The organism is Variovorax davisae, assembly GCF_030316845.1.
Classification (GTDB): Bacteria; Pseudomonadota; Gammaproteobacteria; order Burkholderiales; family Burkholderiaceae_C; genus Variovorax; species Variovorax davisae.
Genome location: NZ_JASZYS010000009.1, coordinates 1 through 110693, shown reverse-complemented (window position 1 = coordinate 110693; position 110693 = coordinate 1). Strand labels below are relative to the sequence as shown.

The 110693-nt window shown below is 67.3% G+C and carries 106 protein-coding genes, 1 other RNA gene and 1 pseudogene (1 of these 108 running past the window's edge); 38 read left to right on the top strand and 70 right to left on the bottom strand.

All coding sequences use genetic code 11. The features are described from left to right. The 18 genes from QTI33_RS20960 to gyrA form a co-directional block, all read right to left on the bottom strand. Positions 1–1280, bottom strand: the 5' portion of a protein-coding gene (locus QTI33_RS20960) for a monovalent cation/H+ antiporter subunit D (RefSeq protein ID WP_286508198.1). The gene continues 421 nt to the left of window position 1, outside the view; the window shows 1280 of its 1701 coding nt (coding positions 1–1280); its start codon is at positions 1278–1280; the stop codon falls past the left edge of the window. Further along, the gene (locus QTI33_RS20955; protein WP_286508197.1) at positions 1277–1630 is read right to left on the bottom strand and encodes a Na+/H+ antiporter subunit C; all 354 of its coding nucleotides are present in this window, start codon (positions 1628–1630) and stop codon (positions 1277–1279) included. The genes QTI33_RS20960 and QTI33_RS20955 overlap by 4 nt, the downstream gene beginning before the upstream one ends. Beyond that, entirely contained in the window at positions 1630–4569 is a 2940-nt protein-coding gene (locus tag QTI33_RS20950) for a monovalent cation/H+ antiporter subunit A (RefSeq protein ID WP_286508196.1), read from the bottom strand. The genes QTI33_RS20955 and QTI33_RS20950 overlap by 1 nt, the downstream gene beginning before the upstream one ends. Positions 4570–4611: 42 nt before the next feature. Further along, complete coding sequence (gene crcB, locus QTI33_RS20945) at positions 4612–4989, bottom strand: fluoride efflux transporter CrcB (RefSeq protein WP_286508195.1); 378 nt, start codon at positions 4987–4989, stop codon at positions 4612–4614. Between the two features lie 24 nt (positions 4990–5013). Then, a complete protein-coding gene (locus tag QTI33_RS20940; protein ID WP_286508194.1) occupies positions 5014–6327 on the bottom strand; it encodes a TRAP transporter large permease in 1314 nt (437 codons plus the stop codon). A 7-nt stretch (positions 6328–6334) separates the two neighbouring features. Beyond that, positions 6335–6868 (bottom strand): TRAP transporter small permease, encoded by a 534-nt coding sequence (locus QTI33_RS20935; RefSeq protein WP_286508193.1) that lies wholly within the window; start codon positions 6866–6868, stop codon positions 6335–6337. Between the two features lie 3 nt (positions 6869–6871). After that, a complete protein-coding gene (locus QTI33_RS20930) occupies positions 6872–7840 on the bottom strand; it encodes a TRAP transporter substrate-binding protein (protein WP_286508192.1) in 969 nt (322 codons plus the stop codon). 172 nt (positions 7841–8012) lie between these two features. Beyond that, the gene (locus QTI33_RS20925; RefSeq protein WP_286508191.1) at positions 8013–8375 is read right to left on the bottom strand and encodes a ComEA family DNA-binding protein; all 363 of its coding nucleotides are present in this window, start codon (positions 8373–8375) and stop codon (positions 8013–8015) included. A gap of 106 nt (positions 8376–8481) precedes the next feature. Continuing rightward, positions 8482–9666 carry a lipopolysaccharide assembly protein LapB gene (gene lapB, locus QTI33_RS20920; protein ID WP_286508190.1) on the bottom strand — a complete coding sequence of 395 codons (1185 nt, stop codon included), beginning with the start codon at positions 9664–9666 and terminating at the stop codon, positions 8482–8484. Then, positions 9656–9973 carry a LapA family protein gene (locus QTI33_RS20915; RefSeq protein WP_286508189.1) on the bottom strand — a complete coding sequence of 106 codons (318 nt, stop codon included), beginning with the start codon at positions 9971–9973 and terminating at the stop codon, positions 9656–9658. Before QTI33_RS20915 ends, lapB begins: the two co-directional genes overlap by 11 nt. 32 nt (positions 9974–10005) lie before the next feature. After that, on the bottom strand, positions 10006–10323 hold the full coding sequence (locus QTI33_RS20910; RefSeq protein WP_286508188.1) for an integration host factor subunit beta: 318 nt from the start codon (positions 10321–10323) through the stop codon (positions 10006–10008). A gap of 68 nt (positions 10324–10391) precedes the next feature. Then, positions 10392–12077 carry a 30S ribosomal protein S1 gene (gene rpsA / locus QTI33_RS20905; RefSeq protein ID WP_286371265.1) on the bottom strand — a complete coding sequence of 562 codons (1686 nt, stop codon included), beginning with the start codon at positions 12075–12077 and terminating at the stop codon, positions 10392–10394. A gap of 162 nt (positions 12078–12239) precedes the next feature. Next, positions 12240–14234: a bifunctional 3-phosphoshikimate 1-carboxyvinyltransferase/cytidylate kinase gene (locus QTI33_RS20900; protein ID WP_286508187.1), complete on the bottom strand. Its 1995-nt coding sequence runs from the start codon at positions 14232–14234 to the stop codon at positions 12240–12242. 2 nt (positions 14235–14236) lie between these two features. After that, complete coding sequence (locus QTI33_RS20895; protein ID WP_286508186.1) at positions 14237–15115, bottom strand: prephenate dehydrogenase; 879 nt, start codon at positions 15113–15115, stop codon at positions 14237–14239. Between the two features lie 2 nt (positions 15116–15117). Next, the gene (gene pheA / locus QTI33_RS20890) at positions 15118–16236 is read right to left on the bottom strand and encodes a prephenate dehydratase (protein ID WP_286508185.1); all 1119 of its coding nucleotides are present in this window, start codon (positions 16234–16236) and stop codon (positions 15118–15120) included. Positions 16237–16258: 22 nt separating this feature from the next. Beyond that, the gene (gene serC, locus QTI33_RS20885; protein WP_286508366.1) at positions 16259–17326 is read right to left on the bottom strand and encodes a 3-phosphoserine/phosphohydroxythreonine transaminase; all 1068 of its coding nucleotides are present in this window, start codon (positions 17324–17326) and stop codon (positions 16259–16261) included. A gap of 50 nt (positions 17327–17376) precedes the next feature. Continuing rightward, on the bottom strand, positions 17377–17961 hold the full coding sequence (locus tag QTI33_RS20880; RefSeq protein ID WP_286508184.1) for a DUF2059 domain-containing protein: 585 nt from the start codon (positions 17959–17961) through the stop codon (positions 17377–17379). Next, on the bottom strand, positions 17958–20609 hold the full coding sequence (gene gyrA, locus QTI33_RS20875) for a DNA gyrase subunit A (protein ID WP_286508183.1): 2652 nt from the start codon (positions 20607–20609) through the stop codon (positions 17958–17960). The genes QTI33_RS20880 and gyrA overlap by 4 nt, the downstream gene beginning before the upstream one ends. A gap of 225 nt (positions 20610–20834) precedes the next feature. Between gyrA and ompA the strand changes: the two genes are divergently transcribed. The 16 genes from ompA to ntrC all read left to right on the top strand — a co-directional run bounded on the left by ompA (position 20835) and on the right by ntrC (position 36907). After that, the gene (ompA, locus tag QTI33_RS20870; RefSeq protein WP_286508182.1) at positions 20835–21482 is read left to right on the top strand and encodes an outer membrane protein OmpA; all 648 of its coding nucleotides are present in this window, start codon (positions 20835–20837) and stop codon (positions 21480–21482) included. Between the two features lie 97 nt (positions 21483–21579). After that, positions 21580–22299 (top strand): bifunctional 2-polyprenyl-6-hydroxyphenol methylase/3-demethylubiquinol 3-O-methyltransferase UbiG, encoded by a 720-nt coding sequence (gene ubiG, locus QTI33_RS20865; protein WP_286508181.1) that lies wholly within the window; start codon positions 21580–21582, stop codon positions 22297–22299. Continuing rightward, entirely contained in the window at positions 22296–22964 is a 669-nt protein-coding gene (gph, locus tag QTI33_RS20860) for a phosphoglycolate phosphatase (RefSeq protein ID WP_286508180.1), read from the top strand. Before ubiG ends, gph begins: the two co-directional genes overlap by 4 nt. 12 nt (positions 22965–22976) lie before the next feature. After that, positions 22977–23364: a transfer-messenger RNA gene (gene ssrA, locus QTI33_RS20855) on the top strand. A gap of 88 nt (positions 23365–23452) precedes the next feature. Next, complete coding sequence (locus QTI33_RS20850; protein WP_286508179.1) at positions 23453–25048, top strand: methyltransferase regulatory domain-containing protein; 1596 nt, start codon at positions 23453–23455, stop codon at positions 25046–25048. A 24-nt stretch (positions 25049–25072) separates the two neighbouring features. Next, a complete protein-coding gene (ggt, locus tag QTI33_RS20845; protein WP_286508178.1) occupies positions 25073–26809 on the top strand; it encodes a gamma-glutamyltransferase in 1737 nt (578 codons plus the stop codon). Further along, the gene (locus QTI33_RS20840) at positions 26810–27568 is read left to right on the top strand and encodes a pseudouridine synthase (RefSeq protein WP_286508177.1); all 759 of its coding nucleotides are present in this window, start codon (positions 26810–26812) and stop codon (positions 27566–27568) included. A gap of 48 nt (positions 27569–27616) precedes the next feature. Next, a complete protein-coding gene (locus tag QTI33_RS20835; RefSeq protein ID WP_444814870.1) occupies positions 27617–28588 on the top strand; it encodes a YncE family protein in 972 nt (323 codons plus the stop codon). Next, positions 28575–29363 carry a polysaccharide deacetylase family protein gene (locus tag QTI33_RS20830; protein ID WP_286508176.1) on the top strand — a complete coding sequence of 263 codons (789 nt, stop codon included), beginning with the start codon at positions 28575–28577 and terminating at the stop codon, positions 29361–29363. The genes QTI33_RS20835 and QTI33_RS20830 overlap by 14 nt, the downstream gene beginning before the upstream one ends. A 31-nt stretch (positions 29364–29394) precedes the next feature. Beyond that, a complete protein-coding gene (locus QTI33_RS20825; RefSeq protein WP_286508175.1) occupies positions 29395–30366 on the top strand; it encodes a sterol desaturase family protein in 972 nt (323 codons plus the stop codon). A gap of 39 nt (positions 30367–30405) precedes the next feature. Further along, complete coding sequence (locus QTI33_RS20820) at positions 30406–31278, top strand: EI24 domain-containing protein (protein ID WP_286508174.1); 873 nt, start codon at positions 30406–30408, stop codon at positions 31276–31278. Then, complete coding sequence (locus QTI33_RS20815; protein WP_286508173.1) at positions 31275–32075, top strand: competence/damage-inducible protein A; 801 nt, start codon at positions 31275–31277, stop codon at positions 32073–32075. Before QTI33_RS20820 ends, QTI33_RS20815 begins: the two co-directional genes overlap by 4 nt. Positions 32076–32223: 148 nt before the next feature. Then, a complete protein-coding gene (gene glnA / locus QTI33_RS20810) occupies positions 32224–33639 on the top strand; it encodes a type I glutamate--ammonia ligase (RefSeq protein WP_286508172.1) in 1416 nt (471 codons plus the stop codon). Positions 33640–33784: 145 nt separating this feature from the next. Continuing rightward, complete coding sequence (locus QTI33_RS20805) at positions 33785–34297, top strand: hypothetical protein (RefSeq protein WP_286508171.1); 513 nt, start codon at positions 33785–33787, stop codon at positions 34295–34297. A gap of 2 nt (positions 34298–34299) precedes the next feature. Then, positions 34300–35376 (top strand): nitrogen regulation protein NR(II), encoded by a 1077-nt coding sequence (gene glnL / locus QTI33_RS20800; protein ID WP_286508170.1) that lies wholly within the window; start codon positions 34300–34302, stop codon positions 35374–35376. Between the two features lie 22 nt (positions 35377–35398). After that, positions 35399–36907, top strand: a complete 1509-nt coding sequence (gene ntrC, locus QTI33_RS20795) for a nitrogen regulation protein NR(I) (protein WP_286508169.1) — start codon at positions 35399–35401, stop codon at positions 36905–36907. Positions 36908–37040: 133 nt separating this feature from the next. Here the strand turns inward: ntrC and QTI33_RS20790 are convergent, their stop codons facing one another. Together QTI33_RS20790 and xth are read right to left on the bottom strand one after the other, a co-directional pair. Continuing rightward, positions 37041–37541: a hypothetical protein gene (locus QTI33_RS20790; protein ID WP_286508168.1), complete on the bottom strand. Its 501-nt coding sequence runs from the start codon at positions 37539–37541 to the stop codon at positions 37041–37043. Further along, the gene (gene xth, locus QTI33_RS20785; RefSeq protein ID WP_286508167.1) at positions 37538–38317 is read right to left on the bottom strand and encodes an exodeoxyribonuclease III; all 780 of its coding nucleotides are present in this window, start codon (positions 38315–38317) and stop codon (positions 37538–37540) included. The genes QTI33_RS20790 and xth overlap by 4 nt, the downstream gene beginning before the upstream one ends. A gap of 613 nt (positions 38318–38930) precedes the next feature. Here xth and QTI33_RS20780 point away from each other — a divergent pair. From QTI33_RS20780 to QTI33_RS20750, 7 genes are all read left to right on the top strand, one after another. Next, entirely contained in the window at positions 38931–40685 is a 1755-nt protein-coding gene (locus QTI33_RS20780; protein WP_286508166.1) for a polysaccharide biosynthesis/export family protein, read from the top strand. 26 nt (positions 40686–40711) lie between these two features. Beyond that, positions 40712–42283, top strand: a complete 1572-nt coding sequence (locus QTI33_RS20775) for a CDP-glycerol glycerophosphotransferase family protein (protein ID WP_286508165.1) — start codon at positions 40712–40714, stop codon at positions 42281–42283. A gap of 19 nt (positions 42284–42302) precedes the next feature. Next, entirely contained in the window at positions 42303–43688 is a 1386-nt protein-coding gene (locus QTI33_RS20770; RefSeq protein WP_286508164.1) for a bifunctional cytidylyltransferase/SDR family oxidoreductase, read from the top strand. Positions 43689–43714: 26 nt separating this feature from the next. After that, complete coding sequence (locus QTI33_RS20765; RefSeq protein WP_286508163.1) at positions 43715–44854, top strand: hypothetical protein; 1140 nt, start codon at positions 43715–43717, stop codon at positions 44852–44854. A 1-nt stretch (position 44855) separates the two neighbouring features. After that, positions 44856–46451, top strand: a complete 1596-nt coding sequence (locus QTI33_RS20760; RefSeq protein ID WP_286508162.1) for an alkaline phosphatase D family protein — start codon at positions 44856–44858, stop codon at positions 46449–46451. Positions 46452–46489: 38 nt separating this feature from the next. Further along, the gene (locus tag QTI33_RS20755) at positions 46490–48469 is read left to right on the top strand and encodes a capsule polysaccharide biogenesis protein (RefSeq protein WP_286508161.1); all 1980 of its coding nucleotides are present in this window, start codon (positions 46490–46492) and stop codon (positions 48467–48469) included. An 89-nt stretch (positions 48470–48558) separates the two neighbouring features. Next, complete coding sequence (locus QTI33_RS20750; RefSeq protein WP_286508160.1) at positions 48559–48765, top strand: hypothetical protein; 207 nt, start codon at positions 48559–48561, stop codon at positions 48763–48765. A gap of 185 nt (positions 48766–48950) precedes the next feature. On the opposite strand, the gene QTI33_RS20745 is transcribed toward QTI33_RS20750, so the two are convergent. From QTI33_RS20745 to QTI33_RS20730, 4 genes are all read right to left on the bottom strand, one after another. Continuing rightward, on the bottom strand, positions 48951–49955 hold the full coding sequence (locus QTI33_RS20745) for a glycosyltransferase family 2 protein (RefSeq protein WP_286508159.1): 1005 nt from the start codon (positions 49953–49955) through the stop codon (positions 48951–48953). A gap of 141 nt (positions 49956–50096) precedes the next feature. Beyond that, the gene (locus QTI33_RS20740; protein ID WP_286508158.1) at positions 50097–51287 is read right to left on the bottom strand and encodes a KpsE/RkpR family capsule polysaccharide export protein; all 1191 of its coding nucleotides are present in this window, start codon (positions 51285–51287) and stop codon (positions 50097–50099) included. Further along, positions 51284–51949, bottom strand: a complete 666-nt coding sequence (locus QTI33_RS20735; protein WP_286508157.1) for an ABC transporter ATP-binding protein — start codon at positions 51947–51949, stop codon at positions 51284–51286. The genes QTI33_RS20740 and QTI33_RS20735 overlap by 4 nt, the downstream gene beginning before the upstream one ends. Beyond that, positions 51946–52761, bottom strand: coding sequence for an ABC transporter permease (locus QTI33_RS20730; protein WP_286508156.1), 816 nt, complete (start codon positions 52759–52761; stop codon positions 51946–51948). The genes QTI33_RS20735 and QTI33_RS20730 overlap by 4 nt, the downstream gene beginning before the upstream one ends. Before the next feature lie 470 nt (positions 52762–53231). Here QTI33_RS20730 and QTI33_RS20725 point away from each other — a divergent pair, with 470 nt between their 5' ends. After that, on the top strand, positions 53232–53399 hold the full coding sequence (locus tag QTI33_RS20725; protein WP_286508155.1) for a hypothetical protein: 168 nt from the start codon (positions 53232–53234) through the stop codon (positions 53397–53399). A 30-nt stretch (positions 53400–53429) separates the two neighbouring features. Here the strand turns inward: QTI33_RS20725 and dhaK are convergent, their stop codons facing one another. The 9 genes from dhaK to QTI33_RS20680 are packed head-to-tail and all read right to left on the bottom strand — an operon-like array spanning position 53430 to position 61819. Further along, positions 53430–54419: a dihydroxyacetone kinase subunit DhaK gene (dhaK, locus tag QTI33_RS20720; protein ID WP_286508154.1), complete on the bottom strand. Its 990-nt coding sequence runs from the start codon at positions 54417–54419 to the stop codon at positions 53430–53432. 9 nt (positions 54420–54428) lie between these two features. Further along, positions 54429–55049: a dihydroxyacetone kinase subunit DhaL gene (gene dhaL, locus QTI33_RS20715; protein ID WP_286508153.1), complete on the bottom strand. Its 621-nt coding sequence runs from the start codon at positions 55047–55049 to the stop codon at positions 54429–54431. Positions 55050–55076: 27 nt separating this feature from the next. After that, positions 55077–56117: an ABC transporter ATP-binding protein gene (locus tag QTI33_RS20710; RefSeq protein WP_286508152.1), complete on the bottom strand. Its 1041-nt coding sequence runs from the start codon at positions 56115–56117 to the stop codon at positions 55077–55079. Then, positions 56110–57231 (bottom strand): ABC transporter ATP-binding protein, encoded by a 1122-nt coding sequence (locus QTI33_RS20705; protein WP_286508151.1) that lies wholly within the window; start codon positions 57229–57231, stop codon positions 56110–56112. Before QTI33_RS20705 ends, QTI33_RS20710 begins: the two co-directional genes overlap by 8 nt. A 5-nt stretch (positions 57232–57236) precedes the next feature. Further along, positions 57237–57440, bottom strand: coding sequence for a hypothetical protein (locus QTI33_RS20700; RefSeq protein ID WP_286508150.1), 204 nt, complete (start codon positions 57438–57440; stop codon positions 57237–57239). Between the two features lie 11 nt (positions 57441–57451). Continuing rightward, complete coding sequence (locus tag QTI33_RS20695) at positions 57452–58408, bottom strand: carbohydrate ABC transporter permease (RefSeq protein ID WP_286508149.1); 957 nt, start codon at positions 58406–58408, stop codon at positions 57452–57454. Positions 58409–58416: 8 nt separating this feature from the next. Next, complete coding sequence (locus QTI33_RS20690) at positions 58417–59370, bottom strand: carbohydrate ABC transporter permease (RefSeq protein WP_286508148.1); 954 nt, start codon at positions 59368–59370, stop codon at positions 58417–58419. Positions 59371–59395: 25 nt separating this feature from the next. Then, complete coding sequence (locus tag QTI33_RS20685) at positions 59396–60727, bottom strand: ABC transporter substrate-binding protein (RefSeq protein ID WP_444814869.1); 1332 nt, start codon at positions 60725–60727, stop codon at positions 59396–59398. 60 nt (positions 60728–60787) lie between these two features. Beyond that, positions 60788–61819, bottom strand: a complete 1032-nt coding sequence (locus tag QTI33_RS20680; RefSeq protein WP_286508146.1) for a LacI family DNA-binding transcriptional regulator — start codon at positions 61817–61819, stop codon at positions 60788–60790. 148 nt (positions 61820–61967) lie between these two features. Here QTI33_RS20680 and QTI33_RS20675 point away from each other — a divergent pair, with 148 nt between their 5' ends. Then, positions 61968–63473: a serine/threonine protein kinase gene (locus QTI33_RS20675; RefSeq protein ID WP_286508145.1), complete on the top strand. Its 1506-nt coding sequence runs from the start codon at positions 61968–61970 to the stop codon at positions 63471–63473. Then, positions 63470–64666 carry an OmpA family protein gene (locus tag QTI33_RS20670; RefSeq protein ID WP_286508144.1) on the top strand — a complete coding sequence of 399 codons (1197 nt, stop codon included), beginning with the start codon at positions 63470–63472 and terminating at the stop codon, positions 64664–64666. Before QTI33_RS20675 ends, QTI33_RS20670 begins: the two co-directional genes overlap by 4 nt. 3 nt (positions 64667–64669) lie before the next feature. Here QTI33_RS20670 and QTI33_RS20665 read toward each other — a convergent pair whose 3' ends face one another. The 6 genes from QTI33_RS20665 to QTI33_RS20640 form a co-directional block, all read right to left on the bottom strand. Then, positions 64670–65161 carry a dihydrofolate reductase gene (locus tag QTI33_RS20665; protein ID WP_286508363.1) on the bottom strand — a complete coding sequence of 164 codons (492 nt, stop codon included), beginning with the start codon at positions 65159–65161 and terminating at the stop codon, positions 64670–64672. 5 nt (positions 65162–65166) lie between these two features. Next, positions 65167–66000, bottom strand: coding sequence for a thymidylate synthase (locus QTI33_RS20660; protein WP_286508143.1), 834 nt, complete (start codon positions 65998–66000; stop codon positions 65167–65169). 1 nt (position 66001) lies between these two features. Next, a complete protein-coding gene (locus QTI33_RS20655; protein WP_286508142.1) occupies positions 66002–66316 on the bottom strand; it encodes a CcdB family protein in 315 nt (104 codons plus the stop codon). A 4-nt stretch (positions 66317–66320) separates the two neighbouring features. After that, complete coding sequence (locus tag QTI33_RS20650; protein ID WP_286508141.1) at positions 66321–66563, bottom strand: type II toxin-antitoxin system CcdA family antitoxin; 243 nt, start codon at positions 66561–66563, stop codon at positions 66321–66323. A 50-nt stretch (positions 66564–66613) separates the two neighbouring features. Continuing rightward, positions 66614–68035 carry an FAD-binding oxidoreductase gene (locus tag QTI33_RS20645; protein WP_286508140.1) on the bottom strand — a complete coding sequence of 474 codons (1422 nt, stop codon included), beginning with the start codon at positions 68033–68035 and terminating at the stop codon, positions 66614–66616. A 62-nt stretch (positions 68036–68097) separates the two neighbouring features. Further along, the gene (locus tag QTI33_RS20640) at positions 68098–68502 is read right to left on the bottom strand and encodes a DUF2069 domain-containing protein (RefSeq protein ID WP_286508139.1); all 405 of its coding nucleotides are present in this window, start codon (positions 68500–68502) and stop codon (positions 68098–68100) included. Positions 68503–68553: 51 nt separating this feature from the next. On the opposite strand from QTI33_RS20640, the gene QTI33_RS20635 reads away from it, so the two are divergent. The 4 genes from QTI33_RS20635 to QTI33_RS20620 are packed head-to-tail and all read left to right on the top strand — an operon-like array spanning position 68554 to position 71788. Continuing rightward, complete coding sequence (locus QTI33_RS20635; protein ID WP_286508138.1) at positions 68554–69768, top strand: YihY family inner membrane protein; 1215 nt, start codon at positions 68554–68556, stop codon at positions 69766–69768. Positions 69769–69811: 43 nt separating this feature from the next. Next, on the top strand, positions 69812–70189 hold the full coding sequence (locus tag QTI33_RS20630) for a thioredoxin family protein (protein WP_286508137.1): 378 nt from the start codon (positions 69812–69814) through the stop codon (positions 70187–70189). Beyond that, positions 70186–70848 carry an NAD-dependent epimerase/dehydratase family protein gene (locus QTI33_RS20625; RefSeq protein ID WP_286508136.1) on the top strand — a complete coding sequence of 221 codons (663 nt, stop codon included), beginning with the start codon at positions 70186–70188 and terminating at the stop codon, positions 70846–70848. The genes QTI33_RS20630 and QTI33_RS20625 overlap by 4 nt, the downstream gene beginning before the upstream one ends. A 16-nt stretch (positions 70849–70864) precedes the next feature. Beyond that, on the top strand, positions 70865–71788 hold the full coding sequence (locus QTI33_RS20620) for a DNA-processing protein DprA (protein WP_286508135.1): 924 nt from the start codon (positions 70865–70867) through the stop codon (positions 71786–71788). A 10-nt stretch (positions 71789–71798) separates the two neighbouring features. Here QTI33_RS20620 and QTI33_RS20615 read toward each other — a convergent pair whose 3' ends face one another. Beyond that, entirely contained in the window at positions 71799–72593 is a 795-nt protein-coding gene (locus QTI33_RS20615; RefSeq protein WP_286508134.1) for an alpha/beta fold hydrolase, read from the bottom strand. Continuing rightward, positions 72593–73903, bottom strand: a complete 1311-nt coding sequence (locus QTI33_RS20610) for an O-acetylhomoserine aminocarboxypropyltransferase (RefSeq protein ID WP_286508133.1) — start codon at positions 73901–73903, stop codon at positions 72593–72595. The genes QTI33_RS20615 and QTI33_RS20610 overlap by 1 nt, the downstream gene beginning before the upstream one ends. Positions 73904–74041: 138 nt before the next feature. On the opposite strand from QTI33_RS20610, the gene QTI33_RS20605 reads away from it, so the two are divergent. Continuing rightward, a complete protein-coding gene (locus tag QTI33_RS20605; protein WP_286508132.1) occupies positions 74042–74497 on the top strand; it encodes a CBS domain-containing protein in 456 nt (151 codons plus the stop codon). Between the two features lie 9 nt (positions 74498–74506). Here the strand turns inward: QTI33_RS20605 and QTI33_RS20600 are convergent, their stop codons facing one another. Together QTI33_RS20600 and QTI33_RS20595 are read right to left on the bottom strand one after the other, a co-directional pair. Continuing rightward, positions 74507–75493, bottom strand: coding sequence for a Bug family tripartite tricarboxylate transporter substrate binding protein (locus QTI33_RS20600; RefSeq protein WP_286508131.1), 987 nt, complete (start codon positions 75491–75493; stop codon positions 74507–74509). Beyond that, positions 75490–76575, bottom strand: coding sequence for an adenosine deaminase family protein (locus QTI33_RS20595; protein WP_286508130.1), 1086 nt, complete (start codon positions 76573–76575; stop codon positions 75490–75492). The genes QTI33_RS20600 and QTI33_RS20595 overlap by 4 nt, the downstream gene beginning before the upstream one ends. Positions 76576–76658: 83 nt before the next feature. Between QTI33_RS20595 and QTI33_RS20590 the strand changes: the two genes are divergently transcribed. Next, positions 76659–77567, top strand: a complete 909-nt coding sequence (locus tag QTI33_RS20590) for a LysR family transcriptional regulator (protein WP_286508129.1) — start codon at positions 76659–76661, stop codon at positions 77565–77567. Here the strand turns inward: QTI33_RS20590 and QTI33_RS20585 are convergent. Then, entirely contained in the window at positions 77564–78781 is a 1218-nt protein-coding gene (locus QTI33_RS20585) for a polyhydroxyalkanoate depolymerase (protein ID WP_286508128.1), read from the bottom strand. The genes QTI33_RS20590 and QTI33_RS20585 overlap by 4 nt on opposite strands. 101 nt (positions 78782–78882) lie before the next feature. On the opposite strand from QTI33_RS20585, the gene QTI33_RS20580 reads away from it, so the two are divergent. After that, positions 78883–79539 (top strand): glutathione S-transferase, encoded by a 657-nt coding sequence (locus QTI33_RS20580; protein WP_286508127.1) that lies wholly within the window; start codon positions 78883–78885, stop codon positions 79537–79539. Between the two features lie 14 nt (positions 79540–79553). Here QTI33_RS20580 and QTI33_RS20575 read toward each other — a convergent pair whose 3' ends face one another. Together QTI33_RS20575 and QTI33_RS20570 are read right to left on the bottom strand one after the other, a co-directional pair. Beyond that, on the bottom strand, positions 79554–79910 hold the full coding sequence (locus QTI33_RS20575; protein WP_286508126.1) for a DOPA 4,5-dioxygenase family protein: 357 nt from the start codon (positions 79908–79910) through the stop codon (positions 79554–79556). Then, positions 79849–80679, bottom strand: a complete 831-nt coding sequence (locus QTI33_RS20570) for an AP2 domain-containing protein (protein ID WP_286508125.1) — start codon at positions 80677–80679, stop codon at positions 79849–79851. Before QTI33_RS20570 ends, QTI33_RS20575 begins: the two co-directional genes overlap by 62 nt. Before the next feature lie 173 nt (positions 80680–80852). On the opposite strand from QTI33_RS20570, the gene QTI33_RS20565 reads away from it, so the two are divergent. After that, complete coding sequence (locus tag QTI33_RS20565) at positions 80853–81947, top strand: PA0069 family radical SAM protein (RefSeq protein WP_286508124.1); 1095 nt, start codon at positions 80853–80855, stop codon at positions 81945–81947. On the opposite strand, the gene QTI33_RS20560 is transcribed toward QTI33_RS20565, so the two are convergent. From QTI33_RS20560 to QTI33_RS20550, 3 genes are read right to left on the bottom strand one after another with little or no spacing between them, the layout of a single operon-like run. After that, complete coding sequence (locus QTI33_RS20560) at positions 81898–83391, bottom strand: efflux transporter outer membrane subunit (RefSeq protein WP_286508123.1); 1494 nt, start codon at positions 83389–83391, stop codon at positions 81898–81900. The two genes, QTI33_RS20565 and QTI33_RS20560, sit on opposite strands and share 50 nt — an antisense overlap. Continuing rightward, positions 83388–84605 carry an efflux RND transporter periplasmic adaptor subunit gene (locus QTI33_RS20555; RefSeq protein ID WP_286508122.1) on the bottom strand — a complete coding sequence of 406 codons (1218 nt, stop codon included), beginning with the start codon at positions 84603–84605 and terminating at the stop codon, positions 83388–83390. The genes QTI33_RS20560 and QTI33_RS20555 overlap by 4 nt, the downstream gene beginning before the upstream one ends. Positions 84606–84609: 4 nt before the next feature. Continuing rightward, a complete protein-coding gene (locus tag QTI33_RS20550; RefSeq protein ID WP_286508121.1) occupies positions 84610–87819 on the bottom strand; it encodes an efflux RND transporter permease subunit in 3210 nt (1069 codons plus the stop codon). Positions 87820–87880: 61 nt separating this feature from the next. Between QTI33_RS20550 and QTI33_RS20545 the strand changes: the two genes are divergently transcribed. After that, positions 87881–88399, top strand: coding sequence for a gluconokinase (locus tag QTI33_RS20545; protein ID WP_286508120.1), 519 nt, complete (start codon positions 87881–87883; stop codon positions 88397–88399). A 1-nt stretch (position 88400) separates the two neighbouring features. On the opposite strand, the gene QTI33_RS20540 is transcribed toward QTI33_RS20545, so the two are convergent. From QTI33_RS20540 to QTI33_RS20510, 7 genes are read right to left on the bottom strand one after another with little or no spacing between them, the layout of a single operon-like run. Further along, the gene (locus QTI33_RS20540) at positions 88401–88997 is read right to left on the bottom strand and encodes a 3'-5' exonuclease (RefSeq protein ID WP_286508119.1); all 597 of its coding nucleotides are present in this window, start codon (positions 88995–88997) and stop codon (positions 88401–88403) included. A gap of 4 nt (positions 88998–89001) precedes the next feature. Next, positions 89002–89868, bottom strand: coding sequence for an S-formylglutathione hydrolase (gene fghA, locus QTI33_RS20535; RefSeq protein ID WP_286508118.1), 867 nt, complete (start codon positions 89866–89868; stop codon positions 89002–89004). After that, a complete protein-coding gene (locus tag QTI33_RS20530) occupies positions 89865–90776 on the bottom strand; it encodes an alpha/beta fold hydrolase (protein WP_286508117.1) in 912 nt (303 codons plus the stop codon). Before QTI33_RS20530 ends, fghA begins: the two co-directional genes overlap by 4 nt. A gap of 10 nt (positions 90777–90786) precedes the next feature. After that, positions 90787–91893 (bottom strand): S-(hydroxymethyl)glutathione dehydrogenase/class III alcohol dehydrogenase, encoded by a 1107-nt coding sequence (locus QTI33_RS20525; protein WP_286508116.1) that lies wholly within the window; start codon positions 91891–91893, stop codon positions 90787–90789. Between the two features lie 45 nt (positions 91894–91938). Further along, positions 91939–92775: an amidohydrolase family protein gene (locus QTI33_RS20520; protein ID WP_286508362.1), complete on the bottom strand. Its 837-nt coding sequence runs from the start codon at positions 92773–92775 to the stop codon at positions 91939–91941. 5 nt (positions 92776–92780) lie between these two features. Then, positions 92781–93788, bottom strand: coding sequence for an aldo/keto reductase (locus QTI33_RS20515; protein ID WP_444814868.1), 1008 nt, complete (start codon positions 93786–93788; stop codon positions 92781–92783). Then, entirely contained in the window at positions 93788–94237 is a 450-nt protein-coding gene (locus QTI33_RS20510) for an RbsD/FucU family protein (protein ID WP_286508114.1), read from the bottom strand. Before QTI33_RS20510 ends, QTI33_RS20515 begins: the two co-directional genes overlap by 1 nt. Positions 94238–94332: 95 nt before the next feature. Between QTI33_RS20510 and aroQ the strand changes: the two genes are divergently transcribed. The 3 genes from aroQ to QTI33_RS20495 are packed head-to-tail and all read left to right on the top strand — an operon-like array spanning position 94333 to position 96597. Further along, positions 94333–94788 carry a type II 3-dehydroquinate dehydratase gene (gene aroQ, locus QTI33_RS20505; RefSeq protein ID WP_286508113.1) on the top strand — a complete coding sequence of 152 codons (456 nt, stop codon included), beginning with the start codon at positions 94333–94335 and terminating at the stop codon, positions 94786–94788. Beyond that, positions 94785–95897, top strand: a complete 1113-nt coding sequence (locus QTI33_RS20500; RefSeq protein WP_286508112.1) for a mandelate racemase/muconate lactonizing enzyme family protein — start codon at positions 94785–94787, stop codon at positions 95895–95897. The genes aroQ and QTI33_RS20500 overlap by 4 nt, the downstream gene beginning before the upstream one ends. A 49-nt stretch (positions 95898–95946) precedes the next feature. Further along, positions 95947–96597, top strand: a complete 651-nt coding sequence (locus tag QTI33_RS20495; protein WP_286508111.1) for a DNA-3-methyladenine glycosylase I — start codon at positions 95947–95949, stop codon at positions 96595–96597. Here QTI33_RS20495 and QTI33_RS20490 read toward each other — a convergent pair whose 3' ends face one another. The 14 genes and pseudogenes from QTI33_RS20490 to QTI33_RS20425 all read right to left on the bottom strand — a co-directional run. Further along, complete coding sequence (locus QTI33_RS20490; protein ID WP_444814867.1) at positions 96598–98214, bottom strand: SpoVR family protein; 1617 nt, start codon at positions 98212–98214, stop codon at positions 96598–96600. It lies immediately after the preceding gene. Further along, positions 98118–99401 carry a YeaH/YhbH family protein gene (locus tag QTI33_RS20485; RefSeq protein ID WP_444814866.1) on the bottom strand — a complete coding sequence of 428 codons (1284 nt, stop codon included), beginning with the start codon at positions 99399–99401 and terminating at the stop codon, positions 98118–98120. The genes QTI33_RS20490 and QTI33_RS20485 overlap by 97 nt, the downstream gene beginning before the upstream one ends. A gap of 27 nt (positions 99402–99428) precedes the next feature. Continuing rightward, a complete protein-coding gene (locus tag QTI33_RS20480; protein WP_286508360.1) occupies positions 99429–101351 on the bottom strand; it encodes a PrkA family serine protein kinase in 1923 nt (640 codons plus the stop codon). 19 nt (positions 101352–101370) lie between these two features. Further along, positions 101371–101607: a hypothetical protein gene (locus QTI33_RS20475; protein ID WP_286508108.1), complete on the bottom strand. Its 237-nt coding sequence runs from the start codon at positions 101605–101607 to the stop codon at positions 101371–101373. Positions 101608–101826: 219 nt separating this feature from the next. Then, positions 101827–102966, bottom strand: a complete 1140-nt coding sequence (dnaJ, locus tag QTI33_RS20470; RefSeq protein ID WP_286508107.1) for a molecular chaperone DnaJ — start codon at positions 102964–102966, stop codon at positions 101827–101829. 91 nt (positions 102967–103057) lie between these two features. Beyond that, positions 103058–104995, bottom strand: a complete 1938-nt coding sequence (gene dnaK, locus QTI33_RS20465) for a molecular chaperone DnaK (RefSeq protein ID WP_286508106.1) — start codon at positions 104993–104995, stop codon at positions 103058–103060. A gap of 105 nt (positions 104996–105100) precedes the next feature. After that, positions 105101–105667 carry a nucleotide exchange factor GrpE gene (gene grpE / locus QTI33_RS20460; protein ID WP_286508105.1) on the bottom strand — a complete coding sequence of 189 codons (567 nt, stop codon included), beginning with the start codon at positions 105665–105667 and terminating at the stop codon, positions 105101–105103. Positions 105668–105805: 138 nt separating this feature from the next. Then, entirely contained in the window at positions 105806–106156 is a 351-nt protein-coding gene (locus QTI33_RS20455; protein ID WP_286508104.1) for an FKBP-type peptidyl-prolyl cis-trans isomerase, read from the bottom strand. A 65-nt stretch (positions 106157–106221) separates the two neighbouring features. Beyond that, positions 106222–106548 (bottom strand): winged helix-turn-helix transcriptional regulator, encoded by a 327-nt coding sequence (locus QTI33_RS20450; protein WP_286508103.1) that lies wholly within the window; start codon positions 106546–106548, stop codon positions 106222–106224. 144 nt (positions 106549–106692) lie between these two features. Continuing rightward, positions 106693–107544, bottom strand: a complete 852-nt coding sequence (gene asd / locus QTI33_RS20445) for an archaetidylserine decarboxylase (protein ID WP_286508102.1) — start codon at positions 107542–107544, stop codon at positions 106693–106695. A gap of 78 nt (positions 107545–107622) precedes the next feature. Then, the gene (locus QTI33_RS20440; RefSeq protein WP_286508101.1) at positions 107623–108615 is read right to left on the bottom strand and encodes a Bug family tripartite tricarboxylate transporter substrate binding protein; all 993 of its coding nucleotides are present in this window, start codon (positions 108613–108615) and stop codon (positions 107623–107625) included. A 25-nt stretch (positions 108616–108640) separates the two neighbouring features. Continuing rightward, on the bottom strand, positions 108641–109615 hold the full coding sequence (locus tag QTI33_RS20435) for a tripartite tricarboxylate transporter substrate binding protein (protein ID WP_286508100.1): 975 nt from the start codon (positions 109613–109615) through the stop codon (positions 108641–108643). A 55-nt stretch (positions 109616–109670) separates the two neighbouring features. After that, positions 109671–110435, bottom strand: coding sequence for an SDR family NAD(P)-dependent oxidoreductase (locus QTI33_RS20430; protein ID WP_286508099.1), 765 nt, complete (start codon positions 110433–110435; stop codon positions 109671–109673). Positions 110436–110481: 46 nt separating this feature from the next. Further along, positions 110482–110693 (bottom strand): annotated as a pseudogene (locus QTI33_RS20425) (UxaA family hydrolase); the annotation flags it as partial.

The following is a 110693-nucleotide window of genomic DNA, read 5'->3' as shown; positions in this document are numbered from 1 at the left end:
CCGAGGAAGGCGACGCCGGCCGGAATGGCGCGGCCGTAGAGCGCCTGCGCATCATCGTCGAGGTTGACGTCGTCGACCCGGCGCAGGTCCCTGGACAGAAAGGGTGCATCGCCCGCCGCCTCGTGCGGCGCGATGCTGCGGCCCTCGTTGCGCCAGCGCTCGATCATGTCGATCAGCATGAAGAAGGCGGCCACCGCCAGGGTCGAGGTCAGCAGGTAGTAGAGCGCGCCGGCCCACATCGCCGGCTGGCCGAAGCCGATCGCCGCCAGCAGCGTGCCGGCCGAAACCAGCACGCTGAAGCCGGCCAGGTTCGACAGCCGCTGGGTGCCGACGATACCGAAGGCGCCGACGAACAGCGTCGACAGTCCGATCGTGATGAGGATGCCCTGGCCGACCTGCGCCGAGGCGCCGGTGTCGGGCGCGAACAGCACGGTCCAGAGCCGCAGGATGGTGTAGATGCCCAGCTTGGTCAGCAGCGAGAACACGGCGCCCACCGGGGCCACCGCGGCGCTGTAGGCCGGCACCAGCCAGAAGTTGAGCGGCCAGGCGCCGGCCTTGGCGAAGAAGGCCGTCGCCAGGATGGCCGCGGCCGCGTGCACCAGCCCGCGGTCGGCGGGAGCCAGCTGCGCGATGCGCACGCCCAGGTCGGCCATGTTGAGCGTGCCGGTCACGCCGTAGAGCAGCGCGGCGCCGACCAGGAACAGCGACGAGGCCGCCAGGTTGATGGCCACGTAGTGCAGCCCGGCCTGCACGCGCAGCCGCCCCGAGCCGTGCAGCAGCAGCCCGTACGACGCGGCCAGCATCACCTCGAAGAAGACGAACAGGTTGAACAGGTCGCCGGTGAGGAAGGCGCCATTGAGCCCCATCAGCTGCAGCTGCAGCAGCGGATGGAAATGCACGCCCGCACGGTCCCAGCGCGAGGTCGAGTAGATCGAGGCGGCAAAGGCGACCACGCCGGTCAGCGCGACCATCATGGTCGACAGCCGGTCGGCCACCAGCACGATGCCGAAGGGCGCGCGCCAGTTGCCCGGCAGGTAGACGCCGATCGAGCCGGGGCCGCCGCCGGTGTCCGGCGCATTGACCCAGCGCAGCAGGGCCAGTGCAGTCAGCAGGCCGATCAGGCCCGAGACCACGCTGAGCGCCGACTTGCTGCGGCGATGTTCCTCGCCGAGCAGCAGCATCAGGGCGGCGGTCAGCATCGGCACCAGGATCGGCACCGCGATCAGGTGCGGCATGCTGAATTCGAGCAGCCGGTCGAGGAAGGCGAAGAGCTCGTTCATTCCTGCGGCTCCGTGCGTTCCCTGCCGTCCACATGGTCGGTGCCGGTGAGCCCGCGCGAGGCCAGCAGCACGACCAGGAACAGCGCCGTCATCGCGAACCCGATCACGATCGCGGTCAGCACCAGCGCCTGCGGCATCGGATCGGCGGTGTTGGCGAGCGTCGCCACCACGCCCGGTTCGAGCACCGGCTCGCTGTCGACCTTGAGCCGCCCCATGCTGAAGATGAACAGGTTGACCGCGTAGGAGATCAGGGTGAGGCCCATGATCACCTGGAAGGTGCGCGGACGCAGCAGCAGGTACACCCCCGAGCCGGTGAGGATGCCGATGGCGATGGCGAGCACGACTTCCATCAGGCGGGCGCTCCGGCTTCGGCCGCGGCGCGCGCGGCCTCCCGCTCGTCCTGCTCGTCGGACCAGCGATGGCTGCGCACCGACTGGTGGGCCAGCGCGGTGAGGATCAGCATGGTCGCGCCGAGCACCAGGGAGAACACGCCCATGTCGAAGAACAGCGCGCTCGGCACGTGCACTTCGCCGAGCACCGGCAGGTGCAGGTGCGCGGTATGGGTGGTGAGGAACGGGTAGCCGAGCACCACCGCGCCGCCGCCGGTGGCCAGCGCCAGCAGCAGGCCGACCGCGATCCAGCGGCGCGGATAGATCCGCAGGTGCTCCTCGACCCATTCGGTGCCCGAGACGATGAACTGCAGCAGCAGCGCCACCGACATCACCAGCCCGGCGACGAAGCCGCCGCCTGGCTGGTTGTGGCCGCGCATGAAGAAATAGACGGAGACCAGCACCGACAGCGGCAGCAGCAGCCGCACCAGCACCGCCGGCACCATCAGGTAGCCGACGGCCGTGTCGGTGGCCCGGCGCGGATTGAGCAGGTCGCTGCTGCCGTCGGCGGGCTGGAGCCGCTGCTGGATCGGCAGCGCCATCGACTCGATCGCCGGCCGGAAGCGGCGCAGCAGCGCATACACCGTCAGCGCGACCACGCCGAGCACCGTGATCTCGCCGAAGGTGTCGAAGCCGCGGAAGTCGACCAGCATCACGTTGACCACGTTGCTGCCGCCGCCCTGGAACAGCGCGTTGTCGAGGAAGAAAGGCGAGATGCTGAGCGGGAACGGCCGCGTCATGACGCTCCAGGCGATGGCCGACATGCCGGCGCCGGCGGCGATCGCGATGGCGAGGTCGCGTCCGCGCCGGGCCCAGTGGCGCAGCGGTGCGCCGACCGGGTCCGACTTGGCGCTGCGCATCGGCAGCCAGCGCAGCCCGAGCAGGATCAGCACCGTGGTGACGGCCTCGACCACCAACTGCGTCAGCGCCAGGTCGGGCGCCGAGAACCAGATGTAGGTGATGCAGCACACCAGCCCCGCGCCCGAGGCCAGCATCAGCGAGGCAAGGCGGTGGAACTTGGCCTGCCAGGCCGCGCTCACGGCGCAGGTGGCGCCGATCAGCCAGGTCATCGCGAACATCGGGGAGAAGGCGAGCGGCTCGCGCGAGCCGCGCGCGACCGGCGTGACCCACAGCGCCGCGCCGGCGCCGCCCAGCGCCACGGCGACCAGCAGCAGCAGCTGCATCTGCAGCCGGCGGGTGCCGAGCAGCCGGCGGCTGCGGCGGCCGGCTTCGCTCAGCCGCGCCATCACGTTCTCGAAGATCCGCTGGCCGTCGAAGCGGTGCAGCAGCGGCGTGGTCGAGAGCACGCCGCGTTCGCGGCCGCGGCGCTGCAGCAGGTAGAGCAGGGCGCCGCCCGCCAGCGCGATGAAGCTCATCATGAGTGGCAGGTTGAAGCCGTGCCACAGCGCCAGGCTGTAGGCCGGCAGCTCGCCGCCGACCACCGGCGCCGCCGCGGCGGCCAGGAAGGCGCCCACCGACCAGGCCGGCGCAATGCCGACCACCAGGCAGATCAGCACCAGCAGTTCGACCGGCACCCGCATCCAGTGCGGCGGCTCGTGCGGCGTCTTCGGAACGGCCGCACCGCAGGGCGGGCCGAAGAAGACGTCGAACACGAAACGCGCCGAGTAGGCGACGCTGAAGACGCCGGCGATCGTGGCGATCACCGGCAGGCCGCGGTCGACCCAGGCGTTCGACTGGATGAAGACCGTCTCGGCGAAGAACATCTCCTTCGACAGGAAGCCGTTGAGCAGCGGAACGCCGGCCATCGAGGCGCTGGCGATGATCGCCAGCGTGCCGGTGATCGGCATCAGCTTCATGAGGCCGCTGAGCTTGCTGATGTCGCGGGTGCCGCTCTCGTGGTCGATGATGCCGGCGGCCATGAACAGCGAGGCCTTGAAGGTCGCGTGGTTCATGATGTGGAACACCGCCGCGACCGCCGCCAGCGGGCTGTTGAGCCCGAGCAGCAGCGTGATCAGCCCGAGGTGCGAGATGGTCGAATAGGCCAGCAGCGCCTTCAGGTCGCGCTGGAACATGGCGATGTACCCGCCCAGCAGCAGCGTGATGGCGCCGGCGCCGCCGACCAGCCAGAACCAGGGCTCGGTGCCCGACAGCACCGGCCACAGCCGCGCCATCAGGAACACGCCGAGCTTCACCATGGTGGCCGAATGCAGGTAGGCCGAGACCGGCGTCGGTGCCGCCATCGCGCGCGGCAGCCAGAAGTGGAACGGGAACTGCGCGCTCTTGGTGAAGGCGCCCAGCAGCACCAGCACCAGCACGGCGGGATAGAGGGGGCTGGCGCGGATCAGGTCGCCCGAGACCAGCACCATGTCGAGGTCGTAGCTGCCGACGATGCGCCCGAGGATCAGCACCCCGGCCAGCAGGCAGAGCCCGCCGGCGGCGGTGACGGTGAGCGCCATGCTGGCGCCGCGCCGCGCATCGCGGCGGTGGTGCCAGTAGCCGATCAGCAGGAACGAGAACAGGCTGGTGAGCTCCCAGAACATCACCATCTGGATCAGGTTGCCCGACAGCACCACGCCCATCATCGCGCCCATGAAGGCGAGGAAGAACGAGAAGAAGCGCGGCACCGGGTCGGAGGCCGACATGTAGTAGCGCGCATAGAGCACCACCAGCGCGCCGATGCCCAGCACCAGCATGCAGAACAGCCAGGCGAAGCCGTCCATGCGGAAGCTGAGGTCGAGCCCGAGCACGGGCAGCCATTCGATCCGCTGGCGGATCACGTTGCCGTTGGCAAGGCTCGGAAAGAGCCAGGCGGCCTGGATCGCGCAGCCCAGCGCGACCAGCCCGGCCAGCGTCGATTCCCGGTTGCGCGCATCCGAAGGCAGCAGCGCGGCGAGCACGCTGGCGACGAAGGGAAGGGCAACGAGGAAGACAAGGGGCATTGCGGGCGATTCTATCGACCGGCCCCGCGGCTGATCCCCCGATCAGGCCATGAAATGCTGGACTGTTCGAAAGCCCAGCCAGGTGAGGAACAGCGAGCCGCCGAGGTGCAGCGCCACCGTGCCCAGCGCCAGGCCCGGACGGCCGCCGATCAGCATGCCGACGACCTCGGCGGAGAAGCTGGAGAACGTGGTGAGCGAGCCCAGGAAGCCGGTGACCACGACCAGGCGCCAGGCCGGGTCGATGTCGGGCAGCGCGGTGAAGCCCGCGATCGCCACGCCGACGATGTAGCCGCCGATCAGGTTCACGGCCAGCGTGCCCCAGGGCAGCAGGCCGCCCGGGTTGAGCCACAACTGGAAGCCCCAGCGCATCAAGGCGCCGATGCAGGCGGAGACGCAGATGACGACGACGTTCAACAGCATCGGGCGATGATATTCGCGGCCCGGCTACTTCTCGACGCCCATCACCACGTCGGGCAGGATCGTCACGATGCTCGGGAACACGGTGATCAGCACGATGCACAGCACCAGGCAGAAGAAGAAAGGAATCGCCGCCTTGGCGATCACGTTGCTGTCCTTGCCGGTCATGTTCTGCAGCACGAAGAGGTTGAAGCCCACCGGCGGCGTCACCTCGGCGATCTCCACCAGCAGCACGATGAAGATGCCGAACCAGACCAGGTCGAAGCCGGCCTTCTGGATCATCGGCAGCACCACCGCGCTGGTCAGCACGATCATCGAGATGCCGTCGAGCGCGGTGCCGAGCACCAGGTACACCAGCACCAGCGCGCCGATCAGCGCATAGGGCGACAGATGCATCGAGTCGACCCACTCGGCCAGCTCGCGCGGGATGCCCGTGAAGGCCATGGTCTTGGTCAGGAAGGCGGCGCCGGCCAGGATGAACATGATCATGCAGCTGGTGCGGGTGGCGCCCATGATCCCGTCCTTGAAGTTCTTCCAGCTGAGGCTCCGGCCCCAGGCGGCGATGGCCAGCGAGCCCAGCACGCCGAAGGCCGCGCATTCGGTGGCGGTGGCCCAGCCTGCGATCAGCACCCAGACGATGAAGACGATCAAGAGCGCGCACGGGATCAGGTTGCCCGACAGCCGGATCTTCTCCATGAAGGAGGTCGGGGGGTCGGCCGGCGGCACCTGCTCGGGGTGGCGCAGGCTCCACCAGCCGATATAGCCAGAGAACAGCACCATCAGCAGCAGCCCCGGCAGGAAGCCGGCCAGGAAGATCCGGATGATCGAGGCGTCGGCCGCCACCGCGTAGACCACCATCGTGATCGACGGCGGGATCAGGATGCCCAGCGTGCCCGCGGTGGCCAGCGAGCCGATGGCCAGCTTCTCGTTGTAGCCGCGGCGCACCAGTTCCGGCAGCGCCACCTTGGCGATGGTGGCACAGGTCGCGGCCGACGAGCCCGAGACCGAGCCGAACACGCCGCAGCCGAGGATGGTGGTGTGCATCAACCGGCCGGGCACGCGGTTGAGCCAGGGCCGCAGGCCCTCGAACATCTCCTCGCTGAGCTTGGTGCGAAACAGGATCTCGCCCATCCAGATGAACAGCGGCAGCGCCGCCAGCTCCCAGGAGGCGTTCGATTCCCAGAACGACGAGAACAGGTTCTTCGCCGGCAGCGTGTTGGTGAAGAAGGCCTGGCCGACCCAGCCGACGATCGCCAGCGTCATCGCGATCCAGACGCCGCCGGCCAGCAGCACCAGCATGATGGCGAGCAGCAGCGCGCCCATCAGAAGAGTTTCGAGCATGAGCGCCTCAGACGTCGGAAGAAAAGTCGCCGGCGGCGTGCCGCTCCTCGACGGCGCGCTGGTAGCTCGGCTTCTCGCCGCGCACCACGCCGACCAGCTCGTCGATCATGGCGATCAGCAGCAGCCAGCAGCCCAGCACGAAGGTCGATTGCGGAATCCAGATCGGGATCACGACCAGGCCGGTCGCCATCTCGGCGAACTCGTAGCTCTCCCAGGTGAAGCTGGTCGCCGACCAGGTGAGGTAGGCGACCGCGACCGCGGCGATCAGCAGGCAGCCGACGTCGAGCGCGCGCCGGACCTTCGGCGGCACGGCTTCGAGCAGCAGCGTGACGCGCACGAAGTCGCCGTGGCGAAAGGCGTGGGCCATGGCGAAGAAGGCCGCGGCGGCGCAAAGCCAGGCGACCACGTCGTTGAGCCCGCTCACGTGCCAGTTCAACTGCCGGCCGACGCCGGCCACGATCATCAGCACGAAGATCAGGAACACGCAGAACGCGCCCAGCGCGCCTGCACCGTCGTACAGGCGGTCCAGCCAGCGGCGCATCGGCTACTTCTTTTTGTAGGCGTCGACGATGGAAGCGCCATCGGGGCCGGCGGCCTTGAGCCAGTCGGCCTGCATGATGCCGCCCACCTGCCGCATGTCGGCATCGAGCTTCGGCGAGGGCTTGTGGATCTTCATGCCGCGTTCGGCCAGCAGGCGCTTGTACTCGTCGTTCTTCTCCTGCGCGACCTTCCAGCCACGCGCCTCGGCGTCGGCCGCCGCCTTGGTCACCGCGGCCTTGGTCGCCGGGTCGAGCGCCTCGAAGGCCTTCAGGTTCACCAGCACGGCGTTCTTCGGGATCCAGGCCTGGGTGTCGTAGAAGTTCTTGAGGTTCTCGTAGGTCTTGGTGTCGTAGCCGGTCGAGCCCGAGCTCATGTAGCTCTCGATCACGCCGGTGGCCATCGCGGCGCTGAGCTCGGCCTGCTGGATCTGCACCGGCTGGGCGCCGATCAGTTCGGCGATCTTGGCGGTGGCCGGGCTGTAGGCGCGCCACTTGATGCCGCGCAGGTCGGCCACCGAGCCGATCTCCTTCTTCGAGTAGATGCCCTGCGGCGCCCACGGCACCATGAACAGCACCTTGATGCCCTGGGCCGCGAGCAGCTTCTCCATGGCCGGCTTGGAGGCCTCGTACAGCTTCTTCGCCTCGGGGTAGGTGGTCGCCAGGAAGGGCACGCCGTCGAGCGCGTAGATCGGGTTCTCGTTGGCGAAGTTGGCCAGCAGGATCTCGCCGGCCTGGGCCTGGCCGCTCTGCACCGCGCGCTTGATCTCGGGCGCCTTGAACAAGGACGCGTTGGCGTGCACCGTGACCTTGAGCTTGCCGCCGGTCGCCGCATCCACATCCTTCGAGAACTGCGTGATGTTTTCGGTGTGGTAGTTGGTGGCGGGGTAGGCGGTGGGCAGGTCCCACTTGGTCTGCGCGAAGGCGGCGGCGCCGAGGGTCAGGCCAGCGAGGGCAATGCCGAACTTGTGATGCATGGGCTCTCCAGAACGTGCGGAAGTAGAAAAGGCGATCGGCAGCATACGTGCAAATATCGGGCCACCGCTCGGGCCTTTCCCTGCCACGACCGTGCTGATGGGAATCTGACTGGCGCACGAAAAAGCCGCCCGCAGGCGGCCTCGTGTCGTGTTCCGGCGTGGCCGGACGGGTTCAGGGCTTGGCGGCGGCCTTGACCGGCGCCGGCGCCGCTGCCGCCTTGCCCGTCGCCTTGGGATCGGCCTTCGCCGCCGCGACGGCAGGCGCCGGCGCGCCGAAGCCCTGGCCGTTGATCGTCAGCCCGTCGGCCGACAGCTTGGCCGCCGCCTTGTCCTTCACGCCTTTCACGCGGCTCATGAAGTCCGCCCAGTCCTTGAACGGCGCGTCCTTGCGGGCATCCACGATGCGCTTGGACATCGCCGGGCCCACGCCCTTGACGCCGAGCAACTCCGCCTCGGTGGCCTTGTTGGCATCGACTGCGGCCCAGGAGGCGACAGCAAACAGCATGGCCGCGATGGCCAGTATCTTCTTCATCATCTTTTTTCTCTCCCTGACATGGTGTGGGAGGTGCCGAAGCACCCCGCCGCGCGCCGAGTGCGCCCGGCGCGCAAGATGATAGCGGCGATGGGCCGCGGCGGGGAGGTCAGAGTTCCTCGACGCGCCGCGGGGGGTAGCTGTCCCAGGCCTGGCAGCCCGGACAGTGCCAGAAGTACTGGTGGGCCTCGAAACCGCAGGCCGCGCAGCGGTAGCGCATCAGCGGCCGGGTGGCCTGGTCGAGCGAGCGCTGCACCTGCGGGTGGAACTGCTCATGCTCGAAGCGCTCGCTGGCCAGCCAGCGCGAGGCCGCCACCAGCGAGGGGTGGTGCGCCAGGTGGGCGATGTAGCCGTCGCGCGGCTGCGCCGCGATCGCTGCGTCCGAGGGCGCGTCGTCGGGCAGGGCCGGCGTGCCCCCCAGCGCGATGATCGCCTCGAGCACATCGATCGATGGCGACGCCACGTAGCGGCGCTGCAGCAGCGCCAGCGCCTCGCCGGAGCGCTGCGAAGCCACCGCGGCCTGCTGCATCGCCGCCGCGTACAGGGGCAGGGCCAGCGGCGCGGTCTCGCTCAGGGCCGCCAGCGTGTCGAAGGCGGCCGCCGCATCGCCCTTGCGCAGTTGCAGGGTGGCGCTGTCGATGGCCGGGCGCGGCGCCTCGGGCGCCAGCGCGACCGCCTGCTGCAGCAGCCGGGCCGCGGCGCCGAGGTCGCCGGCGGCCACGCGTTCGGCCGCCTGCTCGCACAGATGGTGGGCCCGGCGGGTGCTGTAGCTGGCCTGGTCGGACTCGTCGAGCTTCTGCGCCACGTCCTCGGCCTGGGCCCATTCGCGCGAGCGTTCGTAGATCGCCAGCAGCGAGAGCCGGGCCTCGTTCTCGTAGCGCGTGCCCTCGAGCTTCTGCAGCGCGGCCTCGGCGCGGTCGAGCAGGCCGGCGCGCAGGAAATCCTGCGCCAGGGCGTGCTGCGCGCGGTCGCGATCGGCGCGGCTCAGGTCCCCCCTGCCCAGCAGGTGCTCGTGCACGCGGACCGCGCGCTGGTACTCGCCGCGGCGACGGAACAGGTTGCCGAGCGCGAAATGCAGCTCCTGCGTGTCGGGGTCGTTCTGAACCGCCTCGATGAAGGCGTCGATGGCCTGGTCCTGCTGCTCGTTGAGCAGGAAGTTCAGGCCGCGGAAATAGGCCTTGGGCGCCTGGCGGTTCTCGATCCTGAGCTGCCGCAGGTCGAAGCGCGATGCGAGCCAGCCGAGCACGAAGGCAATGGGCAGGCCGAGCAGCAGCCAGCTGAAATCAAAGTCCATGTTGGCGAACGGCGGGCAGGTCGGTGGTGGCAGGCGCAGGCGGCGCTGCGGGGGAGGCCGTCGCCGGGGCGACCGGGGCGGCGGGCCGCTGGGCGGCGGCGCTGCGGTGTTTCCACCAGCCCGGCAGCATGCCGAGCGCGCCGACCACCAGGCCGCCCGCAAAGGCCGCCAGCACCACCAGCACCAGCGGCGCGCGCCACGAGGTGCCGAAGAAGAAGTAGACGGTGGCGTCGTGCTGGTTGTTCAGCGCGAAGGCGAAGAGGGTAAAAAAAATGGCTGCCTTGAGCAGCCACAGGAGGTATTTCATGCGGGTCCCCGATGGCCGGGGAATTCTATGCCTCAGCGGGCCTTGTTCTTCTCGGCGTCGAGGATCGCGGTCTGGGCGTCGACCGCCTCGCGCAGGGCCTTGCCCGGCTTGAAGTGGGGCACGCGCTTCTCGGGGATCTGCACGCTTTCGCCGGACCGCGGATTGCGTCCGATGCGCGGCGGGCGCCGGTTGACCGTGAAGCTGCCGAAGCCGCGGATCTCGATGCGATGGCCGCGCACCAGCGCGTCGCCCATGGCGTCGAGGATGGTCTTGACGGCGTATTCGGCGTCGCGGTGCGTCAGTTGCGCAAAGCGGGCGGCGAGTTCTTCGACGAGATCGGAGCGGGTCATGGCAAGAAATGTAGGCGAAAAAAAAGACAGGGTGGCGCCCGGCGCCAACCCTGTCCCCGGGACCCGGATTACTTGTCCGAGTTGTCCAGCTTGGCGCGCAGCAGGGCGCCCAGGCTGGTCGTGCCCGCGTTCTCGCGTGCCGACTGCTGGCTCAGGCTGGCCATGGCGCCTTGCTCGTCGACCATGTCCTTCTGCTTGATCGACAGCTGGATGTTGCGGGTCTTGCGATCCACATTGACCACCACGGCCGTGACTTCGTCGCCTTCCTTGAGCACGTTGCGTGCATCTTCCACGCGATCGCGGGAGATTTCGCTGGCGCGCAGGTAGCCGATGATGTCTTCGCCGAGGTCGATTTCAGCGCCGCGGGCGTCCACGGTCTTGACTTTGCCGGTCACGATCTGGCCCTTGTCGTTCACGGTCGTGAACGTGGTGAACGGATCGCTGTCGAGCTGCTTGATGCCCAGCGAGATGCGCTCGCGGTCGACATCGACAGCCAGCACGATCGCTTCGACTTCCTGGCCCTTCTTGTAGTTGCGAACGGCGGTCTCGCCGGTTTCGTTCCACGAGAGGTCGGACAGGTGCACCAGACCGTCGATGCCGGCAGCCAGGCCCACGAACACGCCGAAGTCGGTGATCGACTTGATCGGGCCCTTGACGCGGTCGCCGCGCTTGGTGTTCTGCGCGAACTCCTGCCACGGGTTGGCCTTACACTGCTTCATGCCGAGGCTGATGCGGCGCTTGTCTTCGTCGATCTCGAGGACCATGACTTCGACTTCGTCGCCGAGCGAGACGATCTTGTTCGGCGCGATGTTCTTGTTGGTCCAGTCCATTTCGGAGACGTGCACCAGGCCTTCGATGCCGGGTTCGAGTTCGACGAACGCGCCGTAGTCGGCGATGTTCGTGACCTTGCCGAACAGGCGGGTCGATTGCGGGTAGCGGCGCGAAACGCCCATCCACGGGTCGTCGCCCATCTGCTTCAGACCCAGCGAGACACGGTTCTTCTCGGTGTCGAACTTGAGGATCTTGGCGGTGATTTCCTGGCCGGCCTGGACCACTTCGCTCGGATGGCGGACGCGGCGCCATGCCATGTCGGTGATGTGCAGCAGACCGTCGATGCCGCCGAGGTCGACGAACGCACCGTATTCGGTGATGTTCTTGACGACGCCGCGCACGACTGCGCCTTCCTTCAGGGTTTCCATCAGCTTGGCGCGTTCTTCGCCCATGCTGGCTTCGACCACGGCACGGCGCGACAGCACCACGTTGTTGCGCTTGCGGTCGAGCTTGATGACCTTGAATTCGAGGGTCTTGTTCTCGTACGGGGTCAGGTCCTTGATCGGACGGGTGTCGATCAGCGAACCCGGCAGGAAGGCGCGGATGCCGTTGACCAGCACCGTGAGGCCGCCCTTGACCTTGCCGCTCGTGGTGCCGGTGACGAAGTCGCCGGATTCGAGGGCCTTCTCCAGCGCGAGCCACGAAGCCAGACGCTTGGCGGTGTCGCGCGAGAGGATGGTGTCGCCGTAGCCGTTTTCGACGCTGCCGATGGCCACGGAAACGAAATCGCCGGCCTGGACTTCGAGCTCGCCCTTGTCGTTCTTGAACTCTTCGATCGGCACGTAGGCTTCGGACTTGAGGCCTGCGTTGACGACGACGTGGTTGTGTTCGACACGCACGACTTCGGCGGTGATGACCTCACCGGTGCGCATCTCCGAACGCTTCAGGGATTCTTCGAATAGGTCGGCAAAAGATTCAGACATGTGTTTTTCCTTCCGTCACGCAGGGTTTGCAGCTGCACCATTGCGGCTGGCTTGGGTCTGGCGGCGGCGGTTGTGTGGGCTTCGGGCCCGGTTAGGGTTGAACAACCAGCAAGGCCGATGCGCTGTCGCGCGGCGGGGACCCGGCTGGATCGAAAACACCGTTCAAGCGGACTCGAACGGCTGTACTTCCTGCCACCAGGCAAGCACCTGCACGACCGATTGCTCGATCGTCTGGTGCGAGTTGTCCAGGAGGCGGGCATCAGGCGCCGGCTTGAGTGGCGCGACGCTGCGGGACGAGTCCCGGAGATCACGCGCTTCCAGATCGGCGCGAAGACTGTCGATTGTAGTCGAAATTCCCTTTGAAATCAACTGCTTATAACGGCGCTCGGCGCGGTGGGCGGCGCTCGCCGTGAGGTACACCTTGAGGTCGGCGTCGGGGAAGATCACGGTGCCCATGTCGCGGCCGTCGGCCACCAGGCCCGGCAGGCGCCGGAAGCTGCGCTGCAGCGCCAGCAGGGCGGCCCGCACCGCCGGCAGGGCCGAGACGCGCGAGGCGTCCATGCCGGCGGCCTCGGTGCGCAAGTCTTCGCTCACATCCTCGCCCGCCAGCAGCACCTTGCCCTCGCTGAAGACCAGGGGCAGGGCCCGCGCGAGGTCGGCGATGCGGGCCTCGTGGGCGGGCTCGGCGTCGAGCCCGGCGCGGCGCATCACCAGCCCGGTCACCCGGTAGAGCGTGCCCGAATCCAGGTAGTGGTAGCCCAGCCGCCGCGCCACCTCGACCGTCAGCGTGCCCTTGCCCGAGGCGGTCGGGCCGTCGATGCAGATCACCGGCACCTCGGGGGCCTGGGCGACCGAGAACAGGGTCTCGAAGTAGTCCGGGAAGGTCTTGGCGACGCAGTGCGGATCGAGGATGCGCACCGCGACGCGGTCCGGATTGAAGGCCGCCAGCGAGAAGCACATCGCCACCCGGTGGTCGTCGTAGGTCTCGATGCTGGCCGGGCGCCAGCCGCCGGCCGCCAGCGGGTGGACGCGGATGAAGTCGGGGCCGTCCTCGACCGTGGCGCCGAGCTTGCGCAGCTCGTTGGCCATCGCGTCGATGCGGTCGGTTTCCTTGACCCGCCAGCTGGCGATGTTGCGCAAGGTGCTCGGGCCGTCGGCGTAGAGCGCCATCACGGCCAGCGTCATCGCGGCGTCGGGGATGTGGTTGGCGTCGAGGTCGATCGCCCGTAGCGGCCACGCGCTGCGCGAGATCGCCAGCCAGTTGGGCCCGCTGTCGACCACTGCGCCCATCTGCCGCGCGGCGTCGATGAAGCGGATGTCGCCCTGGATCGATTCGGCGCCCACGCCCTCGATCCGGATGCCCGTTCCTTCGGCGATGGCGCCGAGCGCGACGAAATAGCTGGCCGACGAGGCATCGGCCTCGACGTGGATGTCGCCCGGCGAGCGGTACTGGCTGCCGGCCGGGATGGTGAAGCGCTGCCAGCCCTCGCGCTGCACCGTGATGCCGAAGCGCGCCAGCAGGTTGAGCGTGATCTCGATGTAGGGCTTGGAGATCAGCTCGCCGACGACGTCGATCACGATGTCGCGCCGGGCCGCAAGGGGCAGCGCCAACAGGAGCGCAGTCAGGAACTGGCTGGAGACGTCGCCGCGCACGCGGATCGGCGTGTCGAGCTGCAGGGCGTCGAGCGCGACCGGATGGATCTGCAGCGGCGGATAGCCCGGATTGCCGAGGTAGTCGACGCGGCAGCCGAGCTGGGTCAGGGCGTCGACCAGGTCGCCGATCGGGCGCTCGTGCATGCGCGGCACGCCGCGCAGTTCGAACTCGCCGCCCAGCAGGGCCAGCGCGGCGGTCAGCGGCCGCATTGCGGTGCCGGCGTTGCCGAGGAACAGCGACGCCGAGGGTGTCTTCAAGCGACCGCCCAGGCCTTCGATGCGCAGGGTGTCGCCCGCGCGCTCGACCTTGCAGCCGAGCGCGGCCAGGGCATCGAGCATGACCCGGGTGTCGTCCGAGTCGAGCAGGTCGCGCACGGTCGTCGTGCCGCTGGCCAGTGCCGCCAGCAGCAGCACGCGGTTGGAAATGCTCTTGGAGCCCGGCAGGCGGACGGTGCCGGCGGCCGCCGCCAGGGGCGGGATGTCGAGAAAGGGGGTCGTGAACATGGTCAGTCCGGCGAGGCGGCCACGCCCGGCTGCCACAGGGAGCGAACGCCGCTCGCCGCCGCGATCGCGTCTTCGAGCTCCTGGGCGTTGCTGGTGCGCACCAGTGCCTCGAGGTGGGCCAGGGCCTCGCGGAAGCCCTGCGCCTGCAGCAGCACCTGGTCGCGGTTGGCCAGCAGGACGTCGCGCCACATGGTCGGGTCGCTGGCGGCGATGCGCGTGAAGTCGCGGAAGCCCGGGCCCGCCAGTTCGAGGAAGCGGCCGCCCTGGGGGTGCGCGGTCAGGGCGTTGATGAAGGCGAAGGCCAGCAGGTGCGGCAGGTGGCTGACCGCCGCGAAGGCGCTGTCATGGGCCTCCGGCGTCATCGTCACCACCTTGGCCCCGATGGCACTCCAGACCTTGGAGGCCCGCTGCACGTTCGAGCGCAGCGTGGCCTTGACCGGCGTCAGCACCACCTGGCGCCCGGCGTACAGGTCGGCATCCGCATGCTCGACCCCGGCGACCTCCTTGCCGGCGATCGGATGGGCGGGCACGAAAGCGCCGATCTGGTCCTGCAGCCCGCGCCGGGCGGCCTCGATGACGTCGCCCTTGGTCGAGCCGACGTCCATCACGAACATCTTGTCGTTGATGCCGTGGCGGATCGCCTTGAAGGTCTGCTCGGAGGCGCCCACCGGGACCGCGATCAGCACCAGGTCGGCGCCCGACATCGCCAGCAGCGCGGACGGCGCGGCGACGTCGATCACGCCGAGCTGGCGGGCGCGCTCGGTGGTCGAGGGCGACTTGCTGTAGCCGACCACCCGCTTGACCAGCTTCGCGCGCTTGAGCGCCAGCGCGAACGAGCCGCCCATCAAACCGCAGCCGATCAGGCCCAACTGTTCGATCATCGTCAGGCTTTGATCGGGTAGGCGCCCAGGACCTTGTAGAACGCGCACAGCTTGCGCAGTTCGACGAGCGCGGCGGCCACGTTGGGTTGCGAGGGATGGCCGTCGAGGTCGATGTAGAAGTAGTACTCCCACTGGCCGGTGCGCGCCGGCCGCGACTCGAAGCGGGTCATCGAGACGTTGTTGGCCTTGAGCGGCACCAGCAGGTCGTGCACCGCGCCGGGCTGGTTCGGCACCGACACCACCAGGCTGGTGCAGTCGCGCCCGGAGGCCGGCGGCATCGCCAGGGTCTGCGGCAGGCAGATGATGGCGAAGCGGGTGCGGTTGTAGGAGTCGTCCTGGATCGCATGGGCGACGATGTGCAGCCCGAAGCGGGTGGCGGCGCGTTCGCTCGCCAGGCCGGCCCAGGCCGGGTTGCCGGCCGCCAGCCGGGCGCCTTCGGCATTGCTCGACACCGCGCGCCGCTCGGCATTCGGCAGGTGCTTGGCGAGCCAGGTCTGGCACTGGGCCAGCGCCTGCGGATGGGCCAGCACCGCTTCGATGCCCTCGAGCGAATTGCTCGAGCGCAGCAGGTGGTGGCGCACCAGCAGGCTGACTTCGCCGACCACGTGGGTGGGCGAGTGCAGGAACAGGTCGAGCGAGCGGGTGACCACGCCCTCGGTGGAGTTCTCGACGCCGACCACGCCGTACTGGGCGCTGCCGGCGGCGGTGGCGTGGAAGACCTCGTCGAAACTGGCGCAATAGACCAGGTCGGCGGCGCCGCCGAAGTACTCGACCGCGGCCTGCTCGCAGAAGGTGCCTTCGGGCCCGAGCACGGCCACCCGCTGCGGCGATTCGAGCGCCAGGCAGGCCGACATGATCTCGCGCCAGATGGCGGCCACGTGCAGCGCCTTCAGCGGGCCGCCGTTGCTCTGCTGCATCTTTTCGATCACCTGGGCCACGCGGTCGGGCCGGAAGAAGGGCGTGCCCTCGCGCTTCTTCACCTCGCCGACCTGTTCGGCCACGCGGGCGCGCCGGTTCAGGAGGTCGAGGAGCTGCTGGTCGAGCGAGTCGATCTGCACGCGCAGATCGGCCAGGCCGGGGGACGTTTCGGGGGTGGAGGGCGGTGTGGCTGGTGCGGTCATTCGGTCGGGTCGCTCGTGCCTTCTACGCACGCGACCGTTCGAATTCTCGCATGTAGGCCACCAGCGCCTGCACGCCGGCCAGCGGCATGGCGTTGTAGATGCTGGCGCGCATGCCGCCGACCGACTTGTGGCCCTTGAGCTGCAGCAGCCCGGCCTCGCGGGCGCCGGCCAGGAAGGCCTCGTTGCGGCTTTCGTCGGCCAGGAAGAAGGGCACGTTCATGCGCGAGCGGCAGCCAGGGTCGACCTTGTTGGCGTAGAAGTCCGAGCCGTCGATGAAGTCGTACAGCAGCCGCGCCTTGGCGATGTTGCGCGCCTCCATGGCGGCGACGCCGCGCAAGTCGCCCTCTTGCTGCTCGCGCAGCCACTGGAAGGTCAGGCCGGCGATGTAGATGCCCCAGGTCGGGGGCGTGTTGTACATCGACTGGTTGTCGGCCACCGTCTTGTAGTTGAAGGCGCTCGGGCAGATCTGGAGCGCATGGCCGAGCAGGTCGTCGCGCACGATCACGATCGTGAGGCCGGCCGGGCCGAGGTTCTTCTGGGCGCCGCCGAAGGCCAGGCCCACGCGCGACCAGTCGACCGCGCGCGAGGCCACGTGCGACGAGAAGTCGATCACCAGCGGCGCCTTGCTGCCGAGCGCGGCCAGGTCGGGCAGCTGCTGGAATTCGACGCCGTTGATGGTCTCGTTGGTGCAGACGTGGACGTAGGACGCGTCGGCCGACAACTGCCAGCCGGCCGCATCCGGCAGCCGGGTGTGGCCGTCGGCCGCATTGCTCGCCACCACCTTCGCCTCGCAGTAGCGCTGGGCTTCCTTCTGCGACTTGATGCTCCAGCTGCCCGTGAGGACGAAATCGGCGCGCGTGCCGCGCGACAGGTTCATCGGGACGATCGCGTTCTCGCCCAGGCCACCGCCCTGCATGAACAGGATGTGGAACTGCGACGGCACCGCGAGCAGTTCGCGGATGTCGGCCTCGGCCTGGGTGCAGATCGCGCCGAACTCCTTGCCGCGATGGCTCATTTCCATCACGCCCATGCCGCTGCCGTGCCAGTCGAGCATCTCGGCGGCAGCGCGCTGCAGCACCGCCTCCGGCATCGCGGCCGGGCCGGCGGAGAAGTTGTACGGGCGCGGACCCGCGGGCTTGGTCACTTCTTGGCGGGCGCCTTGGCGGGCGCTGCGGCCTTGCCGGCACCGGCGGGTGCGCTGGTCGGCGCGCCCAGGGCCTTGGCGACGCTGGCGTCGAGCGCGACCATCTTCGGCTCGATCGTGGCGCGCGTTTCGCCCACCAGCTTCTCGGTCAGGGCGGTCTGCAGCTTGGGGTTGATCTCCTGGTACTTCTTGCTCAGCGGCGAGCTGATCCAGGCCATGAGCTGCTTGAGCTCATCTTCGCTGAAGTTCTGCTCCATGATCGGCGTCAGGGCGCCCGGTGCCAGCTGCACGGCCTTGTCGCGCACGATCGGGTAGGCCTCGTCGAAGTACTTCTTGAGTTCGGCATCGGCGGCCTTGGCGGCGGCTTCGCGCTTCTCGGCCGGCACCTGCGTCTGCAGGTACTGGGAGCCGGCCTGGGCGATCGGGGCGCTCGACTGTTCGACCAGTCCGCGCGCCAGCGATTCGACGCCGGGGCGCTGCATGTCGATGAACTGCTTGATCAAGGTCGCCTTGTCCTGGGCCATGGCCAGCGAACTGCCGGCAAGCGCGGCCGTCAGGAGCGCGAGTTTGATTTTTTTCACTGAGGGTTCTCCGTTGAAGAGGGGGTGGATGAGTCGTCGTCGGCGCCGGGTTCATTCTCGATATTCGCGTCATTTTCGACGATGCGCTGCAGCCCGCTGAGCTTGGCGCCTTCGTCGAGTCCGATCAGGGTGACGCCTTGCGTCGCACGCCCCAGTTCGCGGATTTCGGAGACTCGGGTGCGCACGAGGACACCCTTGTCGGTGATGAGCATGATCTCGTCGTCGGCATGCACGAGAGTCGCGGCCACCACTTTGCCGTTACGTTCACTTTGTTGAATCGCGATCATGCCCTTGGTTCCCCGGCCGTGACGCGTGTACTCGGTAATGCTTGTGCGTTTTCCGTAACCGTTTTCGGTTGCCGTGAGCACGCTCTGCTCCTCGTCCTCGGCCACCAGCATGGCGATCACGCCCTGGCCGTCCTCGAGCATCATGCCGCGCACGCCGCGGGCGTTGCGGCCCATCGGGCGGACGTCGTTCTCGTCGAAGCGCACGGCCTTGCCGCCGTCGGAGAACAGCATCACGTCGTGGGCGCCGTCGGTCAGCGCGGCACCGACGAGGTAGTCGCCCGGGTCGAGGTCGACCGCGATGATGCCGGCCTTGCGCGGGTTGCTGAACTCGTCGAGGGCGGTCTTCTTGACCGTGCCCATCGAGGTCGCCATGAAGACGTACTGGTTGGCGGGGAAGGTGCGCTTCTCGCCGGTCAGCGCCAGCACGACGTTGATCTTCTCGCCTTCCTGCAGCGGGAACATGTTGACGATCGGCCGGCCGCGCGAGCCGCGCGAACCCGCGGGCACCTCCCAGACCTTGAGCCAGTAGAGCCGGCCGCGGTTCGAGAAGCACAGGATGTAGTCGTGCGTGTTGGCGATGAACAGCTGGTCGATCCAGTCGTCCTCTTTGGTCGCCGTCGCCTGCTTGCCTCGGCCGCCGCGCTTCTGGGCCCGGTACTCGCTGAGCGGCTGGCTCTTGATGTAGCCGCTGTGCGACAGGGTGACGACCATGTCGGTGGGCGTGATCAGGTCTTCGGTCGAGAGGTCGAAGGCGCTGTGCTCGACCAGGCTGCGGCGGGCGCCCAGCTTGCTCTGGCCGAACTCCTGCTTGATCGCGCCGAGTTCGTCGCCGATGATCACCGAGACCCGCTCCGGCTTGGCCAGGATGTCGAGCAGGTCGTCGATCTCGGCCATCACGTCCTTGTATTCGGCGACGATCTTGTCCTGTTCGAGGCCGGTCAGGCGCTGCAGGCGCATCTGCAGGATTTCCTGGGCCTGGGTGTCCGACAGCTTGTAGAGGCCGTCGGCGTGCATGCCGTATTCGCGCTCCAGGCCGTCCGGGCGGTAGTCGTCGGCGTTGATCACGCCGCCGTCGGCGCGGGTGCGGGTGAGCATCTCGCGCACCAGCTTGCTGTCCCAGGCGCGGCTCATGAGCTCGGCCTTGGCCACCGGGGGCGTCGGGGCGTTGCGGATGATCGCGATGAATTCGTCGATGTTGGCCAGCGCCACCGCCAGGCCCTCCAGCACATGGCCGCGCTCGCGTGCCTTGCGCAGGGTGAAGACGGTGCGGCGGGTGACCACTTCGCGCCGGTGCTGCAGGAAGACCTCGATCAGGTCCTTGAGGTTGCACAGCTTGGGCTGGCCGTCGACCAGCGCCACCATGTTGATGCCGAAGGTGTCCTGCAGCTGGGTTTGCTTGTAGAGGTTGTTGAGCACCACCTCGGGCACTTCGCCGCGCTTGAGCTCGATCACCAGTCGCATGCCCGACTTGTCGGACTCGTCCTGGATGTGGCTGATGCCTTCGATCTTCTTCTCGTGCACCAGCTCGGCCATGCGCTCCTGGAGCGTCTTCTTGTTGACCTGGTAGGGCAGCTCGTCGACGATGATCGCCTGCCGCTGGCCGCGGTCGATGTCCTCGAAGTGGCAGCGGGCGCGCATCACGACCTTGCCGCGGCCGGTGCGATAGCCGTCCTTGATGCCGTTGATGCCGTAGATGATGCCGGCGGTGGGGAAGTCGGGCGCCGGCACGATCTCCATCAGGTCGTCGATGCTGGCGTCAGGGTGGCGCAGCAGGTGCAGGCAGGCGTCGACCACCTCGTTCAGGTTGTGCGGCGGAATGTTGGTCGCCATGCCGACCGCGATGCCGCCGGCGCCATTGACCAGCAGATTCGGCAGTTTGCTCGGCAATACCAGCGGCTCTTTTTCGGAGCCGTCGTAATTGGGGCCGAAATCGACCGTTTCCTTGTCGATATCGCCCAGCATTTCATGGGCAATTTTGGCCAGCCGGATCTCGGTATAGCGCATCGCGGCCGCCATATCGCCGTCGACCGAGCCGAAATTGCCCTGGCCGTCAACCAGCATGTGGCGCATCGAGAAGTTCTGCGCCATCCGCACGATGGTGTCGTAGACCGACTGGTCGCCGTGCGGGTGGTACTTGCCGATGACGTCGCCGACGATACGGGCCGACTTCTTGTACGGCCGGTTCCAGTCGTTGTTGAGCTCGTGCATCGCGTACAGGACGCGCCGATGCACCGGTTTGAGGCCGTCCCGCGCGTCCGGGAGGGCGCGGCCGACGATCACGCTCATGGCGTAATCCAGGTAGCTGCGACGCATTTCCTCTTCGAGGCTGATGGGCAGTGTTTCTTTGGCGAACGAGGTCATGGGCGGCACGCAGACGGCAAGGGAGGCGGAATTTTACGCTGTGGACGGTGTCGCACCGCCGCAACACAAGGCCGGTATTCCGCCTCCGTCCTACGTTTCCGGGGCGTCTGCGGGGGGGTTTGCCAAAGACCCTATGGCACAATCGCCTCAACGTTTTGGGTGGTGGTCACTTAAAGCGTCCTTGATTCGCAGCGCGGCTGCGGCTTTTTCCCCAAGAGGAGAACCATGAAGAAACTGAATAAAGTGGCGATGATGTTTGCAGTCGCTGCGCTCGCCACTGCCGCCGGCGCGCAGACCCGTGTCACCGCTGCGAATGGCGGCCCGGTCATCGACAACTGGCAAAACGGCACCGGTGAACTGGTCTGGAAGAACGGCACCAATGAACTGTGCTGGCGCGATGCCAACTGGACGCCCGCAACGGCTGCCGCTGGTTGCGACGGCGCTCTGGTTCCGGCACCTCCGGTGGCTGCTGCTCCCGCTCCCGCACCGGCTCCGGTTCCCCCGGCAGTCGCTGCTTCGAAGGTCACCTTCGCTGCTGACGCCTTCTTCGACTTCGACAAGTACGTCCTGAAGCCCGAAGGCCGCGCCAAGCTCACCGACCTGGTCTCGAAGATCAAGGACGTGAACCTCGAAGTCATCATCGCCGTCGGTCACACCGACTGGATCGGTACCGTTGCGTACAACCAGAAGCTGTCGGTCCGCCGCGCTGAAGCCGTCAAGGCCTTCCTGGTCTCGCTGGGCGTCGAAAAGAACCGCGTGTACACCGAAGGCAAGGGCAAGAGCCAGCCGATCGCTGACAACCGCACCGCCGAAGGCCGCGCCAAGAACCGCCGCGTGGAAATCGAAGTGGTCGGCACCCGCCCCAACAAGTGATTCGCCAGAATCGCTGATGAAAACCCCGCCTCGGCGGGGTTTTTTTATGGCCGGCCGGGTGCCGGCATTTCAATTCCCGACGTTTCATAATCGCTGCATGACCGATACCGTGAATGCCGATCCGGCAGAACTCGCCAAATTTTCCGAACTCGCGCACCGCTGGTGGGATCTCGAAAGTGAATTCCGGCCGCTGCACGAAATTAATCCGCTGCGGCTCGACTGGATCGACGGCATCGCGCCGATTGCCGGGCGCAAGGTGCTCGACGTCGGCTGCGGCGGCGGCATCCTGGCCGACTCGATGGCGCGCAAGGGCGCCGAGGTGCTGGGTGTCGACCTGGCGGACAAGGCGCTCAAGGTGGCGCAGCTGCATGCCCTGGAGGCCGGCACCCGCGGCGTCAAGTACCGTTCGGTCAGTGCCGAGGCGCTGGCGGCCGAGCAGCCGGCCACTTTCGACGTCGTGACCTGCATGGAGATGCTCGAACACGTGCCCGATCCGGCCTCGGTCGTCAAGGCCTGCGCCGATCTGGCCAAGCCCGGCGGCTGGGTCTTCTTCTCGACCATCAACCGCAGCCTCAAGTCCTTCATGCTGGCGATCGTGGGAGCCGAGTACGTGCTCGGCATGCTGCCGCGCGGCACGCACGAATACCAGAAGCTGATCCGGCCGAGCGAGCTGGCCGCCCACTGCCGCGCCGCCGGGCTCGACCTGCGCCATACCCGCGGCCTCGAGCACAACCCGGTGACGCGGCGCTATTGGCTGAGCAGCGACACCGGCGTCAATTACATGTTCGCCACCCGGAAGCCGGCGGGCTCCCTGTGAAGGCGGCGCGCACCGAAGCCGTCCTGTTCGACCTCGACGGCACCCTGATCGACAGCGCCCCCGACCTGGGCGCCGCGGCCGACCAGATGCGTACCGAGCGCGGCCTGCCGTCGCTGCCGCTGGCGCGCTATCGGCCGATGGCCGGCGCCGGCGCCCGGGGCATGCTGGGCGTGGCCTTCGGCATCACGCCGGAGGCGCCCGAGTTTCCGGCGCTGCGCGAGGAGTTCTTTGTCAAGTACGAGTCGCGGATGCTGCGCAATACCCAGGTCTTCGAGGGCGTGGCCGAACTGGTCGAGGCCCTGAAGGCCGCCGGGCTGCAGTGGGGGGTGGTCACCAACAAGTCGGAGCGCTTCACCGTGCCGCTGACGCGCGCGATGGCGCTGTTCGAAAGCGCCCGTGCCATCGTCAGCGGCGACACCACGCCGCATGCCAAGCCGCACCCGGAGCCGCTGTTCGAGGCGGCGCGCCGGCTCGGCGTGGCGCCGGCGCGCTGCATGTATGTCGGCGACGACGAGCGCGACATCCTGGCTGGCCGCGCCGCCGGCATGCGCACGGTGGCCGCGACCTACGGCTACATGGGCGAGCAGGCCGAAGTGGCGCGCTGGGAGGCCGATGCCGCCATCGCTTCGCCCATGGAGCTCTTGATGTTGCTGAAACAGGCCTAAAATAGCTCGCTTGGGGCTGCACTGGTTTCGACGTGGGTTCGGAATCGCAGCGGGGCATGTCGAGCTGAATGCGCTCGTAAAACAGATTCAAACAAACTAACTGCAAACGACGAACGTTTCGCACTCGCCGCTTAATTGCCGGTGAGCTTTGCAACAGCAGGCCGATGGGCTGGGCAAGGGGGCGCTAGAGCAATCTGACGCCTCCCGGCTGCAAAGATAATCTACATGGGCTGGTCCTGATCCGGGTACCTTGGGTCGGGACGAGAAAATAGGGTGCTGGCGGCCGGTGTAGCGTGCGACTGCGCGACACCGGTGGCGAGACTCAAATCAGACCGCTAAACATGTAGATCTGCGCGAAGAAGGCTTGCGGACGGGGGTTCAAATCCCCCCAGCTCCACCATTCAAGAAGGCGCCGCCGATGCATTTTGCTTCGGCGGCGTCTCTGCGATCCAATCCCTCCACGGTACCCGGTCCGTGCAAAGAGGCCCATGGATTCATCGACGACGACATTGACGAGCCACAGCGACGTGCTTTCGCACGACGCGCTTCCTTTCCCGCAGTCGTGTCCGGAGCAGCTGGAGGCGCTGGCCTTCCTGTTCGGCGTCCGCTCGCCGCCGCCCGCCGGAGCCCGCGTGCTCGAACTGGGCTGCGGTGCGGGTGCCAATCTCATTCCCTTTGCCGCCCGGCATCCGCAGGCGCACGCGGTCGGCGTCGACCTGTCGCCGGCCCGCCTGAAGGAAGGCGCCGGCGTGATCGCGCGGGCGCGGCTCATGAACATCGACTTGCGGGCGATGGACCTGGCGGACATCGACGCCTCCTTCGGCCAGTTCGACTACATCATCTGCCACGGCCTCTACAGCCGGGTGCAGCCGGCGATGCAGGAGGCGATCCTGCGGGTCTGCGCGCAGAACCTCGCGCCGGACGGCGTGGCCTGCGTCAGCTACAACGTCCATCCGGGCTGGAAGGCGCGCGAGACCGTGCGCGACGCCATGCGCCTGCGCGGCGCCCCGCGCGACGATCCCGACGAAAAGCTCTCCTACGCGCGCGGCATGCTCGAGTTTCTCGCCCAGGCGGCGCGTCCGGGCAGCGTGCTGCGGGCGACGCTCGACGAAGCGCTGCCCGCGGTGCGCGGCGCGAGCGACGCCCAGCTGCTGCATGAATGGCTGGCGCCTTCGAACGCGCCGTGCTACTTCAAGCAGTTCGTCGAGCGCGCCGATGCCCATGGCCTGGCCTACCTGGCCGACGCCGAGCCGCACACGATGTTCGCCCAGAACTACAGCGAGCGGGTGCGCGAGCCCCTGATGCGGCAGTGCGGCGCGAGCCAGATCCTGATGGAGCAGACGCTGGACTTCCTGGTCAACCGGGCGTCCCGCCAGACCCTGCTGGTCCGGCGCGAGCGCGCGGGCGAGATCCGCTACCGGCTCGAATTCGAGCGCCTGCGCGCGCTCGCCTACGCCGGCCGCTTCGCCGCCGACGACGGGGGCGTGCTGGCGCTCGACGGCGGCGAGCTGTCGTGCACCGGCCTGCGCGAGCAGAAGCTCACGCTGCGGCTGCCGATCCACCGGGCCGTCGCGCAGGTGCTCGACGAGCGCTTTCCGGCCACCGTCGAGGTCGACGCGCTGGCGGCGGAGGTGTCGGCCCGCATCGGCGAGGCGCGCGCGGTGGTCGATCCGCTGGTGCTGGCGATGCTCGAGGAACTGGTGATCCTCGGCGCAGTCCGCATCCGGCGCACGGCACCGCAGGTGGCGGCCCATGTGTCGCCTTTTCCGCAGGCCCCGGCGGCGCTGCGCAACGCGCGCGAGGTCGCGCTGAGCGCCGGGCCGGCGGCCGCGGCCAGCAACCAGTGGCACGAGCAGGTCGCGCTGTCGCCGCTCGAGCGGCTGTTGCTGCCGCTGCTCGACGGCCGGCACGCCCACGAAGACCTGGCCGGCCACCTGGTGGCCGAGGCGCAGGCCGGACGGCTGCGCCTCATCGGCAAGGACGACAAGCCACTGGCCGGCGACGAGGCGCTGCGCGAGTTCGCCCGCCAGCAGGTGGGGTTCGCCCTGCGGGACCTGCGTCGCAAGGCCTTGCTCACGGGCTGAACCCATTCACCAGGAACCAGATCGATGCAACAGAACCACTGCTGGACGAAGGCGCTGCGCCTGGGCGTGGCCGCCGCTTTTGCATGGGCCGGCGCGCTGGCGCATGCGGCCTCGCAGGCGCCGGTCACGGCCGAGAACGGGATGGTCGTGAGCGCGCAGTCCCTGGCGACGCAGGTGGGCGTCAACGTGCTCAAGCGCGGGGGCAACGCGTTCGACGCCGCGGTGGCGGTGGGCTATGCGCTGGCGGTGGTCTATCCGGCGGCCGGCAATCTCGGCGGCGGCGGCTTCATGACGGCGCAGCTGGCCGACGGCCGCAAGACCTTCCTGGATTTCCGCGAGAAGGCGCCGCTGGCCGCGACGCCCCACATGTACCTCGACAAGGACGGCAACGTGATCCAGGGCCTGAGCACCCGGGGCCACCTCGCGGTCGGCGTGCCCGGCACGGTCGCCGGCCTCGAGCGGGCCCGCGAGCAGTACGGCACCATGAAGCGCAGCGCCCTGATCGCGCCGTCGATCGCGCTGGCCGAGCGCGGCTTCGTGCTGCAGCAGGGCGACATCGACATGCTGGCCACCGCCACCGCCGACTTCAGCAGCGATCCGGCCTCGGCGGCGGTGTTCCTGAACAAGGGCGAAGCCTTCGCCGTGGGCCAGAAGCTGGTCCAGAAAGACCTGGCGAAGACCCTGAAGGCGATCAGCCGCCACGGGGCTGACGGCTTCTACAAGGGGCCCGTGGGCGGCGCGATCGTGGCATCGAGCCAGGCCGGCGGCGGCCTGATCACGCAGGCCGACCTCGACCAGTACCAGGCGCGCGAACTGCTTCCGATCGAGTGCAGCTACCGCGGCTATCGCGTGATCTCCGCACCGCCGCCGAGTTCGGGCGGCGTGGTGCTGTGCGAGATGCTGAACATCCTCGAGGGCTACCCGCTCAAGTCGCTGGGCTTCCGGTCGGCCCAGGGGGTGCACTACCAGATCGAGGCCATGCGGCATGCCTATGTCGACCGCAACAGCCAGCTGGGCGACCCGGACTTCGTGAAGAACCCGGTCGAGCGGCTGATCGACAAGCGCTATGCCGACAAGATCCGCAGCACCATCGACCCGGCGCGCGCCGGCGTGTCCAAGGATTTGAGTACCGGGGTCGCGCCGCACGAAGGCAGCAACACCACGCACTATTCGATCCTCGACCAGTGGGGCAATGCCGTGTCGGTGACCTACACCCTGAACGACTGGTTCGGTGCCAAGGTCATGGCGGCAGGCACCGGCGTCCTGCTCAACAACGAGATGGACGACTTCACTTCGAAGGCGGGCGAGCCCAACATGTATGGGCTGGTCCAGGGCGAAGCCAATGCGATCGCGCCGGGCAAGCGGCCCCTGAGCTCGATGAGCCCGACCATCGTCGCCCGCGACGGCCGGCCGGTGCTGGTGGTCGGCACGCCGGGCGGCAGCCGCATCATCACGACGGTGCTCCACAGCATCCTGAACCTGGTCGACTACGGCATGGACGTGCAGGAGGCCGTGGACGCTCCGCGCTTCCACCAGCAGTGGCTGCCGGACGTGACCAACGTCGAGCCTTTCGCGCTGTCGCCGGACACCCGCAAGATCCTGGTCGGCATGGGCCACGAATTCGGCGAGGCCCAGCCCGCCAACCACCTGGCGGCGATCCTCGTCGGCGCGCCCTCGCTGGGCGGGCGGCCGGTGGGCGCCAACCGCTTCTATGGCGCCAACGATCCGCGCCGCAACACGGGCCTCGCGCTCGGCTACTGAATGCACATCGAAGAAATCCTCTACACCCAGGGCTTCGGCACCCGGCGCGTGTGCGCCGGGCTGGTCCAGCAGGGCTTCGTCACGATCGACGGCGCCGCGGTCACCGATCCGGGCGCGGACGTGGCGACCGACGGCCTGCGCTTCACTGTCCAGGGCACCGCCTGGGCCTACCACGAGAAGGCCTACCTGATGCTGCACAAGCCGGCCGGCACCGAGTGCTCGCAGAAGCCCTCGACCTACCCGAGCATCTACACGCTGCTGCCTTCGCCGCTGCGGCTGCGGCCGAACAAGGGCGCGGTGCAGGGCGTGCAGGCGATCGGCCGGCTCGACCAGGACACCACGGGCCTGCTGCTGCTGACGGACGACGGCCAGTTCATCCACCGGATGGGGTCTCCGAAGCACCATGTGCCGAAGGTCTACGAGGTCACGACCAAGCATCCGGTCGACCCGGGCCAGATCGACCGCCTGCTGGCCGGCGTGGTGCTCGACGACGACCCGAAGCCGGTGCGGGCCGCGGCCTGCGAGGCCACCGGCCCGCTGCAGCTGAGCCTGACGCTGACCGAAGGCAAGTACCACCAGGTCAAGCGCATGCTGGCGGCGGTCGGCAACCGGGTCGAGGCGCTGCATCGCTCGCGCATCGGGCAGCTGGCGCTGCCGGCCGACCTGGCGCCCGGCCAGTGGCGCTGGCTTGACGCAGATCAGGTCGAAGGCCTGCGCAGCGCGCGCGGCGGTCAGCCAATGGTCGGCGTGGCTCGTTAAGATAGCCAGTCTTCCTCCGGAACTCCTCCCTTGCGCTCCACTTCCTCCCTGACGGGCCGTTTCGCGGCCTTTTTGTTTGTCTGCGCGTCGGTGTCGTCCCAGGCCGCCGAACCCCCGCCGGTCTTCGTGCTCAACTCCCTCGACGCCACCGTCAGCGTGATCGAGCCCACCGGCTGGACCGAGAAGACGCGCATCCCGACCGGCAAGGAGCCGCACCACCTCTACCTGGCGCCGGACGAGCATTCGCTGATCGTCGCCAATTCGGCCGGTGACTCGCTGACCTTCCTCGATCCGCGCACGGCCGAGGTGCAGCGCGTGGTCTACGGGATCATCGACCCCTACCACCTGCGCTTCTCGCCCGACATGAAGTGGTTCGTCACCGCGGGCAACCGCCTCAACCACGTCGACATCTACCGCTGGGACGGCAAGGAGCCCAAGCTGGTCAAGCGCATCCCGACCGGCAAGACGCCCAGCCACATCTGGATCGACGGCAAGAGCACCACGGCCTATGTCACGATGCAGGACAGCGACGAACTGGTCGCGGTCGACCTGGCGACGCAGACCATCCGCTGGCGCACCGCGACCGGCCCGATGCCGGCCGACATCTTCGGCATCCACGACGGCAAGACGCTGCTGGTGGGCCTCACCGGCAGCGATGGCGTGCAGGTGTTCGACGTCGCGGGCGCCCAGCCCAAGCTGGTCGGCAAGATCCCGACCGGCAAGGGCGCGCATGCCTTCCGTGCCGCCGGCGACGGCGGCCGCAGCGTGTTCGTCAGCAACCGGGTGGCCAACACCATCAGCCGCATCGACCTGGCGACGCTGCAGGTGACCGACACCTATCCGGTGCCCGGCGGCCCCGACTGCATGGACGTCTCGGCCGACGGCAAGACACTCTACGTGACCTCGCGCTGGGCCAAGAAGCTCAGCGTGGTCGACCTGGCGAGCCGCAAGGTGGTGCGGCAGGTCAACGTCGGCCGGTCGCCGCACGGCGTGTGGACGCTCGACCATGCCAAATCCTAGGCTCGCCGCCGGCGCATTGCTGCTGGCGGCCGTCTCGGGGCAGGCGCTGGCCCAGGGCTGCGCCAAGCCGGTCTACCTGACCTTCGACACCGGCCACATGGGGATCGCGCCGCTGGTGGCCGAGGTGCTCAAGCGGCAGGACGTCCGCGTGACCTTCTTCGCCGCTGCCGAGCGCACCCAGACCGACGGCGACAGCCTCGACAACCACTGGGCGCCCTGGTGGAAGGCAAGGGCGGCCGAGGGCCACGAGTTCGCTTCCCACACCTACGACCATGCCTACTGGCGGGGCGACATCAAGGGGGTCGAGCCGCGCTTTCGCATCCGCCCCAGTGCCGGCGCCTTCGCGGGCCGCGAGTTCACCTGGAGCGCCGCGGACTATTGCGCCAACGTCGCCAAGTCCTCCGAGCGGCTGCAGCTCATCACCGGCAAGAAGCCGCTGCCGCTGTTCCGCGCGCCGGGCGGCAAGACCTCGCCCAAGCTGCTGGCGGCCGCCAAGGCCTGCGGCTTCGAGCACGTGGCCTGGGCGCCGGCCGGCTTCCTGGGCGACGAGCTGCCGAGCGAGAAGTACAGCAACGAACTGCTGCTCGCCCAGGCGCTCGACAAGATCCAGCCCGGTGACATCCTGCTCGCGCACCTGGGCATCTGGTCGCGCAAGGACCCATGGGCGCCGGCCGACCTCGAGCCGCTGATCGTCGGCCTCAAGGCCCGCGGCTTCTGCTTCGAGACGCTGCGCCAGCATCCGGCCTACCGCGCCTGGATCGCGGCCCATCCCTGAACCTTCGGTCGTTCCCGCGGATCGCACGCAGATGGATTGGCTCACCGACCTTTTCTCGTCCTTGCAGCAATGGCTGTTCGAGGCCGCCGTCCAGCCGCTGGTCTATGCCGTCGGCCTGGGCGGCTGGGTCGAGGATGCCTTCGACGCCACCGGCTGGCTGCTGGTCGGCCTGATCCAGATCGCGGTGCTGCTCGCGGTCATCGGTCCGCTGCAGCGCTGGCGGCCGGCCGAGCCGGTGGTCGACCGGCGCGCGATCCGCACCGACATCCTCTATACGCTGATCCACCGGCTCGGGCTGTTCCGGCTGGCCATGTTCTTCGCCGTGCAGCCGCTGTTCGACGACCTGCTGGGCATGGCGCGCGGGGCCGGCTGGGGCTCCATGCACCTGGACGAGCTCTGGCCTGGCGTGACCGACGTGCCCTGGATCGCGTTCGCGATCTACCTGGTCGTGCTGGACTTCGTCGAGTACCTGATCCACCGCGGCCAGCATCGCTTGCGCTGGTGGTGGGCGCTGCATTCGCTGCACCACTCGCAGCGCCAGATGACGATGTGGAGCGACAACCGCAACCACCTGCTCGACGACCTAATCCATGATGCGATCATCGTCCTCGTGGCGCAGCTGATCGGCGTCGCGCCGGGGCAGTTCATCGCGATCGTCGCCTTCACGCAGCTCAGCGAGAGCCTGCAGCATGCCAACCTGCGCCTCGGCTTCGGTGCCATCGGCGAGCGCCTGTGGATCAGCCCGCGCTTCCATCGCGTGCACCACGCGATCGGCATCGGGCACGAGTCGCGGGGCCCCAAGACGCTGGGCGGCCACAACTTCGGCGTCCTGCTGCCCTGGTGGGACATGCTCTTTCGCACCGTCAATTTCGAAGACCGCTACGACGCCACCGGCATCCGCGACCAGGTCGAGCCCGATGCGCGCGGCGGGGTGCGCGACTACGGGCGCGGCTTCTGGGCCCAGCAGTGGCTCGGGCTGCGGCGCCTGGTCGGCAGGGATTGAGGCGCCCGCGTCACCCGCTGGCGTTATCCTCGGCACCCGATGCGTCTTCTCCTCGACTCCTTCTGGCGCGCGGTCGCCTACTGCCTGCACCCGCGGGTGATCGTGCTGTCGCTGCTGCCGCTCGGCCTGATGATCGCGCTGGCGGCGGTGCTGGGCTATTTCTACTGGGACGCCGCCGTGGCCTGGACCCGCGCGGCGCTCGACGCCTGGCCCCTGCTGGCCGGCTTCTGGGGCTGGATCGGCCGCTTCTTCTCGGGCGACGTCGCGGCCGCGCTGGCGCCGCTGGTGGTGGTCTTCGCCGCCACGCCGCTGATCGTGGTGGTGTCGCTGCTGGTCGTGGCCGGCATCATGGCGCCGTCGCTCACCCGGCTGGTGGCCGAGCGGCGCTTCGCCAGCCTGGAGCAGAAGAAGGGCGCCTCCTTCTTCGGCAGCATGGCCCGTTCGATCGGCCTGACGGTGCTGGCGCTGCTGGCGCTGGTGGTGTCGATGCCGCTGTGGCTGATTCCGCCGCTGGTGCTGATCCTTCCGCCGCTGATCTGGGGCTGGCTGACCTACCGCGTGATGAGCTTCGATGCGCTGGCGGAGCACGCGAGCCCCGAAGAGCGCGACACGCTGCTGCGCGCCCACCGCCTGCCGCTGCTGGGCATCGGCGTGCTGTGCGGCTACCTCGGCGCGGCGCCCAGCATCGTCTGGGCTTCCGGCCTCTTGTTCGCGGCCGCCTTCTTCGTGCTGGCGCCGCTGGCGATCTGGATCTATACCCTGGTGTTCGCCTTCTCGGCGCTGTGGTTCGCCCACTATTGCCTCGACGCGCTGGCCCAGCTGCGGGCCCAGCGTGCCGCGGCCGCCGTTTCCTCTTCCACGGTCGAACTGCTGGATGCCAGCGCGGCCGCGAGCCAATGGAGTGCCCCATGAGTCGTTCATTCGGTCTGATCGTCGTCGGTGACGAAATCCTGTCCGGCAAGCGCATCGACAAGCACATGCCCAAGGTCATCGAGCTGCTGGCCGCGCGCGGGCTCGAACTCGGCTGGGCCGAATACGTGGGCGACGTGCCGGTGCGCATCACCGCCGCGCTGGGCCGCGCCTTCGCCTCGGGCGACATCGTGTTCTCGACCGGCGGCATCGGCGCCACGCCCGACGACCACACGCGCCAGTGCGCGGCGGCCGCGCTGGGCGTGCCGCTGGCGTTGCATCCCGAAGCCGAGGCGCTGATCCGCGAGCGCATGCAGGACACGGCACGCGAGCAGGGCACGGTCTACGAACCCGACCGCCCGGACAACATCCACCGCCTCAACATGGGCGTGTTCCCGCTCGGCGCCAACATCATCCCGAACACCTACAACAAGATCCCCGGCTTCAGCGTCGGCGACGTCCACTTCGTGCCCGGCTTCCCGGTGATGGCCTGGCCGATGATCGAATCGGTGCTCGACGGCCGCTACGCGGGGCTGTTCGCGCGCGGCCGCGCGGCCGAGAAATCGGTGATCGTCTACGGCGCCATGGAGGCGACGCTGACGCCGCTCATGCAGGCGGTCGAGCGCGACCATCCCGGCATCAAGGTGTTCAGCCTGCCGAGCGTCGACCACCCGCAGCACGGGCGCCACATCGAGCTCGGCGTCAAGGGCGACGCCAGCCGGCTGGAGGCCGCCTATGGCCAGCTGCTGGCCGGCCTGCACGGATTTGAGGCGCGCCTGGGCCCTGAAATGGTGCGTTGACCCACGGCGCACCACATTGGTTACAACTTGCCTTGTTTTGGGGGTTCCGCGGGGCGCCGAGGCGCTCTCGGCCCCTGTGACAATGGCATAGAAACTGCATCCTGAATTCCCGTACTTCCAACCCCCTGTCCATACCAAGGAGAACCTGATGGCCAAGACCGTCGCCGACGTACTCAAACTCGTGAAGGAAAACGAGGTCAAGTTCGTCGATTTCCGCTTCACCGACACCCGCGGCAAAGAGCAGCACGTGACCGTGCCCGTGTCCGCGTTCGATGAAGACAAGTTCACTTCGGGCCACGCTTTCGATGGCTCCTCGATCGCCGGTTGGAAGGGCATCGAAGCGTCGGACATGCAGCTCATGCCCGATCCGAACACGGCCAACATCGATCCGTTCTTCGAAGAGACGACGATGATCCTGACCTGCGACGTGGTCGACCCGTCGGACGGCAAGCCCTACGAGCGCGACCCGCGCTCCCTGGCCAAGCGCGCCGAAGCCTACATGAAGGCCTCGGGCCTCGGCGACACCGCCTTCTTCGGACCGGAACCCGAATTCTTCGTCTTCGACGGCGTGCGCTGGGCGAATGACATGTCGGGCTGCTTCGTGAAGATCGAGTCCGAGGAAGCCGCCTGGAACACCGGCAAGGAATTCGAGCACGGCAACACCGGCCACCGTCCGTCGGTCAAGGGCGGCTACTTCCCGGTGCCCCCGGTCGACAGCTTCCAGGACATGCGCTCCGAGATGTGCCTGGTGCTCGAATCGCTGGGCATCCCGGTCGAAGTGCATCACCACGAAGTGGCCAACGCCGGCCAGATGGAGCTCGGCACCAAGTTCAGCACGCTGATCCAGCGCGCCGACTGGGTCCAGCTTCAGAAGTACGTGATCCACAACGTGGCCCACGCCTACGGCAAGACCGCCACCTTCATGCCGAAGCCGATCGTCGGCGACAACGGCTCGGGCATGCACGTGCACCAGTCGGTCTGGAAGGACGGCAAGAACCTGTTCGCCGGCGACGGCTATGCCGGCCTCTCCGACTTCGCGCTGCACTACATCGGCGGCATCATCAAGCACGCCCGCGCGCTGAACGCCATCACGAACCCCGGCACCAACAGCTACAAGCGCCTGGTGCCCGGCTTCGAAGCCCCGGTGAAGCTGGCCTACTCGGCCAAGAACCGCTCGGCCTCGATCCGCATCCCGTTCGTGGCGAACCCGAAGGGCCGCCGCGTCGAAGCCCGCTTCCCGGATCCGCTGATGAACCCGTACCTCGGTTTCGCGGCGCTGCTGATGGCCGGCCTCGACGGCGTCGAGAACAAGATCCATCCGGGCGAAGCCGCCAGCAAGGACCTGTACCACCTGCCGCCGGAAGAAGACGCGCTGATCCCGACCGTCTGCCACAGCCTCGACCAGGCGCTCGAGTACCTCGACAAGGACCGTGCCTTCCTGACCAAGGGCGGCGTGTTCACCGACTCCTACATCGATGCCTACATCGATCTCAAGATGCAGGAAGTCACGCGCTTCCGCATGGCCGCTCACCCGGTCGAGTTCGACATGTACTATTCCCTGTGAGCATTTCGACGTAATCCGGGCACGCAGCCGGAGCGTTAAAAAAGGACGGCTGCGGCCGTCCTTTTTATTTGGGCGGGAACATCCGGGGCGGATCTGTTTCGAATTGCATGAAAATGCCGCTTTGCGGCGCACTACACCCAAGACCATGAAGACCCTCTCCGTTCTCCTGCTGACCGCCGTGGCGGCGGCCGGCGTGCCCTTGCAGGCCCAGGCGCAGCAAGAGCGCGTCTGGCGCTGCGGCAACGAATACACCAACAACGCGACGGTCGCGCAGCAGCGCGGCTGCAAGATCATGGAAGGCGGCAACCTGACCATCGTGCAGGGCACGCGGCCGGTCGCCTCGGCCGCGCCGGCCGCCGGCGCGGCCGCGGTGCGCGCGCCGGCCGGCAGCCCGCGGGTCGACGGGGCCGACCAGCGCGCGCGCGACGGCGAGGCCCGCTCGGTGCTCGAGGCCGAATTGCGCAAGGCCCAGGAGCGGCAGACCCAACTGCTCAGAGACTTCAACAACGGCGAGCCCGAGAAGCAGGGCAGCGAGAGCAAGAACTACCAGAAGTACCTCGACCGGGTGGCCGAGATGAAGGCCGAGCTCGCCCGCAACGAGAGCGACATCGCCGGCCTGCAGCGCGAGATCGGCCGCCTCCCGGCGGCGAACCGCTGAGGATGGCCTTTGGCAAATCGGCCGGGCCGGGCAAGCGTTTCCAGGCCTTCGACCTGCTGTCGACGCTGATCGCGGTGGTGCGAGTCGACGGCTCGGTGCTGTTCGCCAACTCGGGCCTCGAGGACGCGCTCGGCACCTCGCGCCGGACGCTCGAAGGCTCGCAGTTCGGGGCCTGCTTCCAGGAGCCGCAGGTGCTGCGCACCGCCATCGACGGCGCCCGCAGCAACGACTTCGCCACGCTGCGCTACGAGGCCCTGCTGCGCCGCGTCAACCACGAGCTGATGCCGGTGCTGGTGACGCTGGCCCAGAGCGACAAGGCCGGCGAGCTGATCATCGAGATGTCGCCGCTCGAGCAGCAGGCGCGGCAGGACCGCGAGGAGCGGCTGCTCGACCAGGCGCAGGCCAACAAGGAACTGATCCGCAACCTCGCGCACGAGATCAAGAATCCGCTCGGCGGCATTCGCGGCGCCGCGCAACTGCTGCAGATGGAGGTCGAGTCGCGCGACCTCATCGAATACACGCAGGTCATCATCCACGAGGCCGATCGGCTGCAGACGCTGGTCGACCGGCTGCTCGCGCCGCACCGCCGTCCGCACGTGGTGGGGGACGTCAACATCCACGAGGTCTGCGAGCGGGTGCGCTCGGTGATCCTGGCGGAGTTCCCGCGCGACCTCCACATCGAGCGCGACTTCGACGTCTCCATTCCCGAGTTCCGCGGCGATCGCGAGCAGCTGATCCAGGCCACGCTCAACATCGTCCACAACGCCGCCCAGGCGCTGGCCGAGCGGCGTGCCGCCGGCGACGCGCAAATCACGTTCAAGACCCGCATCGCGCGTCAGGTTATCTTCAATAAGCAGTGGTATCGACTGGCACTGGAATTGCATGTCATCGACAACGGACCGGGCGTGCCGGACGCGATCAAGGACCGCATTTTTTACCCGCTGGTGTCGGGCAGGGAAGGCGGGACAGGCTTGGGATTGACGCTTGCGCAAACTTTTGTGCAACAGCATCACGGCGTGATCGAGTGCGACAGCGTCCCGGGACGGACTGATTTCAAGATACTGATACCGCTGCCCTAGCAGCCAAGCAACAAGGAGCTGCATGAAGCCGATCTGGATAGTGGATGATGATCAATCAATCCGCTTCGTGCTGGAAAAAGCGCTGCTGCGCGAAGACCTGCCGACCCGAAGCTTCACGAACACCCGCGAAGTTCTTGCCGCACTCGACGCCGCGGCCGACGACGAAATGCAGGGCCCCCAGGTCCTGGTGAGCGACATCCGCATGCCCGGCGGTTCGGGCCTCGACCTGCTCGACAAGATCAAGGCCAAGCATCCCGGCCTGCCGGTCATCATCATGACGGCCTTCTCCGACCTCGACAGCGCCGTCTCGGCCTTCCAGGGCGGTGCCTTCGAATACCTGCCGAAGCCTTTCGACCTGCCGCGCGCGGTCGAGCTGATCCGGCGCGCGGTCGACGAAAGCCAGCGCGAGGAAGTGGCCGAGGAGCGCATGGCGGCCGCGCCCGAGATGCTCGGCCAGGCGCCCGCGATGCAGGACGTGTTCCGCGCCATCGGCCGGCTGTCGCAAAGCAATGTGACGGTGCTGATCACCGGCGAGTCGGGTTCGGGCAAGGAACTGGTGGCGCGCGCGCTGCACAAGCATTCGCCGCGCGCGACCGGCCCCTTCGTCGCCATCAACACGGCGGCGATCCCCAAGGACCTGCTCGAGAGCGAACTGTTCGGCCACGAGCGCGGCGCCTTCACCGGCGCGCAGACGATGCGACGCGGCCGCTTCGAACAGGCCGAGGGCGGCACGCTGTTCCTCGACGAGATCGGCGACATGCCCTTCGACCTGCAGACGCGCCTGCTGCGTGTCCTGAGCGACGGGCATTTCTACCGCGTCGGCGGCCACAACTCGGTCAAGGCCAACGTGCGCGTGATCGCGGCGACCCACCAGGACCTCGAGCAGCGCGTGAAGCTCGGCGGCTTCCGTGAAGACCTTTTCCACCGGCTCAACGTGATCCGGCTGCGGCTGCCGGCGCTGCGCGAGCGCGGCGAGGACGTGCCGGCGCTGACGCGGCATTTCCTGCAGCAGAGCGCCAAGCAGCTCGGCGTCGAGCCGAAGCGCATCTCGGATGCGGCGCTGGCGCAGCTGGCGACCTTCGGGTTTCCGGGCAACGTGCGCCAGCTCGAGAACATCTGCCACTGGCTCACCGTGATGGCGCCGGCGCAGCTGATCGAGGCCAAGGACCTGCCGCCCGAAGTGATGGCGATCGCCCCCGCCGTGGAGCCGCATGCGGTGGCCGCGCCGGTGGCGGCCGAGCGCGATCCGCTGGCGATGCCCGCGTCGGCGGCCGTTGCGGCGCCTGCCGCCGCGGTCGCGTCGGCGGCGGCGGCCTCGCTGGCGTGGGAGGGCGGCCTGGAACTCGAAGCCCAGAGCATGCTGGCGGCGGGCCGTACCGATGTCTGGGATGCGTTGTCGCGCCGCTTCGAGTCGCGGTTGATCCTGACGGCGCTGGCCAGCACGCGGGGCCGGCGCATCGAGGCGGCCCAGAAGCTCGGCATCGGCCGCAACACCATCACCCGCAAGATCCAGGAGCTGGGGCTGGAGTGATGTGGCCGAACTTCGTCTCAGGGCGTTGATGCGGATGCAGCCAATACCAGGGATACCGCGGAACCGGCTTTGCCGGGCCGCAGGTATCGCCCGCTGAGGGGGAGGCGCCGCAGGCGCTTCGGGGGAGCTTTTTCTAGCGGTTGCGCTGGCCCAGGGTCAGGGTGTCGAGCTGGAACTGGCCGCTCTTGTCCCACAGCCAGGTGTCGACATAGGTGTGGGCGCCGATCTTGCCCGGGCTGGGCAGCGGCGACGCGCCCTTGATCAGCTCGGCGATCATGCCGCTCACCTCGGGCGCGTGGCTGGGCGTGCGGGAGAAGTACACGCCCTTGACGCGGCCGTCGGCATCGACGTCGGTCTCGGTCACCACCACGGCATAGACCAGCGGCGGAATCTTGCCCTTGTAGATGCGTTGCGGGTACTTCTTGTAGATGGCGGCCGCGCCGACCTTGCGGTAGGCCTTGACGGCCGGCGTCTGGGCGGTGATCAGCCGCTCGGGAGAGGCCTCGGTCGACGATGCGGCAGCGGGTGCTGCGCCCGCCGCGGCGGCGGTGGTCGTCGCGTCCGGCTTCAGCACGCTGCAGCCCGAGAGGCCCAGCAGCAGTGCCAGCATGGCGAACGCGAGCGGGTGTTTCATGGGGCGAGCTCCATGATCACCGGCGCGTGGTCGCTGGGCTTTTCCCATTTGCGCGGCACCCGATCGATCACGCAGCTCTTCACGCGCGGCACCAGCGGCTGGCTGACCAGCACATGGTCGATGCGCAGCCCGCGGTTCTTCTGGTAGCCGAGCATGCGGTAGTCCCACCAGGAGTAGCTCTTCGGCGGCTGCTCGAAGAGCCGGAAGCTGTCTGCCAGGCCGAGCTGCAGCAGCGCGTCGAAATGCGCGCGCTCCTGGGGCGTGTGGTGGATCGTCCCGGCGAGGCCGACCGGGTCGTAGCTGTCTCGGTCTTCGGGGGCGACGTTGAAGTCGCCGAGCAGCACCAGGTTCGGGTGGGCGGCCAGCTCCTGCCGCAGCCAGTCGTGCAGGCCGCCAAGCCACTTCATCTTGTAGACGAACTTCTCGCTGTCGGGCGCCTGGCCGTTGACGAAGTAGCCATTGACGATGCGCAGCGCGCCGTCCGGCGTGTCGAGCGTGGCGCTGATGACGCGCGAATGGTCGTCGGCGAAGCCGCCGATGTTCTTCAGGACATCGCGAACCGGCGCGCGGCTCAGGATCGCGACCCCGTTGTAGGTTTTCTGGCCGAACACGGCCGAATCGTAGCCAGCGGCCTTGAGCACCTCCAGCGGGAACTTGTCGTCGCTCATCTTGAGCTCTTGCAGGCACAGGACGTCGACCGGATTGGCGCCCAGCCAGTCGAGCACATGCTGCAGGCGGGCGGTGAGGGAATTGACGTTCCAGGTGGCCAGCTTCATTGCAAGTTGTTGAATCTATTGGGTTTGTGTCGAGGGTTCGAAAGACTATACCCGTTTGGGTGTATGTCGCTGCGGCCCTGGGCGCGAGGACTGACGGCGCTCGCCGATAGCGCGCATTGAGCGCCGGGCACCCCAAGGGCTTCTAAGAATATTCGCATGTCCCTTTCGGCGGCGGCCTACATCTTCGAGTGAAGAGATTGGGAAATTTCCTGGGTGAAGCGAAGACTTTCCGTGCGCCGCGAAGGCTTGCGGCCGGCATACAAATGCTTATGGATAAACATAATTTCACGCTCTATGAGTGAGAACATAAGTGCCGGAATTCGCATAAGTGGGACCTCCTTGCGGTCTGCCACTGCCAAGGTTCCTGGCCAATGCCAACGAACCATGATCAGTCGTCCATCGCATCTTCACTAGGCACCGACGCGGGGATCGCGATCCCCCGGCGCGCGAGGGGTTCCCTGCGACGCGTTCATTCGAATCAGGTCGGCGCGGGGCGCCCCCTCCACTTATTTTTGTATTGAGCGGTTTCCGGTGCGCTTGCACGCGTTGCCAAAGTTCGCTCGCCTTCTCTCGAAGTTGAATCCCGGCGACACCCGTGGATCGCCCAGTTTCCATGACCCTCCTGCGCAAGTTCTGTTGTCTGGCCTCGGCCGTGGCGATTTCGTATTCATCCCTGGGTGTGGCTTCGGGGCAGGGCCTCGATGCCAACGCGTCGCCCTATGACGCGGCCGTCCGGAATGCCGCTGACCCGGCGAGCGGCCCGAGTGCGCTCGCGCCCTTGCGCCAGGCCCCGCAGGCCCCGGGCGGGCCGTCGGCCCCGATCCCCCAGGTGGTGCCCACCGCGCCGCAAGGCTTCGACTACCGCGCCAACCTGCAGAGCGACGTTTTCGGCGCCCAACTCTTCACTGGTGCTTTCGCCAATGCGGGGGCGACCCAGTTCAACCCCGACTACCTCATTGCCGGCGGCGACAGCCTGCAGGTGCGGCTGTGGGGTGCGTTCGAGTTCGACTCGGCGCTCACCGTCGATCCGCAGGGGAACATCTTCCTGCCGCATGTGGGGCCGGTGAGCGTGCGCGGCGTGCGCAACCAGGAGCTGCAGGGCGTGGTGGCGGCGGCGGTGCGGCGCGTGTTCCGCGCCAACGTCAACAGCTATGCGAGCCTGGCGGCGGCGCAGCCGGTGCGTGTGTTCGTCGGCGGCTATGTGTATCGCCCGGGGCTCTACAGCGGCACCAGCATGGACAGCCTGCTGCACTTCCTGGACCAGGCGGGTGGCATCGATCCCGAGCGCGGTTCTTTCCTGAACGTTCAGGTCAAGCGTGGGATGCAAGTGCGGGCGACGGTCAACCTGTACGACTTCCTGTTGGACGGCAGCATGCCGCTGAACCAGCTGGCGACCGGCGATGTCATCTTCGTCGGGCCGCGCCAGAGCATGGTGAAGGTGAGCGGATTGGCCGAAAGCGCCAAGCGCTTCGAATTCGCCGCTGCCGCGATGCCGACCGTGGACGACCTGGCGCGCATGGCCAAACCCAATCCGCAGGCGACCCACGTCCGCGTGGTTCGCAACACCGGCACCACGCGCAACACCGAGTACTTTCCGCTCGACCAGGCGCGCGACGTCCGGCTGCAGGGTGGCGACGAGCTCGAATTCACGGCCGACAAGAAGCCCGGGACGATCAGCGTGCGCGTCGAAGGCGAACACATGAGTGCGCAGGAATACGTGCTGCCTTACGGCACGCGCCTTGGCACCTTGATGCAGCAGATCGAGTTGAACGAGCGCTCGGAGGGCGAGAGCGTGCAGCTGTTCCGCCAGAGCGTGAAGCAGCGGCAGAAGGAGATGCTGGCGACGTCGCTGCACAGCCTGGAAAGCGCCTTGCTGACCGCGCGCAGCGGCTCCGAGGGCGAGGCGCTGCTGCGCAAGACCGAGGCCGAACTGACGCTGCAGTGGATCGACCGCGCCAAGAAGGTCGACCCCCTGGGGCAGGTCGTCATTTCGCAGGCGCAAGAGCGCGACGACCTGCTGCTGGAGAACGGCGACGTGCTGCGCATTCCGACCCGCGATGGCCTGGTCCTGGTGAGCGGGGAGGTGCTGTTCCCCAACGCCGTGGTCTATCAGAACGCCTTGATGCTAAAGGACTACATCGACCGCGCCGGTGGCTACACCCAAAGCGCCGACGTCACCCGCCTCGTGATCGCGCGCCGCGACGGCAGCTTCGATCAGACCGAAACGGACAGCAACCTGCCTGTTCGGCCGGGTGACCAAGTGATGGTGCTGCCGAAGGTGGATGAGAAGAAGCGGCAGTTCTGGAAGGAGATGTTCCAGATTGTTTATCAGATTGCGGTGAGTGCGAGGGTGGTGGTGGGACTGTGATGGCAACAAATCACGTCGCATCTGCAGTGAAGGCTGCAGTCACCCATCGAACTTCAATTCATTTTGAAAACCAAAGAGAGAATGAAATGCCGGCAATGAGAAAGCTCAGAAAACTGTTGCGAAGTCCAGGCAAGTTTTTTGAGGATGCTGCGCGTAACAGGAAGACACTGGCCAATCTTGAACCGTCGACGCGGAAGTCTTTGGCCAGTGGAGAAGATACGAATCTGCCGGCATTGAAGCCTGCGGCACCGAAGGTGTCTCCTCCCAAATCAGCCGCGCCAAAGGCTGTCGCCTCTAAACCAACTGCTCCTAAGCCGATCGTTGTCAAACCCGCTGCTCCTAAGTTACCTGTTCCCGTGTCTGAAGCTCCCAAAATTGCGCAAATGAAGCCGACAAACAAATCCCCGGCAAAAAAGCCCGTTGGGCCTGAACTGAATTTTTCTCGCTTTGAGTTGCCTGACATTCGCTTTCTAATTCATGCTGGTGATGGGGTTGGCTCAGAATTTCAATTCTTGAACTGGCTGCCTGAGGCCCAGCATGCATATCAAAACTATGCAGTGTTGATCAGGAGTTGGGAGGTATATGTCGCAGTAAGGGATGGTCTTCCCACCTGCAATTTGATTTACGCGTCGGCGGCGTATGCTGTGGAGCAAGTGGTGACCAGGATGCGGTCCTTAGGTCTTGTACTCTACGTCTCCAATACAGGAAACAATATCCATTTGCTCCGCTACAACCACTTGACCCATGCATTTATTGGGCATGGCGACAGTGAAAAGTCCGCCAGCTGTCATAAATTCTTCCGTGTCTACGATGAGATTTGGGTATCCGGTCAGGCGCACATCGATCGATTTTCGAATGCCAATTTCGATACGCGGCATGTGAATTTTGTGCGGGTGGGGCGCAGCAGCCTTCGCCCTCAGGTGACGAGCGCAATCGCGAAGATTAAAAAAAGCGAACCAAGGGATTCGCGTCTGGCCCAGGAACTGCGCGAGGAGCCGAAAGACCTCCTGCGTCGCTTTCTCTATCTGCCGACATGGGAGGGTGCCTTCGACGATTCAAGCTACGCATCGTTAGAGCACACTGAAAATATTCTCGAGCGATTGTGTGAAAAAGGTCAATATAGGGGGGCGATCAAGTTTCATCCGACAACGGGTAAGCGCGTTACGCATTTCATTGATTTGGAAACAAAGATTCACGCGCGATTTGATCAAAAGCATGTGCAAGTCATTCCGCGTAGTACGCCCCACATTGATGCATACGGGTACGTCGATTTTTTGATCGCAGACATCTCGAGTGTTATTACGGATTTTCTTGTGACGCTGAAGCCGATCTTCATTTATTGGCCGGGATTCAAGAACTTGCGGATGGCTGAATCAAAATTCTCAATTAGAGATTATTGCTACTCCTTCTCTACGATAGAGGAGCTCAAATCGCTTGTCCAGCGCGTGATTGCTGAGGACGACGATGATCTTTTTGCTATGCGAAAGATGGCCCTTGACTATTATATTGACCTGAATGCAACTGATTCTGGCGCTTTTCAGAGGCAAATTCTTCAGGCATGCGAAAGATCTCCCATTGCACCCGACCAATTAATTTAATCCTAATAGCGAGCGATAGATGACAAAAGTGATTGCGGTAATTCTCGCTGGCGGGAGCGGCGTTCGATTCGGCGGTGCAACTCCGAAACAATACACAAAGCTTGCTGGGAAACTGGTGATCGAGCACACGATGGATGTGTTCGAGCGTGCGGAGATTGTTGACGAGATCGTCATAGTGGCAAAGCCGGAATTCTTCTCTCTCTTGTGGGAGCTTTGCGAGAAAAACAAATGGCGAAAGCTCGTCAAGGTGGTGCGCGCCGGCAACGATAGATTCTCTTCCACACGCTCAGCTGTAGATTCGATGGCGGATCTCGATTCGAGTACCAAAGTCCTTTTTCACGATGCCGTTCGGCCGTTGTTGGAGAAGTCGATCATCGAGAAGTGCGTCGTCGCACTCGACACGTTCTTCGCCGCCGATGTGGTGACCGCGTCGACCGATACCGTGGTGTCCGTTCGCGACAATGGCAGCATCGCGAGCATTCCAGCGCGCGCTTCCATGCGACGGGGCCAGACGCCGCAGGCGTTTCGTCTGGGTACGATCCAGGAAGCCTACGACAAAGCGATCAAGGCCAATCGGTCTGATTTCACCTGTGACTGTGGCGTGGTGCGCGCCATGCTTCCTAGCGTTGAAGTGGCGACCGTGGAAGGTTCGTCTGTCAACATCAAGATCACGAGCCCTCTCGACGTGTTCCTCGCCGAGAAGCTCGTCCAATCGGCCACCCTGCAACTCGACATGGATGAGAAGCAACTCGAGGGCGTAGCCGGCAAGAACGTCGTGATCTTTGGCGGCTCAAGCGGAATAGGGAAGTCCATTCGGGATCTTCTCGTCATCAACGGAGCCAAGGTCTTTTCGGCGAGCCGTTCTTTCAACGGCGTCGACGTGGGCCAACTGGCTCAGGTCAGCGCGTTCTTGGCCGAGACTTCGGCGGTCGCAGGCTCGATCGACCATGTCATCAACACGGCGGGTATCCTGGTCAAGAAGCCGATGTCTTCCATGACCATCGAGGAGATGCATGAGGTCGTCCAGACCAACTATCTGGGTGCTCTGTACGTCGCCCACGCCGCGCGCGAGTATTTGGTGGAGTCCGGCGGCATGCTGCTGAATTTCACATCAAGTTCCTATACCCGAGGCCGCGCCTTCTACGCAACCTATTCTTCGACCAAATGCGCGGTCGTGAATCTGACGCAGGCTCTGGCCGAGGAGTGGGCGGGCGATGGCGTTCGGGTCAATTGCATCAACCCCGAGCGAACACGCACGCCTATGCGCACCAGCAATTTCGGCTATGAACCTCCCGAGACGTTGCTTGACCCGAAGCAAGTGGCGATGACCAGTGTCATGACGCTGTTGTCTGAGCATACGGGTATTGTGGTCGATGTTCGAAACGCGCCTGTGAGCAATATCTAGCACCGTGCAAATTCAAAGGCGCCATCTTGACTCGTTCACATGTCTACCTGGACAGCAAGATCCGAGGCGCGGCGCTTCAGCTCGTCCGCTACTTCGATGCCGGCGTTTTTGATCGAAGTTCCACCGTGGTGATGTACAGGCCCTACAAGGAGTCAGCGTCGTTCTACGAGAAGCTCTTCGATCGCTCCGAGATCGCGCGGATGCAGCTTGCGTCGCTTGCTCGCATTCCCAGTGTTGACGACAGCGTGGTCTATTACCCTTTCAACGCCCAGTCCAACTGCAGGATCGTTGCGGAGCGTGGCGCGCGCCATGTGTTTGTCACCCATGGCGACAGCAACAAGGCGGCTTCGTACAAGCCGATCATCCGGCTGTACGACTACGTGGTGGCAGCCGGAATGGCAGGAATCGACCGCTATGTGCAGGCGGGCGTTTTTCGGCGTGAGGAGGCCGAGTCAGGCCGCGTCGTCCGGTTGGGTGCGACGTTCGTCGGGACATCGGGCTATCGGCCCGGTGTGGGGGGCGAGCCGTCGTGCGTCTTGTACGCTCCAACCTGGGAGGGCGGGGTGGAATCCGAGAACTATTCGAGCGCAGCGCGTGGGCAAGGCCTTCGCTTTGCGGCAGCTCATGCACGGGCGATTGGTGTGCGTTGGCTTGTCGTCCAGCCGCACCCCAATCTCGGACATCGACTTCCGGTGTATCGGCAGACGCTCTATCGACAACTGAGGCAACTGGCGAGCGAGGGATTCGATATTGTTCTCGTCGATCCGCAGTGCAGTTGGCGGGATCGCTGGACTCTTGGGGTGAGCGGCGGCCGGAAGATCGAGATCGTCGATGCGCCCCCGCCGTTCAGTGTGTCCAGGGCCTTCGCTGATCTCTCGGCCATGGAGACGCAACTGCTGAACGACGGCATTGAGTTCCGGCTCTTCCTGCAAGATATGCCGAGCTCCGTGCTGTCGTGCCCCATGCTGACGTCGTACTACGCGGCAGTCGGCATATTCGATTGGGACGACTTTCGGCCCAGCGAGCCGCTCTGCTCGGGTCTCAGGAAGCAGGTCAGGGACTATTACATCTCATACTCTCATATCGCATTGGCCTCGGCCTCGCCCGTGGAGCGGATGCGTTGGCTGGAGGCCTATGTGAGCAAGAACGAATTCTGGACTGCTTGACATGCACTCGGCCCACCTCTCCCGCCGCGAGGCACTGCTGCAACTGACCACGGTGGCGCTTGCCGGCGCCGCTGCTTACACCGGTCCCGTCATTGCCAATACGTTTGCCCGCAATCCATTCTCTCTCGGCGTTGCGAGCGGTAGCCCTGCAGCGGATGGCTTTGTCCTGTGGACCCGGGTCATTGATCCGGACCTTGACGGCAAGAGCGCGCTCAGGATCGATTGGGAAGTTCTGGAATCCGATTCGCCGCGGGTTGTGGCGAAGGGAAAAGCCCTCGCCATGCCTGGACTGGCCTATGCGGTGCACGTCGAAGTGACAGGGCTGGAAAGCGACAGGTGGTACAGGTATCGCTTTCACGCAGGTGGCGCGGTCAGCGAGATCGGACGCACTCGAACGTTGCCGGACCCTGCGTCAAATCCGACACGCCTGCGTTTCGCCTATGCGTCGTGTCAGCGTTGGGAGGATGGCTACTACGCTGCATATCGGAGCATGGCCACGGAGGAACTTGACCTTGTTGTGTTCGTAGGAGACTACATCTATGAATACAAGAGCCGCCCGGCTCGCGACGCGGTTCGGACTCATCACCTCCCCGAGGCGCAAACGCTGCAGGACTACCGTGATCGCTATGCGCTCTACCGCAGCGATCGCCTTTTGCAGAAGATGCACGCCACATGTCCCTGGCTAGTGACCTGGGACGATCACGAGGTTGAGAACGACTACGCCTCACACTATTCGATCTCGGGAACGCTGGATCTGGCGGCGCGCCGAATCGCCGCGTACCAGGCCTTCTACGAGCACATGCCGTTGCGCGCTTCGACCCTCTTGGCCGGGCTTCCTGGTCTTAGAGAGGAGGGCGCACTGCGCCTTTATCAGGCTTTTGACTTTGGGCGGCTTGCCCGCCTGTACGTGCTGGATGATCGGCAGTACCGTGGCGCCCCTCTGTGTGGGTCGAAGCCAGAAGCCCCATTGACGGAAGTGTGTCAGCGGGAGTCGACGAACGAAAGAACCATGCTCGGGCGGGCACAAGAGAAATGGCTTGCGCAGGCGATGGAGGGGGCCAGCAGGGCGGGAACCGAATGGAATTTCATCTTCCAGCAGACCGGATTCACCCCCCGCAACTATGCGCGAGGCGCCGGCAAGGGTTTTTCTCGAGACGGCTGGGATGGCTACTGGCCCGCGCGACAACGGCTGATCGACACCATCGTGGCATCCGTCATTCGAAATCCAGTCGTTATCGGTGGCGATATCCATCGGAACTGGGTCGCCAACGTTCATAGAGATCCGTACGATGTGACGTCTACTGTGATTGCCAGCGAGTTCTGTGGCACCAGTATCAGCAGTCGCAACCGCAGTTCGTTGGATCGCGAAGCCCGCATCAGGGCCGCCAATCCGCATTGCCTGCTGACCAATGCTGAGCGGCGAGGGTATGGGGTGGTCGAGGTCACTGCCAAGCGGACGAAGGTGGATCTGCGCGTGGTGGAAGACATCAAGCGCGAGGACAGTTCGGTCTCGACGCTCTCGTCGTTCGTTGTCGAACGTGATCAGCCAAGGATTCGCGAGGCTGAATCCTCGATCGATCGCATTTCTCGGGGGTGAGAGGTGTGAGTCTTTCCTTGCCTAGCCGGACAGCCGTCGTGTCCCGTGGGATACGGGCCATTGCGACTCTGCCTGCGCTGCTCAGTGACACTGAACTCCTTTTTGGCGCATTGGCTCGCTCTGGGGAGGCTGAAGCCGTTCTGGCGTGGGGACGCAAGCGCAGTGCGGCAGAGGCCAGACGATTCGCCGAGTCGCGGGGCCTGCCGACGCTGCAGATCGAGGACGGCTTCTTGCGCTCGGTCGGTCTGGGGAGTAGCGATCCTCCATTGTCCTTGGTGCTCGATGACTTGGGCATCTACTATGACGCGGGCTCAGCCTCGCGGCTGGAACGACTCATCGCTATGGGTTGCCCTGCGCGTGCGCAGACTCGAACTGCCGTTTTGGTCGAGTCTTGGCGAACTGCACGTGTTTCGAAGTACAACCACGCTCGGGAGCGTGTGCCTGAAAGTATGGCACCTGCTGTGCTTGTCATCGATCAGACCCGTGGGGACGAGTCCATCCTTTTTGGACAGGCGGATGCCCACAGCTTCGCACAGATGCTGGATGCCGCCTTGGATGAGCATCCCGCGCACTTGGTGCTGATCAAGACCCACCCGGATGTCATCGCCGGCCGCAAACGCGGGCACTTTGATCGGTTGACGCCGGGACAGGCTGCGCGGGTCAAACTATGGGCTTCGGATGCGCACCCGCCCTCGCTACTCGAGCGAGCCGAATGCGTTTACACGGTCACCTCTCAGATGGGCTTCGAAGCCATACTGTGGGGCAAGGCCCTCCGATGCTTTGGCATGCCTTTCTACGCGGGATGGGGCTTGAGCCAAGATGTCCTGCAGCCGCCGGTTCGCCGCCGGCCGGCGAGCCTTCACGATCTGGTCCATGCGACGCTGGTGCAGTATCCCCGCTATCTCGATCCCGAGTCCGGCAGGCGCTGCGAGGTGGAGCGGGCCATCGAACATTTTGCTCTGCAGCGCAGGATGCGAGAGCGCTTCGCTCCCGTGGTCCACGCTCTGCGCTTCTCGCATTGGAAGAAGCCCATCGTCCGCGCCTACTTCGGTGGCAGCAAGGTGCGCTTTGTCAATCAGGTCGCGAAACTCCCTGCCGGGGCCACGGTGGCTGTATGGGGACAACGAGAGGTGCCAGCGGCGACGCATGCTGCTGAGATCGTCCGATTGGAAGATGGCTTCCTCCGTTCCGTCGGATTGGGGGCGGATCTCGTAAAACCGTTGTCATGGGTACTGGACAGATCGGGCTTGTACTACGATTCGTCGAGATCTTCTGAGCTCGAAAGCATTTGCGAGACGGCCAGCTTCGATGCACGGCTCCTGGCGCGCGCGCGAGCCCTTCGCGAGCGAATCGTGGCGCAGCGCATCACGAAATACAACGTTGGCAAAGGCGAGTGGACCCGTCCCAGCGGGAAGGCGCGCGTAGTGCTGGTGGTGGGACAGGTTGAGGCGGACGCATCCATTGCTTTCGGGGCGCGTAGCGTTCAGAGCAACCTAGGTCTGTTGCGCGCGGCGCGCAGTGCGGCCCCGGACGCTTACATTGTCTACAAGCCACATCCGGATGTTGTCGCTCGCCTGCGGCGTGCCGGCGTCGACGAGAGCGGAGTTGACGCGATCTGCGATGAGTCCGTGCCCCATGTGCCGATCGATTTGCTCTTCGAAGCCGTCGAAGAAGTGCATGTTCTGACGTCGCTCGCCGGCTTCGAGGCGCTTCTTCGAGGCCTGCGGGTTGTCGTTCATGGCCAGCCGTTCTACGCGAGTTGGGGACTCACAGAAGATCGGGAGCCCGTGCAACGGCGCAGACGTCGCTTGACCCTCGACGAACTCGTGGCAGCATCATTGATTCTCTATCCCAGATATGTAAGTCTTGCTACCGGCTTGTTCACGACCCCTGAGCGCGCGTTAGATGAACTCAGCGCTTGGCGTGAGCGAGGCGCCTCTCGCCTTCCCCCATGGCGTCGCGCCTGGCGCGCCGTCAAACGCGCAACGCTGCGATCGAGCGCGTGGGTACGCGGATAGATGCGAAGCTGCAATAGAGTCGGCGATGTTTTGCCGTGTACGCGCGAGGGAGGGGGTAATCGTTCACGCCGGTGGTCCCCGGCAAGGCAGTGATCGGCGCCATCGACCGACGCCAGATCAACAGTGGCCGCGACGCCTTACGAAATAGCGATAGGTTGCACGGTGGAGGGGGTCTTGGAAAACCTGATTTTGCACGCTTTCTCAAAGGCATCGAAGTTTTTTCGCAAGAATTCTTCTTTGAGCACTTTGTTCTCGGCGTAGGTGCAGTTGTCTTGAAGCTTGAAATCCATCGATGAAAAAAGCTCTGCAAGCCTCATGAAATGTGAAACTTTCCATTTTCGATCGTACTGCCGATTGATCACCGAGTGCCCTATCCATTCGGTCATCGAGTTCAGAAACAAAGCGGGGAGCGGCGAGTTTTGTTGGCTCTGCAAATTTCTGATTAACAATAGGGATTGTGAAAGAATTGCATATTCTTCATCTAGGCATTTCTTGCCCTTGGTGAGTTGCTCGCCGCGTGACTGGTCATGTGAATATACGGCTTGGTGCCTAATATCGATACTCCTTTGGCCAGTGAAATCGCGTGCAACATGAAGAGCCTATCTTCTCCGATTTTGATTCCAGGAGGAAAGAATATACGATTGTCGATCAAGAATGAAGTCCGAAAGAGCTTGAAACAATGCATTGATCGAAGTAGATGATCTTCTCTTAATTTTGCGTGGGCAACATTGCCATTCTTGAATGGTCGGGTTCCATAATTTCTCTCACTGCCACTTAGTTTTAGATATGTGATGTCGCTTGTATTGATCGACCCAAAAATAACAGCTTCGTCGAGGCAATATGGATATACAAAGTCGTCGGAATCAAGAAAGAAGGTGAATTCTCCCTTTGCTGCGATCAGCCCATCATTGCGAGGGGTTCCTGCCCCGCCGGAGTTCATCGGCCGACGCAGTACCCGATAGTTAAGTGTCCCGCCAGGATCCAGAGCGCCGACGGTCTTATTTATATAACCTTTAACGTCAATAGATGAGTGATCGTCCACGAAAAGGATTTCGAAATCTTCTTTGGCCATTGTCTGCGCTAGCAGGCTTTCAATGCATTTATACATCAAACCAGTGCGGTTGTAGACTGGGACCACGACGGACACCCTGTACGGATAGTGCGTCTTCATCGATTTGAGTGTCCGATCCATTAAGGACAGCAATATTGAGTGATCGGCCGTACAAGCGAAGGTCTCGAGTAATACTCGATTTTTCACAACATTTGAGAAGAATTTTTGAAGTTTTTTGGAAGAATGGTAGTTGCGACTTGTCAGGTGGACCTGAAAGCTTTCTTCGAACTCGGTCACATCGAAAGCGAATAGGCAGCCCTGCTGCTCCACTTCGATTGCTAGTGTCATTTCTTTGTAGACAAAAATTTTTTTGACATTTAGCGGCTTCAAGGCGCTTGCCTCGGTAATATTCTTTTCAAGTTCAAAGAGTTTCATCGGCGTGTTTGGCAGTTGACGTCGCAGGCTGATCGGAAAAGGCAATGCCGCGTTCGGCGAGCTTAAGCATCCGTGATACGTCGGTCGGTCACATGCGGCTGGTCTTTCTGGTTGCTAGCGTCTCGACGCTGTCAGCAGGCCTCAATCCTTGTGATCGCGCACGATTGCCAGCAGCAGGTGCCCGATACCGCTCAGCGTCAACACCACAAGCCCAAACACCAGCAAGTTGTAAAGCCGCTCCGGCTGCTCCGGATACTCCGGCAGCGTCGGACTCTGCAGCACCGACAGCTTCTTGAGCGTGCGCCCCGCCTCGAGCCGCCCCTTCTCCAGCCCCACCAGCGACGTGCGGTACACATCCTGCGCAAAGTTGGCTTCCATCTCGAAGCGCTGATATTCCTCGACCCGGCTGTTCAGCGTGCTGCCCTGCGGCGCCGCGAGGCGTTTCTGCTCTTCGGCGAGTTGTCGCTCCAGGGCGCCGACCTGAAGGTCGATCTGGGCGACGTCCGGCGCCTGCGGGCTGAGGTAGCCGAGCATCGCGGCACGCCGCGCCTTGAGTTCCGAGAGCTGGCCTTCCAGCCGCGCCGTGATGGCGACCAGGCTCTCCGCCTTGGCCTGCGGAGAAATCAGGCCGGTCTTGTTCTGGAAGTTCAGCAGGGCGGTGCGCGCCTTGAGCGCGCGTTCGCCACTCTCGGCCACCTGCTTCTCGAGAAACCCGACCTGTTCGCGTGCCAGGCGGTGGCCCATCTCGTTCATGAAAGCCTCGCCCTCTTCGAGCAAGGCCTTGGCGATCGCCTGCGCCGTCTGCTCGTCGTAGGCCTGCGCGCGGATGCGAAGCACCCCTGCCGCCTCGTCCATCTCGATGCTGACGCGGCTCAGGTAGTGCCGCAGGAAGAATTCCTGCGGCACCGTGGCCGACCACATGCGCGACAGCGGGTCGCGGCTTCGATCGCTGTAGTGCGCGCGCAAGTCCAGCCGTGCCTGCAGCTTGGCCAGCATGTCGGTCGAGCGCAGATGGTCGCGCAGCAGCAGCATGTCGGCCTGATTGCGGGTGCCGCCGCCGGTGATCAGGCTGCTCAGGTCGACGTTCTGGCCCACGCTGAAGTCCGTCCGGTCGACCACCACGCGCGCTTCCGACACGTAGCGGTCCGAGGCGACCAGGCACCAGTAGATCGCCGCCAGCAGGATCAGCAGGCCCGCGGCGCTCATCGTCGGATGGCTTCGCAGCCAGGCCAGGACGGCGCGGCTGCGTCCTCGCGCGAACGGGGCGCCGGGGTTCGCGAGGGCGGGCGCTGTCGCCGCCGCGCCGGCAGCGACCGGGAGGGTGTCGGTCATGTGTAGATGCTTTCCTTGTAGTGGGCCAGCGCGTCGTCGAGCTTGTCGAACCAATGCGCATGGCCGTCATGCAGCCAGATCCCGCTGTCGCAGAATTCCCGGAGCGTCGATTCGCCGTGCGAGACCATGATCACGCTGCTGCGGTCGGCCAGTTGATTGAATGCAGCACGGGCCTTCTGGCGAAAGGCCGCGTCGCCGACAGAAGTCAGTTCGTCTACGAGATAGACCTCGAAGTCGAAGGCCATGCTCATTGCGAACTTGAGCCTCGCCTGCATGCCGCTCGAATAGGTCTTGATCGGCTCGTCGAAGGCAGCGCCGATCTCCGCGAAGTCCGCGATGAAGGCGAGCTTCTCGGGGATGTCCGCCTCCTGTCCGTGGATGCGGCACACGAAGGTGGCGTTCTGTCGGCCCGTCAACGCGCTTTGCAGGCCGCCCGCCAAGCCCAGCGGCCAGGAGGTGCGGCAATGGCGCACCACTTTGCCTTTCGTTGGCGTGTCGATGCCGCCGATCAGCCTGAGCAGCGTCGATTTGCCTTCGCCGTTGGCGCCGATCAGGCCCACGCTGCGTTGCGCCGGGATGTCGAGCGTGATGCCCTTGAGCACCCAGCGGCCCGCGCCGTGGGTCGTGCGGTAGCGCTTGTGGACGTTGCGCAGTTCGATCATTGCGCGGCCACCTGGATCGCGAAGCGGCGATGCAGCGCCAGGCCCACGAGCCAGAACGCGACGCCGAACGAGGCCACATAGCCGGCGCTGAGTCCTTGCACCAGGTGGTAGCCCGGAAAGAACGCGGCCCGCCCCAGTTCGAGCCCATGCACGATCGGGTTGTAGAGCAGCCATTGCTGCAGGCGCGCCGGCATGGCGGCCGGGGAGAAGAGCACGCCCGATGCGAAGTAGAGCGGCATGAAGACGACGGCCATGACCTTCTCGATCTCCGGCACCATCGCGTAGCCGACCGACAGCGCGAGGCCCAGGCCCGAGCCGAAGAGCCACAGCAGAAGGTAGGCCTCGAGGGCCAGCAGGGGATCGTGCGGCAGCACGTCGAATCGGAACAGCGCCGCGCCGGACAACAGCGCCAGGCCGACCAGCAGTTGCAGGCTGCCTTCCACCACCGCGCGCACCAGCACGGTATCGACCGGCAGCACCTGCCGGTAGGCCAGCAGGCCGCGGTTGGCCGCGAGCGCGGCAGCGCTGCGCTGCGCGGTGTTGGTAAAGAGCTGGTAGCCGAGCAGGCCGAGCGCGAGCAACAGCGCGAAGTCGGCACCGGCCAAGGTGCGCTGGCGCAGGGTCGAGAACAACAACATCAACAAGGCGATGTGCGCCACCGGCTGCAGCAGCAGCCAGACCCAGCCATAGCGCTGCGACGACACGCGCGACAGCGCCTCGCGCATGAAGAGCGCGCGCCAGACCGACAGGCTCACCTGCAGCGCGCTGCGCGGCGCGGAGGCGGGTGGGCGGGGGAGGGAGGAGGGCGTCAAAGGGCGCCTTCGAAGGCGCTCGCAAAGCGCCGGAAGCATATGCAGGACATTCACCGATCCGAGGGTCAGGCGCCTGGTTGGTGGGCGCCGACAGGGGGCCGCAGCCGGCCCCGTGGGGAAACGAAAAATTCTATTTCGCGCTTGTTGGCCGGACGGTTGCGGATTCCGGGCGCTCCTCCTGCAGTCCCTGCTTATTCGGAGGATGTTTCCGTTGATTTTGTGGGATGTTTCTCTTTCACTGCGTTCGGCTCACATCCCCTGAGCAGCGCCGCCGTGTGCACCGGCGCGTCCCACAGCGGCTGCGTCACTGCATTCATCGCGCGCACGGCGACCGAACACCCGATGCTTCGGAGTTTTTTCAGCTGACGGACATAAGAAATGTCTGATTTGTCGCTCGAAGAATTGGTGGAGTGAGGCGAGCGCACCTGCGAGTGCCACGAACCACAGGGCTGACTCTAGGATGGGCCCCTATGCTCGTCACTCTCTTCATCGTCGTCCTGTGCGCGCTCGCCATCGTCGTATGGATCGGTGCGCTGCTGTCCCCGCTTGGCCTGCTGTCGGGCGTCTGGGCGCATCAAAGCGCCAAGGCGCATCGCGCCAGGGTCGACGAGATCGATGGCCTGCTCGTCGAAGATTGACGCGCAGCGCGTGTCGCCGCCGAACGCGCCTCACATCCCCCACCGCAACGCGGCCGTGTGCACCGGCGCATCCCACAGCGCCAGCGTCTCCGCATCCATCGCGCTCACGGTGACCGAGCACCCCGCCATCTCCAGCGACGTCACATACGACCCGGTCAGGCAGCGGGCGATCTTCAGCCGATGCCCGTCCAGTATCTTGCGCACCGCATTCACCATCAGGTACATCTCCATCAGCGGCGTGCCGCCGAAGCCGTTGACCAGCAGCAGCACCTCCTGGCCCGGCTTGAGCGACAGGTCCTTGAGGATCGCGCCGCTCAGTTCGGCCGCGATGTCGTCGGCCGATGCCAGCCGGACCCGGCGCCGGCCCGGCTCGCCATGGATGCCGACGCCCATCTCCATCTCGTCGGCACCGATCTGGAAGGTCGGCTTGCCAGCGGCCGGCACGGTGCACGAGCTCAGCGCCACGCCCATCGAGGCGGTCGCCTTGTTGACCGCATCGCCCAGCGCCTTCAGCGCCGCCAGGCCATCGCCGCGCTCGGCGGCGGCACCGATGATCTTCTCGACGATCAAGGTGCCGGCGACGCCACGCCGGCCGGTCGTGTAAGTCGAGTTCTCGACCGCCACGTCGTCGTTGACGATGACCGTGGCGTTGTCGCAGTCGACCATCTCGGCGGCCATCTGGAAGTTCATCATGTCGCCGGAGTAGTTCTTGACGATGAACAGCACGCCCGCGCCGGTGTCCACCGCCTGCGCCGCCGCCAGCATCTGGTCGGGCGTCGGCGAGGTGAACACCTGGCCCGGGCAGGCCGCGTCGAGCATGCCGTGGCCGACGAAGCCGGTGTGCAGCGGCTCGTGGCCCGAGCCGCCGCCCGAGATCAGCGCGACCTTGCCGGGCTTGGGCGTGCGCCGGCGCACGAACTGGCCGCCCTCGCCGAGCGTCACGATGTCGGCGTGCGCGGCCGCGAAGCCGTCCAGCGATTCGGACAGCAGGGACTCGACATCGTTGATGAGCTTTTTCATGGTGCGCTTTCAGGCGGATTGGGGAGTCGGTTGCGCGCGCGACTGCAGGCCGTCGCAGATCGCGCCGATGATCAGGGCCACCGAGCGCGAGCCCGGGTCGACGTGGCCCAGCGCGCGTTCGCCGAGGAAGGAGGCGCGGCCCTTGATGGCGTCCATCGCCGCTGTGGCCTCGGCGCTGGCGAAGGCGCAGTCGCGCACGCGGCCGGCCAGTTGAGCGCCACCTTCGGCGAGCACCTTCTGCACCGGGTCGAGCACGTCGAGCAGGGTCTTCTGGCCGACCTCGGCCTTGCCCAGCCGCGTCAAGGCCTTGATGCCGGCATCGAGTGCGCTGGCCAGCGCGCGGGCGGTGGGCGGATCGGGCAGCTCCTTGCCGAGGGTGACCAGCAGGGTGCCGAACACCGGGCCCGACGAGCCGCCGATGGTCGACATGCAGGCCATGCCCATGGTGCGCAGCGCCTCGTTGAGCGACTGGCCGGCGAGTTCGTCGAGGCGGGCCTGGATGGCGAGCGCGCCGCGCCGCATGTTGAGGCCGTGGTCGCCGTCGCCGATCGCCTGGTCGAGGGCCGTCAGTTCTTCGACATGGTCGATCAGGGTCTGGGTGGCGTTGCGTATCAGGTCGATGTCGGCCATGGGGTCTCCCGTGTGGATGTGCCGTCTTCAGGCATGGATGCGCCCGCCTTCGGCATCGAACCAGAGCGGGCGCAGCAGTTCGACCTGCACCGCATCGTTGGGCTCGAAGCTCTCGTTCGCGGGCGCCGAGACGATCAGCTCCTGGCCGCTGTCGTCGAGGCCGACATGCACCAGGTGCAGGTCGCTCAGGCGCTCGATGCGCCTGACGCTGGCACCCCGGTGCGCCGTGCCCGGCCCGCTCGCCGCCGGCCGGCGGTGCAGCCGCAGGTGCTCGGCGCGGATGCCGACGGTCACCGCGCGCTCGGGTCCGTCGAGCTGCGGGAACAGCGCGCGGGCGACCAGGTTGATGCGCGGCGAACCGAGCCGCGAGGCGACATGCGCGCTGCCCGGGTTCTCGTAGATCTGTTGCGGCGTGCCGACCTGCACCAGCCGTCCCTCGTCGAGCACGCCGATGCGGGTGGCCAGGGTCATGGCCTCGATCTGGTCGTGCGTCACGTAGAGCAGGGTGGCGCCCAGGTCCTGCTGGATGCGCTTGAGCTCCAGCCGCAGGTCGTTGCGCAGCTTGGCGTCCAGCGAGGACAGCGGCTCGTCCATCAAATAGAGCGCGGGGCTGCGCACCAGGGCGCGGCCGATCGCCACCCGCTGCATCTGGCCGCCCGACAGCCGCGTCGCGGAGTTCTGCAGCTTGTCGTGGATGCGCAGCATGCGGGCGACCTCCTCGACCTTGCGGCGCACCTCGGTCTCCGGGCAGGGGCGCAGCGGCGAGCGCAGCGGGAAGGCCAGGTTGTCGAAGACGCTCAGGTGCGGATAGAGCGAATACTGCTGGAACACGAAGGCCACGTCGCGCAGCGCCGGCGCCAGCGCCGTGACATCGCGTCCGCCGATCGAGACGCGGCCGGCGTCCGGCCGCTCGAGTCCCGCCACCAGGCGCAGCGTGGTCGTCTTGCCGGCGCCGCTCGGGCCCAGCAGGACGAAGAACTCGCCGCTCGGGATGTCGAGGCCGACGCCGTCGACAGCGGTCACGCCGCCGAAGCGCTTGACGACGCCCGAGAGTCGAAGCTCAGCCATGGCGCGCCCTCCTTCCGGCCCGCAGCGGCGTCTCGTCGCGCGCGCTGCGCAGCGCCCGGCCCGATGCCGCATCGAACAGCGAGATCTTCGCGGCATCGAAGGCCAGGCCGACATGGTCGCCGCGCGCCACCGGGATGTCGACGTCGACCTTGGCGCTCAGCGTGCCGCCCTGCGCGGTGGCCAGCGTCACGACGGTGCGGGTGCCGAGGTATTCGGTGGCGAGCACCTCGGCGCGCAAGGCGGACGCATCGTCGAAGCGGACATGTTCGGGGCGCACGCCGCACAGCAGGGCGCGCGGCGAAACGTCTTCGCGCAGCGGCGGCACGGCGATCCGCGCCGCGCGGATCAGGATCGCATCGTCGCCGCTCGCCAGGCCGGCCTCGAAGGGCAGGAAGTTCATCGACGGCGCGCCGATGAAGTCGGCCACGAAGACGCTGGCGGGCCGCTCGTAGACTTCGAGCGGGGCGCCGAGCTGCTCGATCACGCCCTCGTTCATGATCGCGATGACGTCGGCCATGGCCATCGCCTCCATCTGGTCGTGCGTCACGTACACGGTGGTGGCCTGCAGCCGGTCGTGCAGGGCGCGCAGCTCGTGGCACATCACTTCGCGGAACTCGGCGTCGAGGGCGCCGAGCGGCTCGTCCATCAGGAAGGCCAGCGGCTGGCGCACGATCGCGCGGCCCAGCGCCACGCGCTGGCGGTCGCCGCTCGACAGCTGCGACACCGGCTTGTCGAGCAGGTGCGTGATGCGCAGGGTGCGCGCCGCCTGTTCGACCTGGCGGTCGATCTCTGCCCGCGCCATGCCCTGGGAAACAAGCGGGAAAGCAATGTTGCGGCGCACGTTCATGTGCGGGTAGAGCGCGAACATCTGGAACACGAAGGCGATGTCGCGCGCCGACGCCCGCTTGAAGCTCACGTCCTCGTCGCCGAGGAAGATCTGGCCGGAGGTCGGCAGCTCGAGCCCGGCGATCATGCGCAGGGTCGTGGTCTTGCCGCAGCCCGAGGGGCCGAGCAGGCAGAAGAACTCGCCGTTGCGCACGGCGAAGCTGGAGTTCTTCACCGCGGTGAAGTCGGTGAAGGCCTTGTGCAGTTGGTGGACGCGGATCTCGGCCATGGCGTTCAGGCGGGAAATTTGGAGACCACCATGAACAGCGCGGTGCCGAACAGGGTGGTCAGGAACGACCAGGTGAACAGGCTCATCGCCAGCGGCTGCAGCATCATCACGAGCCCGGCCGTGATCACGATGCAGGCGACGATCTCCATCGGCCCGCGGCGCAGCCAGCGCGGCCAGCGGCGGCGGACGGGCAGGGAAGGGGTCGACATGGCCGGAGCTCCTACTTGCGCACTGCGCCGAAGGTGATGCCGCGCAGCAGGTGCCGGCGCAGCAACACCGTGAAGACCAGGATCGGGATCAGGAACAGGGTGGTGCCGGCGGCCACGGCCGGCCAGTCCTGCCCGCCTTCGCCGATGATGATCGGAATGAAGGGCGGCGCGGTCTGCGCCGTGCCCGAGGTCAGCAGCACCGCGAAGGCGTATTCGTTCCAGGCGAAGATCAGGCAGAAGATCGAGGTCGCGACGATGCCGGTGGTGGCCTGCGGCAGCACCACCTTGCGGAAGGCCTGCAGCCGCGTGTAGCCGTCGACCATCGCCGCCTCCTCGTACTCGCGCGGGATCTCGTCGATGAAGCCCTTGAGCAGCCACACGGCGAGCGAGACGTTGACCGCGCTGTACAGCAGGATCATGCCGAGGCGGGTGTCCGACAGGCCGAGCTCGCGGTACATCAGGTAGATCGGGATCGCCACGGCGATCGGCGGCATCATCCGCGTCGACAGGATGAAGAACAGCAGGTCGTCCTTCAGCGGCACGTCGAAGCGCGAGAAGGCGTAGGCGGCCATCACGCCGATGCCGACCGACAGCACGGTCGAGCCGAAGGCGATGATCAGCGAGTTGACGAAGCGCGGGATGTAGTTCGACCGCCCCGCGACCACCATGTTGTCGTCGCGCGCGACCTTGTCGCAGATTTCGGTCGCGGGCGGCAGCGCGGCGATGTATTCGGGCGTCTGGCGCGAGCGCGTGGTGAACAGGTTGCAGTAGCCCTGGGGCGAGGGCGTGAACAGCACCTTCGGCGGGTAGCTGATCGAGTCGGGCGGCGTCTTGAAGCCGGTCAGGATGATCCAGACCAGCGGGATCATCGTCAGCAGCGCATACGCGACCACGACCGCCCCGGCCACCCAGCGGGTGCGCGCGCTCGGCTCGACGACGGAGTGGGCGGTGCTGATGCCGGTGCGCATGGGTTGCCTCAGCGGTTCTTCACGTGGTTGAGCGCCTTGACGTAGATGTTGGCCAGGCCGAACACCGCGACGAAAAGGATGATCGCGAACGCCGACGAATAGCCGGTGCGCCATTTCTCGAAGGCCTCGCGCTTGAGCGTGATCGACGCCAGCTCGGTCGCCGAGCCCGGGCCGCCCGAGGTCAGCAGGTTGACCATGTCGAACATCTTGAAGTTCTCGATGCCGCGGAACAGCACCGCCAGCATGATGAAGGGCAGCACCATCGGCAGCGTGATCGACCAGAACTGGCGCCACTTCGAGGCCCGGTCGACCTCGGCCGCCTCGTAGATGTAGTCGGGGATCGAGCGCAGGCCCGCCAGGCAGATCAGCATCACGTAGGGCGTCCACATCCAGGTGTCGACGATGATGATCGCCCAGGGCGCGAGCCTGACCGAGCCGATCATCTCGAAGGACGAGGCCGGGATGCCCGAGAGGAAGGACACCGCGTAATTGAACAGGCCCGTCTGCGGCTGGTACAGGAAGGCCCAGAAGTTGCCGACCACCGCGGGCGACAGCATCATGGGGATCAGGATCATGGTGGTCCAGAAGCCGTGGCCGCGGAACTTGCGGTCGATCAGGTAGGCCAGCGCAAAGCCGATCAGCACCTGCAGCAGGATGGTCCAGAACAGGAAGTGCGCGGTGGCCTGCATCGCCAGCCAGATGTCCGGGTCGGTCAGCACCGACACGTAGTTGTCGATGCCGACGTCGACCACCGCCGCGTTGGGCCGGTTGGCCCGGTAGTTGGTGAACGACAGCTTGATGGTCCAGATCAACGGGAAGATGTTGATCGCCAGCAGCAGCAGCATCGTCGGCGCGACGAACAGCCAGGCGATCGCGCGGTCGGAGAGACCGCGCATGCGCACCGCCACGCCGGCGGGCGTGGCCTGGGCGGCGCGGGCGACGAGGGCGGCGGGACTGCTCATGCCGTGTTTCGCCTGGGCCTGGCCGTCACTTCGCCTTGCCGTCGTCCTTGAAGACCTTCTTCCAGTCGACCACCAGTGCATCGAGCGCCTCCTTGGCGGTGCCCTTGTCGGCCACGACGTAATCATGCACGCGCTTTTGCATCGACAGCAGCAATTGCGCATACGAGGGCTCGGCCCAGAAGTCGACCACCATGTCCATCGAATCGAGGAAGGGCTGGGCGAAGGGCGAGCTCTTCGGGTAGGCCGGATCGTTGAGCACCGCCTTGGCGGCCGACGAGCCGCCGATGGCCTGCCACTTCTTCTGCACCTCGGGGTTGGCGAACCACTTGATGTACTGCAGCGCCTCGTTGCGGTTCGGCGAGTACGACACCACCGAGATGCCCTGGCCGCCGAGTTGCACGCCCTTGGCCTTGTCCGACGGATTGACGAAGAAGCCGATCTTGTCGCCGCCGACGTTCGGGTCCTTGTAGAGGCCGGGGAAGAAGGCGAACCAGTTCATCATCATCGCCACCTGGCCCGACTTGAAGGCGTCGAGGCCTTCGGTCATGTACGCGTTGGTGAGGCCCGGCGGGGTGCTGCCCTTGTAGAGCGCCTTGTAGAACTCGAGGCCGCGCACCGCGTCCGGCGAGTTGACGAAGCCGTCCATGGCATAGGGCTTCTTCGGGTCCTCGTACTTGAAGCCCATCGGGTAGAGCACGTTGGTCACGCCCATCGTGATGCCTTCGGAGCCGCGCTCGGTGAAGAGGTAGGCGCCGTAGACCTTCTTGCCGTCGATCATGCGGCCCTGGAAGAACTCGGCCACCTCCTTGAACTGGGCCCAGGTCTTGGGCGGCGCCAGGTCGCGGTTGTACTTCTTCTTGAACTCGGCCTGCAACTCGGGCTTGGCGAACCAGTCCTTGCGGTAGGTCCAGCCGACCGCATCGGCCATGGCCGGCAGCGCCCAGTAGTTGGGCGTGTTCTTGGGCCACTCCGCATAGCCCACCACGGTGGCGGGCGCGAAGTCGGTCATCTTGATGCCCTCCTTGTCGAAGAACTCGTTGAGCTTGACGTACTGGCCCTGCTCGGCGGCCCCGCCGATCCACTGGCTGTCGCCGATGATCAGGTCGCACAGCTTGCCCTTGGAGTTGAGCTCGTTGAGCATGCGGTCGGCGAAGCTCGTCCACGGCACGAACTCGAACTTCATCTTGATGCCGGTCTTGGTGGTGAAGTCCTTCGAGAGTTCGACCAGCGCGTTGGCCGGGTCCCAGGCGGCCCAGCACAGGGTGATGGTCTTGTCCTGGGCGCGCACGTCGGCACCGGTCAGGCTGAGCACGGTGGCTGCGGCGAGGGCGATCACGCCCGGGAGCATCTTCGACATCGATTTCATGAGCTGTCTCCAAAAGAAGTTTGGGTTCAGGGGCACGTACCGGGCGTCCGCTCAGTGAAGGTTCTCGGCCGTCAGGATCTCGATGCGCGGCTGCACCACGTTGAGTGCGCCGCGGACGTTCTCGCACAGCGCGCGCAGCACGCGCGCCGCCGTCAATACGCAGTAGTGGATGTCCTGGTGCAGGACGTAGGACAGGGCGTTGGCGCTCAGCAGCGAGGCGTTCAGGTCGGTGAAGTCGTGCACCGCCACGCCGGCCTCGGACGCCAGGCCGGCCTCGGCCAGCGCGCGCGCCACGCCGGCGCTGCCCGAGCCGACGTTGTAGATGCCGGCCACGCGCGCCGGGTCGATGTCGTCGCGCAGGGCCTGCAGCAGCGTGCGGCAGGCGCCGTCGTCGTCGGCCGGCAGGTCGGGCGTGCGCACCATGTGCAAGCGGGGGAAGCGCTCCTCGATGACGTGGGCGTAGCCGATGCGACGCTCGATCTCGGCCGACAGCCGGGTCGCCTGCGACGACAAGAGCAGGGTGTCGCGCCGGCCGTCATTGGCCATCCGCGCCAGCAGCAGGCCGGCGGTGCGGCCGGCGGCGCGGTTGTCGGCGCCGATGCAGGTCTCGCGCATCGAGCCCGCGACGTCGGAGAACAGCGTCACCACATGGACGCCGGCGCGCACCAGCTCGTTGATGGCGCGCTTGATCGGCGGCAGGTCGGGCGCCAGCAGGGCGATTCCCTCGCAGTCGCCGACCTGCGCGAGTTCTTCGGCGAAACGGCCGGGGTCGGTGCTGTCGATGCGGTGCGTGACCTCGGTGATGTGGGCATGCCGGAAGTCGCCGGCGGCCTGCGCAATCTGCCTTTCGACCAGTTCCAGGAAGGGGGAGTCGTCGGCCGGCAGGACATAGGCGAAGCGCGCGTTGGCGCCGCGCCGCGGGCGCCCCGGCTGCTGCGGCGCGCCCAGTTCCTCGACGACCTGGAGCACCCGCTGCACGGTCTCGGCGTTGACGCCGGCACGCCGGTTGAGCACCCGGTCGACCGTGGCCGTGCCGACGCCGGCGGTGCGGGCGATGTCGGCGATCGTGGGGGCGCTGGACATGGCGGAGATGCGGTTTGAGGTCATCATCGTATTAACATCAATAATTAAATCAATCAGGGTTTTGGAGCATGTCGGGGGCCTTTGGCCTCCATTCGGCTAGTGCGTCCGGTGAATGTCTTCGCGCGCTGGGCGACGTAGAGTCGACCGCATGAACAGCGCCCTTGCGCTCGACCTCCGCACCGTGCACCGCCCGCCGGCAGGAAGACGTGCGCAGCCCGTCGCGGAGGCTTCCGACGAGGCGCCGGCGCGCGACATCCATGCGCTCCCCGAAGGCTTCAGGCTGTTCGACTACGAGATCGTCGGCACCATCGGAGAGAACGGCAACGGCATCGTCTACCTGGCCTGGGACCATGTGCTGGAGCAGCATGTGGCGGTGCGGGAATACCTGCCCGGCGTGCTGGCGTCGAGGGACCGCGTGTCGGCGGCGGTGGTCGCGAAGTCGAAGGGCCGGGTGGCGGCGTTCCAGGCCGGGCTGTGCAGCTTCGTCAACCAGGCCCGGATGCTGGCGCGATTCGATCATCCGTCCCTGCCCAGGGTGCTGCATTTCTGGGAGGGCAACGGCACGGCCTACATGGCGATGCCGTACTACGAGGGCGCGACGCTCGCGCGTGCGCTGGTGGAACTCGGCCGGCCGCCCGACGAGGCCCAGCTGTGCAGCTGGCTGCGCCCCTTGCTCGACGCGCTCGGCACCGTGCACGCGTCGGCGTGCGTGCACGGCGGGATCGCGACCCACCGCATCCTGCTCACCGACGAGGGGCCGGTGCTGACGGCGTTCGGCGGCATGCGGGACGTGGGCGACGACATCGACGCCCCGTTGTCCGATCTGCGGGCGCTGGCGGGCGTGGTGTACGCGGCCATTGCCGGCCAGCCCCCGGCGCGCCGCAACGATCGGGTGCAGCCGCTGGCCGAAGTGGCGCGCCGCCGCTACAGCGGTCACTTCATGGATGCGATCGATGCGGCGCTGTCGCCGATCCCGCAGGGCGGTGGCACGCGCGCAGCCGAACTCTGGAACCGGTTGAGCGGCGCCCACGACCGCCGGGAGCAGGACCCCGACAGGCCCGCCTTCGTCTTCGAGGCGCCGTTCGGCCACGAGGCGCCTGCGCTTGCGGCCCGAGCCCTGGCGCCGCGCCGCAGCCGCGGCCAGGCGGCTGCGCGGCTGGCGCTGGGGCTGCTGGTGGGCCTGGGTGCCGCGGCCGCCATCCGGCTCGGCGATCCGGGCCTGCCGCCGTCGCCGCCCGAGCCGGTGCAGCGGGTGTCGCTGCCGGCGGCGCCCGCACCCGCGACGGAGCCGGTGACCGTACCCCCGCAGGCGGAGGCGCAGGCTTCAGCGCCGGTGCCAGTGCCAGTGGCGGTGCCGGTGCCAGTGCCAGTGCCAGTGCCACCCGCACCGGCCTTGGCCTCGACCGAGCCGCTGCCCCGCGAGGCCGCACCGGAGCCGGTGGCGCCCGAACCGGCCCGAAGGACGGTGCAGCGGGCGCGCCCCGAGCCCGCCCGCGCGCGCGGGACGGCAGCGTCCGCGCCAGCGCCAGCGCCGCTGGCCACCGCTCAGGTGGCGCCGGGCCGGTCGCCATGCGTCGAGTCGCTGCAGCGGGCCTCGCTCGGACCCCTCACGGCGCGCGAGGCCGCCTTGCTCAGGAAGGACTGCGAACCATGAAACGGACTGCCTGGCTGCACATCATGTTCCTGTCGCTCGCCGCGTGCTTGGCGGCGGGTCTCGCCGGTTGCGCGGCGCCGCCGGTTGCCGCCTCCGCGGCCCCGCTGCCCTTCGCCGAAGCCGTGGTGCAGGCCACCGATGCCCTGGTCGTCCAGACCCAGACGCAGCCGCTGTTCCTCGACCGGATCGGCGCCCGGCGCAGCGTGGTGCTCGATCCGATGCTCGATGCCGCCAGCGGCCAGCAGACGATCGCGACGCTGCAACTGCAGGACCGGGTGATCGACCGCATGGGCACCAAGTACGACGCCATCGAGGTCCTGCCCTTCGACAGCGAGAGCCTCGGCAAGGCCCGCTACCTGCTCACCGGCACCCTGACCCGGGTCGCGGCCGGCCAGCCGCAGGGCCCGCTGCGGATCGACCTGGCGCTGACCGAACTGAAGAGCGGCACGGTGGTCGCGCATGCTGCCTCGCTGGTGCGCGACGAGGGCCTGGACCACACGCTGCTGCCTTACGACCGCGACATGCCGGTGCCCACGCGGGACCCGCTGGTCGACGGCTACGTGCGTACCACCGCCGCGGCCGCCGGCCAGCGGGCCGACCCGACCTACCTGGCGCGGCTGTCGGCGGCGCCGACGATCACGGCGGCCACCGCGCACTACAACGCGGGACGCTATCCGGAGGCGCTGGCGCAGTACAGCGCCGTGGCCGCCACGTCGGACGGCGAGCAGCTGCGCGTGCTCAACGGCATCTATCTGTCGTCGGCCAAGCTGGGCCGCGCGGCGGAGGCCGAGCAGGCTTTCGGCAAGATCGTCGCCTACGGCATCGCCAACCGGCAGCTCGGCGTCAAGTTCCTGTTCAATCCGAACACCACCGCCTTCTGGTCCGATGGCCGGATCAGCGGCCCCTATCCGATGTGGCTGCACCAGATCGCCAAGGCCAGCACCGACGCCGGGATCTGCATGGCCATCGTCGGCCACAGCAGCCACACCGGTCCGGTGGCGTACAACGATGCGCTGTCGCTGCAGCGCGCGGCCTACATCCGCCAGCGGCTGGTGAACGACTCGACCGCGCTGGGCCCGCGCACCACGACCAGCGGCATGGGTTTTCGCCAGAACATCATCGGCAGCGGCACCGACGACGCCGTCGATGCGCTGGACCGCCGCGTCGAGTTCAAGATCGAGGGCTGCGGCTGAGGCTCAGCGCCGCTCCAGCGTGACGAAGCTGAACGGCAGGCCGTTGGCCGCGACATGCGCTTCGCGCGAGGTCTCGTGCCAGTCGGGACCGAAGGCGGGCGCCCAGGCGTCGCCTTCGTAGTCGCGCGCGATCTCGGTCAGCACCACGCGCTGGGCCAGCGGCTGCGCCTCGGCATAGATCTGGGCGCCGCCGATCACCCAGGCTTCGTCGCTGCGGGCCTGTTCGCACAGGGCGATGGCTTCCTGCAGGCTGCCTGCCCGCTCGGCGCCGTCGGCCTGCCAGTCGGCATTGCGCGTGACCACGATGTTGCGCCGGCCCACCAGCGGTCGGAAGCGCGGCGGGATCGAGTCCCAGGTCTTGCGGCCCATGATCACGGGTGCACCCGCGGTCTGGCGCTTGAAGTGCGCCATGTCCTCGGGCAGGTGCCAGGGCATCACGCCGTCGAGTCCGATCACGCCGTTGGCGGCGCGCGCGAGGATCAGGTTCATGCGCATCTCCTTCACACCGCCACGGGAGCCTTGATGCCCGGATGCGGATCGTAGCCCTCGATCTCGAAGTCTTCGTACCGGTAATCGAAGATCGAGGCCGGCTTGCGCTTGATGACCAACGTCGGGTAGGGGCGGGGTTCGCGGCCGAGCTGCAGCGCGACCTGCTCGGCATGGTTGCTGTAGATGTGGCAGTCGCCGCCGGTCCAGATGAAGTCGCCCACGTCCAGCTCGCACTGCTGCGCCACCATGTGCGTCAGCAGCGCGTAGCTGGCGATGTTGAAGGGCACGCCGAGGAAGATGTCGGCGCTGCGCTGGTAGAGCTGGCAGCTCAGCTTGCCGCGCTCGCCCGGGGCTTGCGGCGGCGCGACGTAGAACTGGAAGAAGGCGTGGCAGGGCATCAGTGCCATCTTCGACAGCTCGGCCACGTTCCAGGCGCTGACGATGATGCGGCGCGAGTCGGGGTTGCCCTTGAGCGTGTCGATCACCTGCTGGATCTGGTCGATGTGGCCGCCGTCGGGCGTCGGCCAGCTGCGCCATTGCACGCCGTAGACCGGGCCCAGGTCGCCGTCCTCGCGCGCCCATTCGTCCCAGATCGTGACGCCGCGCTCCTTGAGCCAGTTGTTGTCGCTGGAGCCGGTCAGGAACCACAGCAGTTCCTGGATGATCGAGCGCAGGTGCACCTTCTTGGTGGTGACCAGCGGGAAGCCTTCGTGGAGGTCGAAGCGCATCTGGTAGCCGAACACGCTCTTGGTGCCGGTGCCGGTGCGGTCGCCCTTGTGCACGCCGGTGCTGTCGACGTGGCGCATGAAGTCTTCGTATTGGGAGCGGTTGGGGTGGGGGGTCATGTCAGTACGAACCGAAGAGGGTGTCGAGGGCGTCGGCGATGAGTGCGCTCTGGGGCTGCAGGCTGGTGATCGGCGTGCGCAGCTCCGCGGCCGGAAAGGCGGCCAGCGCGGCCGTGTCGAGGATCACCTCCAACCCGTCGATGACGAACGCGGGATTCAGGTCGCGCATCGGACGACCGAAGGTCTTGGCGGGGCGCATCGGCACCACGACCCGGGTATCGACCGCGCTGACGTAGTTGTTCTGCAGGTCCAGCAGATAGGGCGTGCTCTTGCGCAGCGCGGCATCGGGATGCCGGTAGACCTCGTAGCGGGCCATGCGCTCAGAAGGTCCGGTATTTGGCCAGCGGCAGGCCTTCCTTGGCGATGCGCGCGTTGTAGGCGGCGATGCCTTCCTTGTTGTCCTCTTGCCACTTTTCCCAGTAGCGGCGCTTCACTTCCTCGGCCAGCAGGCCGTCGACCGTCTGTGACACGTTCATGCCGAGCTCGCGCGCCATCTCGAGCACCTTGCTGTTGAGCGAAAGGTTGGTCGCTTTCTTGGGCGCGTTGGGGTCGAATCGAAGCATGGGCGTTCCTTGTGCATGAACTATGCGCATAGTTTACGCGCATCCGAACTTCAGTCCGAACGGATCACCCGCCCCGGATTCAGGATGTTCTGCGGGTCCAGCCCGCGCTTGATCGCGCGCATCATCTCGAGCGCCACCGGCGACTTGTGCTTCTCGAGCTTGTCGACCTTGAGCGAGCCGACCCCATGCTCGGCCGAGAACGAGCCGTCGAACTTCTCGACCGCGTCGTAGACCAAGGTGTTGATTCGGTCCTCGTGTTCGCGCAGGAAGGCCTTGCTGTCGCCGCCCTCGGGCGCCTGCACGTTGTAGTGCAGGTTGCCGTCGCCGAGGTGGCCGAAATTGACCAGCCGCACGCCCGGGATCTCGCGCGCCAGCAGCGCGTCGGTCTCGGCCACGAAGGCCGGGATGCGCGACACCGCGATCGAGATGTCGTGCTTGATGTTGAGGCCTTCTTCGGCCTGCGCCAGCGGGATGCTCTCGCGGATGTGCCAGAGCTGGTGCGCCTGCGTGAGGCTCTCGGCGACCACCGCGTCGGTCACGCAGCCGGCCTCGAAGGCGGTTTCGAGCAAGGCCTCGAAGCGGCTGCGGGCGTGGTCTTCCGATTCGCTGTCGGAGTTCTCGAGCAGCACGCACCAGGGGACCGATGCATCGTCGATGAAAGGCACGCGCAGGGCCGGGAAGTGCTTGTCGACCAGGCTCAGGGCGAACTTGCCCATCACCTCGAAACCGGTCAGGCCGGCGCCCAGGCGCTGGTGCGCCAGCCCCAGCAAGGTGACCGCGTGGTCGAGCGACGGCACGGCCGCCCAGGCCGTGAGCTGGGCCGCCGGCAGCGGGTAGAGCTTCATGGTTGCGGCCGTGATGACGCCGAGCGTGCCTTCGCTGCCGATCATCAGGTCGCGCAGGTCGTAGCCCGTGTTGTCCTTGCGCAGGCCGCTGGTGCCTTCCCAGACCCGGCCCTGCGGCGTCACGACCTCGAGCCCGAGGCAGAGGTCGCGCGTGTTGCCGTAGCGCACCACCTGCGTGCCGCCGGCGTTGGTTGCCAGGTTGCCGCCGATGGTGCAGCTGCCTTCGGCCGCCAGGCTCAGCGGGAACAGGAAGCCGGCGTTGCGCGCCGCCTCCTGCAGGGTCTGCAGCACGCAGCCGGCCTCGACCGTCATCGTGAGGTTGGCGGCGTCGATGCCGCGGATCGCGTTCAGCCGCTGCAGGCTCAACAGCACCTGGGTGCCGCTCTCGTCGGGCGTCGAGCCGACCGCCAGCCCGGTGTTGCCGCCTTGCGGCACGATCGAGGTGCCGGCCTCGGCGCAGGCCCGGACCACCTCGGCCACCTGCCGCGTGTCGCCCGGCCGCACGACCGCCAGCGCCTTGCCGCGCGAGCGCTTGCGCCAGTCCTGCTCCCAGGCGCTGAGGTCGCCTTCGGTGAGCACGTTCGCCGCGCCGACGATCGCGCGCAGCTTGTCCAACAAAACGTTCATTGAAAATCCTTCCGTGCTTCGCACTGCGGCGCGAGCCCCCTTCGGAGCGGCCGGGCGGGGGCTCATGGCGTCGCCCCTTCCAGTTTGCGGGCCTGGGCCGCGTTGCGCAGCCGCAGCCGCACATGCCAGGCACAGGCCGTGAAAAGCGCCAGGCACAGCACGACCTGGACCAGCGCCAGCACCTGGCCGACGCCGTTGGTGTCGCTCCAGGCGCGCACCACGCCTTCGGTGAAATAGAGCCAGACCATCAGGCTGACCCAGCGATAGGTGTACATGCGGTTCTTCAGCAGGCCGGCCAGCGGCACCACCAGCGGCAGCACCTTGAGCGCCAGCCACGAGCCGCCCGGCCGCAGCGGCGCCAGCCACAGCTCCCAGGCGAGCCCGAGCACGATCAGCCCGACCAGGCTGCCGACGGCAAGCCATCGGGTGGCGGAAACGGAGGCGTGGGGCAGGGTGGACGCGGTCACGACGGAGGGAATGAGGGGCGGCGCCGCCGGGGCGGCGACAGACCGGATGGCATGATACCGATCATGAATCGCTGGCAGTTTTGGAGGGATCTTTCGCATTTTCCCTGGGGGAACACGGCGGCGGTGCTCGGCGAGCGTTTCCGCGAGGACCGGCTCGGCCTCACGGCCAGCAGCCTGACCTTCACCACCACCATCGCGATGGTGCCGTTCTTCACCGTGGCGGCGGCCCTGTTCACCGTCTTCCCGATGTTCAGCAAGATGCAGGGCCGGGTCCAGCGCTGGCTGATCGACAGCCTGATCCCGGACAACATCGCCCGCCAGGTGCTGGGCTACCTGAACCAGTTCGCCAGCAAGGCCAGCGGGCTCGGCGTGGCCGGCCTGGTGGTGCTGCTGGTGACCGCGGTGGCGCTGATCCTCACCATGGACAAGTCGCTCAACAACATCTGGCGGGTGCGCAAGCCCCGGCCGCTGGCGCAGCGGGTGCTGATCTACTGGGCCGCGATCACGCTCGGCCCGCTGGTGCTGGCGCTGAGCCTCAGCACCACGGCGTCCTTCTTCTCGGCCTCGCGCGACGTGGTGGGCGGTGCGATCGTCAAGCTGCTGTTCGACACCTTCGAATTCGTGCTGCTGGCCGGCGGCATGACGGCCCTCTACCGCTACGTGCCCAACACGCACGTGAAGTGGGCGCACGCCTGGGCGGGCGGCCTCTTCGTCGCCGCGGCGATCGAGGTCGCCAAGCGGGTGCTGGGCTACTACCTGAGCCTGGTGCCGACCTACTCGGTGCTTTACGGCGCCTTCGCCACCGTGCCGATCCTGCTGGTCTGGATCTACGTGGCCTGGGTCATCGTGCTGTTCGGCGCCGTGATCGCGGCCTACCTGCCCAGCCTGCTGGCCGGGGTGGCGCGGCGCGGCGGCGCGGCCGGCTGGCCGCTGCAACTGGCGGTCGAGGTGCTCCAGGACCTGCATGCCGCCAAGTCGACGCCGGCCAGCGGCCTGGGCGCGGCCGAGCTGGTGGGCCGCATGAAGGTCGACGCGCTGCAGCTCGCACCGGTGCTCGAAACCCTGGTCGGGCTCGACTGGATCGCGCCGCTGGCCGAGGAGCGCGACAACGACGATCCCCGCTTCGTGCTGCTGGCCGGCCCGGCCACGCCGCTCGAGCCGCTGCTGCGGGAGCTGCTGATGCCGCACGCGCCGCCGTTGCGCAGCCTCTGGTGCCAAGGCCCTTTGGAGAGCCTCCGGCTGCAGGATTTGCTGGCGAATCGATAATGGCGCCGAACTCCCCCCAGCCCCTCGTTCCTTCGACACTGCCTTGACCGATTTCTCAACCACCGCCGCCGACGATCGCCTCTGGGTCGTCTGCCTGTGCGCCGAATGGTGCGGCGCCTGTCGCGAGTACCGGCCGCTGTTCGAGCAGGTGGCGCGCGACCATCCGCAGTTCCGTTTCGCCTGGGTCGACATCGAGGACCACGCAGACATCGCGGACGATTTCGACGTCGAGACCTTTCCGACGCTCCTGATCGCCAGCGAGGCCGGCACCCGCTTCCTCGGGCCGCTGCTGCCCCATGCCGAGACGCTGGCGCGCCTGCTGGACGCGCTTCAGCCGGCCCAGGCCCTGGCGCCCGAGGTGTCGACCCTGCTCGGTGCCCTCCAGCGCGAGCCTGCGGCGTTTTCGGTCGGCGGCAGATGAAGATCCTCCTCTTCGGCGCCACCGGCATGGTGGGGCAGGGCGTGCTGCGCGAATGCCTGCGCGATGCCGAGGTGACCGAGGTGCTCTGCGTCGGCCGCCGGCCGAGCGGCGAGACCCATCCGAAGCTGCGCGACCTGGTCGTGGCCGACCCGGGACAGCTGTCGGCGGTCGAGGCCGAACTCACCGGTTTCGACGCCTGCTTCTTCTGCCTCGGCGTCTCCTCGGTCGGCATGAGCGAGCCGGACTACAAGCGCGTGACCTTCGACCTGACGCTGGCGGTGGCCGGCACGCTCGCCAGGCTCGACCCGCAGCTGACCTTCGTCTATGTGACGGGCGCCGGCACCGACAGCACCGAGCGCGGGCCGCGCATGTGGGCGCGCGTCAAGGGCGCGACCGAGAACGCGCTGCTGCGGCTGCCCTTCAAGGCCGCCTACATGTTCCGCCCCGGCATGATCCAGCCGCTGCACGGCGTGCGCTCGAAGACGGCGCTGTACCGGTGGGCCTATGTGATCGCGAACCCTTTGTTCGGCCTGGTTCGTCTCTGGGCGCCGGATCGGGTCACGACCAGCGAGCAGGTCGGGCGCGCCATGCTGGTCGTCGCCAAGCGCGGCGCGCCGAATCCGCTGGTCGAGATGGCGGACATCAACGCATTGCGTTGAGGCCGGGCGCCGGAGCATGAGTGGCAACGAGATCGCCATCGCTGTGGCGGCACTGGCATTGCAGCGATCCGTCCGGTTGGCAGGTGTTGCGCTGCGCCAGTTTCTCGACGGCCTGCGGACGGACGACAGGGCCGGATCCATGTCGATCGACGACGTGCTCGAGCGCGCCGGTGTTTCCAGGCCGTCCGTGAACATGTCGGTCGGAGAGGCACAGCGCGACATCGACATGGGCCTGGCGCTTGGCATCTCACCGGTGCCGATGTCGTCCGATCGGTACCCCGTCGGTTTGCGGCGGATTGCCGATGCGCCACCTGTGTTGTTCGTGCGCGGCGACATGGCGGTGTTGGACAGGGTTCCGGGTGTGGCCGTGGTCGGCACACGCAGGGCAACGCCGCATGGGCTGGCGATCGCGGAGCGGGTTTCTCAGTACCTGTCTGACGAGGGCTGGCCGATCGTCAACGAGATGCACATCGGAATCAATGCGGCAGCGCACGCCGGTGCGCTGAAAGGCAAGAGCTCGTCGATCGCGGTGCTCGCACATGGGCTTGAAAAGGCCGGCCCGGCCAAGATTCGGCCGCTGGCGGATCGCATTCTGGAAGGGGGCGGGGCATGGGTGTCGGAGCATCCGGTGGGCGTGCGGGCCACCGCGGACAGCCTCGTCTCGTTGCACCGCATCTTGGTGGGCCTGACGTGCGCGTCCATTTTCGTGGAAGGCAACGAAAAGAGCGCCTCGGCCGCGCATGCCGCGTTTTGCCAGCGTGACGGGCAGACGGTGTTCGCCATCCTTCCCGAAACTGGCTCCAACGTCAGCACGGCGAGCGCACTGCCGAAGATGCTTGTCGCTCGGCATGGCGCGACGCCGATTTTTTCGCGCGCGGACTACCCGGCCATGCTGGAAGTCGTCGCACGGCGAGCCGCTCAGCTGCGCGCCGTGCCATAGTCTTGGCGGCTCAGGCCAGGAAGTCGCGCAGCGCGAACAGCACCGCGTCGGGTGCCTCGCTCATGAGCGCGTGGCCGGCCTTGACGGTGACGACCTTGGCGCCCGGCGCCTTCTGCGCCAGCGTGCGGGCGGCCCGCGGCGGCGTCATCTGGTCGGCTTCGCCAAGCACGAACAACACCGGGCACTGCACCTTGGCGATGGCTTGCTCACCGCCCGCGTAGTCGTTGCAGGCCTTGAAGCCGACGTGGAAGACATTGGCGTCGGTGTTGCTCGCGAGCACGCGGCGCATCAGCGCGCGCGAGCCGCCGGCGAGCCAGACCCCCGGACCGAGCGGCGGCGCCAGCGTCGAATGCGAGAAGGTGCTGACCATCCCGATCGTGCGCTGCGGGTCGTTCAGCGCGCCGTCCAGCAGCGCCGGCGACACGGTCATCGGGTAGGCCGTGCCGACCAGCACCAGGTGCGTGACGCGCTCCGGCGCGCGCGAGGCGGTTTCCAGTGCGATCAGCGAGCCGAAGCTGTGGCCGACCAGCGCGGCCTTGGCGACACCCGCGGCATCGAGCAGCGCGACGATGAAGGCGGCGGCTTCCTCGACGCTCGCGGGCGGCGCGCCTTCGCTCCGGCAATGTCCCGGCAGGTCGACCGCCAGCACGTTCCAGCCGTGGTTGGCGAACCAGCGGCTCTGCAGGATCCAGACGCTGTGGTCGTTGAGCACGCCGTGGATGAAGACCACTGTCGGCTTCGCGGGGTCGAGCGGCTTGCCGCCGGTGTAGCAGTAGGCGGGGTGCCCTTGGACGTCGAACTGCATCACGCACCTGCCTTTTCAGCGGCCTTCAGCGCGCGCTTCAGGTCGTCGATCAGGTCGGCCGGGTCTTCCAGCCCGATCGACAGCCGGATCGTGCCCTGCGAAATCCCGGCGCCGGCCAGCGCCTCGTCGGTCATGCGGAAGTGCGTGGTGCTCGCGGGATGGATCACCAGGCTGCGGCAGTCGCCCACGTTCGCCAGGTGGCTGAAGAGCTTGAGCGCCTCGATGAACTTCTTGCCCTGCTCGCGGTTGCCCTTGAGGTCGAAGCTGAACACCGCGCCGGCGCCCTTGGCGCCGTGGCGCAGCAGCTTGTTGGCCAGCGCATGGCTGGGATGCGATTCGAGCAGCGGATGGCCCACGCGCGAGACGAACGGGTGCGCGGCCAGGAACTCGACTACCTTCTGCGTGTTGTCGATGTGGCGCTCCATGCGCAGCGGCAGCGTTTCGATGCCCTGCAGGATCAGCCAGGCCGTGTGCGGGCTCATCGAGGCGCCGAAGTCGCGCAGGCCTTCGCGGCGCGCGCGCAGCAGGAAAGCGCCGACCGTGCTCTCCTCGCTGAAGACCATGTTGTGGAAGCCGTCGTAGGCTTGCGTGAGCTCGGCGAACTTGCCCGAGCGCTCCCAGTCGAAGCTGCCGCCGTCGACCACCACGCCGCCGATCACGGTGCCGTGGCCCGACAGGAACTTGGTGGCCGAGTGGTAGACCAGGTCGGCGCCCCAGTCGAAGGGCTTGATCAGGTAGGGCGAGGTCAGCGTGGAGTCGACCAGCAGCGGCACCCGGGCCGCGTGCGCGATCTCGCTGACGGCCGGGATGTCGAGCACGTCGAGCCCCGGATTGCCCACGGTCTCGCCGAACAGCAGCTTGGTCTCGGGCCGGATCGCGGCGCGCCAGCCGTCGAGGTCGCCCGGCTTGACGAAGGTGGTGTCGATGCCGAAGCGGCGCATCGTGTAGTGCAGCAGGTTCTGCGAACCGCCGTAGAGCGCGGTGCTGGCGACGATGTGCGAGCCGGCGCCCATCAGCGTCGCGATCGACAGGTGCAGCGCCGCCTGGCCGCTGGCGGTGGCGATCGCGCCGATGCCGCCTTCGAGCGCCGCCACGCGCTGCTCGAGCACCGCATTGGTCGGGTTGCTGATGCGCGAATAGACATGGCCCGCGCGCTCCAGGTTGAACAGCGCCGCCGCATGGTCGCTGGACTCGAAGACGAAGGAGGTCGTGAGATGGATGGGCACCGCCCGCGCGCCGGTGGCGGGGTCGGGTGCGGCGCCGGCATGCAATGCCAGCGTGTCGAAGCCGGGGTCTGAGTAGCCGGACATGAGCGCCTTTCGAGAATCGTTTCTGCAATGCCCGGTTACGCGCGCGGGTTGGCGCGGCAATCACGGGTCGGTGGACGGGCGGCCATTGTGGGCTATATTCAAATCGGCACGCCGCCGAGCAAGCGAGGAGCAAATTACATGAAAGTCAGCGATATCCTGCGCGTGAAGGGCAACACGCTCTTCACGGTCACGCCCGACGAACCCCTGGCCAGCGCGGTCAACGTCATGGCCGACAAGGACATCGGCTCGCTGGTGGTCATGGAGCATGGCGACCTGGTCGGCATGCTGACCTTCCGCGAAGTGATCGTCGCCCTCGTCGCCAACGGCGGCCAGGTCGGCGGCACCCTCGTGCGCAAGGCGATGGACGACCATCCCGTGACCTGCACCCTCGAAACCGATCTCGACGAAATCCGCCGCATCATGCTGGAGCGCCACGCCCGCTACATGCCGGTCATGGACAAGCGCATGCTGATGGGCGTGATCAGCTTCTACGACGTCGCCAAGGCGGTGGTCGACAGCCAGAACTTCGAGAACAAGATGCTGAAGGCCTACATCCGCGACTGGCCCGCCGAGGACGAATCGTCCTCGTCCTGAGCCCGCGGCTCACTCCTTGATGTTGGCCGCCTGCACGATCTTCTGGTTGCGGGCGAATTCCGATTTCACGAACCGGCCCAGGTCTTCCGGCGAGCCGGTGCCCGGGAGGGCGCCCTGCTCCTGAAGCTTGGCGCGCACTTCGGGGTCCTTCAGCACCGCATCGAGTTCCTGGTTCAGGCGGCTCACGATCGGCGCCGGCGTGTGGGCCGGCGCGAAGATGCCGGTCCAGCTCACCATGTCGAAGCCCTTCAGGCCCGGCATCTCGCCGAAGGTCGGCACGTTGGGCAGGGCGTCCAGCCGCTGGCTGCCGGTGACGCCGAGCGCCTTCAGCCGGTTGCCGGCCACGTGCGGGATCGCGCTGGTGCTGACCAGCATCGCCAGGTCGACCTGGTTGCCGATCACGTCGGTCGCGATCTGGGCGCCGCCCCGGTAGGGCACATGGGTGACGAAGATGCCGGTGCGCTCCTTCAGCAGTTCCATCGCCAGCTGGAGCACGGTGCCGACGCCCGAGGTGGCGTAGTTGAACTTGCCGGGCGAGGCCTTGGCGAGCTTCACGAATTCCGCGAAATCCTTCACCGGCAGGCCGGGGCGGGCGACCAGCACCATCGGCGCCGTGTTCAGCATGCCGACCGGCGCCAGGTCCTTCAGGGGATCGAACTTGAAGGCGGCCGGGTTGATCAGGCGGCCGATGGCGATCGCGCTGTCCGGCCCGGCCACCAGCGTGTAGCCGTCGGGCGCCGCGTTGACCGCCTTGGCCACGCCGATCGCGCCGCCGGCGCCGGTCACGTTCTCGATCACCACCGATTGCTTGAGCCGCTCGCCTAGCTTGGTCGCGACCAGGCGGGCCGTGAAATCGACGCTGCCGCCGGCCGAGTAGGGGACGATCAGCGTGATCGGCTTGGCGCCGGGCCATGACGGCTGGGCCGAGGCCGCGCCGGCCAGCCCGCCCAGCAGGGCGGCGACGAGGAGCAGGGGTTTGGCGATGGGGTTTTTCATGGGGTCGGCAAGACAGAGTCGGGGGAGAGGCCGGCACGGAGCTGGTCGAATTCGGCGCTCCAGTCGGCCCGCCAGCGGCGCCGCTGCGCATCGTCGATCCAGGCGCCGTCCAGGCCGTTGTGCATGAAGCCGCGCAGGTCGTCGAGCCCGAAGCCGAAGTCGCGCACCATCGTCCGCCAAGCCCCGGTGGGCGTGACCTTGTGCAGGGTCGGGTCGTCGGTGTTCGGGTGGATGCGCAGGCCCAGGCCCGGCATGCGGCGGATCGGATGGTCGAGCGCCCAGCGCTCCGGCGGCAGCGTGCGCAGGTAATAGGAATTGGTCGGCACCACCGTGAAGATCACGCCGCGCTCGGCGCATTCGCGCGCGAAGTCCGGCCGGTCGACCACCGTGTAGCCATGGTCGATGCGGTCGACCTGCAGCAGGTCGAGCGCCGTGCGCACGTTGGTCCAGGGCATGCCGAACTCGCCGGCGTGGGCCGTGGTCTTGAGGCCGGCGCGCCGGGCGTCGCGATAGGCGGCGGCGAACAGCTCGGGCGGCCGGTCGTTCTCGCGGTAGTCGATGCCGATGCCGATCACTTCGTCGCAGCGGTTGCCGGTCACCCACTGCACCATCTCGACCGCCGCCTCGGGGCTGGCTTCGCGGTCGATCGCCGCGATCAGGCGGCCGACGATGCCGAAGGCGCGCTCCGCATCATGGATGGCGCGGACGATCGCGTCCTGGGCCTGGCGGTAGCCGATGCCGGAGGCGTGCACGGTGCCGGTCGGGTTCCAGAAGAATTCGCTGTAGCGCACCTGGTGCGCCGCCGCGTCCTGCAGGTATTCGAAGGCGAGCCGGTGCAGGTCGTCGGCGCCGCGGACCAGTTGGGCATCGAGCGCCCGCAGCACCCGCAGCACGCCGACCGGTTTTTCGCCGCGGGTGTAGAAGCCTTCGATCTCGTCGTCGGCCAGCGGCGAGCCGGCGCGGCGGTTGAGGTCGGCGAAGGTGGCGTGCCGGACCGTTCCGAACAGGTGGCAGTGCAGCTCGACCTTCGGGATCGCCCGCAGGAAGGCATCGAGGGGATCGGGGAGGGCGGTGTCGCGCATGCCACTCAGTCTAGGCAGCCCGCTGAAATAAGGAAAATTTTGAATTCCTATAATTTCATTCACTGAATCTATATCCAAGGTCCATGGCTTCCACCTTGCCATTGCGTGCGCTCACCTTGCGCCAGCTCCAGTGCTTCTCGGTGCTGGTGGAGGAAGGCCAGTTCGGCCGTGCCGCGCGCCGCCTGTCGATCACCCAGCCGGCGCTCAGCAATGCGATCAAGCAGATGGAGAAGCTGCTCGGCGCCGAACTGCTGACCCGCTCGACCCATCGGCTGGCGCTGACGCCGGTCGGCGCCGAGGTGCTGGCCCGCACCGACTACCTGGTCAACACCTTCGAGGTGGCGCTGCGCGACATCGAGAGCACGGTGCAGCGCGGCCGCGCCTTCGTGCGCATCGGCGTGATCCCGTCGGCCAGCGCCCGGGTCGCGGCGGCGGTGGCAGCCTTCGTCGGCGGCGGCGCGCCGCACGGCATCGAGTTCGCCTGGCGCGACGCGCCATCGAACGTGCTGCTGGCCGAAGTGCGCAGCGGCCAGCTCGACCTCGCCGTGGCCGCCATCACCGAACCGCCGGGCGGGCTGGCCTGCGTCGACCTGTTCCGCGATCCGCTGGTGCTGGTGGTGCGGCGCGACCACCCGCTGGCCGCCGCCGGCGGCACCGACTGGGAGGCGATCGGCGGCGAGCGCCTGGTGCTGTTCGAGAGCGGCAGCATGCCGGCGCTGGGGGATCCGGCCCGGGCCCAGTTCGCGCAGGGCTCGGAGCCCTACCGGGTGGGCTATTCGGAGACGCTCTACGCCCTGGTGCGCGGCGGACTGGCACTCGGGCTGATGCCGAGGCTCTACACCTCCTCGCTGCGCGACGATGAACTGGTGGTGCTGCCGCTGACCCGGCCCGACGTCGAGCGCCGGATCGTGCTCGTCTACCTGCCCGGGCCGATGCGCAACGTCGCGTCGCAGGCGCTGATCGCCCACCTGCGGCAGGCCCTGCTGCCTTAGTGCAATTCCTGCGCCGTGTGGATCATCTCCCGCACGCGCGGATAGATCTGCGTGTTCCACTTGCTGCCGCTGAAGACGCCGTAGTGGCCGACGCCGGCCTGCAGGTGGTGGGTCTTGAGGTAGGGGCGCACGCTGGTGCACAGGTCCTGCGCCGCAACGGTCTGGCCGACCGCGCAGATGTCGTCGCGCTCGCCTTCGACCGTCATCAGCGCGGTCCGGCGGATGGCGACGGGGTTCACCTTGCGCTCGCCGACCGTGAGTTCGCCGCGCGGCAGGTCGTAGGTTTGAAACACCCGCTCGACGGTTTCCAGGTAGAACTCGGCCGGCAGGTCGTTGACCGCCAGGTATTCGTCGTAGAAGTTGCGGATCGTGGCCGCCTGCTCCAGCTCGCCTTCGACCAGGTGGTGATAGAGCTTCTTGAACTGTTCCTTGTGCCGGTCGGGATTCATGCTCATGAAGGCGCTGAGCTGCAGGAAGCCCGGGTACACGCGCCGCATCATCCCGGCATGCGGCCATGGCACCCGGCTGATCAGGTTGCGCTCGAACCAGCCGATCGGGCGATCGGTCGCCAGCTTGTTCACGGCGGTCGGATTGATGCGGCAATCGACCGGACCGGCCATGAGGGTCAGGCTCAGCGGCGCGGCGGCGTTGTCGTCCTCGGCCATCAGCGCGGTCGCCGCCAGCGCCGCGACGCAGGGCTGGCAGACCGCCACCATGTGGGCGCCGGGTCCGATCGCCTCGAGGAAGCCCACGATCTGCAGCGTGTAGTCGTCGAGGCCGAAGGCGCCGTTCCACAGCGGCACGTCGCGCGCGTTGTGCCAGTCGGTCAGGTAGACGTCGTGGTCGCGCAGCAGGGTTCGCACCGTTTCACGCAGCAGGGTCGCGAAATGGCCCGACAGTGGTGCGGCCAGCAGCACCTTCGGCTGCACCGCCTTGGTGTCCTTGCGGAAGTGCAGCAGGGTGCCGAAGGGCGCGACCAGCGCGACTTCTTCGGTGACCGCGGCTTCCTGCCCTTCGGACAGCACGCTCTCGATGCCGTAGTCGGGCCGCGTGTGGGTCAGCCGCAGGTGGGCGTAGACATCCATCGCCGCAGCGATGCGGCGAGCGGCGCTGCGATCCGCTTGGGACTTCCACACGCTGCTGCCGAGGTACTGGGCTGCGAGCCGGGACGGCGAGAGCAGGTCGGTGTGAGTTTGGTAGGCCCGGTACAGCATGGGGAGGCTGCAGGCAAGTTGCGGGCCAAGGCGCGGCGGTGCACTGTTCTGGCACAGGGCTTGCACTGGTGCAGAGCCGATCCGGCAGCCCAGGAGTCTCCATGGCCAAACCCGTTCTCACCATCAGCAGCAAGAACTACGGCGCCTGGTCGTTGCGCGGCTGGTTGATGTGCCGGCTCGCGGGCCTGGATTTCAGCGAAAAGGTGATCCCGCCCGACGACCCGGCGATGAAGGCCGAGATGCTGCTGCTCTCGTCGTCGATGCTGGTGCCGTCGCTCGAGCATGCCGGCATCAAGGTCTGGGACACGCTGGCGATCGGCGAATACCTCCACGAGATCAAGCCCAAGGCCGGCCTGCTGCCGGCCGATGCCAAGGCCCGGGCCCATTGCCGGGCGATCTGCGGCGAGATGCATTCGGGCTTCAGCGCGATGCGCAGCTCGCTGCCGATGAACGTCAAGGCCAGGTTCCCCAACTTCAAGATCTGGTCGCGCGCGCAGGCCGACATCGACCGCGTGGTCGCGATCTGGCGCGAATGCCTGAAGGCCTACGGTGGCCCGTACCTGTTCGGCAAGCAGCCCTGCATCGCAGATGCGATGTATGCGCCGGTCGTGACCCGCTTCATGACCTACGACGTGCGACTGGACACGGTTTGCGCCGGCTACTGCAAACGGATCATCGAACTGCCGGCGATGCAGGAGTGGATCAAGGCGGCGAAGCAGGAGCCGGAGGAGATCGACGAGCTGGACGCGGAGTTCTGAGGGGCGACCGCGCGTCAGCCGGCCGGGCGGCTGAACATGCGCAGATCGAGCGGCGACTCGTTGCCGAGCCACATCGCATGTGCCGTGTGGTCCTGGTAGTCGTCGCCGGTGAGGCCGTGCACGAAGACGTCGAGCCCTTCGCGGTGGGCCTCCAGCCAGGCGATCACCTCGTCGAACTCGGCGGCATCGAAGGCGATCTGGCAGCTCCAGTGCGGATGCGGGCCGACGAGTTTTTCGTGCACGCGCCCGACCACCACCAGCAATTCGCGCCCTGCCTGCTCGGCGATCCGGCGTGCCTGGGCGACGGTCTCAGGCCCGAAGTAGAGATGGGCGTGGTACTGGGGGTAGAGGTTTTCGGGGCGGCGGGGCATCGGGAATGACCGGTGAAGCGTGCAGCTTAGCTGGGGGCTCGACGGCGTCAAGCAAGCCCGGGCCCGGATCGGCCGCGCAGCGCCGCAGCTGCGCCTGCCGGGCCGCCACCGCCAGCGCCTTGGCCTGTGCCTCGCCGTATTTTCCGACCGAGAAGGATTGCTGCAGCGACAGCCCCTCCTTCGATCGCGTCGCCGCCACCCAGCGGCCGGGGTCGGCCGCACCGGCCCGCCGATGGAAGACCCCGGGAATCCCGCTCCTGTTGGTGCTTCGGACCAGTTCCTGGGCCGCCACCGGCGCCGGGCAGTTGGCGGGCAAGGGCCGTGGCGGGGCCGCCCGCAGCAGGAGTTCATGCGGATGCACCCGTGCCAGCCCGGCCATCAGCCGCAGGTGTTCCTCGCGTTCGGCGATGGCCCGCTGCCTGGCCTCCGGCCCGTAGCGCCCGACGCTGAAGCACTTGCGCAGCATCGTGCCCGGGCCGATGTAGGTCTGCACGATCCAGTACCTCGGCTCGCCCTCGGCGTCGGTGCGGCAGCTCACGCCCGGAATGCCCGTGGTGTTGTTGCGGCGCAGGATGTCGGCCCGCTGGCGCCGCGGCACCGGCGGATGCTGCCGGACCATCTGGTCGCGCCAGGCCTGGGCCCTCGCCAGCGCCGGCGCCTCGCCCTGATGCATCTTGAAGATGAAGCGCTTGAACAGCGTGGTGCCGTTGCGTTTGAGCTCAACCTTCCAGCCGCCGCTGCCGCGCGTGATTCCATACATCGACCGCATGCGGCCTCTCTCCCGAAATTTTGGTGCGTGCGATCTTCGGAAGGAGGCCCGTGGGTCGTCTGTGGGCCGGTGCTGTTCGACTTCGGAGAAACTTCCCGGGTCGTTGCAGTTCGTTGCTGCGCCCGTGCGTGAAACGTGAAATACTGTTATTTCATACAGTATCTGGAGGCGTCATGGGCGACAGCTTCATCCCCGTCCACGCCCTCAAGGGCCGCGGCGCCGCGACGCGCCTGCCGCATCGCTTCGAGCGCGACGTGCGCGACGCCTTCGACGACGGCTGGGGCACGCTGGAAGAGGGCGAGGCCGAAGCCGAGGGCCTGCAGCCGCTGCAGACCGAGGTCCGCTTCGAAGACGTGAAAACGGTGCTGAGCGAGAACGACTCGCCCGACATTCCCTTCGACCGCTCCCTCAATCCCTACCGCGGCTGCGAGCACGGCTGCATCTACTGCTTCGCGCGGCCCACCCACAGCTACCTCAACCTGTCACCCGGCCTGGACTTCGAGACCAAGCTGATCGCCAAGCGCAATATCGCCGAGGTGCTGCGCGCCGAACTCGGCCGCAAGGCCTACCGGCCGAGCCAGATCGCGATCGGCACCGCGACCGACTGCTACCAGCCGATCGAACGCGAGCTGCGGCTCACCCGCTCGGTGATCGAAGTGCTGAAGGAAGCGCGCCACCCCTTCGGCCTGGTCACCAAATCCAGCGCGGTCGAGCGCGACCTCGACCTGATCGCGCCGATGGCGGCCGACCGGCTGGCCGCGGTCTACGTCACGATCACCACGCTCGACGGCGAGCTCGCGCGCAAGCTCGAGCCGCGCGCTGCCGCGCCGCACCGGCGGCTGCGCACCCTGCGCACGCTGGCCGACGCCGGCGTGCCCGTGGGCGTCAGCGTGGCGCCGCAGATTCCCTTCGTCACCGAAGACATGGAGCAGGTGCTCGAAGCCGCCTGGGAGGCCGGCGCGCGCTGCGCCTTCTACACCGTGGTCCGCCTGCCCTGGGAGGTCGCGCCGCTGTTCAAGCAGTGGCTCGAGCTGCACTACCCGCAGCGGGCCGACCGCATCATGGCGCGCATCCGCGAGATGCGCGGCGGCAAGGACTACGACGCCGACTTCGCGACCCGCATGAAGGGCAGCGGCCTGTGGGCCGACCTGATCCGCCAGCGCTTCGAGAAGGCGACCCAGCGCATCGGCTTCAACCGCCAGCGCATCGGGCTCGACCTCAGCGCGTTCCGACCACCTGGCGCAGCGGGGCAGGGCAGTCTGTTCTAGCGCCTCCGCCGCCGGCCCCGCGCGGTTCGACGCCGCACCAGTCGCCGCCCAGCGCCTTGACGAGGAACACCGAGCCCAGCATGCGCTGCCCGGCCAGCTGGGCCGCCTGGCGCTCGATGTTCAACAGCGCCTGCTGGGCCGTGATGACGTCGAGGAAGGTGGTGGCGCCGCCTTCGTAGCGGCTGGCCGACATGTCGAGCACCCGGCGCGCGCTGGCCACCGCCGCCTGCGACTGGGCCGCGGCGCGCTCCAGCGAAGCCAGGCCGGTGATGCCGTCCTCGGCCTCCTGCATCGCGGTCAGCACCACGCGGCGGTAGCTGGCGACGGTGGCGTCGTAGCCGGCCTTGGTGAAGTCGACGTTGGCCCGGATCCGGCCGCCGTCGAAGATGGTCTGGGTCGCCGAGACGCCGATCGACCACAGCACGCTCTGGGCATCGAACAGGGTCGACAGGCTGCGGCTGTCGAGGCCGGCCGTGGGCAGCAGGTTCACGCTCGGGTAGAAGGCCGCGGTGGCGACGCCGATCTGCGCATTGGCCGCGGCCATCGCGCGCTCGGCGGCGGCGACGTCGGGCCGGCGCTCGAGCGCGTTCGACGGCACGCCCAGCGGGATCGGCGGCGGCCGCAGCGGCTGGACGTCGGGCGCCAGCGCGAAGTTAGGCGCCGGCGTGCCGGTCAGGGTCGCGATCGCATGCTCGAACTGCGAGCGCAGCCGCTTGAGCAGGTCGACCTGGGTCAGCGTGTTGTCGAGCAGCGCCTGCTGCTGCGCCACGTCGAGGCCCGACACCGCGCCGCCTTCGTGGCGGTCGGTCACGAACTGCAGGGCCCGGCGCTGGACCTCGATCGAGCGCGCGACCACGTCGAGCTCCAGGTCGGTGGCGCGCAGGTTGAAATAGGCCGAGGCCAGGTCGGCGGTCAGCAGCAGCCGGGTGTTCTCGAGGTCGGCGGCCGATTGCGCCGCCGAGGCGGTCGCGCCCTCGACCGAGCGCTGCACCCGGCCCGCCAGGTCGAGTTCGTAGCTGGCGACCAGGGTCAGCGCGAAGTCGTTCTGGACCGTCGAGAAGTTGTTGGTGGCGTAGTTGGTGAGCGGCCGGTTGGCCGAGATCTTGAGCCGCGAAGCGCGCGAACCCAGACCCAGCTGCGGCGAGCGGCCCGATTCGGCGCCCGCCAGCGTCGCCCGCGCCTGCGCCAGCCGGGCGCTCGCCAGGTCGAGCGTCGGGCTGTTGGCCAGTGCCTTCTCCTGCAGGGCGTCGAGCGTCGGGTCGTCGAAGCGCCGCCACCACGGACCCTTGGCCTCGGCATCGCCCGGCGAAGCCTGGCGCCAGGGCTTTTCCAGCTGCCAGCTGACCGGCACCTCGACCTCCGGCTTGCGGTAGTCGGGCCCGGCGACGCAGCCGGCCAGCAGCACGGCGGCGGCCGCCACCGACGAGAGCCGGCGAAGACTCACGCCGGCTCCTTCGCGACCGTGACCAGGTCGCCTTCGGCCAGCGAGTCCGAGGGGTTCAGCACCAGCCTGTCGCTGCCCGAGAGGCCGTCGATCACTTCCACCGTGTCGCCGTAGTTGCGCCCGATGCTGATGCCGCGCAGCCGCACCTTGCCCTCCGCGTCGACCACCGCGACCCGCGTGCCTTCGGCCCGGAACAGCAGCGCATTGGCGGGAATGCTGAGCGCGCGGCTGGGCGTCAGCGGCAGCGAGACCTGCACGTAGGCGCCGGGCAGCAGGACGCCTTCCTTGTTCGGCAGCGCGACCTCGACCTGCATCATGCGGGTGGTCGAATCGATCGCGCCCGAGGTCCGCGCCACCTGGCCCTTGAAGCTCTGGCCGCGCAGTTCGGACTGGGTGATGACCACCGGCTGGCCTTCCTTCACCAGCTGGGCGTAGGCCTGCGGCACGTTGATGTAGACCCGCAGCGGATCGGTCTGGGCGAGCTGGAACAGCGCCCGCCCGCCGTTGCCGGCGCCGGCGTCGATCAGGTCGCCGACGTCGACGTTGCGCCGCGTGATCACGCCGGCGAAAGGCGCCAGCACGCGCTTGAAGCCCTCGGTCTGGCGCAGCCGCTGCACGTTGGCATCGGCCGCCGCCAGGTTGGCGCTGGCCTGGGCCAGGGCGCCGCGGCGCTCGTCGAGGTCCTGCTGCGAGACCACGTCCTTCTTGCGCAGGCCCTCCCAGCGCGCGACGGTGCTCTTCGCCAGTTCGAGCGCGGCGGCCGCCTGCTGGCGCGCCGCGACGGCCTGCGACAGCTGCTGGTCGATCTCGGGCGTCTCGATCTCGGCCAGCAGCTCGCCCTTCTCGACCCGGCTGCCGATGTCCCGGGTCCAGCGTTTCAGATAGCCGCTGGCGCGCGCCGAGATCGGCGACTGCGTGAAGCCCTGCAGCGTGCCCGGCAGCGCCAGCGTCTGGCCGCTGCCCGCGGTCTGGGGCAGGGCGGTCTTCACGTACTGGGTGGCGCGCTCGGCGGTGCCGGCTTCCAGGGCGCGGGCGTTGGCCACGCGGACATAGACGGTGCGCGCGGCGCCGATCGCCAGCAGCGCCAGCACGACCAGCACCGCGATGCGGGTGCTTCGCACGATCTGGCGCCGGCGGGGCAGGTTGTCGTGGCCGCCGTCTTCGTCGGCGGAAATCGGGTGGATGCCCAAGGCCGCATGGCGTTGGTCGGTCATGGATTCAGGTCTCCTGGGGCGCGGCCCCGAGCGAATGAGGTGCGGCGGCCGCGTCGCGGGCCGCCAGGCGGTGGGCCCGGCGGCTGTGGATCTCGGCATAGACGGCCGGCACGAAGAACAGCGTCGAGACCGTCGCGAACAGCAGGCCGCCGATCACGGCCCGGCCCAGCGGGGCATTCTGCTCGGCGCCTTCGCCCAGGCCCAGCGCCATCGGGATCATGCCGATGATCATCGCGAGCGCGGTCATCAGCACCGGCCGGATCCGGGTGGCGCCCGCTTCCAGCGCGGCCGACAGCGGCGGGATGCCGGCGGCCAGGCGCTCGCGCGCGAAGGCCACCAGCAGGATGCTGTTGGCGGTCGCCACGCCCATGGTCATGATGGCCCCGGTCAGCGCCGGCACGCTGAGCGTGGTGCCGGTGATGAACAGCATCCAGGCGATGCCGGCCAGTGCCGCGGGCAGGGCGGTGATGATGATCGCGGCGTCGAGCCAGGACTGGAAGGTGACCACGATCAGCAGGTAGACCAGCACGATCGCCATCGCCAGCCCGACCCCGAGCCCGATGAACGACGACTGCATGGTCTGGACCTGGCCGCGCACCGCCACCTGGCTGCCGCGCGCGAGCCGGGGCCGCATCTCGTCGACCAGCGCCTGCACCTTCGTCGCCACGCTCGCCAGGTCGGTGCCCTGCACGCTGACATAGACGTCGACCACCGGCTGGATGTTGTAGCGCGAGACCACGGCCGGCTGCCGCCCCTGCTGCGCTTCCACCAGGTTGCCCAGCAGCTGCGGCGGTGCGCTGCCGGCCGCGCCGCCGCCGCCGACCGGCAGGTTGAGCAGCGAGTCGAGCGAGTCGACCGCGTACTGCGGCGTCTGGACCGCGATGTTGTAGACCACGCCGTTCTGCGGGTTGAGCCAGAAGGCGGGCTGGGTCTGCGAGCTGCCCGACAGCGCGATCAGCACGTTCTGGCCGACGTTCTGCGCCGTCAGGCCGAACTGCTGCAGGCGGCTGCGGTCCATCTGCAGGTTGAGGCCCGGGCCGTCGAGCCGCTGGTGGACGTGGGCGTCGACCGCGCCGGGGATCTTGCGGATCGCCTTCACCAGCTCGGCCGCGCGGGCCGCGTTGCCGGCGACGTCGTTGCCGCTGAACTGGACGTCGATCGCGGCCGGCAGCCCGAAGTTGAGGATCTGCGTGACGATGTCGGCCGGCTGGAAGAAGAACTCGGTGCCGGGGAAGCGCTTGGGCAGTTCGGCGCGCAGCAGCGAGACGAATTCCTCGGTCGGCCGGTGGCCGTCGCGCAGCGACAGCAGGATCTCGCCGTCGAGCGTGCCGATGGTGCCGGCGTTGCTGTACGACAGGTTGATGCCGCTGTTGGGCACGCCCAGGTTGTCGAGGATGGTCTCGAGCTGGTCCTTCGGCACCAGCTCGCGGATCGCCGCCTCGACCTCGTCGGCCAGGCGCGCAGTCTCCTCGATGCGGGTGCCGGTCGGCGCGCGCATGTGCAGCCGGATCTGGCCGGCATCCACGCTCGGGAAGAAGTCGCGCCCCAGCACCGGGTACAGCAGGCAGGACAGCAGGCAGAAGCCCAGGAACAGCACGATGAAGCGGCCGCGCCGCGCCAGCAGCGCCGACAGCACCAGCGTGTAGGCGCGCCGCACGCGCTCGAAGCGGCGGTCGAAGCTGCGGTAGACGCGCTGCAGCAGGCTCGCCTTGCCGCCGTCGGCGGGGGCGTGGGCCTGCTTGCCCATCAGCAGCATCACCAGGGTCGGCACCAGCGTGCGCGACAGCAGGTACGAGGCCAGCATCGCGAACACCACCGCCATCGCCAGCGGCACGAACAGGAACTTGGCCACGCCCGAGAGGAAGAACATCGGCACGAAGACGATGCAGATGCACAAGGTCGAGACGAAGGCGGCCGGGCCGATCTCGCCGGCGCCGACCAGGATCGCCTGGTTCAGCTCGGTGCCCATGTGCAGGTGGCGCTCGATGTTCTCGATGGTCACGATCGCCTGGTCGACCAGGATGCCGACCGAGAGCGCGAGGCCGCCCAGCGTCATCAGGTTGAGCGTCTGGCCGAGCGCGTAGAGCACCAGGATCGAGGCCAGGATCGACAGCGGGATGGTCAGCGCGATGATCAGCGTGCTGCGCCAGTTGCCGAGGAACCGCAGCACCATGGCGGCGGTCAGCGCGGCGGCGATCACGGCTTCGGCCACCACGCCCTGCACCGCCGCCTTGACGAACACCGACTGGTCGAACAGCGGCGTGACCTTGATGTCCGCCGGCATGCCCTGGGCCGCCACCGGCAGCAGGGCGCGCAGGTTGGCGACGATGTCGAGCGTCGAGGCGCCGCCGTTCTTGAGCACCGACAGCAGCACGCCGCGCACGCCGTCCTGGCGCACCACGTTGGTCTGCGGCGAGAAGCCGTCGCGCACGTTGGCGACGTCGCGCAGGTAGGTGGTGGCGCCGGCCGCGGTGCGCACCGGCAGGTCGTTGAGGCCGGCCAGCACCTCGGGCGAGCCGTTCAGGCGCACGCTGTATTCGGTGGCGCCGAACTTGGCCGTGCCCGAAGGCAGGATCAGGTTCTGCGCATTGACCGCGTTCACCACGTCGGCCGGCGACAGGCCGCGCGCCTGCAGCGCCTGGGTGTCGAGGTCGACCGAGATCAGCCGGTTCTTGCCGCCGTAGGGGAAGGGCACGGCCACGCCCGGGATCGTGATGAGCTGGGGCCGCAGCTGGTTGACGGCGGCATCGAACAGGGCGTTCTCCGGCCGGCTCGGACTCGACAGCGCGAGCTGGATCACCGGGATGCTGGAGGCCGAATACTTGATCACCAGCGGCGGCGTGATGCCCGGCGGCAGCTGCCGCACCTGGGTCTGCATCGAGGCCACGACCTGGGCGATGGCGGTCTCGATGTTGGCGGTCGGCTGGAAGAAGACCTTGATCACCGTCACGCCGGCCAGCGACTGCGACTCGATGTGCTCGATGTCGCTGACCGTCGTGGTCAGGCTGCGCTCGGTCTGGCCGGCGATGCGCTGGCCCATCTCCTGCGCCGGCAGGCCGCCGTAGTTCCAGATGATGCTGATCACCGGAATGTTGATTTCCGGAAAGATGTCGGTCGCCATCCGCAGCAGCACGAAAGGCGTGGCCAGCACGATCAGCATCGCCATCACGATGAAGGTGTACGGACGACGCAGGGCGAGCTGTACCATGGACACGACTTGTTACTTCTGAAGGAAGGCCGCCATCATAAGTAGAGATGGACACACAATGGAGTGAATGCCTAAGCTTTACGTTCCCAAACAGATATCGACCGTCGTGATGGGCGTCTCCGGTTGCGGCAAGTCCAGCCTCGGCGCGGCACTCGCGCGCGAAGCCGGGCTGCCGCTGATCGAAGGCGACGACTTCCACTCGGCCGAGAGCGTCAGCAAGATGCGCGCCGGGGTCGCGCTCACGGATGCCGACCGTGCCGGCTGGCTCGCGACCCTCGGCGCCGAGCTGGCGCGCCGGCCCGAAGGCGCGGTGCTGACCTGCTCGGCCCTGAAGCGCGACTACCGCGAGCGGCTGCGCGCGGCCGCGCCCGGACTGCGCTTCGTCTTCCTGGCCCTGACCCCGGCGGAGGCCGAGCGCCGGGTGGCGTCGCGCGCCGGCGCCCACATGTTCCCGGCCAGCCTGGTCGCCAACCAGTTCGCCACGCTGGAGTCGCCGGTCGGCGAGCCGGGCGTGCTGGCGGTCGACGCCACGGCGCCGCTGCCGGAACTGGTGGCGCAGGTGCGGGCGTGGTGGGCGGAGCCTTGAATCAGGCGCGCAGGCCCAATGCGTCGAACACGCGGATCGCGGCGTAGGCGTCGTTGGCCGCGTAGCGCAGCTGGGCCTCGGTCAGCTGCCGGTTGGCCCAGTTCGAGGTCGTGGCCTTGCGCGACTTGACGAAGCGGCGCTTGAACACCAGCGCGACGGCGGTCTTGACCCCGACCGAGCGCCGGTAGCCGCGGCGGCGGAACTCGCTGTCGAGGTCGAGCACGCCCTGCGGCTCGACGCCGAAGCGCTGGCGGATCAGGCTCAGGTCGCTCGACAGCCCGAAGCCGGCCTTGGTCAGGCCGGCGTCGCCGAGCAGCGTCGCCAGCGTGTCATGGAATTCGCTGCGGTGCAGCTGGAACAGCCAGGCCTGCTCGCGGGTGGCGAACTGGACCACGTGCGGCCCGCCCGAGACTTCGTTCTTGGCGAAGGTCGGCTTCGATTCGGTGTCGAAGCCGACCACCCCGCTGGCGCGCAGGGCCGCGGCGGCGTCGGCCGCGTCTTCGGCGCTGGCCACCACCCGGATGTCCTTCAGTCCCAGGCCCTCGAAGGGTTCGAGCAGGGCGATGTCCTCGCGTTCGGGCAGCGGCGGCGGCGACATCTGCTCAGCCCCGCAGCGCACGGCCGTGGTGCGCCAGATGGTCGGCCACGAAGCTCTGGATGAAGTAGTAGCCGTGGTCGTAGCCGGCGTGGCGGCGCAGCGTGAGCGGCTGGCCGGCCTGGGCGCAGGCAGCCTCGAAGTGCTGCGGGTGCAGCTGGTCGGCGAGGAACTTGTCGGCCAGCCCCTGGTCGATCAGGATCCCTTGCGGGTAGGACGCCGTCGCCTGCGCCTGCATCAGTGCGCTGGCATCGTGTGCCAGCCAGCGGGCGCGGTCGGCGCCGAGGTAGCCGCTGAAGGCCTTCTCGCCCCACGGGCACCGGGTGGGCGCGCAGATCGGCGCCAGCGCCGACAGCGACCGGAAGCGGCCCGGATGGCGCAGTGCCAGCGTCAGGGCACCGTGGCCGCCCATCGAATGGCCGAAGATCCCGATGCGGTCGCCGTCGATCGGGAGGTGGCGCGCCACCAGCGGCAGCAGCTCGTCGACGATCCAGCTTTCCATGCGCCAGTGGCGGGCCCACGGCGCCTCGGTGGCGTCGAGGTAGAAGCCGGCGCCGACGCCGAAATCCCAGCTCGCGGTCGCGCCTTCGATCGCCTCGGCCGCCGGGCCGCGCGGGCTGGTGTCGGGTGCGATCAGGGCCAGGCCGAGTTCGGCTGCCAGCCGCTGGGCGCCGGCCTTGACCATGAAGGTCTCCTCGTTGCAGGTCAGGCCCGCGAGGTACACCACGGCCGGCACCGGCCCGTGTTCGGCCTGCGGCGGAAGGAAGACCGAGAAGCGCATCGGCAGCCCGATCGTGCGCGCGTCGTGTTCGAGGAAGCTCAGCGTGCCGCCGAAGCAGCGGTGTTCGGAAAGGGTCTTGGGGCTGTCGGTCATGGATTCGATGCGGAGAGGAGTTCGAGCACCGCGTCGGCGAACACGCGCGGCACTTCCTGCGGCATGTTGTGGCCGACGCCGGGCACGATGCGGTGCGAGCGCGGGCCGGTGAAGCGGTGGGCGTGGGCCGAAGCGTCGCTCACCGGCCGCACGCCGTCGTCGGCGCCGTCGAAGGTGATGGCGGGGACGGAGATCGGTGGCTGTGCGGCGAGCCGTGCCTCGATGGCGGCATAGGCCGGATCGCCGGGCACGAGGCCGAAGCGATGGCGGTACGACTGGATCACCACCTCGACGAAATCGGGGTGGTCGAAGGCGGCCGCGCTGCGCTCGAAGGTGGCTTCGTCGAAGGACCAGGTCGGTGACCAGAGCCGCCAGAGCAGGCGCGTGAGGCCGCGCCGGTCGGCGGCCAGCCCGGCCCGGCCGCGTTCGCTATGGAAGTAGTACTGGTACCAGAGCCGGTGCTCGTTCTCGGCCGGCTCCGGGCGCATCGCCTTCGCGATGTCCTGGATGTTGTAGCTGTTGAACGAAACCAGCCCGGCGCAGCGTTCGGGCCAGAGCGCCGCCACCACGCAGGCGGCGCGCCCGCCCCAGTCGTAGCCGGCCAGCAGCGCGCGCGGGATCGCCAGCGCGTCGAGCAGCGCCAGCAGGTCGGCGCCGAGCGCGGCCTGCTCGCCCGAGCGCGGCGTGGCGTCGTCGAGGAAGTGCGTGGCGCCGTAGCCGCGCAGGTAGGGCACGATCACCCTGCAGCCCGCGGCGGCCAGCATCGGCGCCACCTCGGCGTAGCTGTGGATGTCGTACGGGAAGCCGTGCATCAGCAGCACCGGCGGCCCGTCGGCGGGCCCGGCCTCGAAGTACGCGATCTCGAGCACGCCGGCCCGGACCGTGCGCAGCGGCGCCATGCGGATCATGGCTTTTCGCTCAGTAGAGGACGACGCCGCGGATCGACTCGCCGCGCTTCATCAGGTCGAAGCCCTTGTTGATGTCCTCCAGCGGCATGGTGTGGGTGATCAGGTCGTCGATGTTGATCTTGTTCTCCATGTACCAGTCGACGATCTTCGGCACGTCGGTGCGCCCGCGCGCGCCGCCGAAGGCCGAGCCTTCCCATTTGCGGCCGGTGACGAGCTGGAATGGGCGGGTGCTGATCTCGGCGCCGGCCTCGGCCACGCCGATGATGATGCTGCGGCCCCAGCCCTTGTGCGTGCACTCGAGCGCCTGGCGCATCACCTGCGTGTTGCCGATGCACTCGAAGCTGTAGTCGGCGCCGCCGTCGGTGAGCTGCACGATGGCATCGACCACGTTCGGCGTGTCCTTCGGGTTGATGAAGTGCGTCATGCCGAACTTGCGCGCCATCGCCTCGCGCGCCGGGTTCAGGTCGACGCCGATGATCTTGTCGGCGCCCACCATCTTGGCGCCCTGGATCACGTTGAGGCCGATGCCGCCGAGGCCGAACACCACCACGTTGGCGCCGGCTTCCACCTTGGCCGTGAAGATCACGGCGCCGATGCCGGTGGTCACGCCGCAGCCGATGTAGCAGACCTTGTCGAAGGGCGCGTCCTCGCGGATCTTGGCCAGCGAAATCTCCGGCGCCACCGTGTAGTTGCTGAAGGTCGACGTGCCCATGTAGTGGAAGATCGGCTTGCCGTCGAGGCTGAAGCGGCTGGTGGCATCCGGCATCAGGCCCTTGCCCTGGGTGCCGCGGATCAGCTGGCACAGGTTGGTCTTGCGGCTCAGGCAGAACTTGCACTGGCGGCATTCGGGCGTGTAGAGCGGGATGACGTGGTCGCCCTTCTTGAGCGTGGTCACGCCGGGGCCGACGTCGACCACGATGCCCGCGCCCTCGTGGCCCAGGATGGCGGGAAAGATGCCCTCGGGATCGGCGCCCGAGAGGGTGTAGTAGTCGGTGTGGCAGATGCCCGTGGCCTTGATCTCGACCAGCACTTCGCCGAATTTCGGCCCTTCGAGGTCGACGGTTTCGATGGTCAGGGGGGCGGCGGCTTTCCAGGCGACGGCGGCTTTGGTTTTCATGGCGTGCAGAAAGTAAAAAGGCGCCGGGGAATCCCGGCGCGTCGCTCACTTTATGCCATAGAACCGGGCCGCGTTCGTGCCCCATACACCGGCCCGCTCCGGGGCCGGCAGGCTGTCCAGCAATTCGTCGCAGGCGGCCTGCCAGTGCCCGTAGTCGCCCGCGAGGTTCAGCACCGGCCAGTCGCTGCCCCACATCATCCGGGTCGGCCCGAAATGGTGCAGCAGGTGGGCGACATAGGGCCGCAGCGTGTCGACCTGCCAGGCGGGGCCGGCTTCCGTGGCCAGTCCGGACAGCTTGCAGTGAACCCGCGTCTCGGCTGCCAGCCTTGCCATGTGGCCGGCCCAGGGCGCGAAGCCGCCGGCCGCGATGGCGGGCTTGGCGGCATGGTCCACCACCATCGCGAGGCCCGGATGGCGCAGCGCGAGCCGGCGCGCGGCATCGATCTGGTGCGGCCGGATGAGCAGGTCCAGGACCAGCCCCTGTTCGCTCATCGACGCCAAGGCCGGGCGCAGGGCGTCGCCGAGCATCCACTCGGGGTCCGGCAGGTCCTGCAGCATCGGCCGCAGTCCTCTGAGCAGCGGCTGCTGCGCGAGCCGGCGGATGCGCGCGGGGGCGTCGGGGGCGGCCAGCGCGGTCCAGCCGACCACGGCGCGCACACGGCTGGCCGGGTCGGCGGCGAGCGCCAGCAGCCGCCAGGTCTCCGCCTCGCTCGGCGCCGCCTGGACCAGCACCGTGCCGTCGATGCCGGCCCCGTCCAGCAGCGGCGCCAGGTCGGACGGCCCGAAGTCGCGGTAGATGGCGTGCAGGGCGGGGGTATCGGCCAGCCAGCCGTAGTCGCCGTGGGCCGGCGACCAGTAGTGCTGGTGGGCGTCGATGCGCAGCGGTTTCATGGTCCGGGAACCAGCGCGGGATCGAGCAGGCCCTGGCCGGCCAGCGAGGCCCACAGCGCTGTCGGGATCGGCTCGGCGCGGCGCGCCACGGCCTGCGCCACCTCGTCGGCGCTGCGCGCGCCGACCACCACGGCGGCCGCGCACGGGCACGCCAGGGCGAACTGCAGGGCGGCCGCGGGCAGCGAGACGCCGAAGGCGGCGCAGGCCTGGGCCAGGCGCTCGACCCGGGCGCGTACCGCGGCCGTGGCCGGCGCGTAGTCGAAGCGCGCATCCGCGGCCGCGCCGCCGGCGAGGATGCCCGAGTTGAAGACGCCGGCCAGGATCAGCTTGACCTTCCGCTCGATGCACAGCGGCAGCAAGCCGGCCGCCGAGGCGTCGAGCAGCGTGTAGCGGCCGGCCAGCATCAGGCAGTCGAAGTCGCCCCGCGCCAGGGCGTCGCGGCAGGCCTGCCATTCGTTGACGCCGACGCCGATGGCGCCGACCACGCCCTCGTCGCGCAGGCGGCGCAGCGCGCGGTAGGCGCCGTCCATGGCTTCGCGCAGGCGGCGCGGCTGGGCGTCGCCATGCGTGTGGCGGTCGATGTCGTGGATGAGCGCGATGTCGATGCGCGCCAGGCCCAGCCGCTGCAGGCTGTCCTCGATCGAGCGCAGGGCGCCGTCGTGGCTGTAGTCGAAGCGCGGTGCGAACGGCAGGCCCCCGTGGTAGCCGTCGCGCTCGGGCGGCGCCTGCGGATCGGCCTGCAGCAGCCGTCCGACCTTGGTCGAGAGCACGAACGCGTCGCGCGGCCGGGTGCGCAGGAAGCGGCCCAGGCGCTGCTCGCTCAGCCCGTGGCCGTAGAGCGGCGCGGTGTCGAAATAGCGCAGCCCGAGCCGCCAGGCGGCCTCGAGCGTCTGTTCGGCCGCCTCGTCGGACAGCGGCGCATACAGGTTGCCCAGCGGCGCGCCGCCCAGGCCGAGGCCGGCGCTGCCGAGCGGGCTGCACAGCCGATCGACGACGGTGTCCATCATGGGCCGGCGCCCGGCGGCGGGCGCAGCACGCCCTTGCGCAGCAGCAGGTTGCCGTACAGGCGGGTCTCGCCGGATTGCACGACCGCGAAGGCCTCGCGCGCCCGGGTGTAGAAGGCTTCGCGCGGCAGCGCGCTGGCGGCCACGGGGCGGCCTTCGGCATCGGCGGCCGCCTGGCGGAATTCGCCCACGATGCCGGGCACCTCGTCGGGTTTGTCGACGACCTCCATGGTGACCAGCGGCGCAGCGACGAAGTCGTCGAGCGGCAGCAGGCTCAGCACCGCCTGCGCCACCCGGGTCGCCGACGCGCCGTCGATCCGCAGCAGCCGGCGCGCGCAGGCCGCGGCCGGGAAGTTGGCGTCGACGATGGCGATCTCGTCGCCGTGCCCCATCGATGCCAGCGCGTGCAGCAGTTCGGGGCCGAGCAGGGGGTCGAGCGTCTTGAGCATGATGTGCGTCTCGTGCGATCCGTCCAGGGGGCCCAGTTTGCCCGATCCGCCGGCCGGGCCGAAAATGCAGTGCCGCACCTGCTACAAAGCGAGCCATGAAAAAGATTCTTGTCCTGAATGGCCCCAACCTCAACCTGCTAGGCACGCGCGAACCGGCGCAGTACGGCCACGAGACGCTGGCCGACGTCGAGCGCATGTGCCAGGAGGCTGGCACCAGGCTCGGCGTCGAAATCGAATGCCGCCAGTCGAACCACGAAGGTTTCCTGATCGATTGGATCCACGAGGCCGGGCGCGAAGTCGCCGCCGGCCGGATGCTGGGCGTGGTGATGAACCCCGGCGCCTACACCCACACCTCGATCGCGCTGCACGACGCCATCAAGGGCGCCAGCCTGCCGCTGGTCGAACTGCACATCTCCAACGTGCATGCGCGCGAGGAGTTCCGCCATCACTCCTACATCTCGCCGGCGGCGCGCGGGATCATCGTCGGCTTCGGCGTCAAGGGCTACCCGCTGGCGATCGAGGCGCTGGTGCGCGTGAGCGACGCCAGATGAAGATCGTCTCGGTCGAACCTTTCATCCTCCACGTGCCGGTCACCGGCAGCCAGATCGCCGACAGCACGCACACCCTGACGCACTGGGGCGTGGTCGGCGCGCGGATCGAGACCGAGGACGGTCTGGTCGGCCATGGCTTCACCGGCACCCATGCCGATCTGGCGGGCGACCAGTTGATCACGCGCTGCATTGCCACCTGCCATGCCCCGCTCCTGCTCGGCGAGGACGCGGGTGAGGTGCGTCGCCTCTGGCAGAAACTGGCGCGCAACCCCGCGCTGCAATGGATCGGCCGTGCCGGCATCACCACGCTGTCGCTGGCGGCGATCGACCTCGCGCTCTGGGACCTCAAGGCCAAGGCCGCCGGCGTGCCGCTGTGGAAGCTGCTCGGCGGCCAGGTCAGGCCCAGGGTCCGGGCCTACAACACCGACATCGGCTGGCTCAGCATCGGCGATGAGCAACTGGTCGTCGGCGCCCGGCGCGCTGTCGACGACGGTTTCACGGGTATCAAGATCAAGGTCGGCTCGAGCGTGGACCGCGACCTGCGTCGCATCGAGGCCGTGCGCGAAGCCATCGGGCCGTCCGTCACGCTGGCGATCGACGGCAACGGCAAGTGGGATCTGGCCACCTGCCTGCGCTTTTGCCGCGGCGCCGAGCCCTTCGACCTGCTCTGGTTCGAGGAGCCCTTGTGGTACGACGATGTCAAGGGCCACGCGGCGCTGGCCCGCGCCACCCGCATTCCGGTCGCGCTCGGCGAGCAGCTCTACACCTCCGATGCGTTCTCGGAGTTCTTCGCACAGCAGGCGATCCACTGGGTCCAGCCCGATGTCACGCGCATGGGCGGCCTCACGGAGGTGCTGCAGGTCTGCGAGGCGGCTCATGCCTTCCGCCTGCCGGTCGCGCCGCATGCGGGCGACATGAGCCAGGTTCACGTGCACCTGAGCTACGCGCACCCGGCCTGCGAGGTGCTCGAGTACATCCCCTGGATCAAGGACTGCTTCACCGAGCCGGCCGAGGTCGTCGACGGCCACTTCCGCCTGCCGCAGCAGCCCGGCGCGGGCACCACGCCGACCACGGCCGCCTGGCAGGCGTTCCGCAGGCCCGCCGCATGAGCCCCCGCCCGGCCGCTCGCACCGCAGTGCGCAGCACGGAGGTTGCCCTGTGAGCGCCGAGCGAGCCGGCCTGTTCGAAGGCGAGGACAGCGCCTGGCGCTGCCGCTGGTGCGCCGCGACGCCGCTCTACCAGCGCTACCACGACGGCGAGTGGGGCTTCCCGGTCACGGACGACCGGCGCCTGTTCGAGAAGCTGTGCCTGGAAGGCTTCCAGGCCGGCCTGAGCTGGCTCACGATCCTCAACAAGCGCGAGGCCTTCCGCCGCGGTTTCGCTGATTTCGATGCCGAGCGCATGGCGCGCTTCGGCCCCGCGGACGTCGAGCGGCTGCTCGCCGATGCCGGCATCGTGCGCCATCGCGGCAAGATCGAGTCGGCGATCAACAATGCCCACCGCGTGATCGAACTGCGCCGGGAGTTCGGTTCGCTGGCCGCCTACGCCTGGGGCTTCGAGCCCGAGCCGGCCTCGCGGCCGAAGCGGATCACGCACGCCGCCCTGCAGAGCTTCACGACCTCGGCTGAATCGATCGCGATGTCGAAGGACCTGAAGAAGCGCGGCTGGAGCTTCGTCGGCCCGACCACGGTCTATGCCTTCATGCAGGCCATGGGGCTGGTCAACGACCACATCGAGGGCTGCCATGCGCGCGAGCTGGCGCTGAAGGCCCGCGCCAAGCTCAAGCCGCCGCGCCAGGCAGGCCGCTAGCTAGGCCGCTTGCGGCCCGGCCACCTTCCGGTGGCTGATCCGCCCCTGGCTGTCGACGCTTTCGAGGTGGACGTCGAAGCCCCACAGCCGCGCCACGTGCTTGAGCACCTCGGTCGAGTCGTCGTGCAGCGGGCGGTTGTTGTGCTGGGTGTGGCGCAGGGTCAGCGAGCGGTCGCCACGCAGGTTCACGCTCCAGACCTGGATGTTCGGTTCGCGGTGGTTCAGGTCGTACTGGCGCGACAGCGATTCGCGCAGCTGCCGGTACCCGCTGTCGTCGTGGATCGCCGACACCTCGAGTTCGGGCTCGCTTTCCTGGTCGCGGACCGTGAAAAAGCGGAAATCGCGCATCAGCTTCGGCGACAGGAATTGCCCGATGAAACTCTCGTCCTTGAAATTGCGCATGGCGTAGTCGAGGGAGGTCAGCCAATTGGAGCCCGCCAGGTCGGGGAACCAGCGCTGGTCTTCCTCGGTCGGCTTTTCGCAGATGCGCCGCAGGTCGCTGAACATCGCAAAACCCAGCGCATAGGGGTTGATGCCGCTGTAGGCGCGGTGCCCGACGGGCGGCTGGAACACCACGTTGGTGTGCGATTGCAGCCACTCCATCATGAAGCCGTCGGCCAGCAGGCCCTCGTCGTAGAGCGTGTTGAGCAGGGTGTAGTGCCAGAAGGTGGCCCAGCCCTCGTTCATGACCTGGGTCTGGCGCTGCGGATAGAAGTACTGCCCGATTTTGCGCACGATACGCACCACTTCGCGCTGCCAGGGGTCCAACAATGGTGCGTTCTTCTCGATGAAGTAGAGCAGGTTTTCCTGGGGCTCGGCGGGGAAGCGCCGGGAGGCCTCTTCGTCTTCCGACGTTCGGCCGGCCTTGCGCGGCAGGGTGCGCCACAGGTCGTTGACCTGCTGCTGCAGATGGTGTTCGCGCTCCTCGCGCCGCGCCTGCTCCTGGCTCAGCGACAGGCGCTGCGGCCGGCGGTAGCGGTCGACGCCGTGGTTCATGAGCGCGTGGCAGGAATCGAGCAGGTCCTCGACCGCCCCGACGCCGTGGCGCTCCTCGCACTCGCTGATGTACTTCCGGGCGTAGACCAGGTAGTCGATGATCGACGACGCGTCGGTCCACATCTTGAACAGGTAGTTGCCCTTGAAGAAACTGTTGTGGCCGTAGGCCGCATGGGCGATCACCAGGGCCTGCATGGCCATGGTGTTCTCTTCCATCAGGTAGGCGATGCAGGGATCGGAGTTGATCACGATCTCGTAGGCCAGGCCCATGTGGCCGCGGCGGTAGTTCTTCTCGGTGGCGATGAACTGCTTGCCGTAGGACCAATGGCGGTAGATGACCGGCATGCCGACCGAGGCATAGGCGTCCATCATCTGCTCGGCCGTGATGATCTCGAGCTGGTTGGCATAGGTGTCGAGCTTGTAGCCCTTGGCCACCCGGGCGATCTCGGTGTGGTACTGCTCGATCAGCTCGAAGGTCCAGTCGGAGGGACTGGGCAATGGCGTCCGTGTCTGGGTGGTCTCGTTCACGCCGGTCCCCTCTCTTTCTTGAACAGGTCGCGGAACACCGGGTAGATGTCCTGCGCGTCGCTGACCTTGCGCATGGCGAAATTCTTGTGGGATCCGGCCAGCTGCGAGTACTCCTCCCACATGTTCTGCTCGGCCTCGGCCACCTGCACGTAGGCGTAGTAGCGCACCAGCGGCAGCAGGTGGTCGGCCAGCAGCTCGCGGCAGCGGCCCGAGTCCTGGTGCCAGTTGTCGCCGTCGCTGGCCTGGGCGCCGTAGATGTTCCATTCGCCGCTCGGATAGCGGGCGCGCACGATGTCGAGCATCAAGGTCAGGGCGCTCGAGACCACGGTGCCGCCGGTCTCGGTGGCATGGAAGAATTCTTCCTCGGTGACCTCGGAGGCCTGTGTGTGGTGGCGGATGAAGACCAGGTCGATCTTCTCGTAGTGCCGGGTCAGGAACATGTAGAGCAGCATGAAGAAGCGCTTCGACATGTCCTTGCGGGCCTCGTCCATCGAGCCGGAGACGTCCATCAGGCAGAACATCACGGCCTTGGCGGAAGGCACCGGGACCTTGACCCGGTTGCGGTAGCGCAGGTCGATCGGGTCGAGGAAGGGCACGTGCTTGGCCTTGGCGCGCAGCTCTTCGAGCTTGGCCTCGGTCTCGCGGATCTCGCGCTGCACCAGGGCGTCGGACACGCGCGGGCTGCGCTGCAGGTGCAGCAGGTGCGCCTCGAGTTCGCGGATCTCGCGCCGGGAGTCGCCGCCCAGCGCGATGCGCCGCGCCAGGGCGCCGCGCATCGAGCGAACCACGTGCAGGTTGCTCGGGTTGCCGTCGCTCACGAAGCCGGCCCGGTGGCTCTTCCACTCGGGCACCTCGGCCAGCTGGGTGCGGATCAGGTGGGGCAGGGCGAGGTCCTCGAAGAAGACCCGCATGAACTCTTCCTTGGTCAGGCTGAAGACGAAGTCGTCCTCGCCGCCTTCGCCATCGCCGGCCTGCGAGCCCTTGCCCGCGCCGCCGCCGCCCTGCGGCCGCTCGATGCGGTCGCCCTTGACGTACTCCTTGTTGCCCGGATGCACGTACTCGCGGTCGCCGCCCTGGCCGTGGCCGAACACGGGCTCGGAGACATCGCGCTTGGGCAGCGTGATGTCCTCGCCCTGTTCGAGGTCGCGGATGCCGCGGCCGCTGACGGCGCGGCGCACGGCCTCGCCGATCTGCTCGCGGTAGCGCCGCAGGAAACGTTCGCGGTTGCCGATGGACTTGTTCTTGCCCGACAACCGACGGTCGATGATCTGCTGCAGCATGGCCACGGACAGAACTCCTTCAGCCCATCATGAGCTCTTGCGAACGCGCAGGTACCACTCGCACAGCAGGCGGACCTGCTTGGCCGTATAGCCCTTCTGGACCATGCGGTTGACGAAATCCTCGTGCTTCTTCATCTCGTCGGCGCTGCTCTTGGCGTTGAAGCTGATCACCGGCAGCAGCTCCTCGGTGTTCGAGAACATCTTCTTCTCGATCACGGTGCGCAGCTTCTCGTAGCTGGTCCACAGCGGGTTCTTGCCCGCATTGCCGGCCCGCGCGCGCAGCACGAAGTTGACGATCTCGTTGCGGAAGTCCTTGGGGTTGCTGATGCCCGCGGGCTTCTCGATCTTTTCGAGCTCGGCGTTGAGCGAGCCGCGGTCGAACACCTCGCCGGTGTCCTGGTCGCGGTACTCCTGGTCCTGGATCCAGTAGTCGGCATAGGTGACGTAGCGGTCGAAGATGTTCTGGCCGTACTCGGAGTAGCTCTCGAGATAGGCGGTCTGGATCTCCTTGCCGATGAACTCGGCGTAGCGCGGCGCCATCAGCTCCTTGATGTAGGAGAGGTACTTCTGCTCGGTCTCGGGCGCGAACTGCTCGCGTTCGATCTGCTGCTCGAGCACGTACATCAGGTGCACAGGGTTGGCCGCCACCTCGCTGCTGTCGAAGTTGAAGACCTTCGAGATGATCTTGAAGGCGAAACGCGTCGAGGTGCCGCTCATGCCTTCGTCGACGCCCGCATAGTCGCGGTACTCCTGCATCGACTTGGCCTTGGGGTCGGTGTCCTTGAGGTTGTCGCCGTCGTAGATCTGCATCTTACTGAAGATGCTGGAGTTCTCGGGTTCCTTGAGCCGGGTGAGCACCGAGAACTGGGCCATCATGCGCAAGGTGCCCGGGGCGCAGGGCGCCGCCGACAGCGACGAGTTGCGCACCAGCTTCTCGTAGATCTTGATCTCCTCGGAGACCCGCAGGCAGTAGGGGACCTTGACGATGTAGATCCGGTCGAGGAAGGCCTCGTTGTTCTTGTTGTTGCGGAAGGCCTTCCATTCGCTCTCGTTGCTATGGGCCAGCACGATGCCGTCGAACGGGATGGCGCCGAAGCCCTCGGTGCCCTTGAAGTTGCCTTCCTGGGTGGCGGTCAGCAGCGGGTGCAGCACCTTGATCGGCGCCTTGAACATCTCCACGAACTCCAGCAGGCCCTGGTTGGCCAGGCACAGGCCGCCCGAGTAGGCATAGGCGTCCGGGTCGTCCTGGGCGTAGTCCTCGAGCTTTCGGATGTCGATCTTGCCCACCAGCGAGGAGATGTCCTGGTTGTTCTCGTCACCCGGCTCGGTCTTGGCGACCGCGATCTGGCGCAGCACCGAGGGGTAGCGCTTGACCACCTGGAACTGGCGGATGTCGCCGCCGAACTCTTCCAGCCGCTTGACGGCCCAGGGCGACAGGATGCGCTGCAGGTAGCGCCGCGGGATGCCGTATTCCTTTTCGAGGATCTCGCCATCTTCGGCCGCGTCGAACAGGCCCAGCGGGGTCTCGTTCACGGGCGAGCCCTTGATCGAATACAAGGGCACGTGCTCCATGAGCTGCTTCAGGCGCTCGGCGATCGAGCTCTTGCCGCCGCCGACCGGGCCGAGCAGGTAGAGGATCTGCTTCTTTTCTTCCAGCCCCTGGGCGCCATGGCGGAAGTAGGACACCACCTGCTCGATGGCGTCTTCCATGCCGTAGAACTCGCGGAAGGCCGGGTAGATCTTGATGACCTTGTTGGCGAAGATGCGCGACAGCCGGGGGTCGTTGCGCGTGTCCACCAGTTCGGGCTCGCCGATGGCCTTGAGCATCCGCTCGGCGGCCGTGGCGTAGGCCAGAGGCTCCCGTTTGCAGATCTCCAGGTATTCCTGAAGGGACAAGACCTCTTCGCGCGTGCGCTCATATCGCGCTGCGAAGTTGCTGATGACATCCACCATAGACACCTCCATCGAGTCAGCCGGGCGCTGCCCGGGGAATCCGTGCCGCACACGTCGCATCGTTCTTCGCAGGAATGGTGCCAGGTGATGTGTGCACGCTTTGGAAAAAACCCTCGGGCATGAACTTGTTCAAAGCATAGAACAAACGACGCTTCGAGCAAATTGCTTTTGAAATAAGAATTTGATCGTTGCAAAAAAGTTCCAACTGAAAGCGGCAGCAATTGGCGAAACCGCCTCCGGCTGCAGCAGCCATCGAACACATGCTACGAGCATGCGGCGATTCGTGCACGGCACGGCCGTGGTCCGGCTTCGCCAGGGGCTGTAGGTGGGGTCCATGTGAGGGGATCATCTGTTTCCGATCCAACGCCGGTGCCACCGCCGGCGCCTACAGGAATACGCGGACAAGAAAAAAGCGGCCCGCAGGCCGCCTGGAATATCGGCAGCGCCGGTCGGCACCGCCGGCGCAATGCGCTCAGCTGAAGAATTCCTTGGCTTTGTCGAACCAGCCCTTGTCGGTCGGGCTGTGCTTGTCGCCGCCCTTCTTGAGCGACTCGTCCAGCTCCTTCATGAGCTTGCGCTGGTGCTCGGTCAGCTTGACCGGGGTCTCGACCCGCACATGGCAGTACAGGTCGCCCGGGTAGCTCGAGCGCACGCCCTTGATGCCCTTGCCGCGCAGCCGGAACTGCTTGCCGCTCTGGGTGCCGTCGGGAATGTCGATGGCCGCCGCGCCCTTGAGCGTCGGCACGTTGATCTCGCCGCCGAGCGCCGCCGTGGTGATGCTGACCGGCACCACGCAGTGCAGGTCGTCGCCGTCGCGCTCGAACAGTTCGTGCTTCTTGAGCCGGATCTCGATGTAGAGGTCGCCCGGCGGGCCGCCGTTGGTACCGGGCTCGCCGTTGCCGGTGCTGCGGATGCGCATGCCGTCGTCGATGCCGGCCGGGATCTTCACCTCGAGCGTCTTGTTGTTCTTGATCTTGCCCTGGCCGTGGCAGACGGTGCAGGGCTCGGGAATGATCTTGCCCGAGCCGTGGCAGGTCGGGCAGGTCTGCTGGACGCTGAAGAAGCCCTGGCGCATCTGCACCGCCCCCTGGCCGTGGCAGGTGGTGCAGGTGATCGGCTTGGTGCCCGGCTTGGCGCCGGAGCCCTTGCAGGTGTCGCAGTCGTCCCAGCTCGGGATCCGGATCTGGGCGTCCTTGCCCTCGGCCGCTTCCTCGAGCGTGACTTCCATCGCGTAGCTCAGGTCGCTGCCGCGGAACACTTGCCGCCCGCCGCCCTGGCGCCCGCCCCGGGCGCCGCCGAAGACGTCGCCGAAGATGTCGCCGAAGGCCTCGGCGAAGCCGCCGAAGCCCTCCGCGCCCGGGCCGCCGCGCATGTTCGGGTCGACGCCGGCGTGCCCGTACTGGTCGTAGGCAGCCCGCTTCTGGCTGTCCGACAGCATTTCATAGGCTTCCTTGACCTCCTTGAACTTGGCCTCGGAGTCCTTGCCGGCGTCGCCGTGGTTGCGGTCGGGGTGGTGCTTCATCGCGAGCTTGCGATAAGCCTTCTTGATTTCCTCCTCGCTTGCGTTCTTGGGCACGCCGAGGGTTTCGTAGTAGTCGCGTTTGGTGGCCATGGTCGGGGGTCGGTGGCGGAATCGGGGGGCAGAAAGCGGAAAAGGCCGGACCGCCTTGCCAGGGGGTCCAGCCTCGTTCAGGGCGTGAAGATCAGCCCTTCTTGACTTCCTTGACCTCGGCGTCGACCACGTTGTCGTCCGCCGGGGCGCTTGCAGCTTCCGGGCCAGCGCCGCCTGCCGCGGCACCGGCCGCGCCTGCGGCCGCCTGCGCGTCGGCATACATCTTCTCGCCGAGCTTCTGGCTGGCGGTCATCAGCGTGTTGGTCTTGTCGTCGATCGCGGCCTTGTCGTCGCCCTTCAGGGCTTCTTCCACGTCCTTGATCGCGGCTTCGATCTTTTCCTTCTCGCCGGCGTCCAGGCTGGCGCCGTGCTCGCCGAGCGACTTCTTGACGCTGTGCACCATGGCTTCGCCCTGGTTGCGGGACTGGGCCAGCTCGACCTTCTTCTTGTCGTCGGCCGCGTTGAGCTCGGCGTCCTTGACCATCTTCTGGATCTCGTCCTCGGACAGGCCCGAGTTCGCCTTGATGGTGATCTTGTTTTCCTTGCCGGTGCCCTTGTCCTTGGCGCCGACGTGCAGGATGCCGTTGGCGTCGATGTCGAAGCTGACTTCGATCTGCGGCGTGCCGCGCGAGGCCGGCGGAATGCCCTCGAGGTTGAATTCGCCCAGCAGCTTGTTGCCCGAGGCGATCTCGCGCTCGCCCTGGAACACCTTGATCGTCACCGCCGGCTGGTTGTCTTCCGCGGTCGAGAAGGTCTGCGCGAACTTGGTCGGGATCGTGGTGTTCTTGGTGATCATCTTGGTCATCACGCCGCCCATCGTCTCAATGCCGAGCGACAGCGGGGTCACGTCCAGCAGCAGCACGTCCTTGCGGTCGCCCGACAGCACCTGGCCCTGGATGGCGGCGCCGACGGCCACGGCCTCGTCGGGGTTGACGTCCTTGCGCGGCTCCTTGCCGAAGAACTCCTTGACCTTTTCCTGCACCTTGGGCATGCGGGTCATGCCGCCGACCAGGATCACGTCGCTGATGTCGGTCACGCTGACGCCGGCATCCTTGATGGCGGTGCGGCAGGGGGCGATGGTGCGTTCGATCAGCTCGTCGACCAGGCTTTCGAGCTTGGCGCGCGACAGCTTGATGTTCAGGTGCTTCGGGCCCGAGGCATCGGCCGTCACATAGGGCAGGTTGATGTCGGTGGCGGCGCCGTTCGACAGCTCGATCTTGGCCTTTTCGGCGGCTTCCTTGAGGCGCTGCAGGGCCAGCACGTCCTTGCTCAGGTCGACGCCCTGGTCCTTCTTGAACTCGGAAATGATGTAGTCGATGATGCGCTGGTCGAAGTCCTCGCCGCCCAGGAAGGTGTCGCCGTTGGTCGACAGCACTTCGAACTGCTTTTCGCCGTCGACGTCGGCGATCTCGATGATCGAGATGTCGAAGGTGCCGCCGCCGAGGTCATAGACGGCGATCTTGCGGTCGGCCTTGTCGTGCTTGTCGAGGCCGAAGGCCAGCGCTGCGGCGGTCGGCTCGTTGATGATCCGCTTGACGTCCAGGCCGGCGATGCGGCCGGCGTCCTTGGTGGCCTGGCGCTGGCTGTCGTTGAAGTAGGCGGGCACCGTGATCACGGCCTCGGTGACCGGCTCGCCGAGGTAGTCTTCGGCGGTCTTCTTCATCTTGCGCAGGATTTCGGCGCTGATCTGCTGCGGCGCGAGCTTCTTGCCGCGCACTTCGACCCAGGCGTCGCCGTTGTCGGCCTTGGTGATGCTGTAGGGCATCAGGTCGATGTCCTTCTGGACTTCCTTCTCTTCGAACTTGCGGCCGATCAGGCGCTTGACGGCGTAGATCGTGTTCTTGGGGTTGGTGACCGCCTGGCGCTTGGCGGAGGCACCCACCAGCACTTCGCCGTCTTCCTGGTAGGCCACGATCGAGGGCGTCGTGCGGGCGCCTTCCGAGTTCTCGATCACACGCGTGGTGTTGCCTTCCATGATCGACACGCACGAGTTGGTGGTGCCGAGGTCGATACCGATGATTTTGGCCATGTTTTTTTCTCCTGGACTCTGAAATTAGGTTGTTGTGAACTTGTGGATAACCGGCTGCGATTCAAGGGACGAAGCGGGGATTTCCTGTGGGTTTCTTGTTGGTTTTCAGCTCGGGCTGCTGACGGTCACCAGGGCCGGGCGCAGCACGCGCTCGGCGATCGTGTAGCCCTTCTGGAGGACGCTGGCGATGGTGTTGGGCTCCTGGCCCGGCACCGGCACGACCGAGATGGCCTGGTGCTGGTGGGGGTCGAACTTGCTGCCGGCCGCGGGCGCGATCTCGATCACCTTGTTGCGCTCGAGGGCGCTCTTGAGCTGGCGCAGCGTGGCTTCGGTGCCTTCGCGCAGGTGCTCCACCGTGGCGTCGGGGATCGCGAGCCCGGCTTCGAGGCTGTCGAGCACCGGCAGCAGGCTCTCGGCGAAGCCCTCGATCGCGAACTTGCGGCCCTTGGTGATCTCGTCGTCGGCCCGGCGGCGGGCGTTCTGGACATCGGCCTGGGCGCGCAGGAACTGGTCGGCGAGCTCGGCATTCTTGGCCTGCAGCGCGGCGATCTCGGCCTGGGCCGCGGCCAGCGCGTCGGCTTCGTTGGCTGCCTGGGCGGCCTCGCGCTCTTCAGGGCTGGGCTCGCCTTGCAGGGCGTCGGGATGAATGGGGGTGTTTTGCGGGTCAGACATGCTCAAAAAGCCGGCTGCCATGCCGGAATTCAGTGAAAAACGAACAATAGCCAGCCATCTGGGGCTGTCCAGGCGGTTTTCAAGACGAAAAATGCGCCCGGAGGCGCATTCTGGGGACGGCGGAAAGGGCCGGAAGGATCAGTGGGCGTCGAGCAGTTCGACGTCGAACTTGAGGGTCGCGTTCGGCGGGATCACACCGCCGGCGCCGCGGGCGCCGTAGCCCAGTGCGGCCGGGATGATCAGGGTGCGCTTGCCGCCGATCTTCATGCCGGCGACGCCTTCGTCCCAGCCCTTGATGACCTGGCCGGCGCCGAGCGAGAAGGCGAAGGGGTCGTTGCGGTCGCGGCTGGAGTCGAACTTGGCGCCCTGGACGCCATCGTTGTAGAGCCAGCCCGTGTAGTGCACATGCACGTGGTGGCCGGCCTTGGCTTCGGCGCCTTCGCCGACCGTGGTGTCTTCGTATTGGAGGCCGGAGGAAGTGGTGGGCATGGTGCGCTCCTTCAGGGATTTGGAAAAGGTTGGAAAACCGGGCAGTTTAACGACCTGGGAAGGCGCTAAGGCGTCGGTGGCGGCGCCGTCTTCTTGACCTGGGTCTGCTGCCACTTGCCGGCGAAGGCCTGCAGGTCCGACAGCCGCTTCAGCAGGTCCTGGCCGCTCAGGGTCAGGCTGTAGCCTTCGCTGCCGTGGTTCACGAGGCCGGCTTCGCGCAGTTCCTTGATGCGGGTGTTCAGGGTGTTCGGCGTGATGCTGCCGACGCTGTCCTGCAACAGGCGGAAAGTCTGGGCATGGCCGTCCCGCAGGGCCCAGAGGACGCGCAGCGCGTAGCGGGCCTCCAGCAGCGCCAGCAATTGGCTGACGGCTGCGTTTTCCTTGCTGCTCATCGATTTCATCTCCTCGGGGCGCCGTGGTTCTTGTGCGGATCGGGGACCACCCGGAATCGGCCGGGGACTATATCCCAGAAGGCGGTCTGCTACAAGTTTTATAGCTATATCGGCAGGCGGGCTGCGGCCCGCGGGATTGCAGTCTCAGTCAGCCCGGTATTGGGCCATGGCCTCGCCAAGCCGCACCGGCCGCCCCGGCGCCCAGGCGGGCGTGAAGGCCAGGGGCGGCGCCGGAAACAGCATCACCACCGTGGAGCCGAGCAGGAAGCGACCCATTTCCTCGCCCTGCCGCAGCACGACCTGCTGGTCGTCGTAGCGCCATTCGCGCACTTCGCCGCCGCGCGGCGGATTGACCACGCCGTGCCAGACGGTGGCCATGCTGCCGACGATGGTGGCGCCGACCAGCACCAGCACGAAGGGGCCGCGCGCGGTCTCGAACACGCACACCACGCGTTCGTTGCGCGCGAACAGGCCGGGCACGCCGCGGGCCGTGGTCGGGTTGACCGAGAACAGGTCGCCCGGCACGTAGATCATGCGCAGCAGCCGGCCGTCGCAGGGCATGTGGATGCGGTGATAGTCCTTCGGGCTCAGGTACAGGGTGGCGAAGCTGCCGTGCGCGAAGCGGGCCGCCAGCGCGGCGTCGCCGCCGACCAGCGCCGTGGTGGAGTAGCGGTGGCCCTTGGCCTGGAAGATCTGGTCGCCCTCGATGGCGCCGAACTGGCTGATCGCGCCATCCACCGGCGAGATGAGGTCGGCGGCGGCGATCGGCCGCGCGCCGGGCTTGAGGGCGCGGGTGAAGAAATCGTTGAAGCTGCGGTAGCTCGCGATGTCGCTGGCCAGCGCCTCGCCCATGTCGACGCCGTACTTGGCGACGAAGCGGCGGATGATCCAGGTCGTGACCGAGCCGCGCTCCTTGCCCGCCACCCAGCCGGCGAAGGAGGTCAGCGCCTGCTTGGGGAACAGGTATTGGGGCAGGACGGGCAGGCGATCGGACAAGGCGAAATCCCAGGAAAACGGTAGGCGATTCTATCGAGCGCCCCGCGCGAATTTCGCAGGACGAAACCTACCCGACGACTATTCGGCCTTGATGTTCGCGGCCTTGATCACCTGGGCCCATTTCTCGACTTCGGACTTCTGGAAGGCCGCGATCTGGGCGGTCGTCAGGTCGGCCGGCTCCATGCCGAAGCCTTTCAGCTTCTCCTGCATCTCGGGCTCGGCCAGGATCTTGCGGATCTCGTTGTGCAGGCGATCGACGATCGGCGCCGGCGTGCCGGCCGGCACGAAGATCGCCTGCCAGGACACGACCTCGAAGTCGGCCAGACCCGGGATGCCCGATTCGGCCACCGTCGGCACGTTCGGCATCGACGCCAGGCGCTTGGCCGAGGTCACGGCCAGGGCGCGCAGCTTGCCGCTCTGTATATGCGGCCCGGCGACCACGGTGGTGTCGAACATCATGTCGACCTGGCCGCCGATCACGTCCTGGATCGCCGGGCCGCTGCCCTTGTAGGGCACGTGCGTGAACTTGACGCCCGACTTGAAGGCCATCAGCTCCAGCGCCAGGTGCTGCGAGGTGCCGGTGCCGGCCGAGGCCGAGGACAGCCCGCCCGGCTTGGCGCGGCTGGCGTCGAGCAGTTCCTTGAGCGTCTTGTACGGGCTCGCCTGGTTGACCACCAGCACCACCGGATTGGTGCCGATCAGCGTCACCGGCGCAAAGGACTTCTGCGGGTCGTAGCCGATCTTGGGGTAGAGGCTGACGTTGATGGCGTGCGAGCTGATGGTGCCGCCCAGCAGCGTGAAGCCGTCCGGCGCCGCCCGCGCAGCGATCTCCGAGCCGATGCTGCCGCCGGCGCCGCCCTTGTTGTCGATGATCACGCTGGTGCCCAGGGCCGGCCCGAGCTTCTGCGCGATCAGGCGGGCCAGCAGGTCGGTGGTGCCGCCGGCCGGGAAGGGCACCAGGTAGGTGATCGGCTTGCCGGTCGGCCAGGACGGCTGGGCCAGCGCGGGCAGGGCCGGCAGGCCGGCGGCGAGCGAGGCGAGGGCGGTGTGGATCAGGGTGCGGCGTTGCATGGGGTCTCCTTCGGCTTCCTGGGTCTCAGGGCTTGATGTTGAGCTTGGCGATCAGGCTCTTGTAATAGGCGTTGTCCCGCGCCAGGGTTTCCTTGAAGACCGCGCCGTCGGTGTAGACGTAGCCCAGGTTCTGCTTTTCCATGGCCTCGCGCATCATCGGCTCGGCGGCCGTCCTGGCGGTGATCTCGCGCAGCTTGGCCATCACTTCGGGCGGGGTGTTCTTCGGGGCGCCGAGGCCGCGCCAGGTGCCGATCGAGAGGTCGATGCCGCGTTCCTTGGCGGTCGGCACCTTCTCGAAGCCTTTGACGCGCTGGTCGGCCATGACCATCAGCAGCTTGAGCTTGCCCGACTGCACGTGGGTCGTGACCTCGGCCGGGCTCACGGCCACGGCCTCGATGTGGCCGCCGAGCAGCGCCAGCACCGCGGGCGCGGCGCCCTGGAACGGGATGTGGTTGAACTTCGCGCCGGTCTTGTCTTCGAGGGCCGCGGCCGCCAGGTGCCAGATCGAGCCATTGCCGGAATTGCCCACCCGCACGCCCTCGGGGTCCTTCCTGGCTGCGGCCAGGAATTCCTCGACCGTGTTCCACGGCGCATCGGCCTTGACCGTGATGGCGGCCGGGTCGGCGTTGAGCTGGGCGATCGGCTGGAAATCGTCGTAGTTGAACTTGGCCAGCCCCAGGTGCGGCAAGGTCAGCAGCTCGACCGTGAGCACGGCGAGCTTGTAGCCGTCGGGCTTGGCGTTGATCACCTCGGTCCAGCCGATCGCGCCGCCGGCGCCGGGGCGGTTGATGATCACCATGCTCTGCGCCATGTGCTTGCGGCTGGCGTCGGCGAAGGTGCGCGCCAGGCCGTCGGTGCCGCCGCCGGGCTGGTAGGGCACCAGCAGCTCGACGGTGTGGTTGGGGAAGTCGCTTTGCGCCGCGGCGGGGGCGGCCAGGCCCAGGGACAGGGCGGCCGCGGCCGTGAAGGCGGCCAAGCCGCGCAGGGTTGCTGTGTTCAAGTGCGTGTCTCCGTTGTTGTTGATCTGTGCGCTCGGGGGGGGCGGGGCGGCGGCTTCAGGGCATGTACTGGCCGCCGTTCACTTCGAGGATCTGTCCGGTCACGTAGCCCGACAGCTGCTCGCTGGCGAGGTACAGGAAGGCGCCGACGCAGTCGTCCGGCTCGCCGATGCGGGCCAGCGGAATCGCGGCCTTGAAGGATTCCAGCAGCTGCGGCGTCGAGAAGCGGTCGTGGAAGGGCGTCTGGATCACGCCCGGCGATACGGCATTGACGCGGATCCGGTCCGGCGCCAGCTCCTTCGCCAGGCCGCGGGTCGCCGTGCTGACGAAGCCCTTGGCGCCGGCATAGAGATAGGCGCCCGGACCGCCGCCGTTGCGCGCCGCGATCGACGACACGTTGACGATGCTGCCGCCGCGCCCCTGGGTGCGCATCAGCGGCACCACCTCGCGGCAGAAGGCCAGCACCGAGCGCGCGTTGATGTGCAGCACCTCGTCGAACACCGTGTCGTCGAAGTCGGCGATCGGCAGCCGCTTGACCAGGCTGCCGGCGTTGTTGACCAGCACGTCGATGGCGCCGAGCCGGTCGTGGGCCTCGCCGACCACCCGGCGGATCGCGGCGCTGTCGCGCACGTCGGCCTGCAGCGCGAAGGCCTCGCCGCCGGCGGCCTGGATGGTGGCGACGACCTGCTCGGCCGCCGCGGTCGAGCTGTTGTAGTGGACGGCCACGCGCATGCCGCGGGCGGCGTAGGCGATGGCGACGGCGGCGCCGATGCCGGTGCTGGCGCCGGTGACGAGGGCGCTGCGGCCCTTGAGGTCTTCCATGGTGGGTGTTCTCCTCTGGTCAGTTGATGACAGGCAGAGCAAAGTCTCAGGTCACAGGCGCCGGATTGAACAGCACCAGCGCGTTGTGCAGCTTCCACTGCTCGGCCCAGGTCTTCCTGCGGCCGCTGGCGACGTCGAGCATGAGCTTGAACAGCTCCCAGCCCACATCTTCGATGCTGGCCTCGCCGTCGGCGATGCGCCCGGCGTTGACGTCCATCAGGTCGTGCCAGCGGCGCGCCAGGTCGCTGCGGGTGGCGA

Excerpts from the sequence above, each read along its gene's own strand:
- QTI33_RS20955 (WP_286508197.1), bottom strand. The coding sequence starts at position 1,630 with ATGGAAGTCGTGCTCGCCATCGCCATCGGCATCCTCACCGGCTCGGGG.
- QTI33_RS20950 (WP_286508196.1), bottom strand. The coding sequence starts at position 4,569 with ATGCCCCTTGTCTTCCTCGTTGCCCTTCCCTTCGTCGCCAGCGTGCTC.
- crcB (WP_286508195.1), bottom strand. The coding sequence starts at position 4,989 with ATGCTGTTGAACGTCGTCGTCATCTGCGTCTCCGCCTGCATCGGCGCC.
- QTI33_RS20940 (WP_286508194.1), bottom strand. The coding sequence starts at position 6,327 with ATGCTCGAAACTCTTCTGATGGGCGCGCTGCTGCTCGCCATCATGCTG.
- QTI33_RS20935 (WP_286508193.1), bottom strand. The coding sequence starts at position 6,868 with ATGCGCCGCTGGCTGGACCGCCTGTACGACGGTGCAGGCGCGCTGGGC.
- QTI33_RS20930 (WP_286508192.1), bottom strand. The coding sequence starts at position 7,840 with ATGCATCACAAGTTCGGCATTGCCCTCGCTGGCCTGACCCTCGGCGCC.
- QTI33_RS20925 (WP_286508191.1), bottom strand. The coding sequence starts at position 8,375 with ATGATGAAGAAGATACTGGCCATCGCGGCCATGCTGTTTGCTGTCGCC.
- lapB (WP_286508190.1), bottom strand. The coding sequence starts at position 9,666 with ATGGACTTTGATTTCAGCTGGCTGCTGCTCGGCCTGCCCATTGCCTTC.
- QTI33_RS20915 (WP_286508189.1), bottom strand. The coding sequence starts at position 9,973 with ATGAAATACCTCCTGTGGCTGCTCAAGGCAGCCATTTTTTTTACCCTC.
- QTI33_RS20910 (WP_286508188.1), bottom strand. The coding sequence starts at position 10,323 with ATGACCCGCTCCGATCTCGTCGAAGAACTCGCCGCCCGCTTTGCGCAA.
- rpsA (WP_286371265.1), bottom strand. The coding sequence starts at position 12,077 with ATGTCTGAATCTTTTGCCGACCTATTCGAAGAATCCCTGAAGCGTTCG.
- QTI33_RS20900 (WP_286508187.1), bottom strand. The coding sequence starts at position 14,234 with ATGTTCACGACCCCCTTTCTCGACATCCCGCCCCTGGCGGCGGCCGCC.
- QTI33_RS20895 (WP_286508186.1), bottom strand. The coding sequence starts at position 15,115 with ATGATCGAACAGTTGGGCCTGATCGGCTGCGGTTTGATGGGCGGCTCG.
- pheA (WP_286508185.1), bottom strand. The coding sequence starts at position 16,236 with ATGACCGCACCAGCCACACCGCCCTCCACCCCCGAAACGTCCCCCGGC.
- serC (WP_286508366.1), bottom strand. The coding sequence starts at position 17,326 with ATGCCGGAGGCGGTGCTGCAGCGCGCTGCCGCCGAGATGCTCGACTGG.
- gyrA (WP_286508183.1), bottom strand. The coding sequence starts at position 20,609 with ATGACCTCGTTCGCCAAAGAAACACTGCCCATCAGCCTCGAAGAGGAA.
- ompA (WP_286508182.1), top strand. The coding sequence starts at position 20,835 with ATGAAGAAACTGAATAAAGTGGCGATGATGTTTGCAGTCGCTGCGCTC.
- ubiG (WP_286508181.1), top strand. The coding sequence starts at position 21,580 with ATGACCGATACCGTGAATGCCGATCCGGCAGAACTCGCCAAATTTTCC.
- QTI33_RS20850 (WP_286508179.1), top strand. The coding sequence starts at position 23,453 with ATGGATTCATCGACGACGACATTGACGAGCCACAGCGACGTGCTTTCG.
- ggt (WP_286508178.1), top strand. The coding sequence starts at position 25,073 with ATGCAACAGAACCACTGCTGGACGAAGGCGCTGCGCCTGGGCGTGGCC.
- QTI33_RS20840 (WP_286508177.1), top strand. The coding sequence starts at position 26,810 with ATGCACATCGAAGAAATCCTCTACACCCAGGGCTTCGGCACCCGGCGC.
- QTI33_RS20830 (WP_286508176.1), top strand. The coding sequence starts at position 28,575 with ATGCCAAATCCTAGGCTCGCCGCCGGCGCATTGCTGCTGGCGGCCGTC.
- QTI33_RS20825 (WP_286508175.1), top strand. The coding sequence starts at position 29,395 with ATGGATTGGCTCACCGACCTTTTCTCGTCCTTGCAGCAATGGCTGTTC.
- QTI33_RS20820 (WP_286508174.1), top strand. The coding sequence starts at position 30,406 with ATGCGTCTTCTCCTCGACTCCTTCTGGCGCGCGGTCGCCTACTGCCTG.
- QTI33_RS20815 (WP_286508173.1), top strand. The coding sequence starts at position 31,275 with ATGAGTCGTTCATTCGGTCTGATCGTCGTCGGTGACGAAATCCTGTCC.
- glnA (WP_286508172.1), top strand. The coding sequence starts at position 32,224 with ATGGCCAAGACCGTCGCCGACGTACTCAAACTCGTGAAGGAAAACGAG.
- QTI33_RS20805 (WP_286508171.1), top strand. The coding sequence starts at position 33,785 with ATGAAGACCCTCTCCGTTCTCCTGCTGACCGCCGTGGCGGCGGCCGGC.
- glnL (WP_286508170.1), top strand. The coding sequence starts at position 34,300 with ATGGCCTTTGGCAAATCGGCCGGGCCGGGCAAGCGTTTCCAGGCCTTC.
- ntrC (WP_286508169.1), top strand. The coding sequence starts at position 35,399 with ATGAAGCCGATCTGGATAGTGGATGATGATCAATCAATCCGCTTCGTG.
- QTI33_RS20790 (WP_286508168.1), bottom strand. The coding sequence starts at position 37,541 with ATGAAACACCCGCTCGCGTTCGCCATGCTGGCACTGCTGCTGGGCCTC.
- xth (WP_286508167.1), bottom strand. The coding sequence starts at position 38,317 with ATGAAGCTGGCCACCTGGAACGTCAATTCCCTCACCGCCCGCCTGCAG.
- QTI33_RS20780 (WP_286508166.1), top strand. The coding sequence starts at position 38,931 with ATGACCCTCCTGCGCAAGTTCTGTTGTCTGGCCTCGGCCGTGGCGATT.
- QTI33_RS20770 (WP_286508164.1), top strand. The coding sequence starts at position 42,303 with ATGACAAAAGTGATTGCGGTAATTCTCGCTGGCGGGAGCGGCGTTCGA.
- QTI33_RS20760 (WP_286508162.1), top strand. The coding sequence starts at position 44,856 with ATGCACTCGGCCCACCTCTCCCGCCGCGAGGCACTGCTGCAACTGACC.
- QTI33_RS20745 (WP_286508159.1), bottom strand. The coding sequence starts at position 49,955 with ATGAAACTCTTTGAACTTGAAAAGAATATTACCGAGGCAAGCGCCTTG.
- QTI33_RS20740 (WP_286508158.1), bottom strand. The coding sequence starts at position 51,287 with ATGACCGACACCCTCCCGGTCGCTGCCGGCGCGGCGGCGACAGCGCCC.
- QTI33_RS20735 (WP_286508157.1), bottom strand. The coding sequence starts at position 51,949 with ATGATCGAACTGCGCAACGTCCACAAGCGCTACCGCACGACCCACGGC.
- QTI33_RS20725 (WP_286508155.1), top strand. The coding sequence starts at position 53,232 with ATGCTCGTCACTCTCTTCATCGTCGTCCTGTGCGCGCTCGCCATCGTC.
- dhaK (WP_286508154.1), bottom strand. The coding sequence starts at position 54,419 with ATGAAAAAGCTCATCAACGATGTCGAGTCCCTGCTGTCCGAATCGCTG.
- dhaL (WP_286508153.1), bottom strand. The coding sequence starts at position 55,049 with ATGGCCGACATCGACCTGATACGCAACGCCACCCAGACCCTGATCGAC.
- QTI33_RS20710 (WP_286508152.1), bottom strand. The coding sequence starts at position 56,117 with ATGGCTGAGCTTCGACTCTCGGGCGTCGTCAAGCGCTTCGGCGGCGTG.
- QTI33_RS20705 (WP_286508151.1), bottom strand. The coding sequence starts at position 57,231 with ATGGCCGAGATCCGCGTCCACCAACTGCACAAGGCCTTCACCGACTTC.
- QTI33_RS20700 (WP_286508150.1), bottom strand. The coding sequence starts at position 57,440 with ATGTCGACCCCTTCCCTGCCCGTCCGCCGCCGCTGGCCGCGCTGGCTG.
- QTI33_RS20695 (WP_286508149.1), bottom strand. The coding sequence starts at position 58,408 with ATGCGCACCGGCATCAGCACCGCCCACTCCGTCGTCGAGCCGAGCGCG.
- QTI33_RS20690 (WP_286508148.1), bottom strand. The coding sequence starts at position 59,370 with ATGAGCAGTCCCGCCGCCCTCGTCGCCCGCGCCGCCCAGGCCACGCCC.
- QTI33_RS20685 (WP_444814869.1), bottom strand. The coding sequence starts at position 60,727 with ATGTCGAAGATGCTCCCGGGCGTGATCGCCCTCGCCGCAGCCACCGTG.
- QTI33_RS20680 (WP_286508146.1), bottom strand. The coding sequence starts at position 61,819 with ATGTCCAGCGCCCCCACGATCGCCGACATCGCCCGCACCGCCGGCGTC.
- QTI33_RS20675 (WP_286508145.1), top strand. The coding sequence starts at position 61,968 with ATGAACAGCGCCCTTGCGCTCGACCTCCGCACCGTGCACCGCCCGCCG.
- QTI33_RS20670 (WP_286508144.1), top strand. The coding sequence starts at position 63,470 with ATGAAACGGACTGCCTGGCTGCACATCATGTTCCTGTCGCTCGCCGCG.
- QTI33_RS20665 (WP_286508363.1), bottom strand. The coding sequence starts at position 65,161 with ATGCGCATGAACCTGATCCTCGCGCGCGCCGCCAACGGCGTGATCGGA.
- QTI33_RS20660 (WP_286508143.1), bottom strand. The coding sequence starts at position 66,000 with ATGACCCCCCACCCCAACCGCTCCCAATACGAAGACTTCATGCGCCAC.
- QTI33_RS20655 (WP_286508142.1), bottom strand. The coding sequence starts at position 66,316 with ATGGCCCGCTACGAGGTCTACCGGCATCCCGATGCCGCGCTGCGCAAG.
- QTI33_RS20650 (WP_286508141.1), bottom strand. The coding sequence starts at position 66,563 with ATGCTTCGATTCGACCCCAACGCGCCCAAGAAAGCGACCAACCTTTCG.
- QTI33_RS20645 (WP_286508140.1), bottom strand. The coding sequence starts at position 68,035 with ATGAACGTTTTGTTGGACAAGCTGCGCGCGATCGTCGGCGCGGCGAAC.
- QTI33_RS20635 (WP_286508138.1), top strand. The coding sequence starts at position 68,554 with ATGATACCGATCATGAATCGCTGGCAGTTTTGGAGGGATCTTTCGCAT.
- QTI33_RS20625 (WP_286508136.1), top strand. The coding sequence starts at position 70,186 with ATGAAGATCCTCCTCTTCGGCGCCACCGGCATGGTGGGGCAGGGCGTG.
- QTI33_RS20620 (WP_286508135.1), top strand. The coding sequence starts at position 70,865 with ATGAGTGGCAACGAGATCGCCATCGCTGTGGCGGCACTGGCATTGCAG.
- QTI33_RS20615 (WP_286508134.1), bottom strand. The coding sequence starts at position 72,593 with ATGCAGTTCGACGTCCAAGGGCACCCCGCCTACTGCTACACCGGCGGC.
- QTI33_RS20610 (WP_286508133.1), bottom strand. The coding sequence starts at position 73,903 with ATGTCCGGCTACTCAGACCCCGGCTTCGACACGCTGGCATTGCATGCC.
- QTI33_RS20605 (WP_286508132.1), top strand. The coding sequence starts at position 74,042 with ATGAAAGTCAGCGATATCCTGCGCGTGAAGGGCAACACGCTCTTCACG.
- QTI33_RS20600 (WP_286508131.1), bottom strand. The coding sequence starts at position 75,493 with ATGAAAAACCCCATCGCCAAACCCCTGCTCCTCGTCGCCGCCCTGCTG.
- QTI33_RS20595 (WP_286508130.1), bottom strand. The coding sequence starts at position 76,575 with ATGCGCGACACCGCCCTCCCCGATCCCCTCGATGCCTTCCTGCGGGCG.
- QTI33_RS20590 (WP_286508129.1), top strand. The coding sequence starts at position 76,659 with ATGGCTTCCACCTTGCCATTGCGTGCGCTCACCTTGCGCCAGCTCCAG.
- QTI33_RS20585 (WP_286508128.1), bottom strand. The coding sequence starts at position 78,781 with ATGCTGTACCGGGCCTACCAAACTCACACCGACCTGCTCTCGCCGTCC.
- QTI33_RS20580 (WP_286508127.1), top strand. The coding sequence starts at position 78,883 with ATGGCCAAACCCGTTCTCACCATCAGCAGCAAGAACTACGGCGCCTGG.
- QTI33_RS20575 (WP_286508126.1), bottom strand. The coding sequence starts at position 79,910 with ATGCCCCGCCGCCCCGAAAACCTCTACCCCCAGTACCACGCCCATCTC.
- QTI33_RS20570 (WP_286508125.1), bottom strand. The coding sequence starts at position 80,679 with ATGCGGTCGATGTATGGAATCACGCGCGGCAGCGGCGGCTGGAAGGTT.
- QTI33_RS20565 (WP_286508124.1), top strand. The coding sequence starts at position 80,853 with ATGGGCGACAGCTTCATCCCCGTCCACGCCCTCAAGGGCCGCGGCGCC.
- QTI33_RS20555 (WP_286508122.1), bottom strand. The coding sequence starts at position 84,605 with ATGACCGACCAACGCCATGCGGCCTTGGGCATCCACCCGATTTCCGCC.
- QTI33_RS20545 (WP_286508120.1), top strand. The coding sequence starts at position 87,881 with ATGCCTAAGCTTTACGTTCCCAAACAGATATCGACCGTCGTGATGGGC.
- QTI33_RS20540 (WP_286508119.1), bottom strand. The coding sequence starts at position 88,997 with ATGTCGCCGCCGCCGCTGCCCGAACGCGAGGACATCGCCCTGCTCGAA.
- fghA (WP_286508118.1), bottom strand. The coding sequence starts at position 89,868 with ATGACCGACAGCCCCAAGACCCTTTCCGAACACCGCTGCTTCGGCGGC.
- QTI33_RS20530 (WP_286508117.1), bottom strand. The coding sequence starts at position 90,776 with ATGATCCGCATGGCGCCGCTGCGCACGGTCCGGGCCGGCGTGCTCGAG.
- QTI33_RS20525 (WP_286508116.1), bottom strand. The coding sequence starts at position 91,893 with ATGAAAACCAAAGCCGCCGTCGCCTGGAAAGCCGCCGCCCCCCTGACC.
- QTI33_RS20515 (WP_444814868.1), bottom strand. The coding sequence starts at position 93,788 with ATGGACACCGTCGTCGATCGGCTGTGCAGCCCGCTCGGCAGCGCCGGC.
- QTI33_RS20510 (WP_286508114.1), bottom strand. The coding sequence starts at position 94,237 with ATGCTCAAGACGCTCGACCCCCTGCTCGGCCCCGAACTGCTGCACGCG.
- aroQ (WP_286508113.1), top strand. The coding sequence starts at position 94,333 with ATGAAAAAGATTCTTGTCCTGAATGGCCCCAACCTCAACCTGCTAGGC.
- QTI33_RS20500 (WP_286508112.1), top strand. The coding sequence starts at position 94,785 with ATGAAGATCGTCTCGGTCGAACCTTTCATCCTCCACGTGCCGGTCACC.
- QTI33_RS20485 (WP_444814866.1), bottom strand. The coding sequence starts at position 99,401 with ATGCTGCAGCAGATCATCGACCGTCGGTTGTCGGGCAAGAACAAGTCC.
- QTI33_RS20475 (WP_286508108.1), bottom strand. The coding sequence starts at position 101,607 with ATGGCTGCTGCAGCCGGAGGCGGTTTCGCCAATTGCTGCCGCTTTCAG.
- dnaJ (WP_286508107.1), bottom strand. The coding sequence starts at position 102,966 with ATGGCCACCAAACGCGACTACTACGAAACCCTCGGCGTGCCCAAGAAC.
- dnaK (WP_286508106.1), bottom strand. The coding sequence starts at position 104,995 with ATGGCCAAAATCATCGGTATCGACCTCGGCACCACCAACTCGTGCGTG.
- grpE (WP_286508105.1), bottom strand. The coding sequence starts at position 105,667 with ATGTCTGACCCGCAAAACACCCCCATTCATCCCGACGCCCTGCAAGGC.
- QTI33_RS20455 (WP_286508104.1), bottom strand. The coding sequence starts at position 106,156 with ATGCCCACCACTTCCTCCGGCCTCCAATACGAAGACACCACGGTCGGC.
- QTI33_RS20450 (WP_286508103.1), bottom strand. The coding sequence starts at position 106,548 with ATGAGCAGCAAGGAAAACGCAGCCGTCAGCCAATTGCTGGCGCTGCTG.
- QTI33_RS20440 (WP_286508101.1), bottom strand. The coding sequence starts at position 108,615 with ATGCAACGCCGCACCCTGATCCACACCGCCCTCGCCTCGCTCGCCGCC.
- QTI33_RS20430 (WP_286508099.1), bottom strand. The coding sequence starts at position 110,435 with ATGGAAGACCTCAAGGGCCGCAGCGCCCTCGTCACCGGCGCCAGCACC.